The sequence below is a fragment of the Fibrivirga algicola genome (assembly GCF_011742925.1).
Classification (GTDB): Bacteria; Bacteroidota; Bacteroidia; order Cytophagales; family Spirosomataceae; genus Fibrella; species Fibrella algicola.
Genome location: NZ_WAEL01000009.1, coordinates 1 through 115,343, shown reverse-complemented (window position 1 = coordinate 115,343; position 115,343 = coordinate 1). Strand labels below are relative to the sequence as shown.

At 52.3% G+C, this 115,343-nt stretch carries 76 protein-coding genes and 1 pseudogene (1 of these 77 running past the window's edge); 39 read left to right on the top strand and 38 right to left on the bottom strand.

What is annotated here, in order from left to right; all coding sequences use genetic code 11:
• Both F7231_RS22140 and F7231_RS22135 read left to right on the top strand, forming a co-directional pair.
• On the top strand, positions 1-465 hold the final stretch of the coding sequence (locus tag F7231_RS22140; RefSeq protein ID WP_166693580.1) for a hypothetical protein. The gene continues 894 nt to the left of window position 1, outside the view; only the last 465 of its 1,359 coding nucleotides appear in the window; the start codon falls outside the window, past its left edge; it ends in the stop codon at positions 463-465.
• Positions 466-509: 44 nt separating this feature from the next.
• Positions 510-1,256, top strand: a complete 747-nt coding sequence (locus tag F7231_RS22135; protein ID WP_166693579.1) for a CPBP family intramembrane glutamic endopeptidase — start codon at positions 510-512, stop codon at positions 1,254-1,256.
• 557 nt (positions 1,257-1,813) lie between these two features.
• Here F7231_RS22135 and F7231_RS22130 read toward each other — a convergent pair.
• From F7231_RS22130 to F7231_RS22075, 12 genes are all read right to left on the bottom strand, one after another.
• Positions 1,814-2,185, bottom strand: a complete 372-nt coding sequence (locus tag F7231_RS22130; protein WP_166693578.1) for a hypothetical protein — start codon at positions 2,183-2,185, stop codon at positions 1,814-1,816.
• A gap of 338 nt (positions 2,186-2,523) precedes the next feature.
• Positions 2,524-3,102, bottom strand: coding sequence for an LOG family protein (locus F7231_RS22125; protein WP_166693577.1), 579 nt, complete (start codon positions 3,100-3,102; stop codon positions 2,524-2,526).
• A gap of 401 nt (positions 3,103-3,503) precedes the next feature.
• Complete coding sequence (locus F7231_RS22120; RefSeq protein WP_166693576.1) at positions 3,504-4,679, bottom strand: FAD-dependent oxidoreductase; 1,176 nt, start codon at positions 4,677-4,679, stop codon at positions 3,504-3,506.
• A 77-nt stretch (positions 4,680-4,756) separates the two neighbouring features.
• Positions 4,757-5,614: an AraC family transcriptional regulator gene (locus tag F7231_RS22115; protein WP_166693575.1), complete on the bottom strand. Its 858-nt coding sequence runs from the start codon at positions 5,612-5,614 to the stop codon at positions 4,757-4,759.
• Between the two features lie 350 nt (positions 5,615-5,964).
• Positions 5,965-6,324: a hypothetical protein gene (locus F7231_RS22110; protein ID WP_085414293.1), complete on the bottom strand. Its 360-nt coding sequence runs from the start codon at positions 6,322-6,324 to the stop codon at positions 5,965-5,967.
• Positions 6,325-6,829: 505 nt separating this feature from the next.
• Entirely contained in the window at positions 6,830-8,161 is a 1,332-nt protein-coding gene (locus tag F7231_RS22105) for a tetratricopeptide repeat protein (RefSeq protein ID WP_085414294.1), read from the bottom strand.
• Between the two features lie 688 nt (positions 8,162-8,849).
• Positions 8,850-10,061 carry a M43 family zinc metalloprotease gene (locus tag F7231_RS22100; RefSeq protein WP_166693574.1) on the bottom strand — a complete coding sequence of 404 codons (1,212 nt, stop codon included), beginning with the start codon at positions 10,059-10,061 and terminating at the stop codon, positions 8,850-8,852.
• Between the two features lie 506 nt (positions 10,062-10,567).
• Entirely contained in the window at positions 10,568-12,553 is a 1,986-nt protein-coding gene (locus F7231_RS22095; RefSeq protein ID WP_166693573.1) for a heavy metal translocating P-type ATPase, read from the bottom strand.
• 7 nt (positions 12,554-12,560) lie between these two features.
• Complete coding sequence (locus tag F7231_RS22090; RefSeq protein WP_085414299.1) at positions 12,561-13,181, bottom strand: hypothetical protein; 621 nt, start codon at positions 13,179-13,181, stop codon at positions 12,561-12,563.
• A 27-nt stretch (positions 13,182-13,208) separates the two neighbouring features.
• Positions 13,209-14,432 (bottom strand): efflux RND transporter periplasmic adaptor subunit, encoded by a 1,224-nt coding sequence (locus F7231_RS22085; RefSeq protein WP_166693572.1) that lies wholly within the window; start codon positions 14,430-14,432, stop codon positions 13,209-13,211.
• Positions 14,432-18,883 (bottom strand): CusA/CzcA family heavy metal efflux RND transporter, encoded by a 4,452-nt coding sequence (locus F7231_RS22080; RefSeq protein WP_166693571.1) that lies wholly within the window; start codon positions 18,881-18,883, stop codon positions 14,432-14,434. The genes F7231_RS22085 and F7231_RS22080 overlap by 1 nt, the downstream gene beginning before the upstream one ends.
• Positions 18,884-18,996: 113 nt before the next feature.
• Positions 18,997-19,386 carry a DUF6660 family protein gene (locus tag F7231_RS22075; RefSeq protein ID WP_208295665.1) on the bottom strand — a complete coding sequence of 130 codons (390 nt, stop codon included), beginning with the start codon at positions 19,384-19,386 and terminating at the stop codon, positions 18,997-18,999.
• Positions 19,387-20,114: 728 nt separating this feature from the next.
• Between F7231_RS22075 and F7231_RS22070 the strand changes: the two genes are divergently transcribed.
• Together F7231_RS22070 and F7231_RS22065 are read left to right on the top strand one after the other, a co-directional pair.
• A complete protein-coding gene (locus F7231_RS22070; protein WP_085414302.1) occupies positions 20,115-20,312 on the top strand; it encodes a hypothetical protein in 198 nt (65 codons plus the stop codon).
• Positions 20,313-20,848: 536 nt separating this feature from the next.
• Complete coding sequence (locus F7231_RS22065; RefSeq protein ID WP_166693570.1) at positions 20,849-21,439, top strand: DJ-1/PfpI family protein; 591 nt, start codon at positions 20,849-20,851, stop codon at positions 21,437-21,439.
• Between the two features lie 196 nt (positions 21,440-21,635).
• Here F7231_RS22065 and F7231_RS22060 read toward each other — a convergent pair whose 3' ends face one another.
• A complete protein-coding gene (locus tag F7231_RS22060) occupies positions 21,636-22,154 on the bottom strand; it encodes a DinB family protein (protein ID WP_166693569.1) in 519 nt (172 codons plus the stop codon).
• A gap of 508 nt (positions 22,155-22,662) precedes the next feature.
• On the opposite strand from F7231_RS22060, the gene F7231_RS22055 reads away from it, so the two are divergent.
• Both F7231_RS22055 and F7231_RS22050 read left to right on the top strand, forming a co-directional pair.
• Entirely contained in the window at positions 22,663-23,634 is a 972-nt protein-coding gene (locus F7231_RS22055) for an aldo/keto reductase (protein WP_166693568.1), read from the top strand.
• A gap of 102 nt (positions 23,635-23,736) precedes the next feature.
• Positions 23,737-24,462: a helix-turn-helix domain-containing protein gene (locus F7231_RS22050; RefSeq protein ID WP_229370227.1), complete on the top strand. Its 726-nt coding sequence runs from the start codon at positions 23,737-23,739 to the stop codon at positions 24,460-24,462.
• Positions 24,463-24,633: 171 nt separating this feature from the next.
• Here F7231_RS22050 and F7231_RS22045 read toward each other — a convergent pair whose 3' ends face one another.
• From F7231_RS22045 to F7231_RS22035, 3 genes are read right to left on the bottom strand one after another with little or no spacing between them, the layout of a single operon-like run.
• Complete coding sequence (locus F7231_RS22045) at positions 24,634-25,356, bottom strand: MBL fold metallo-hydrolase (protein WP_166693566.1); 723 nt, start codon at positions 25,354-25,356, stop codon at positions 24,634-24,636.
• Positions 25,353-26,585 (bottom strand): MFS transporter, encoded by a 1,233-nt coding sequence (locus F7231_RS22040; RefSeq protein ID WP_208295664.1) that lies wholly within the window; start codon positions 26,583-26,585, stop codon positions 25,353-25,355. Before F7231_RS22040 ends, F7231_RS22045 begins: the two co-directional genes overlap by 4 nt.
• 8 nt (positions 26,586-26,593) lie before the next feature.
• The gene (locus F7231_RS22035; protein WP_166693565.1) at positions 26,594-27,055 is read right to left on the bottom strand and encodes a gamma-glutamylcyclotransferase family protein; all 462 of its coding nucleotides are present in this window, start codon (positions 27,053-27,055) and stop codon (positions 26,594-26,596) included.
• Here F7231_RS22035 and F7231_RS22030 point away from each other — a divergent pair.
• Positions 27,047-28,003 carry a LysR family transcriptional regulator gene (locus tag F7231_RS22030; RefSeq protein WP_198172122.1) on the top strand — a complete coding sequence of 319 codons (957 nt, stop codon included), beginning with the start codon at positions 27,047-27,049 and terminating at the stop codon, positions 28,001-28,003. The genes F7231_RS22035 and F7231_RS22030 overlap by 9 nt on opposite strands.
• Positions 28,004-28,171: 168 nt before the next feature.
• Here F7231_RS22030 and F7231_RS22025 read toward each other — a convergent pair whose 3' ends face one another.
• The gene (locus tag F7231_RS22025; protein ID WP_166693564.1) at positions 28,172-28,567 is read right to left on the bottom strand and encodes a peptidylprolyl isomerase; all 396 of its coding nucleotides are present in this window, start codon (positions 28,565-28,567) and stop codon (positions 28,172-28,174) included.
• 371 nt (positions 28,568-28,938) lie between these two features.
• Between F7231_RS22025 and F7231_RS22020 the strand changes: the two genes are divergently transcribed.
• From F7231_RS22020 to F7231_RS21930, 19 genes are all read left to right on the top strand, one after another.
• Positions 28,939-29,298, top strand: coding sequence for a hypothetical protein (locus F7231_RS22020; protein WP_085414310.1), 360 nt, complete (start codon positions 28,939-28,941; stop codon positions 29,296-29,298).
• 6 nt (positions 29,299-29,304) lie between these two features.
• Positions 29,305-29,925 (top strand): TetR/AcrR family transcriptional regulator, encoded by a 621-nt coding sequence (locus F7231_RS22015; RefSeq protein WP_085414311.1) that lies wholly within the window; start codon positions 29,305-29,307, stop codon positions 29,923-29,925.
• Between the two features lie 211 nt (positions 29,926-30,136).
• A complete protein-coding gene (locus tag F7231_RS22010; protein WP_085414312.1) occupies positions 30,137-31,117 on the top strand; it encodes an NADH-quinone oxidoreductase subunit B family protein in 981 nt (326 codons plus the stop codon).
• Between the two features lie 141 nt (positions 31,118-31,258).
• Positions 31,259-32,854 carry a nickel-dependent hydrogenase large subunit gene (locus tag F7231_RS22005; RefSeq protein ID WP_166693563.1) on the top strand — a complete coding sequence of 532 codons (1,596 nt, stop codon included), beginning with the start codon at positions 31,259-31,261 and terminating at the stop codon, positions 32,852-32,854.
• A 35-nt stretch (positions 32,855-32,889) separates the two neighbouring features.
• Positions 32,890-33,366 carry a hydrogenase maturation protease gene (locus F7231_RS22000; protein ID WP_166693562.1) on the top strand — a complete coding sequence of 159 codons (477 nt, stop codon included), beginning with the start codon at positions 32,890-32,892 and terminating at the stop codon, positions 33,364-33,366.
• Positions 33,363-33,674: a hypothetical protein gene (locus tag F7231_RS21995; protein ID WP_085414314.1), complete on the top strand. Its 312-nt coding sequence runs from the start codon at positions 33,363-33,365 to the stop codon at positions 33,672-33,674. Before F7231_RS22000 ends, F7231_RS21995 begins: the two co-directional genes overlap by 4 nt.
• Before the next feature lie 9 nt (positions 33,675-33,683).
• Positions 33,684-35,180 (top strand): hypothetical protein, encoded by a 1,497-nt coding sequence (locus F7231_RS21990; protein WP_166693561.1) that lies wholly within the window; start codon positions 33,684-33,686, stop codon positions 35,178-35,180.
• A 119-nt stretch (positions 35,181-35,299) separates the two neighbouring features.
• Complete coding sequence (locus tag F7231_RS21985) at positions 35,300-35,641, top strand: hydrogenase maturation nickel metallochaperone HypA/HybF (protein WP_166693560.1); 342 nt, start codon at positions 35,300-35,302, stop codon at positions 35,639-35,641.
• A gap of 79 nt (positions 35,642-35,720) precedes the next feature.
• The gene (gene hypB / locus F7231_RS21980; protein ID WP_166693559.1) at positions 35,721-36,428 is read left to right on the top strand and encodes a hydrogenase nickel incorporation protein HypB; all 708 of its coding nucleotides are present in this window, start codon (positions 35,721-35,723) and stop codon (positions 36,426-36,428) included.
• 13 nt (positions 36,429-36,441) lie between these two features.
• Positions 36,442-38,784, top strand: a complete 2,343-nt coding sequence (gene hypF / locus F7231_RS21975) for a carbamoyltransferase HypF (protein ID WP_166693558.1) — start codon at positions 36,442-36,444, stop codon at positions 38,782-38,784.
• A complete protein-coding gene (locus F7231_RS21970; protein ID WP_085415243.1) occupies positions 38,762-39,037 on the top strand; it encodes a HypC/HybG/HupF family hydrogenase formation chaperone in 276 nt (91 codons plus the stop codon). Before hypF ends, F7231_RS21970 begins: the two co-directional genes overlap by 23 nt.
• Positions 39,034-40,131, top strand: a complete 1,098-nt coding sequence (hypD, locus tag F7231_RS21965) for a hydrogenase formation protein HypD (protein ID WP_166693557.1) — start codon at positions 39,034-39,036, stop codon at positions 40,129-40,131. The genes F7231_RS21970 and hypD overlap by 4 nt, the downstream gene beginning before the upstream one ends.
• Before the next feature lie 121 nt (positions 40,132-40,252).
• Complete coding sequence (locus F7231_RS21960) at positions 40,253-40,627, top strand: four helix bundle protein (protein ID WP_166693556.1); 375 nt, start codon at positions 40,253-40,255, stop codon at positions 40,625-40,627.
• Between the two features lie 144 nt (positions 40,628-40,771).
• The gene (hypE, locus tag F7231_RS21955) at positions 40,772-41,806 is read left to right on the top strand and encodes a hydrogenase expression/formation protein HypE (protein WP_166693555.1); all 1,035 of its coding nucleotides are present in this window, start codon (positions 40,772-40,774) and stop codon (positions 41,804-41,806) included.
• A gap of 4 nt (positions 41,807-41,810) precedes the next feature.
• Positions 41,811-42,935, top strand: coding sequence for an NHL repeat-containing protein (locus tag F7231_RS21950; RefSeq protein ID WP_166693554.1), 1,125 nt, complete (start codon positions 41,811-41,813; stop codon positions 42,933-42,935).
• A 5-nt stretch (positions 42,936-42,940) separates the two neighbouring features.
• The gene (locus F7231_RS21945) at positions 42,941-43,588 is read left to right on the top strand and encodes an urease accessory protein (protein ID WP_166693553.1); all 648 of its coding nucleotides are present in this window, start codon (positions 42,941-42,943) and stop codon (positions 43,586-43,588) included.
• Between the two features lie 47 nt (positions 43,589-43,635).
• Positions 43,636-43,818 carry a hypothetical protein gene (locus F7231_RS21940; RefSeq protein ID WP_229364960.1) on the top strand — a complete coding sequence of 61 codons (183 nt, stop codon included), beginning with the start codon at positions 43,636-43,638 and terminating at the stop codon, positions 43,816-43,818.
• Positions 43,811-44,359, top strand: a complete 549-nt coding sequence (locus F7231_RS21935; protein ID WP_085414325.1) for a bifunctional nuclease family protein — start codon at positions 43,811-43,813, stop codon at positions 44,357-44,359. Before F7231_RS21940 ends, F7231_RS21935 begins: the two co-directional genes overlap by 8 nt.
• A 534-nt stretch (positions 44,360-44,893) precedes the next feature.
• The gene (locus tag F7231_RS21930; protein WP_166693552.1) at positions 44,894-45,250 is read left to right on the top strand and encodes an ELWxxDGT repeat protein; all 357 of its coding nucleotides are present in this window, start codon (positions 44,894-44,896) and stop codon (positions 45,248-45,250) included.
• A 212-nt stretch (positions 45,251-45,462) separates the two neighbouring features.
• On the opposite strand, the gene F7231_RS21925 is transcribed toward F7231_RS21930, so the two are convergent.
• Both F7231_RS21925 and F7231_RS21920 read right to left on the bottom strand, forming a co-directional pair.
• Entirely contained in the window at positions 45,463-46,755 is a 1,293-nt protein-coding gene (locus F7231_RS21925) for a nucleoside hydrolase-like domain-containing protein (protein WP_166693551.1), read from the bottom strand.
• A 1,468-nt stretch (positions 46,756-48,223) separates the two neighbouring features.
• Positions 48,224-48,640 carry a LytR/AlgR family response regulator transcription factor gene (locus F7231_RS21920; RefSeq protein WP_166693550.1) on the bottom strand — a complete coding sequence of 139 codons (417 nt, stop codon included), beginning with the start codon at positions 48,638-48,640 and terminating at the stop codon, positions 48,224-48,226.
• Between the two features lie 659 nt (positions 48,641-49,299).
• On the opposite strand from F7231_RS21920, the gene F7231_RS21915 reads away from it, so the two are divergent.
• Entirely contained in the window at positions 49,300-53,415 is a 4,116-nt protein-coding gene (locus F7231_RS21915) for a two-component regulator propeller domain-containing protein (RefSeq protein WP_229370224.1), read from the top strand.
• Positions 53,416-53,833: 418 nt separating this feature from the next.
• Here F7231_RS21915 and F7231_RS21910 read toward each other — a convergent pair whose 3' ends face one another.
• A complete protein-coding gene (locus tag F7231_RS21910) occupies positions 53,834-54,802 on the bottom strand; it encodes an NAD(P)-dependent oxidoreductase (RefSeq protein ID WP_166693549.1) in 969 nt (322 codons plus the stop codon).
• A gap of 643 nt (positions 54,803-55,445) precedes the next feature.
• On the opposite strand from F7231_RS21910, the gene F7231_RS21905 reads away from it, so the two are divergent.
• Positions 55,446-56,354, top strand: coding sequence for a poly(ethylene terephthalate) hydrolase family protein (locus F7231_RS21905; RefSeq protein WP_166693548.1), 909 nt, complete (start codon positions 55,446-55,448; stop codon positions 56,352-56,354).
• 542 nt (positions 56,355-56,896) lie between these two features.
• Here the strand turns inward: F7231_RS21905 and F7231_RS21900 are convergent.
• Positions 56,897-57,289, bottom strand: coding sequence for a hypothetical protein (locus tag F7231_RS21900; RefSeq protein ID WP_085414330.1), 393 nt, complete (start codon positions 57,287-57,289; stop codon positions 56,897-56,899).
• A 904-nt stretch (positions 57,290-58,193) separates the two neighbouring features.
• Here F7231_RS21900 and F7231_RS21895 point away from each other — a divergent pair.
• From F7231_RS21895 to F7231_RS21885, 3 genes are all read left to right on the top strand, one after another.
• Positions 58,194-60,614 (top strand): TonB-dependent receptor, encoded by a 2,421-nt coding sequence (locus F7231_RS21895; RefSeq protein WP_166693547.1) that lies wholly within the window; start codon positions 58,194-58,196, stop codon positions 60,612-60,614.
• Between the two features lie 26 nt (positions 60,615-60,640).
• Positions 60,641-61,966 (top strand): DUF4374 domain-containing protein, encoded by a 1,326-nt coding sequence (locus F7231_RS21890; protein ID WP_166693546.1) that lies wholly within the window; start codon positions 60,641-60,643, stop codon positions 61,964-61,966.
• Positions 61,967-63,133: 1,167 nt separating this feature from the next.
• Positions 63,134-64,591, top strand: a complete 1,458-nt coding sequence (locus tag F7231_RS21885; RefSeq protein WP_166693545.1) for a vanadium-dependent haloperoxidase — start codon at positions 63,134-63,136, stop codon at positions 64,589-64,591.
• A gap of 1,027 nt (positions 64,592-65,618) precedes the next feature.
• On the opposite strand, the gene F7231_RS21880 is transcribed toward F7231_RS21885, so the two are convergent.
• Complete coding sequence (locus F7231_RS21880) at positions 65,619-70,880, bottom strand: cellulose binding domain-containing protein (RefSeq protein ID WP_166693544.1); 5,262 nt, start codon at positions 70,878-70,880, stop codon at positions 65,619-65,621.
• 366 nt (positions 70,881-71,246) lie between these two features.
• Between F7231_RS21880 and F7231_RS21875 the strand changes: the two genes are divergently transcribed.
• Complete coding sequence (locus F7231_RS21875) at positions 71,247-74,372, top strand: ATP-binding protein (protein WP_166693543.1); 3,126 nt, start codon at positions 71,247-71,249, stop codon at positions 74,370-74,372.
• 227 nt (positions 74,373-74,599) lie between these two features.
• Here F7231_RS21875 and F7231_RS27665 read toward each other — a convergent pair whose 3' ends face one another.
• Positions 74,600-74,734, bottom strand: coding sequence for a hypothetical protein (locus F7231_RS27665; protein ID WP_262889690.1), 135 nt, complete (start codon positions 74,732-74,734; stop codon positions 74,600-74,602).
• Between the two features lie 469 nt (positions 74,735-75,203).
• On the opposite strand from F7231_RS27665, the gene F7231_RS21870 reads away from it, so the two are divergent.
• Complete coding sequence (locus F7231_RS21870; protein WP_166693542.1) at positions 75,204-76,274, top strand: acyltransferase family protein; 1,071 nt, start codon at positions 75,204-75,206, stop codon at positions 76,272-76,274.
• Positions 76,275-76,591: 317 nt separating this feature from the next.
• Positions 76,592-76,837 (top strand): hypothetical protein, encoded by a 246-nt coding sequence (locus F7231_RS21865; RefSeq protein ID WP_085414337.1) that lies wholly within the window; start codon positions 76,592-76,594, stop codon positions 76,835-76,837.
• 117 nt (positions 76,838-76,954) lie between these two features.
• Here the strand turns inward: F7231_RS21865 and F7231_RS21860 are convergent, their stop codons facing one another.
• Complete coding sequence (locus F7231_RS21860) at positions 76,955-79,027, bottom strand: GAF domain-containing sensor histidine kinase (RefSeq protein ID WP_157510686.1); 2,073 nt, start codon at positions 79,025-79,027, stop codon at positions 76,955-76,957.
• A 1,099-nt stretch (positions 79,028-80,126) separates the two neighbouring features.
• Here F7231_RS21860 and F7231_RS21855 point away from each other — a divergent pair.
• Positions 80,127-80,498: a DoxX family protein gene (locus F7231_RS21855; protein ID WP_085414339.1), complete on the top strand. Its 372-nt coding sequence runs from the start codon at positions 80,127-80,129 to the stop codon at positions 80,496-80,498.
• Between the two features lie 172 nt (positions 80,499-80,670).
• Here F7231_RS21855 and F7231_RS21850 read toward each other — a convergent pair whose 3' ends face one another.
• A complete protein-coding gene (locus F7231_RS21850) occupies positions 80,671-81,099 on the bottom strand; it encodes a response regulator (protein WP_085414340.1) in 429 nt (142 codons plus the stop codon).
• Positions 81,100-81,657: 558 nt separating this feature from the next.
• On the opposite strand from F7231_RS21850, the gene F7231_RS21845 reads away from it, so the two are divergent.
• A complete protein-coding gene (locus F7231_RS21845) occupies positions 81,658-82,632 on the top strand; it encodes a hypothetical protein (RefSeq protein WP_085414341.1) in 975 nt (324 codons plus the stop codon).
• 134 nt (positions 82,633-82,766) lie between these two features.
• Here the strand turns inward: F7231_RS21845 and F7231_RS21840 are convergent, their stop codons facing one another.
• A complete protein-coding gene (locus F7231_RS21840) occupies positions 82,767-83,129 on the bottom strand; it encodes a hypothetical protein (RefSeq protein ID WP_166693541.1) in 363 nt (120 codons plus the stop codon).
• 865 nt (positions 83,130-83,994) lie between these two features.
• Here F7231_RS21840 and F7231_RS21835 point away from each other — a divergent pair.
• A complete protein-coding gene (locus F7231_RS21835) occupies positions 83,995-85,743 on the top strand; it encodes an arylsulfatase (RefSeq protein ID WP_166693540.1) in 1,749 nt (582 codons plus the stop codon).
• Between the two features lie 730 nt (positions 85,744-86,473).
• On the opposite strand, the gene F7231_RS21830 is transcribed toward F7231_RS21835, so the two are convergent.
• The 12 genes and pseudogenes from F7231_RS21830 to F7231_RS21770 form a co-directional block, all read right to left on the bottom strand.
• Positions 86,474-88,744 carry a GH92 family glycosyl hydrolase gene (locus tag F7231_RS21830; RefSeq protein ID WP_166693539.1) on the bottom strand — a complete coding sequence of 757 codons (2,271 nt, stop codon included), beginning with the start codon at positions 88,742-88,744 and terminating at the stop codon, positions 86,474-86,476.
• Positions 88,745-88,770: 26 nt separating this feature from the next.
• Positions 88,771-91,053 (bottom strand): family 20 glycosylhydrolase, encoded by a 2,283-nt coding sequence (locus F7231_RS21825; RefSeq protein ID WP_166693538.1) that lies wholly within the window; start codon positions 91,051-91,053, stop codon positions 88,771-88,773.
• A gap of 50 nt (positions 91,054-91,103) precedes the next feature.
• Positions 91,104-92,348 (bottom strand): alpha/beta hydrolase family protein, encoded by a 1,245-nt coding sequence (locus F7231_RS21820; protein WP_208295662.1) that lies wholly within the window; start codon positions 92,346-92,348, stop codon positions 91,104-91,106.
• A gap of 5 nt (positions 92,349-92,353) precedes the next feature.
• The gene (locus F7231_RS21815) at positions 92,354-94,909 is read right to left on the bottom strand and encodes a carboxylesterase family protein (RefSeq protein ID WP_166693536.1); all 2,556 of its coding nucleotides are present in this window, start codon (positions 94,907-94,909) and stop codon (positions 92,354-92,356) included.
• A 50-nt stretch (positions 94,910-94,959) separates the two neighbouring features.
• Positions 94,960-97,026 (bottom strand): alpha-L-fucosidase, encoded by a 2,067-nt coding sequence (locus tag F7231_RS21810; RefSeq protein WP_166693535.1) that lies wholly within the window; start codon positions 97,024-97,026, stop codon positions 94,960-94,962.
• Positions 97,027-97,092: 66 nt separating this feature from the next.
• Positions 97,093-98,961, bottom strand: a complete 1,869-nt coding sequence (locus tag F7231_RS21805) for a glycoside hydrolase family 35 protein (protein WP_166693534.1) — start codon at positions 98,959-98,961, stop codon at positions 97,093-97,095.
• Between the two features lie 38 nt (positions 98,962-98,999).
• Entirely contained in the window at positions 99,000-102,392 is a 3,393-nt protein-coding gene (locus F7231_RS21800) for a VCBS repeat-containing protein (RefSeq protein ID WP_166693533.1), read from the bottom strand.
• Positions 102,393-102,485: 93 nt separating this feature from the next.
• Positions 102,486-104,183 (bottom strand): RagB/SusD family nutrient uptake outer membrane protein, encoded by a 1,698-nt coding sequence (locus tag F7231_RS21795; protein WP_166693532.1) that lies wholly within the window; start codon positions 104,181-104,183, stop codon positions 102,486-102,488.
• Between the two features lie 12 nt (positions 104,184-104,195).
• Complete coding sequence (locus tag F7231_RS21790) at positions 104,196-107,492, bottom strand: TonB-dependent receptor (RefSeq protein WP_166693531.1); 3,297 nt, start codon at positions 107,490-107,492, stop codon at positions 104,196-104,198.
• A gap of 188 nt (positions 107,493-107,680) precedes the next feature.
• Positions 107,681-108,772 carry a FecR family protein gene (locus F7231_RS21785; protein WP_166693530.1) on the bottom strand — a complete coding sequence of 364 codons (1,092 nt, stop codon included), beginning with the start codon at positions 108,770-108,772 and terminating at the stop codon, positions 107,681-107,683.
• Positions 108,773-108,858: 86 nt separating this feature from the next.
• Positions 108,859-109,422 carry an RNA polymerase sigma factor gene (locus tag F7231_RS21780; RefSeq protein ID WP_166693529.1) on the bottom strand — a complete coding sequence of 188 codons (564 nt, stop codon included), beginning with the start codon at positions 109,420-109,422 and terminating at the stop codon, positions 108,859-108,861.
• Between the two features lie 658 nt (positions 109,423-110,080).
• A pseudogene (locus F7231_RS21770) lies at positions 110,081-112,036 on the bottom strand (hybrid sensor histidine kinase/response regulator).
• A gap of 1,659 nt (positions 112,037-113,695) precedes the next feature.
• On the opposite strand from F7231_RS21770, the gene F7231_RS21765 reads away from it, so the two are divergent.
• Together F7231_RS21765 and F7231_RS21760 are read left to right on the top strand one after the other, a co-directional pair.
• On the top strand, positions 113,696-113,899 hold the full coding sequence (locus F7231_RS21765; protein WP_310589376.1) for a Gfo/Idh/MocA family oxidoreductase: 204 nt from the start codon (positions 113,696-113,698) through the stop codon (positions 113,897-113,899).
• 169 nt (positions 113,900-114,068) lie between these two features.
• The coding region (locus F7231_RS21760; protein WP_166693526.1) for a hypothetical protein at positions 114,069-115,343 on the top strand (1,275 nt) is incomplete at its 3' end.

Here is a 115,343-nt window from a genome sequence, read left to right as displayed (position 1 = left end):
GAAGGCATTACTTACCGCATCAACCGTGGCCCCTGGGTCAAAACATCCGTGTTGCAGGGTGGCCAAATTCAAATGACCGATGGCGGGCGAGTTTTTTTGATGGTTGGCGCATCGCCCACGTCCGGTATCACGATCTCCGACGTGAACATACCGATTCCGGATGGCGGTATGACAGAAGGCGTCGGCGGAACCTATGAACAGAATTGGTCGAAAAACGTATCAGGACCAAAATTTTTGCTCTCTGACAACAGTGCACCCTATATCTATGTGAACTATTATAACATAGTTGAACAAACCTACGACAGCCCCGGCTCACTTGTATTTAGTCAGTTCGGTAAAGTTGGTGAGCCAATTATAGGTACGTTTCTATTGGAAAAAGCAGGTAGAAATCGACCAGGTCAGAAAGATGATTTCTCGACCACCGCAGTTATAGATGGTTTTTTCCGAGTCACACGCACGAAATAGTGCCTACGTGCCGACAGGCTAATAAACAGATAGGACTCATTATCATGATCACCTCCCTAACGCCGCCTAAACTCTCGTGGCCTGGTACGTTCCTGCTGTTTAGCGGGCCAACCCTGTTACTTTATCTCGTGCTGACGTACCTCGTCCCTACGCTCCGCGTTTCGCTTGGCGTACACCCGGCTCTTGGTTGGTTTGTGGGTGGCACGTTTGTTTTCAAACCGCTACTCCTGCTGGCGGTAGGGCTCACCTGGTGGCAGCTAAAACCGGCAAACTGGGCAGAACTACGAGCAGCCTTGTGCCTGAACCCCCTCTCGCGCCACGACTGGCGATATAGTCTTGTTGGCTTGCTGCTAATTTTCATGGGCATGGGGCTGATCGTTGGCGGGGCCAATCTGGCGCATCGCTACCTGGGTACGCCGCTACCCGACATGGCACCACCGGCTTTGTCTTTCCCGCCATTTCGGAGCGGCGAACGGTGGCTCCTGCTGGTCTGGGCGGTAATGTTCTTTTTCAATATCGTGGGCGAAGAGTGTCTATGGCGCGGCTACATTTTGCAACGACAGATTGGGCAATTGGGTCGGTGGGCATGGGTGGTTAATGGCACGTTGTGGGCCACTTTTCACTTGCCCTTTGGACTGAGTATGCTCCTGCTGGCCATGCCGGCGTTTGTGGTTGTGCCCTATGTGTTTCAGCAAACGCGTAACACCACCACTGGCCTGGTCATACACGGGCTGATGAACGGCCCCATCTTTGTGGTCATGTCGCTGGGCTTGCTCGGCCCTTTGCCATGACAGCTTCTCAGGTATCGCCTGGAGTGTCAGGTACGTAGCCTTCCAGCCCCCAGGGAATGATGAACGAGTTAAGCCAAACACAGGAACGTTGCCACTTAAATATCCTTACTTAAGTCGCTTAATGCGGTCAGTGTAGATAAATCGTTCTGGCTTCCGGTGACGGTTATGTTTGCTCCGGTGTAGAAACGTCCCCAAACCCGGTAGTGTGGTTTAGACGTAGTATCTCTGGCAATAACGACTGGCGATAAGGGTATTCCTTTTACCTTGTCATGACACAGGTCACAGATCACGGCAATTCTATTACGGAACGGTTTGTCGCTCCTGCTGCCCCCCTGCCAAAGCACCCGCATAGAGCCAAATGATACTCAGTGCTACAGTGCGTGGCTAGTACTGGACTATTTTCGTCATCGAAATTTGTTAAGTCTATATAGGAAACAGCCTTTCATGCGCTCACGAGATTTTCCACTCTTGTGTTGTCAATTGCCATTCCTCGCACATCGGGAGGCGCTTTATTGCCGGAACCACAATCACGCAAATCTGACTCGTACAGATGCAGGCTATTGCTGTTTTCGACGAATGGCGGTTAGCTCAATGGTGGGTAGTTCGTAATCTGTTTCAGTGCCATCGTATGCTGAGGGTTTAACAACGGGCTTGAGCACCAAAGAGGTAACTCCACTAAAAACAACCGCGGCACCATACGTCCAGCCTAGCACATACTGCCGCAAGCTGTCGGGAAAATTAGTGACCAGGTAGCGACGAAGCGTTGCCGACGACTCGTTGCCATCTTCCAGGATGTACTGCAACGGACCTCCGCGCGTGGTAGTCTTGGCGTGGACCATACCCACCTGATTGGTGTAAGTTGGGGCGGGTTGTGGTTCCTGTGTTCGGCAACTGCCTAGCAAACAGATGAGGACAATGAGTCGTAGCATAGACATGAATACTTTCTTTTGGGCTTGACCCATCTTCGCCTGCAAGGGTTGCTATGCGCCAGCTACTTCTTCCCTTACTCAGGAACCTACTTACTGTACCACAAACCGCGCACGTACATGCCGGGCAACTCAACGCCTGAAAAGACGAATGGTGCACCACAGACTAAAACTTAGCTGAAGCGCTCCAACAAGTTGATGCTTGTCGTTTTCGACGATACTAAGTTCTTGATTGGGATCTTGACCAATATTTTCAAAAGCCTGATACTATTTTTCAGGTAAAGGATTGGCAAAATCCCCTCTAGTCTGCCCTAACTCGCCCACGCGGAGCGATAACTGCCTTATTTATTCGTGGCAAAGTTTATCGAGTTTTCGTACCAGATTTCCGCATTGATAATACGTTCTAGAACGTCTTCAGGCTGGTCAACAAACGACCACATCTGCAAGTGTTTCTCGTGCATAAACTGTTCACTAACGCATTTTTCAAGCATTTCTCGTAATGGGTTGTAAAATCCATTTGTATTGAGAATGATGATTGGTTTTGTAAATTGTCCAAGGCGCTTGAGGGTTATTGCTTCTAATAATTCTTCCAGTGTCCCACTGCCACCCGGCAAGGTCACTAACCCGTCAATACCCTCTAAAAATTTTGCTTTTCGCTCATGCATCGTATCTGTAAACTCAAAGTCTACCACTCGCTTATGCGCCCATTCGACTTCGTTCATAAACTTGGGCATGATACCCTTAATTTTACCGCCATGTTCAATGACAGTGTCCGCGAGTTTACCCATAAGGCCAACTGCGCCACCACCATAGATGACTTCTACATTAGCATTTACCAATTGAATGGCTAACTTTTCCGTCGCTTCAAAATAAACGTTATCAACCTTTGCACTTGAAGCGCAGTAAACACAAATTTTCACGTTTCGTTCTATTAATTATTAAACCTTGACTGCTAGGGTGGCTGGCCTGTCGCCCAGATTCAGACCAACTATCAAACCTGCCCTACAGGGCCGTTTTTCGCGTCAGCAAAAACCCGCCAAACAAGCAAAATCTGATACACACGCCTGCGATATATATCCGGGACGTGCCTTTCGAGCATTTTATGGATCGGCACCCAACGCCTCATATGGGCTGGTGAAGGAGCAAGATAGCTCATTTCAGAAAAGATCTCCTGACGTTTTCACCCTTGTTTGGTTGGGCTGCCAGCTTTCGTCTGCGACGTGCTTCCTGTCGACGACGGAATACTAGTAATACGAAGCGCACTACAGATTCTCATCAAACGAGTCATGTATGAGATAACCCTGATTCACACTTTCCCAAATTAGTCGTTAAACAACGCTACCAGCTTGTCATTGGCCGCTTCGGTATGCATCCACTCCACTCCCTCCATAGATACTTGGGCTTCTTCAGCTCCTCTGGCTAGCATCGGTTTCTCATAAGCGGCTATGGCCAGTTGGGTAGTAGCAAACTGCTCATCCGTCAGACACTCGCTTAGCTCCAATGCATCCAGCATTGCCAAATTGACGCCTTCACCCGAAGGCGGCATTAGATGAGCCGCATCGCCCAGCAGGGTAACGTCTGGCTGCGAGGACCAGCTTTGGTCGAAGGGCACGCAATACTGCGGCCGGATCAGCAAGGGTAGGCTCACTGACTCGAAGAGCTCAAACCAAACCGGGGCCCATCCACTAAATTCTTGCATAAACCAGGCTTGCAATTGCTGCCGATCTTTGAAATCAATCCCATTGGTTTGCAGCCAGTCTTCGTTTACTCGACAACTCACATAAAAATCAATACTACCATCCCCTTTAGCGGATACATGTAAAAATTTCCCATGCGTATGGGTGTAAAGTTTGCCGCCTTGGAGTAATTGATAAATGGTTGGAGCTGTTGTGGCCGCATCGGCTACGTTCCCCTGCACAATGGTAGTGCCCGCATAAAAAGGCTGGATCGGTGTCAGCAAAGGACGGACCCTGGAATGAGCACCATCGGCGCCAACAACGAGGTCGGCGGTAACGGTGGTCCCATTTTTAAATGCTAGTTGCCAGCCATCCTGCCCTGGTGAGATCTGGACAAGCTGACTATTCCAAACGACGGTGTCAGCCTGAAGCGAATCCAGTAATAGATTCCGCAAATCGCTGCGGTCGATTTCGGGTCGAAACGATTCGCTGCCAAAATCGTTGTCCTCGTCTTTGCTGTGATCGTCATAGAGGATGTTCGCCTGCTTATCGACCACCCGCCCTTTGTCGGCCCCTGGCCGGTAGGTTTGTTTAAAGGCATCCAGTAATCCCGCTTTGTCAAGAGCTTTTAGGCCCGATTCATAATGCAGGTCCAGGGTGGCCCCTTGCACCCGTGTAAAGGGGCTATAGTCCCGCTCATATACGGTCACATGCGCCCCTTTGCGTTGTAAAAGACGAGCCAGCGTTAGGCCGCCAGGGCCACCCCCAACGATGGCTATGTGTTTGTTTTCCAGTGAATTCAACCCTGTCTGAGTCTTCATTTGTCTAGCAGTTTAGTGGCTACAAAGGAACAGACTGGTAAAAGTACCGGCAATATCGATACGTGGTAAGTATAGGACTAATCGAGGTTTTTGCCGCGAAACGTCAAGGGGGTCATGCCCGCAACTTTACGAAACAGCCGGACAAAATACGAGTAATCCTCGTAGCCCAGGTCGGCGGCTATCTCCTTGACCGATTGATCGGAATGATGAAGCAGGCGTTTTACTTCTAATACGATACGTTGCTGGATGTGATATGATACGGAATGGCCAGTCGTTGTTTTGACACATTCATTCAAATACGGCGTCGACAGGTTTAGGCGTTCGGCGTAACCGGCTGGACTTTTGATGGTTGTAAATTCTCGTTCCAGTTCGGATTTGAAGGCTTTAGTAATCACGTCAAACCGATTGTAGCTGTGGGTTGGTTTAGCCTGTGCCAGATACTGCGAAGCCACTAAAGCGACGAACAGATTACAGCTTTCTTTCAGTAGCTGGTAATGTAGTTTCTCCTGCTTTCTCTCGGAAAGTTGGATGCATAGCGAAGCGGTTTTTGCAAGAATAGCGAACGGCTCTGTTGATAAAGGCAAGGGGTCAACCGGGGCAAGCTCTTCCAATATGCGTAGAGACTCGGGCCGGAGATTTTCAGGTGTGATGATCCAACTGCTGATCATGGCCTGTTTGAAGGCAATTAAGCGGTGGACTTGATTAGGATGCATGTACAGCACCGCTGGGGCTTCGACGGTGTAGGTTTGGAAGTCAATCTCAATCTGAGAACTTCCTTTTTGCTGCAACAGAAATGAATAGCCGCCATCCCGGTGAGCACGCTGAATCTCCAGATGGGGGTGTGGACCATCGAACGTTCCTCTGCCAATAACAATTCCTTCGTTAATGCCAGTAGGCAGCTTGATAACCGGGATATCGTTGTTTTTGAGAGCCATCGTATTGCGATCACAAAGCTAAGCTCAGTCAGCTTATAGGGTAGGCAAATAGAGGTTACTCCTGCTTAGCTCGTACTTTATTTGATGAATAGAATTGCCATCGCAAAGGCTGATGGTAGACGCAAGATAGACCACAATCAGGTACGTGACGCCTTTACACCTTTGCCTGCGTTAAGTCCAATCAGGCTAGCCCAACAATTCCTGTACGAGCCAAGTGAACCATGCAGCGCTAGCCAACTAAGCACACTACCAAACAAGCCGCGAGAGGGGCATCCATACTAGGCTGTCGAACTGTAGCGCTCAAATATGCTCTCTGTCGGACGAAGCTGCGAAGATGAGGACCTGAAACCTTATTCAGTCGAACAGGGAGAATATGAAAATTTGGTCAGCACAACTTTACGCGATGCACCCGCGTAGATTGCTAAACAGGGCCGAATGTTGTCGCTCGGCTGTAGATTGCGGAAGTCAAAGTAAAACACTTCACCTGTTTTTAAGGTGTCAGGTAAATTTAGCACCTCGATTACATTCTCCTCATATACGTTTTGGTTGACAAATATTCTTGATTCAATCTGCTTGTTCAAAACCTTCACGGCCATTGCTCCACAACCAACGCCAAATAGTTGGGCTTTGTAGGGAATGCAATTGTCAACTTCCTCCGAGCCGCAAGCTGTCAAAAACAGTATGAGAACACACATTGCTAAAGTTTTCATAACGATTCGATTTAGCTCATGGATTCACTTGAATCGTTGTAAGTTGGAACAGGTTGATCCAGAAAACCACATAAATTTATCGTCATTCGATTAGACTCATTATCCCTGGCTAGTAGGCCTATCAAACACATGTACGCTCCTCGAACTAAGGCTTAGGCAAGAATAAGCCCGCAACGTACTGGATAACAAATGATTCACTTCTACCGGAGGTGGCAGTATTAAGGTTTACGCATGTGCAGCGTTGTGTAAAAACGATACCAACTGGTTCAATACTTTTCATAGAATCAAGCGTTTACTATCTCTTGGCAGGGCGTTCGCATTGGCTACTAACACGGACAAAACATTCATTAGCCTGTCTCTCCTAATAGCACACGCCATTTACACGAATAGTACCATTCGACGGCCACAGGGGTTGATGGGACTGTAGCGGGCCTTTACGCTCCTGACCGGTGGGCCGAATACATTTATTTAGGACATAAAAACCTATTAATTAACAATTTACATGTTAAAGGCGAACTACTTGCTGAAAATCCGGTCGCTTGAACAATCGCTTCCAGCGAGTATCTGTCTGATACGCCTTCGCTGACACCGCTCCTGATTTTTGCGGGGATCTCAACGCCTTTACCAGACTGACAACGGCCAATGAATCTTTGCCCTGAATGCTGTACACTTCAGCCAGTGAGTCCCAGTAGTCGCCAACATGGCCCGCCTGAGCTATGGCTTTGTGCAGGGCTTCTTCTGCTTTCTTATATTTCTTCTGACTCATATAAGCATAAGCCAGAACGTTGTTCAGAGGTGCATTCAGCGTCTGTTCCATATGGGTTCGCTCTACGAGGTTGGAAAATGATTTTAAATCATTTTCCCTGGCATAGAATCCAAGTAAATACTGATTGGCTGTCTGAGCCAGATTGTCACTCTGGTCGGACAGTCCTGGTTCACTGACTTTACGCATATTCTCCACGAATAACCGTTTGTAGGATTGCGTCGTCGTGGAATCGGCGTTGGCGTTGTAAAGCCGAGTCATATGGATTTCAGCCTGGATGTAATACGTTAATTTATCATTCGGAAACTTCTTTGCCGCACTATCTGACCAAGCTAGTGCTTCCTCATAATCCAGGCTATTTAAGGCAACGGCAGCCGAGGTCATATAGAAATAATAATCGTCCATCAACCCTCTGCGTTTTTTTAGGTAACTGTACACCTTATTGACCATGTCGGCATCTTTCTTTACCATATAGTAGTAAATCAAGGCTTTCGGCGAGCGCACCTTCATTATTTCCATAGCGGCTTTATGAATTAGGTGTTGGGCTGGCTCGTTTCGTTTGATAGACAATGGCTGTGTAATCTCGTTTGTAACCTGGATCGCTACAGTTTGGGTAGAGTCGCTGAGCGTGACGTAGCCACCAATGCTTTTATCTTTCTTGCCTAAAAGGGCCAGAATAGATTTGGTGACGGCTTTGAGGTTAAACCCCTCAACGGTAAGCTCATTTAACAATTCGATATTGTCCTCATTGCTGCCACTCATCGATTTACCACTGGCATACACGCCATTCATGATGTTGTCAATCTCATCCAGAATAGCTTGTTTAACTACCTCTCCGCTGTACCCCTGCTCTATCCAGGCGGGAGGCACTTTAAAATCCTGTACATAGAAAATATTTCTCCTGTACTCTTTTTGGAGGTAAACGCAAAACGCGATAAAAAGCGTAATCCACAATAATTTTACGCCAACACCAAACCACTTTTCGAACAATTCGAACCAGGCTAACTGCTGAAGTCGCTTTAAAAAAGCCCCAACTCGCCTAGAGGTTAATTTACTAGTCGTATTTCTCTCCATTGTTTAAATCAGGGACTAATCTTATGATGAGAAGAATGCTTACAGGCTTAAGTTAACATGCGCGAGCAAGTTGCCCAAAAGGGCTAAAAAAACATTGTTATCTCAATGATCTATCCACAACTTATATCCAAGGCGGCTTTGTTGAAGAACAGCCAGTAGACGGATATTCGTGGAATGTCAAATGAGTGCTTGTTGACATGTCCGTTTTGCAAGTACTGAACACAGACAACGTGCAACTGCCCTTTTTAACCTTCGTTGGATGCTGCGTCGCATCTCAGCGTGATGCCTGTCCACCGCGAGTGGACTCCGCAGCGCTAACCAACAATGCACGCAACCGAACAAGCCGAGAGAGGCCAAGAACTGTCGCTCGGACTCTAAAGGATACGTTTCCATGACGGCCATAACTTGGAAAGTTAGTGTACACCTGGTTCATAACGTGCCAGCTTGGTTAGGGTCATAACGCCATAGATCAGTATCATGAAAGCACTGCCTGTCTCAATAAACACTTCCAGCAGGCTTCCATCAGTTATCGTGAGCGCACCTACTGTCACTGGCTGCTGTTCGTAGCTTTCGAAATCATTCCAGTTCCATCCAGTAACGTGTTGAGGCAGCGTCAAATGATAGGCCGCTGCGCTTCTGCTCTCGAAACCTAGTGGTTGTCCCCACCTAGCGGCAAGGCAGTAGCTTCCTATTGAACAATGCGCCGGCACACTACTTCCGGCATCGATAAAACAGCCTGCAACCGCCCACCTGCCAGCTTGGATGGCAAGGGTAGAAAAACAGGGTTATTGATCGTATTTCGCATCAAGCCAACCTGATCCATTGTAAAATTGGTCTTTTGAACATAATAATCCATTATGTTGCTGGCGATAAAGGGGGTTCCACGACAATCACGCTTTTTTCCGTTGACTGGTCGCTCTTCCACATGCCTTGGTGTATCCTGAATGGTCAGGTTACTACTATTAGTTGTTGACGAACAGCCCAGTGCAAACGTATGAGGCAGACCCAGGTAGTGACCCAGTTCATGGGCCAAGATGCCGGGGTCGTTTTCCCAGTCGATCATAATGGCGGGCCCTGAATACTGACTTTGGTAAGTCTCGCAGGTAAACGCACCGTTGGCAGGCCGGTTGGTGTATACACCCGGCGTACTAACGTAGGAGTACCCAACTGGATAAGTGTTACGAAGCCAGTTGAGCTTGACGAATACGTTGATGTATTTTTTGATGCACCATTTTCTGAGGATACTGTCGGCTTTGATAGCCGAGGCAGAATCAGTGGGCTGATCGCTGAAAGGAAGCCGGTTCATACCCGGCTGAGCCAATAGGTTACCGTCAGGATCACGGTCCGCCGGGTAGAACTCAATGTAAGCGTTGGCCTGATTAGGATCACTCGTCGACACCTGGTTGGCGTACAAGCGATTGACATTCCGTAACAGCGTCGTAATCGGCATTAATGCAGTGTTAGCGCTGGATGTGTAGTGAAGGATGACCGGTAGCCGAACTAGTTCATACGACTGAGCTGCGCGGGCGGTCACCGAGATGGGTGGGCTCACTAACTCACCCGCTTTAGCTTGCAGGGTATACACGCCTGGATGGTCAGGCTGAAAGAACGTTTTGTTTGCTTGTTGCACCCCATCAATATACAGGGTCACACTAAGGGGTGAACCATTCAGGAAGTCCAGGAAGTCGAACCATATCTGCGCTTTATAATCATAGGCGCGATAGTTGATCAGAAGCCGGGCGGCCGTATCTACGTTAACCAGTGGTGTGGCTACTTGAACTTCCAACTGATTAATGTTTTGGTCCTGCCCAGTGGGAACCAGCGAGAAGCCTGGTTCATTGGGCCGACAAGCCAGCGTAGCAACGAACAGAAAAATCCAGGATATTACTATGCGATTCATCGTCAATTGGTCCGTTAAGTTATAAGCACTTATCTACTAAGTGTTACCCAACCACGCACTACAGCTAATATTTTGGCTCTTCCGCCCTACGGTAAATTGCTAGCCATCAATTGAGCTTCTGCCTTACTATGGGGTAGCTGATACAACGGGGGTATATCTGCCACCTAAGGTAAATAACCTGTTGTTCTCAGCAATTTAACAAAATCTTCATCCTTATAACGACCCTTATTAGCTAGACTGGTTACTGTTTTTCAGCGCTTGGCACAGTACTGCGATAGTTACCGGATCAATTATGTAAACCCACTTTTCATTTCTTAGACTAGTTCCTTTACATAAGATGACGTCTGCCCCCCATGGAATAGTACAAGTTAGTCGCATTTGCCGTTTCGAGTAAAATCCACGCTCCCTCGTTACGATCAAGGAACTAACGCCTCACCTGTCAAGCTAAACAGCAAACTTTCCAAGTGAGGCATTTTGTCGAAACTAGTGATCCAGTTCTACCTAATTTACTTGAACGTTAAATGCTGTACTCGCACGGCATTGAGGATGGCTAACATGGCTACGCCAACGTCGGCGAAAACGGCTTCCCACATCGTAGCCAGCCCCCCGGCTCCAAGAACGAGGACAATGCCCTTGACTACCAGCGACAAGGTGATGTTCTGCCAGACGATTCGGCGCGTGGCCCGGCCAATTTCGACGGCTATGGCAATCTTGGCGGGTTCGTCATTCTGAATAATTACGTCAGCGGTTTCGATGGTGGCGTCAGAGCCTAAACCGCCCATAGCCATGCCTACGTCGGCCAGTGCCACCACTGGTGCATCGTTGACGCCGTCGCCAACGAAGGCCAGCTTTGCCTTTTGATTATGGGCCAGATCAGCCTTCAGTCGTTCAACCTGGGCTACTTTATCTTCGGGCAGCAGATCGCCGTGCCATTCGTCGACGCCAACCTGCTGAGCCACTGCTTCAACAACGGCCGATTTATCACCCGACAGCATGACCGTGCGAATACCGTCCGCTTTGAGCCGTTTTACCGCCTCGGCAGCGTCTGCTTTTATCTCATCGGCAATGGTGAAGTAGCCGGCAAATTGCCCGTCTAGGGCAGTCATGACAATGGTGTAGGGGATCGTTGTCAGCGCCTCGTCAAACGTAACGCCGAACTTACGGAGCAGTTTGGCGTTACCCGCCAGCATCTCTTTCCCGTCGACGAGTCCTTTCAGTCCGTGACCGGCAATCTCCTCGACATGTTCTACCGAAACCGTTTCATAGCCCTTCCCCGCATACTCGATAATCGCGGTAGCGACGGGATGAGTCGATTTGCTTTCCAGCGCCGCCGTTAACCGGGCCAGGTCTTTGGGGTCGAGGTTTACGGGTTTGACCTCCTGCACCTTGAAAACGCCTTTGGTCAACGTACCTGTCTTGTCCATGACAACCGTTTTCAGCTGGGTCATCAGATCCAGAAAGACAGAGCCCTTAAAGAGAATGCCCTGCTTTGACCCGGCCCCAATACCGCCGAAGTAGCCCAACGGAATAGAGATCACCAGCGCGCAGGGGCAGCCGATAACCAAAAATACCAGGCCCCGGTAGAGCCAGTCGGCAAAGTGATAATCGGTTACAAAGAAGTAGGGCAACACGGTTACCAGCAGGGCCAGGCCACAGATCGCCGGAGTGTAGATTTTGGCAAACCGGGCAATAAACTCCTGGGTCTGTGCTTTGCGACCGGTAGCCTGCTGCACGAGTTTAAGAATACGTGACAGTTTGGAATCCTGATAGGGCGTGGTCACGTCCATCTCGACCAATGACTGCCGGTTGATCATACCCGCCAGCACCGCCTCTCCTTTGGCAATGGAGCGGGGAACGCTTTCGCCCGTCAGTGCCGCCGTATCGAATGTCCCTGATTCGGAGCGCATGGTACCATCCAGCCCTACTTTCTCACCAGCTTTGATCTGGATGACATCGCCAACGCTAACCGTGGCTGCTTTGACAGTTTGAGCCTGTCCGTTCCGGAGTACCGTCACCTCGTCGGGCCGCACATCCAGCAAGGCCTTGATCGAGCGACGCGCCCGCAGCACGGCGGCATCCTGAAACAACTCCCCGATGGTATAAAACAGCATCACGGTCACACCTTCGGGGTATTCCCGAATGCCAAATGCGCCCAGCGTTGCTACACCCATCAGGAAGAATTCGGTGAACACGTCACGGTTCAGGATGCTGCTCCACGCCCGCTTCAGCACTGGCCAGCCAACGGGTAGATAAGCCACCAGGTACCACATCAGGCGCCACGGGTCGCGGAACCAGCTTTGGGCGTAGCTATCCAGCATAATTCCTCCTAACAGGAATACCAGGCTACTGAAGGCGGGCGCATAGGTACGCCAGGTTTGCTCCGGTCCTTTTTTGGCGGGCGCAACGTCGGCGGCCGGCGTTGTTCCGTCTTCAATTAGGTCAACATCGTCGCCGTGCTCGTGCCCGTCGTCGTGATTATGTTCGTGTGCCATACGTAGTTTAGAGTGCTATAAAAAAAGTGAAAATGCCGAGGCCAATCAGAATGCCCCCGGTAATGCGTTTTTCATTATGATCCAGCCAGTGCCAGTCAACGTGCGCCAGGCCCCGGTATGACAGGGCCGTTAGCCCCACCATGCAGGCAATGGTCACGACCGTATACGCTATCGCCAACGTGGTGATGGCGGGCCAGCCCAGCGTTCCGGCAGTGAAGAAGAACGTTTCAATCTCCAGGCAGGGGGAGAACAGCATCGCCACTGACAGAGAGGTGATGATGGCTGCCTTGGAGCGCCCGGCTAATCCCCTGGGTACGTGCTCGTGGGGCGTGTTGGCCTGGTGCATGGCAAAATAAATAAGCCCCATGAAGACCAGTAGCGACGAGGCTACAAGCCGGGCCTGCGCTTCGAGTTGCTCGGATACCTTCATACCGATCGCGCCGATTGCTACTCCCAGCGCCACTGTACTAAGGGTATGGAAAAAGCCGCTTATGGCTACCACCCCCAGCGTTTCCCGTTCCGACCAGTTTTCGGTGCGGCCAATAAGCACGACCGGCAACCAGTGGTTAGGTATTGCGGCGTGAACTGATCCCAATAAAATGCTGCCTATCAGTAAGTTCCAGAGCATCTATTCTGTGTTTATCGACTTTAGTTGTTAATGGGCATGCCCCCCCCCTTCATTACCTCCTTCACTCGCCGACAGGATGTCGTATGCACCGGTCAGCACCACCTGCGTATCACCCGCTATACCAGTGGGCAACGCCACAGAGCGGTATCCGTTCTGGACTGTCCCGGCCCGTACAGGCACTGGCCGGAATCGGTAATGGGTCTGATCCTGGTGGGCTTCCTTCCCGGCAAACACAAAGATTTGACTGCTTGTACCCGCCTGCACAACTGCGGCCTCAGGCAGGGCCGGTTCCGTAGCGGCGCCTGTCTCGATGGCTGCTTTCAGGAAGGTACCTGGTCGTAAACCACCGAACACCGGATTATCCAGACTCGCGTAGACCTTTACCGTGCGGTCGGGGCCAACTTCCCGATTGATGAGCTTGATTCGTCCCATCCGTTCGCCCGCTACCCCGATTACCGACAGCCGCACCCGCTGACCAACCTGCATCCGGGTCAGGTCAGCCTCAAACACCGTCAGTTCAGCCAGTAAACCAACCGTGTTCATGATCTCAAACAGTACGTCGTTGGCCGCTACATAACTACCCTGGTTCACGTTGACCTGGGTAAGCGTGCCGCCAATGGGCGCCCGAACGTTCAGGCTGCGGGTGATGGTCTCGGGCGTCAGTTTGGCCGGGTTCAAACCCAAAATGGCTAGTTGCTGACGCAGCCCTCCTACCCGCGCCCGCAACGTACCCAGTTGGGCCGTTGCCTGTTGCAGCGTTTTCAGGGCGCCTACGTTCTCACGGCTCAGCTCGCTTTGCCGCTCAAACTCCTGCTGCTGATACGTGAGTTGACTGGTTGTTTCCAGATATTCCTGCTGGATGCGAATAAACTCAGGGTTTTCCAACACCGCCAGCGTCTGCCCCTGCCGCACCGCTGTACCAGCCAGCAGATTCGCCGACTTGAGAATTCCTCCGTACGGCGTGGCGATCGACACCTGTTGACCAGGCGGTACAGTCAGCGAGCCATTAACGCGGATCAGCTGACTCATTTGTCGCCTTTCCAGTCGGCCTAATTGTACACCAATAGCCCGGTACTGGGCTTCGCTCAGTTCGATCAGTCCGGCTTCGTCGTCGGTTTCAACCTTAGCCGTATCTGTTTGGGCGGTGGTGGAACTCTTACCGGCCGTATTTTCGCCTGATTCGTGCTTACAGGCTGCTCCCGTACATAGCGTAAGCAGCACAGCGATAATAATGAGGTGGCTTCGTTTCATTAGTCGGTTCGCCCCAACAAAAAATCGAGGCTGATTAAGGTTTGATTGAGGTCATTGAGTGCTGCTAAATAGCCGGTCTGGATCTCGCTAACGGTTCGTAGGTTTTGTAGTAATTCGACGTAGCCGATCTCGCCCGCTCCGTAGGCTTTGGTTACCTGCTCTCGAATCAGGGTGGCTTGGGGTAACGCCGATTCGCGGTAGTAGATCAGTGCCTGCTGATTTTTCTGGTAGGTCTGAACGGCCGTGGCTACTTCACCTTCCAGGGTACGTTGGAGAGCAGTACGCTGGGCTTCAGCCCTTTGCTGCCCGATTCGGGCCGCTTCCAGGCGAGCCTTGAGGGGCTTGGCAAATAAAGGGATCGACACACCTACTTGCCCATAGGTGAAGCGATTGCCAAACCCATAGAACCGCTCGCCTGCGCCGTCAGGGAGCGTCTGGAACCCCTGTAGCGACTGATTCGCTATTCCCAGCGTAAAGTCGGGCCTGAGCCGGGCAGCTTCTACGTCGGTTTCGCGCCTGGCAATATCGATTTGGCTGTTCAGCTGAGCTAGCTCCGGGTTTTGAATCAGCATTGTGGAGTCAATCAGGGGCAGCACTCGCTCAGTAAGCGGAGTGTCGGGAAGAACAGGCGGGGTAGACGAGGCCAGCAGCGTCTGTAGCTGCCGGGCCAGAATCTGCGCGTCCAGCTTATTTTGGAACAGGGCAGTTTGCGCCTGTCTGAGCTGCACCTGGGCGGCGGTCAGTTCCAGCAGGGTACCTTCGCCGGTCCGTCGACGTACCTCCGCCCCCCGGGCTATAGCCGCATACAAACTGTCCTGACTGCGGAGAAAACCGGCCAGCGATTGTACATACCACAACTGGTAGTAGGTGGCTTTCACCTGCCGGGCCAACTCGGTGTAAGAAAGGCGCCCTTCGGCTTCGGCTCCCTGAGCGCGGGCATCGGCCAGTGATCGCAGCCCCCGTACCAGCGTTGGATTAGGCAAGCGCTGAACCACGGTAAACGACTGGTCGATGTACCGACTGTTGTACTGCCCGAAGGTCGTGCCCACATCAGTTTTGCCGACCTCACCCGCCGTACCGCGTAGCGCCTGCTGATAGCCAACGTTGAGTTGCGACACCCGTACCAACGGGTTGTTGGCGCCTGCCTGTTGGAGGGCCTGAGCCAGCAGTAGCCCTTTGTCACTGCCTGGCGAAGGGAGGGTTGCTACTGGTTGAGCCGTGACCTGAGCCTGGACCAGGGGTGACCACAAACTACTTATAGCGATAAGCCCCAGTATGAACCACCCTGTTACAGAAGCGGAGACAGTTACGGACGCAACTGTGAGCTTGGGTCGACCAAATGCCTGGCCAAATCGCCGCTCGATGAGTACATACAATACCGGCAAGACGAACAAGGTCAGCAGAGTTGCTGAAACCAGGCCACCAATGACCACCGTTGCCAGTGGTTTCTGCACCTCGGCCCCGGCCGAACTCGACAGGGCCATGGGCAGAAAGCCAAGTGACGCTACCGTAGCGGTCATCAGCACGGGTCGTAGCCGCACGGCAGTTCCTTCGAAGATAACGTTAACGAGATCTGTTTTACCGGCCAGCCGGAGTCGGTTGAATTCACCGATCAGCACAATGCCATTCAATACCGCTACCCCAAATAGGGCGATGAAGCCTACCCCCGCCGAAATGCTGAACGGCATGTCGCGCAGCCACAGGGCCAGCACCCCACCAATGGCCGCCAGGGGAATAGCCGAGAAAATCAGCAACGACTGCCGTACGGAGCCAACGGTGAGAAACAGCAGCAGAAAAATTAAGGCCAGCGCTACCGGCACGGCGATCGACAGGCGGTTGCGGGCCTCGATCAGGTTCTCGAACTGGCCGCCGTAGGTGACGTAGTAACCAGGCGGAAACTTGATCTGACTGGTTAGTCTCTCCTGTAGTTCCAACACCACGCTTTCCACATCCCGTCCCCGCACGTTGAAGCCCACCGTTAGCCGTCGTTTGGCATCTTCGCGTTGGATCTGGTTCGGGCCGGGTCGTAACTCTACGTTGGCCAGTTGCGACAGCGGCACAGGGGGACCATCGGGAACGGGAATGGTCAAGGCCCGTACATCGTCGATACTGCCACGTTCCTGTTCAGCCAGCCGCACCATGAGGTCGTAGCGCCGTTCACCTTCATAGACCAGGCCCGCACTCTGCCCGGCGAAAGCCGCCGCCACGGTCTGATTCACCTCATCTACGCTCAGGCCATGGCGGGCCAGTGACTCCCGATCCACCTGAACCACAATCTGCGGGAGCCCCGACACCTGTTCTACATAGCGATCAGTTGCTCCCGACACGCTTCCAACCAGGTTATTGATCTGTTTGGCCAATCGGGTTAACTCGGTCAGGTCTTCCCCAAAAACCTTAATAGCTACATCCTGCTTAGCACCCGAAATGAGCTCGTTAAAGCGCATCTGGATGGGTTGTTGAAAGCCAAACTCCACGCCCGGAATAGCTTCGAGGGCTTCAGCCATGTTAGCGGCTAGTTCCTCCATGCTACTGGCCGATTGCCACTCGCTTTGGGGCTTGAGCAGCACCATCAGATCGCAGGCTTCTACAGGCATAGGGTCAGTTGGGATTTCACCCGCCCCAATTTTGCCGATCACCTCGCGCACTTCCGGAAACTGCTTGCGCAGCAACCGGCCCGCCTGGAGGGATTTGTCGATGGTTTGGGTCAGCGAGCTACCCGTACGTACCCGCAGCTCAACGGCAAAATCACCTTCGTTGAGCTGCGGAATAAATTCGCCGCCCAGCGTGATAAACAACCATACCGCACCGGCCAGTAGGGCTACTGACACACCCAAAACAAGGGCTTTCGTCTGCATAGCACCACGCAACAACGGCTGATAGCCACGCTGAAAAAACGCCATCATCCGGTCGGAGAATGTCTGTTTGTGGGCGATCGTCTTGCTTAAAAACAAGGCTGACATCATAGGTACGTAGGTCAGCGACAGGATGAACGCCCCCGCAATGGCAAAAACAACCACTTGCGCCATCGGCCCGAACATTTTACCCTCAATGCCTACTAACGCCAGAATGGGCAGGTAGACAATCAGGATGATAATCTCGCCGAATGCCGCCGAACTACGGATGCGGCTCGCCGATTCATACACCTCCTCGTCCATTTGCTGCTGCGAAAGCCGGGATAACTTAACCAGGCCTAAATGGTGCAGCGAGGCTTCGACAATAATAACGGCCCCGTCTATGAGCAGGCCAAAGTCGATGGCACCCAGACTCATCAGGTTACCCGACACGCCAAAGAAATTCATCATACTGACCGCGAATAGCATAGCCAACGGAATCACGGAGGCCACAATCAACCCCGCCCGCAGGTTGCCTAGAAACAGGATCAGGACAAAAATGACAATCAAGGCACCTTCGATCAGGTTCTGGGTCACCGTATTGATGGCTCGATCAACGAGTTCGGAGCGGTCCAGAAACGCGTGGATATCCACGCCTTCGGGTAGGGTTCGGCGAATCTGCTCAATACGGGTTTTCACCTGCCCGATCACCACATTGGCGTTTTGCCCTTTAAGCATAAGCACCAAGCCCCCTACCGCTTCGTCTTCGCCGTTTCGGGTTAGGGCACCGTAACGTACGGCTGAGCCAAACTGCACAGTCGCCACATCGCGAATCAGGATGGGGGTACGTCCGCTGGTGCGCCGAACCACAATCCGCCCGATGTCGTCCAGATTCGTTACCAACCCTTCGGTGCGGATAAAGTAGGCACTGGGCTTTTTGTCGATGTAGGCCCCGCCCGTATTCTGGTTATTGCGCGAAAGGGCGGTGAACAGATCGCCGATGCTCAGGCCGTAAGACCGTAGCCGGTTGGGATCGATCGCGATTTCGTATTGTTTCAAGAGTCCGCCAAAACTGCTCACATCCGCTACGCCGGACGTACCCAGCAGTTGCCGCCGAACCACCCAATCCTGAATAGTCCGTAGTTCAGTAGGCGAGTAGCGGTTCTCAAAACCCGGTTTGGCGTAGATGACGTACTGGTAAATCTCACCTAGTCCCGTTGAGACTGGCCCGATGGTCGGCTCGCCCGTTCCAGCCGGAATTTGACTACGGGCATCCACCAGCCGCTCGCTGATTTGCTGCCTGGCCCAGTACAGATCGGTGTCATCGTTGAAAACGATGGTGACGACCGACAACCCAAAACGCGATATAGACCGTACCTCAACAATCTCAGGCACGGTAGCCATTGTCTGTTCGATGGGGAAGGTAACGAGCCGTTCAATCTCCTGGGCGGCCAGCGAAGGGCTTCGTGTAATAATCTGGACTTGGTTGTTGGTAATGTCGGGCAGCGCGTCGATGGGAAGGCGGCTGAGTGAATAGCCACCCCAACCCATCAGAGCCAGCGTCAGCAGCCCCACAATGAGTTTGTTCTGAATTGAAAATAAAATGATGCGATCCAGCATAGTCGAATCTGAACAGGTTTACAACAAGAAGATGCCGTATATGCGCAATCGCACAACTTCACCCCCTGGCAAGAGGGCATAGCGGAGTCAATAGCCATAAACGGAAAGGGTGTTCAGACCCGAAGTTGGGGGGGCTGCCAGATGGCAGTAATCGGATCGAGTGGGTAAGCCGAGGCGTAGGCAAACGACGCTACGGCAATCGGCACAAGGTCGATCGAAGAGAGAAGCGAATAATGAAAATGGGGAACAACGGAAATGGTGACGGCACAGCAGGTACACGTACAAAAGGGTGTGCACGTGTCGTGTTCATGCTGTGAGCGTTCCGCCCCTGTAGCCGACATGACCATAGCCTGTTCCATTTGCTCATTGGGGAGCAAAGGTTCATCTGAGCAAGGCCATAAGGATAGCCCCAGCAGGTACATGGACAATAAGAGGGTCAACCACTTCACAGCCCCAAAGGTACGCTGCCAGGTTATGCAACAGGTAGTCAAAAAGAAAGACATCCGTATTTCTTTGTGGCCATACGGTGTAGCCTTCCGGTTCCGACTTATTGAACTTAGTCGTTGTTCCCAGCTGGGGTCGGAAATTTGTTGCAGTGGCCAGCCACGTCTCTTTTGACGATGCCTAACAGTCTAAAAAACTCTTCTTTATCGATATTAAGCCCAGTTCACAATCGGCTATGGACAATCAGATTGTCGTTACACAGCTGCTGTAGCGAACTCATGACGATTTTACAGTGCGTCACGACGGGCACCTTCGGCCGAGAGTGGCTCAGCGATGTAGGTGCCTTTATAGAGTCATCAGCTGATCAAACCGTTGAGTAGCCTCTTTTTAACCCACTCAATGATGACGAAGCCTGTAGCCCATCGGGGCACGTAGCGAGGCAGCGTATCAAGTCGTTGTGTTTTGGTTGCCTTAATGCCCCTCAGTCGACAGTAGACCAATTGCCAAACGGCAGCAATTAGCCTGAATAAACTGACTTGGTGCAGCTGATTAGATTAGATACTAATACTGAATAGTCATAAATAGGACTACATCGCGCCCGATTGTGCGTTTGTTTTATTATACTATAATACAACTACAACAAAAAGTGTGTAGTTTTATGCTCTGGCCAGCGATTTAATGAATGTATGTAAATCCGGTAAGCGCGCCTATCCTATTGCGGATTCGTGATTTCCTTACTTAACTCTACAGGTGGTAGTTTACCACTAATCGAAACGTATGAATAACCATGAATAAACAAAGAAAACAACTGATCCGCGTCGTTTTTGATGTGGTCGATGAGCACAAACAGCAGATCCGATTGAATGAAGATCTTTCAGTGGCGGCAACGGATCCTGACGAGGCCATTGATTGGGTGTTTGCTGAAATGCAGCGGCAGTTTAATCGCTCGGACATTCTACTTGCCCGGGTACGTATCTGCGCCTGACTGGCTTAAGTTGATCATACAAAAGCTATAGCCACAAAAATACTCCCATGTGTGGTGGCCTTAGCTTGTGCTAAACGGGTAAACTGCCAGCTGGCTACCAGCCCCTGAACAGTGAGCATAAAGCCACTAGTAAGGCCATAAGTGACTTATTCTGTTTACTATAGTATTGATTCATACTAGGTCGGCAGCACCACATGATTGTATACACACTAGTGAGGCAAGCCGCTCCAGCAAACCAACAGTCGTGAAAGAACGGCTAGCGCAGGGCATTGCTAGTACGAAATGACACCCAGTCCTTTTTCAAACCTCTGTCCAACCTATACTATACCTGGGTTGGTTGTGGATGGCGTCTTTAATCAAGCTAAGAGCGTGTTGGAAATTGAGGAAGCAATTGTTGCATAATGCCCCACAGCAAATCAATTAGTCGCAGACGATTCATGTACAGCCATTATCGTAGGTGCAGGATGTTCAGGCTCGCTGAAAAGTATTCATGATAATGCCTATCTTTCCAGCCTTTCTCTCAAAACATGCCTGCTATGAATCGCACTATTTTGATCGTTACCGGTGATGGTGGCGAGAGTTATGAAACCCTTTATGCCGTGCATCGTTTTCAGGAAGAGGGCGATTTAACCCGTATTGCCGCGCCCAGTAAACGGCGTCTCAACCTGGTGATGCACGATTTTGAACTGGGCTGGGATACCTACATCGAGCGACCCGGTTATTGTTTAGCTTCAGACCTGACCATACAAGAGGTGGTTGTCGAGGAATATGACGCGATTTTGTTGCTGGGTGGCCGCGCCCCCGAATACCTGCGTAATCATGCCACTCTGCTGGAGGTTGTCCGCGAATTCGACCGGCATGGCAAATGGGTCTTTGCCATCTGCCACGGGATTCAGATTCTGGTTACGGCTGGTTTAGCCACCAACCGAACGCTAACGGCTTACGAACACGTCCGCACTGAAATAGAGATGGGCGGTGGCACCTATTCGACCCAACAAGCCGTACGTGACCGTAACATGGTTACGGGACAGACCTGGCAGTCACACCCCGAATTTTATAGGGAGGTATTTGCCTGCCTCAATGAGGCGCAACAAGTTGAGAAGCAAGAAGAGTTGAGGATTTCGTGAGACACGTTTGTCGTTGGTTTTTTAAGGTTGATGCACCCTTCATAGTCAGCCTAGCCTTCTACACGCGTTAAGTACTAAAAATAGCTGATTCCAGACGAACAGGTATCCCAGGATGGATAGTGGCCAGCATGATACAGAAAAGCCTTTGCCAATCATTAGTGCGGCAAAGGCTTTTCTAAAACGACTTACCCGCAGTCTATACCTGGGGGCGATCCCAAAAAGCAGGCGGTTCTACCCCCAGCGTGCGTAAGTAGACATAAGCCTGACCTCGATGATGAATTTCATTATCAATCAGGTAGAAAATAAACCAGTAGATAGGTCCTTCATATCGGCCAAAAGCCTTGTCGACTTCCTGGAAACGAGCGGGTGGAATCTGCGACCAATAACTGTTAATCGTCTCGGTCACCCGATCCCACTTGGCCAGTACCTGCTCTTTCGTCGTTGCTTTGGTGGATCCCTCTGACTCCTCGTCAAAGGAAGGCCACTGGCCCGAAACTACGCCCTGCATGCTCTGATCAGCCAGTTGCAGGACTTCATCCATCAGCGCCGAGCAAGGGCGCATGCCGCCCAGGGTGTACGAACCGAAATGTTCCTCGGGGTAGGCTTCGATCAACCGGCGGGTGAGTCCCCGGTGTCCCTGCCAGTGGGCAAGAAGTTGCTGGGGTGAGAGGACGATCTGGTCCATTGTCTGGCTGCGCTGCATTGTGTTTTCCATAGTTGCTGTTGGTTGACGTTATCGATTGATTGACCACCCAAAGAAAAGCCAGGGCAGTGACAGCAGTATGTCAGTAGGGAACTGTCGATGGTAACTAATCAGGCCCAGCAACAAAAATGTGTGAGCTACCCCTGATTATAATTGACGCAAATTGAAACGTCGCATAAGGCGCCAGCTAGATTGAGGCCCTTAGCTGACCCGTGGCTAGGAAATTAGTGGCTGTTGGCATAGGTCTGCCGATTTTGCCGTAGACTTCGTATCATAGGCCGTTCAACTAAACAGCCCATCAACAGGCACACCCACGAAAGCCCCTTCGTCTCGCAGAGGCTCGTTTATTGGACGACAACTATCAGGACCTAGGCAAATTTTACTCCTCACGCATCTTGTCCCTATAGGTCAATTCCACAGGATTCTTTCTTTCGTGGATCATCTTGAATGAGCCGTACAGGTAAATTAGTTGAGCCGTGGAAGAAACCTGTTTCGTACGGTAAGCGGTGATCTTTGTGGCATGAAGAATAGCACAAAAATTCAACTGGGTCAACATGGGCCTTTCGTGTCTAAACTGGGGTTGGGCTGTATGCGGATGTCTTCGATTTGGGGCGGCTCTACCCCTGACGAAATAGAAAGTATCGCTACAATCCAGGAAGCCCTGGATAAGGGTATTAATTTTTTGAATACCGGCGACTTTTATGGCGCCGGTCATAACGAGATACTGATAGGCAAAGCCATAAAAGGAAGACGAGACGATGCCTTCATCAGCGTTAAGTTCGGTGCCATCTTTCACAACGGACAGTGGCTGGGAATGGATCTGCGCCCCATCGCCATTAAGAATTTCATTAACTACTCGCTGACCCGTTTGGGTATTGACACCATCGACCTGTACCAGCCAAGCCGAATGGATGGCAGCGTGCCCCTGGAAGACATTATTGGCACAGTCGCCGACCTGATTAAAGAGGGTAAAGTGCGTTACATCGGTGTATCGGAAATAACGGCTGGCCAACTGCGTCAGGCCAATAGCATTCATCCTATCAGCGCACTGGAGATCGGCTATTCGCTGGCCGACCGCCAAATAGAAAGCGAACTGCTGCCAACAGCAAAGGAATTAAGCATTGGCGTCGTGGCCTTCGCTACTACAACTGAGGGCCTTTTGACCGGCGACTTGAAAGCACCGCTTGCCGAAACGGATTACCGGAACCATTTTTCTCGTTTTCAAGGTGAAAACTTACGTAAGAACCTGGAAAAAGTAGACGTTTTAATGCAATTGGCTCGCCTTAAAGGGTGCACACCAACGCAGGTTGCCATCGCCTGGGTGAAGGAGCAAGGTGACTACATTATGCCTCTGGTAAGCATGAGTCGTCGGTTGCGCTTGCCGGAAAATATCGCAGCGATGGATATTGTGTTCACACCACAAGAGATGAGTAGCTTGAACACGACTTTTGCACCAGGGGCCATACTTGGTGGCACCTACTTACAACGGTAAATGACCAGTCCAGCCGAAATACTTCCGGGCGTAATTTTCTACTCGTACCTCTCCGCTGAGCGTAAAGAGAAGGTGTGTTTCTGGAATCACCATACCTTAATCTTGCAGGTTTCGGGACAGTTTATCCTGGAAACCTCCAGCCAAACGATTTCGATGATGGGAGGAGATATGTTGCTGATCGGCAAAAATCAACTGGGTACGCTCACCAAAACACCGGTGCCCGGCGGCAACTATGAAACAATTGTGATATCCCTGCAGGAGGACCTGCTGCGCAAGATCGTATTAGAAGAGAAGCTCGAATCTGACCGGAAATATATGGGCCCGCCCAACATTCTGATTCCTGCCAACGAATTCCTGCAGGGGTACTTCCAATCCATCGTTCCTTATGCCCGTAGCTCGGGGGCAGCCATGACCGACGAAATGGGGATTTTGAAAGTAAAAGAAGGTGTTAAGCTGCTCTTGCTTGCCCTGCCCGGGCTTCGTAACTTCCTGTTCGACTTTTCAGCACCATACAAGATTGATCTGAAGAAGTTTATGCTCAGTAACTTTCATTTCAATGTTCCCATCGAAAAATTTGCGCAGCTGACCGGCCGTAGCCTGGCCGCCTTCAAACGTGATTTTCTAAAAACATTCGGTGCTCCGCCCCGCCAATGGCTACAGGACAAACGGCTGACCGAAGCTAAACATTTGATTGAAACGAAACATCAAAAACCGTCGGCCATTTACCTTGATCTGGGGTTTGAAAGCCTGGCACACTTCTCCTATTCTTACAAGAAAAAGTTCGGTATGGCGCCAACGGCAATGCATTCTGGTCTTACTCCAACGTGATCACGCGTTTTTTTTAAAATGTCCTGGACGGCATTGTCCGCCGTTATGGGTCTGGCTATTCAAGCTGTAACGACGTAAATATGAATAGGCCTTATCTCACATGGGAGGGTTTAGTAAGACATTTGTGAATCGAGCGCTGGCTTGTGCTTCCAGCGTCAACATAGTCCCTTTTTAGAGTCGGATGATCGGATGCTGCCGGTCGTGGTACAGCAACAGGTGCCAGTTATTCGCTTTGGCTTGTCGCTGCCATTGCTTACGCCACCCCATCGCCTTTTTGCCGTCATCATCTGCCTTATAAGCCATAGGCACAGCCAGATAAGCCGCCTGAGGCAGGTTATCCCCCCCATAAAAGGCCGTTTCTCCTTCTGAGGTGACCCAAAATACTTGGTGAAATGGCGTATGTCCACCTACCACTTGAAAAGTAATCTTGGGAGTAATAAACCCTTCGTCTGCGTCGAGCCAGGTAATAGGCGCATGCTTTATCAGAAATTCCAGTTTGTCAAAGTCATACGACGGGCTCCCTTTTTTTGTCAACGCATGCGCATATTCCCGGCGCTGCAGGTAAACCCTGGCTTGCGGAAAGGCCAGGTGAAACCCAGCGGGGCCGGTTAGGATCAAGCCATCCACGTGATCTTTGTGTAGATGCGTGAGCAGCACCCGGGTAATGGCACCCGATTGGACATCAACGGCAGCCAGGTTCATTAGTAAGGTTGACTTATCATTCGTTTGCCACCCTACCCCGGCATCCAATAAAATAGCCTCATCATCGATAAGGACTAAAAACGGTTGAACGGCCATCCTAATCCCGATTGCCGGTTCGGTGGCAGTCAGCAAGGCGAACTCTTTGTGTTTATTCACCAGAAAATCACCGTCCTTTAAGGGAATGATCCTCATCGTATGAGGGCTTTAAAAAGGGACAACAGAAACGCAAAAAGAATCAGAATCAGTAACGATAGAATGAAAATCGCCCAGCTGGTTCCATGAAGCAGATAGCCTGACAAACTCCCCAATACCCCAGACCCCGTATAATAAAACAGCCAATACAGGGAAGTAGCCGCACTTTTCGCGGCCGAGCCATGAAGAGCCACCATCCGGCTGGCCATCGTATGGGCCGCAAAAAAGGCCAGGGTCAACAGGCCTAAACCGATTAGCGTCAGTACTAGATGATCGAAAAACAGTAAGCCAACACCGACTAAGAAGACCAGGATGAAACCGCTTAAGACATGGGGAAGCTCATAGCGCTCCGACAGCTTGCGAGCGAGGATGGCACCGACCACACCAAACGCATACATGAGAAAAATACAGGCGATCCAGGAATGGCTCAATGAAAAAGGCGCTTGTGCCAACCGGACTGAGAGGTAATTATAAACGCTCACGAACGTACCCACCAGCAGGGCGCCAATCCCATAGAGACTTAACAGCCAGGGATCACGCATAAAACTCTTCATCTGCCTGAATTTAACGGAAACCGATGTGGGACCAGGCTGAAAAAAATGGCTTTCGGGGAAGAATTTCCAGAATAGCAGGCCCAGCAGCAGGCTTTCCACGCCAATCAGCAACACGGCCCCTTGCCAGCCCAGGAAGCCGGCGGAAAGGGTGGTTAGTATTCGGCCGCTCATTCCGCCAATGGTATTTCCGTTGAGATACATACTAATGGCCAGGCCGACAGCTGACAACTCGACCTCTTCGGTCAGATAAGCAAGGGCTACTGAGGAAACACCGGCCAATACAAATCCTTTAATTACTCCAACACCAATCAGGAGCGGTAGGCTCTGAAGGTAAACCGAAACCAGGGTAAGAATCGCCGAGGTGATCAAGGCAAAAGACATAAGTTTCCGGCGTGAAAATCCGTCGGCTTTAAGGCCAAAAAAGAACAGCCCCATGGCCATGCCTATGGTCGCCGACGAAACCAGCAGCGAACTAGTACCAACACTGGTCTTAAAATCGCGTGCTACGGTGGCTAATAACGGCTGAAAAAGATAAAGCTGGGCAAAAACAGAGAGTCCCGACAGGAAGAGGCAACTGTTGATCTTTTGAAAGCGCGGGCTGTATCTGGTTGCCAGTTCGGGCAAATACATAATGGCTGGCTCGATTGTGTTGGCCTCGTTCGTTAACGTGTCCATAGATAACACTACTCGTTTATCGCATAGATGTACCCTATGCCTATCCCGCCATCGGCTAGGGTATAGGCAGACAGGATCCTTTTGTAGCCAGGCCCTTCAAATTCATCCAGAACGGTCCAGTTCTGGGGAAGCATGGGTGAGCGCAACACCTGGGCTGGAATGGTGATGGATGGTTCACCAGGTGAAGCAGGGTTGAATCCGTTAAACCCTAATGTTGCGCCCCAGCCCTTTTTTTCCAGCCTGCCCATCACCGTGGCGCTTTCCCAGGTGCCTATAATGTGGGCTATCTTACTATGATTCGGTTTTCCAGGGGCCAATGTCCCGTAAATGATCAGCGTCTGTTCAGGCAAATAGGCGCGGAATACCTCCTTTTCTGCATTGGATAGCGATAGCGTGTCCAAATCAGACACGTTAATGTGCGCGATATCTGGTCGTAAGTTCAACGTCGCGATGGTCTCAGTGTGATTCATAGCGTAAAAGTCGGGGAAACCTTTACAGTTGAAAAACGGTATTTTTCGATAGAAACCATCGATAAAACCGATTTATACGTGGAACTGCGGCAACTCCGATATTTTCTGAAAGCCAAAGAGCTATTGAACTTCACAGAAGCAGCTAGTTCTTTACATATCAGTCAAAGCACGCTTTCTCAACAGATCAAACAGTTGGAGGATGAGCTTGATGTTCCCCTGTTTAACAGGATCGGCAAGCGAATATCGGTTACCGAAGCCGGTCATCTATTTGCAGACTATGCCCAGCAGAGTGTCAATCGGGCAGCCGATGGCTTTCTACTGCTCAAAGACCTGAATGAACTAAAAACAGGAACGATCCGCATCGGCGTCACCTTTGCACTACGCAATGCGCTGACCAAGACACTCGTTCAATTTTGCCGACAGTATCCGAGCATAAAGGTTCGTGTTGTGTTTGGCACCTCGGATGAGCTAATCGAAAAACTAAGCACAGCCGAACTGGATCTGGTGCTGACTTTTAAAGAGAAGCGAGACGACGCAAGCCACAAATACGAACGACTGTTCAGCTCTCCCATGACGTTGGTCGTTCCCAAAACATCCGAACTGGCCAATCGGAAGCGTATCCCACTGGAAGAAATTATAGGGTTGCCGTTGGCAATGCCGGCAAGTGGTTACAGCACCATTCAGCATATAACGGCGGCCTTTAAACGGAAAGGTTTAACGCCTGAGGTAGCCATCGAAATTAATGATATACCCACCTTGCTCTCATTAGTAAAAACGGGCCACTGGTATACGATATTAACCCAGGTAAGTGTAGATGACAGCGATCTGGTCACTATACCCCTTGAGGGCAACGATATGATGAGAAACGCCATGGCCATCTCCTTAATTGACGCCTACCCCAAAAAGGCCATGCTTTCCTTTTTTCACTTACTAAAACAGGAAGGCTAATTGACATCATACCCCGTGTAGACTTGAGACTGCATCCATTACAGGTACCCTCTATAAGCAACGGATTTAGTTGTCCAGTCACATGGGCTAATCTTCACCCGCCGTGGCCAGACAACCCTGGCTGAAAGTGAATCCTGGCCTGCACTTGGTGGGGGCCGGCAATGCGGGCTAATCCGTGCGCAACAGAATGTGTCGGCTCACAAACACATTGTCTTTCCTGGATACCAACTGCACCAGGTGATAGCCGAACGTACTTTTAAAGGGCCGGGATAGCTCACCAGGGACAAGGCGCAGGACCGCTTCTTTGTATTCATCTACGTAGTCCTCCATTGTACTGGGTGGTAGCTGGCCACCCACTTGGTAGGAGCCCGGGTCCTGGGAGTACTTAAGCGCCAGCGCTGCGAACGGTTTGCCCTGCTGCAGCGAATCATAGAGGGCATAAATCGTCGCTTTGGCCGTCGAATCATTGTAGCCAAGGTTGTTGTTGGTCTGTCGGCTCTGGCGCTGGGCGCTGGCCTCAGCGGTCAGACCCAGCAGGCAGGTAATGAGTAGGGCGTACTTCATGCTATAGTGTTTTGGCGTAAGGACCTCTGCCGGCGGGCAGGCGTTGGAAGGCAGAGCTGCATCAACACCTCAAACGAGGCCAATCCTCGCTTAGTAGTTGGGCTGGGGCAAAGGCAAGCTAACCGGGCTTCTGGGCGGCTTGTCATCCCTAAGTTTAGCGGCAAGGAGCTGAACCTTACGATGATCTACAAACTACAAGGCGATGTAGGTCATTTCTATACAGATCCTGGTTGCGGTCTTACTGAGTACCAATTGTGTGTTTGAGCAATGAAGCCTGTTGCCAACACAACGATAGTTTTTTTTGTTATGAAGACTTTTAAGGCCTAACCATAATACATTCGTTCAATGTAGTGAACGAGAAACCATACGATATGAATTCGCTCTTTACCATGGATAAAGGGGCTTATGCCAATATGCTGGCTGGCCTGAATAGCCTGCACTTCACGGAGCGGAAAGGTAATCTAACTGACTTTCGACTGTATTATGACGATTTATGGCTGTCAGATACGGCTGTGATTGAAAATCTGCGGCTATATCGGGGTGAGTGGGAAGTAGAACTTATTTTTGCCTATACAGTAAATCCTCTCAAGTTTATAAAACGCCGGATTACGTCCCATTCCTGTCCGAATCGAGCCGCACAGCAAGCCCATTATATGCGCCGCCTGGCGGCAAAAGACCAACGGGGTACGCTTACGGTTTCGGCCAATCAACTGAACGTCTGCTTTAATTAATTGTACATGCCTGTCTCGACTAAGGAACGCATTTTAAACGCTTCTATCCGACTCTTTAATGAGTACGGCGTTGATGCAGTGCGCCTTCAGCAGATAGCCGAGGAGATTGGTATAAGCGTAGGAAATTTAGCCTATCATTTCAAGACGAAAGATGCTATCGTCGATCTGGTCGATGAGCAGGTGCTTGATGAATTTGCTCATATTTTCCGCCAATACCTTCAGGCACCTGAGCTGTCAGCTTTCGACCAGCAGATTGGCTTATATTATCAATTCTTCAAGAACTACCAGTTTTATCTGGCTAAATTCTTCAAAGTTAACCCTGAGCGAACCGAGCAACAGGTAAAGTGGCAGCGTGCAGTGAACAAGATGATGATCCAACTTCGTAGTTGGCTCGATTTTCACGTTCAGCGGACCATGTTCTATCCCGAAAGAAGCCCTGGGGAATATGATCAGCTAGCGCAATCACTATGGATGACGCTCGTCTTCATGCCCGCCTTCGCGAGCATGCGTGGACAGACAGTTACCGAACGAAGCTACAAGCAGGCTGTTTGGGAACAATTGCGTCCACATTTTACAGAAGAAGGTATCTCCGAGTTCGACCTTATGGTGCTGCCCATGCTGGCTTAGCACTTCAGGAGACTCTTCTGTTTTCAACACTCTGTTTTTTCCTGTTTAAAATCAGTCGTTCGACTGTGCTGGATCATTGATTCCGCCGTTAACGAACTCAACCTTGTGAGACCTATTGAAAATAATTAGAAAAAATTTTCTAATTCCAAATTATAATTACATTTGTGCTCTATATAATTCAATATTCCGAACCTTCACACCCCCGTATCGCATGGCTAACGTATTATGGCTTCAGGGAGGAGCATGCAGTGGCAACACGATGTCGTTTCTCAATGCAGAGGAGCCTACAGTCGTCGAGTTAGTGACTGATTTCGGTGTCAATATCCTCTGGCACCCTTCTATTGGTCTTGAAATTGGCGAGCAGGTAACCGACCTGCTCAACGACATTGTCAACGGCCATACCCAATGCGACATACTTGTGTACGAGGGCAGTATTATTCAGGGGCCACACGGTAGTGGTACCATGAATTACTTTGCCGATCGCCCCATGCAGGATTGGGTTCGGGACTTGTCGAAAGTAGTGGGCTACGTAGTGGCCATTGGCGATTGTGCAACCTGGGGTGGTATTCCCGCCGTAGCACCCAACCCAAGTGAATCAACGGGTATGCAGTTCTTGAAAAAGGCAAAAGGTGGTTTCCTTGGCTCCGATTACGTATCGAAAGGCGGCTTGCCAGTTATCAACATCCCCGGTTGCCCGGCTCACCCCGACTGGATCACGCAAATTCTGGTTGCCATTGCCACAGGTCGTATTGGCGATGTGTTGCTGGATGAATACCACCGCCCCAAAACGTTCTTCACCGACTTCGTGCAAACGGGTTGTACCAACGTAATCAGCTTCGCGCAGAAAGTCGACGGTGGCTTTGGTAAACGGGGTGGTTGTTTGTTTTACGAGGTTGGTTGCCGCGGACCTATGACCCGCGCCAGTTGCAACCGAATTCTTTGGAACCGGCATTCGAGTAAGACTCGCGCCAACCACCCCTGTCTGGGCTGTACGGAACCGGGTTTTCCGCACCATGACTTGGAGAAGGGCAGCGTATTCAAAACGATGCACTATTTAGGTTTCCTGCCTAAAGAAGCCCCAGCAGGTACGTCGAAACTAGGCTACTACCTCCGCGCGGGATTCGAGAAAGTCGTTTCTGGCAGTGAACGTCTCGTTGGTGTCGATCAACCACAGTTTTCTTCCTCTAAGTAGTTATTAGTTAATGAGTTACTATTTATTCATCATTGGTTATTAGTCGTTGAGTACTTGCGCAAAGCGTAATACAAGAACAACTGACCCACTAACGAATAACCAGTAACCTAATAACCAATAACCAATAACTAATAACCAGACATGGCAACGCAGAAAGAATTAAATATATCGCCGGTTGGGCGGGTTGAGGGCGACCTCGACGTGAAGGTTTATATGGAGGACGGTGTCGTGACGCGGGCGCATACGCAGGCGGCCATGTTCCGGGGCTTCGAAAAAATTATGCAGGGCAAAGATCCGCAGGCGGGTCTGATCGTGACGCCCCGTATTTGTGGTATTTGCGGGGGATCTCACCTCTACTGTGCCTCATCGGCACTGGATACGGCCTGGAAAACAACCCTGCCACCTAATGCCTTGCTGCTACGGGCCATCGGGCAGGCTACCGAAACCATTCAGAGTATCCCGCGCTGGTTTTATGCTATTTTCGCTACCGATATGGCGAACAAAAAATTCGCCAATAAGCCTCTGTACGATGAAGTTGTGAAACGGTTTGCAGCCTACGTAGGTACGTCGTTTCAACAGGGTGTTTCGGCTAGTGGTCGGCCGGTTGAGGTGTATGCGCTCTTTGGTGGTCAGTGGCCGCATTCGAGCTACATGGTGCCGGGGGGCGTTATGTGCGCGCCAACGCTGAAAGACATCACCCGCGCGCATGCCATCATGAACCAGTTCCGCAAAGACTGGCTCGAATCACTCTGGTTGGGCTGCTCGATTGAGCGGTATATGCAGATCAAAACCTGGGACGATCTGATGGCCTGGGTGGAGGAAAACGATTCGCAGCGAAACTCTGATTTGGGCCTGTTCATACGTGCCAGCCTGGAATTCGGTCTGCACAAATTCGGGCAGGGCGTTGGCAAGTTTGTTACGTATGGAACGTACCTGCACAAAGATCATTATCAGAAACCGACCGTAGAGGGCCGTAATGCAGCCTTGATTAGCCGGAGTGGCTTCTACGATGGTAAAAAATACCATGTTTTCGACCACCTGAGCATCAAAGAGCACGTAGGCCATGCCTGGTATGAAGACGTTCCGGCGGCTCACCCCTGGGATGAACCGATGCCGACACCCTTACAGTCGAACACGCTGGCCGATTCCGACTTCAATAAAAAATACAGCTGGGCAAAAGCGCCCCGCTACATGGACATGGCCGCCGAGGCCGGTCCGCTGGCGCGCGTACTTATGAATGCTAACCCGGACAACCTATTACCACACCAGGTCTTCGATCCGCTGTTTGGCGATGTGATCGAAAAGCTGGGGACAAATGTATTTACCCGGACGTTGGCCCGTGTGCACGAAGCCGCTCGACTCTATACCCAAATTGATGAGTGGCTCCGTCAGGTAGACCTTAACAGCGAATTCTACATTAAACCCGAAGAGCGCGACGGTAAAGGATTTGGGGCCACCGAAGCCGCCCGTGGCGCATTGGCGCACTGGATCGAAATTGAAAATGGCGTCATCAAAAATTACCAGGTGATGGCCCCCACGACCTGGAACGTTGGCCCGAACGACGACCGGGGCAACCCCGGCCCGATCGAAGCCGCCCTCGAAGGTACCGAAATCGAAGATCCGCACGATCCCGTCGAAGTAGGTATGGTAGCCCGTTCGTTCGACTCCTGCCTGGTCTGCACCGTCCATGCTCACGATGGAAAGTCGGGCAAGGAAATGGCAAAGTTTAAACTGTGAAAGAGCGGGTGACGCAGCAAATTTCGCTCTTTCACATGAAAAAGACCGCCATTATGGGTTTTGGCAATCCCGTCCGCAGCGACGACGGCGTGGGTTGTTATGTAATCGATCAACTCCGGGAGTCGCTTGGTGAGCAGCCCGAAGTTAATTTGTTTGATATGGGTACGTCGGCGTTCGAGGTGCTGTTTCAACTACGCGGTCACGAGCGAATTCTGATTGTCGATGCGGTGATCAATACAGGGGAAGCTCCAGGTACGCTTTACAAACTGCCAGCTAACGACGTTGAAGCGGCTATTCAGGATGACCCGATGGTGTTTCTGCACAGTTTGAAATGGGATCAGGCGTTGTCGTATGCCCGCAAAATTTTGCTCAGGGATTACCCCGACGATGTACAGGTGTACCTGATTGCGGTCGATAATACGAAACTGGACGTGAACCTGTCAGACGTGGTGAAAGCCGCCGGTGATCGCGTCGTGGCCATACTGCGCGAAGAGCTCTTGCAAACCGTATGAGTGCCGCTCACCTGAAGAATGGCTATCTGCTCATCGAGGCATCTATCGCCAAAGTTGCTTTTGGCGACGATGTGCAGGTAAGTGTAGTGTATTACTCCGACCGGCAAACGCTGCTGGTGGCGGGTAAATCAAAAGCGTTTTTCGAGAAACTACACAAAACCAGTTGGCTATTGCTGAAAGATCGAAATCTATTGGGCGATAAGTCGGTGAATATCCGCGAACTGCTGATTGACAACGACCTCGACGATACAGACCGTGACTTAGCCTACGAGTTGAAAACCACCGGAATCCTGAGCATTACGCTCTAACCCCACGTTATGTACTACCTGACCATACAAACCGACGATGTACCTGCTGTTACCAAGGCTATCCAAAACGAATTCCGGCTTGACGAATTGATACAGATTAGCCCGCTAACCGATACCACGCCCGACATGGACGCGATACTCGTTACTACGGGAGTCATCAAATCCCCTCTTGATTGGCGTGAAACATTACCCCCTGTTTTGTTTCCTCATCCACTGGCCTTTTCAACTGAGAATCTGCTGTCGTCTGTCTTCATGCGGTTAGGAAACTGGGAGAAAGCGTATGCCTATGCGCGACATGACCGCCAGCTTGCCGACACCATCGACCTCACGAATCGATTGCAGTCGGGTGTCTCGCTGGTAGCACCCGTGCGGCCTGTCAACGGGGCAGGTACGTTTGAAACCTATCGACGCTGGCACAACCGGGCGGTAGCGTTACACTATGGTAACCTCGAAAGTGATGCAACTGACGATGTGGCGGAAGCCTACCGATCCGCAGTTGACAACGCACCCGATGCCGAGTACCAGGCTTACTCGGCCAAACAGTTCGCTACCCTACTGCTCGACACCGGGCAACTGACCGAGGCTAATTATGTAGTAGAACGGGCTAACGTTCCCGAACTAAGCGATACAGCCAAACACGAGTTGCTGGCTGTTCAATATCCCGTCTGGCTGCAGCAGTTGGTTGTGCCCTACGATGCCGATTTACTGAAAAAAACGAAAACCGCGCTTTGGCAGGTACTGCAATATTATGAAACCCAACAGCGCACCATTCAGGTAGGTTTGTTACTGGTCGATGCCGCGCAGGTAGCCAACTTCGCCAACAGCTTTTCGGAAGCACTGGGCTACATCAGCCGTGCGGTAACCATCTTTGACAGCGAAGACGTACCTGAACTACGGGCCAACGCGCAGTACCGGAAAGGTGTATTGCTGTATACCTGGGCGCAGAACGGCAACCCGCAGTTTTACCGGCCTGCAATGGAGGCCTACCAGCAAGCCCTCAAGGTGTTCACGCAGCAAAGTACCCCGGCTATTTTTGCCGAAATCCAGCATCACCTCGGAGTTATTTTCGCCGAAATTCCAGACGAAGTCAAAAAGAAAAGCATTTGGGCGGCTGTATCGTCAAGTTCATTTCTACAGGCGTTGGCGTATTTCACCCGTGAGGACTTTCCGTACGAATACGCCACGGTTTGCAACCACTATGCCAACGCACTGACAAAGTATCCGCTGGCCAGAAAGTCAGATAATTATGCCAGAGCAATTGGCTACTACCGCGATGCCCTGCGGGTTCGTACCGCTGAGGCCTATCCCTACGAACGCGCATTAACCATTTTGAACTACCTCGAAGCAGGCTGGTATGTAGGCGAAGATGACCCTGAAAACCAGCGGGCACTCTTCAACGACATGGTAAAAAAGGCGAATGAGATCCGGGTATTAGTAGCCGATGAGGCCCTGATTCGGGATGCCGATCTACACCTGGAGCGACTGGGTGAACTGGTGATTGGTTAGTGGTTATTGGGTTACTGGTTATTCGATCATAGAAACGGTGGCTGTAATTATGAATGGCTTATGAAGAAATTTAGAATCAAATAACCCAATAACTAATAACTCAATAACCAATCACCAACATGCACGAGATCTCCCTGGTCCGCAATATGTTCCGAACGCTGGAAGATGAGTTTCCCACCGATGTAAATCGGATTCGGGGTATTTATCTGAAAGCGGGACTACTCTCGAACGTGCAACCAATCCTGATGCAGAATGCGTTTGCGGCCGTCCTGGAAGATGAACCAAAGTATCAGCAAACGAGCCTGCATGTAGAGGTACTACCGATCTTGATTTACTGTGATGTCTGCGACAAAACGACCGAAGTGCAGCAATATAAGTTTGTGTGTTCCTGTGGAAAACCCAGTCGAAACGTCGTTCAGGGCGAAGAGTTGCTAATCAGCAAAGTGGAGTTTGAAGATTAGTTATTCGTTACTGGTTATTGACTTACTAGTTACAAGGTAAGTCAATAACCAGTAACCAGTAACTACTAACCAATAACCAATGAATACTGCCAGACCCAAATCAAATCAGGCTTCTGCGGGAGCCGTACAGTGCGAAAATACGACCCTAAACCTGTTGAAAGTCAACGATTTCGTGGCCAAAGCTATTCGCGATCGGCTGCCCGATGTGTTGGTGATTAACGTCTGCTCATCGCCGGGTAGCGGTAAAACCACGCTCATGCAGGAAACCGGCAAGCAGTTGGCAGGTCGGCTGAACATGGCCGTGCTGGTAGGCGACCCCGAAACCGAACGCGACGCCATCCGGATGCGGGATGTGGGCATTAACGCCCTACAAATCGTGACGGGGGGTATGTGCCACATAGAAGCGCAGATGATTTACCAGGCCCTCGACCACATCGACCTGACGGGCGTAGACGTCTTGTTTATCGAAAACGTAGGTAATCTGGTTTGCCCGGCCGCCTTCGATCTGGGCGAAGATCTGCGCGTAACGCTTCTGGCTACAACCGAAGGCGACGACAAGCCCAAAAAGTATCCGCGCATGTTCCTGACCAGCGAACTGATGGTCGTGTCGAAAGCCGATTTACTGCCCTATGTACCCTTCAAAGTTGATAACGTAATACAGGACGCTCGCGACGTAAACCCTGAAATTGAGGTGCTAACCATTTCCAGTACTACCGGCGAAGGCCTCGATGCCTGGTGCAACTGGCTACTGGCTAGGGTTGAGCAGAAGAAAGGAGTTGTTGTGTAAATTTTCGATCCCAATGACGTTTCATCTTCACCTTACCGGACAAGTGCAAGGCGTAGGCTTTCGGCCTTTCGTCTGGCAATTGGCGCGGTCGATGAAACTGCAAGGTTCCGTAAGCAATGGAACCGATGGGGTACATATTTATATCAATACGGATTCGGCCACGGCGCAGGTATTTTCGAGTCGCGTTCAGGCAGAAGCGCCAGAAATTGCCCGAATTCAGTCGTTGGAATTGAGCGAAGTGGAGCCGATTCACTTCGCTGATTTTTCGATTGTTGACAGTCAGGATGCGGGTCTGGCTTCCCTGCAGCTGACGCCCGACCTCGCTCTGTGTGATGCCTGCCGGGAAGAGATAAATGCCCCAACCAACCGTCGTTTTGGCTATGCCTTTACGACTTGCACGCACTGTGGGCCGCGCTATTCGATTTTACAAAAAGTACCCTACGACCGACCAACAACGACCATGGCTCCGTTTGCTATGTGCATCGATTGCGAACGGGAGTATAATGATCCGGCCAATCGGCGGTTCTATGCACAAACCAATTCCTGCCCTAACTGCCCGGTTGAACTAAGCCTATTTTCGGCTTCAGGTCAGTGTGTGACTGGTTCACAGCTTGACCTGATTGGGTACGTAGTTGATGCGCTCAAGACTGGCCAAACGGTGGCGGTAAAAGGCATTGGCGGCTATTTGCTGCTTTGCGATGCAACAAACGCGAACGCCATCAGGCAACTACGCGAACGTAAACACCGCCCAACCAAACCACTGGCTGTCCTCTATCCGGGCGTAAGTCAACTACAACAGGACTGTTACGTGGCCGATGACGAATTGGCTCTGCTTACGAGTCCGGCATCTCCTATTGTATTACTCACCAGACGCCCCAAAACGGTTTCCGGACTGGCCGTTGACCAATTGGCACCGGGCCTTAGCCAATTGGGGGTGATGGTACCTTACGCACCCCTACTAACGCTCATTGCCCAAACGTTCGGTCGGCCTCTGGTAGCAACGAGTGGCAATGTAAGCGGGTCACCAATCGGCTACACGAACGAGCAGGCGCTTGAGCAACTACCCGCTGTAGCAGACCTCATGCTAATGCATAATCGGGATATTGTAATTCCGCAGGATGATTCGGTCATGTGCCTGTCGCCAACCTACAGACAGCCTATCGTGCTGCGTCGTTCGCGGGGGCTGGCACCAACGTTGATGCTGCCTGATTTAACCGACCCGAATACCAACATCCTCGCCCTCGGCGCGTCGCTTAAGAGTACGTTTGCCTGGCAGTTACGCGGTAACAGGTACGTTAGTCAGTACCTCGGCGATCTGGAAAGCTACGATACGCAGACAAGCTTTCGGGCTACACTTAATCACTTTCTGACTCTGTTTGGCGCAACACCTGAGGGTATCCTCACAGACCAACATGAAGGCTACTTTTCAACGCAACTGGCCCACGAATTAGCAACCATCTGGGGCGTTCCGCTTGTTGCGGTTCAACACCACGAAGCGCATCTGGCCGCTGTGCTGGCCGAAAACGACTTGGTGAACGAAACGGAGCCTGTTCTGGGCGTCATATGGGATGGGACGGGCTACGGAACCGACGGGCAAATCTGGGGTGGGGAGTTTATCACCTATCAGAATGGCAGCTTCAATCGAGTAGGCCACTTCGATTATTTCGACACGCTGTTAGGCGATAAAATGCCGCGCGAACCCCGACTTTCGGCGCTGTCGCTGGCTTTTAACGTACCTGAGGCTAATGGCCTGTTACGGTCAAAATTCACCGAAAAAGAGTGGAATCTGTATTCAAAATTCCCTGAATTGAGTAAAAGCAGGCTGAGAACCAGTAGTGTCGGGCGGCTTTTCGATGCTGTTGCGGCTCTATTGGGACTGGCAGACATCGTCAGTTACGAAGGCGAGGCCGCGCTACTACTGGAGAATGCAGCCGCCAGGTACGTTCGGGCGAATGGTTATGAAACATCTCAAAGCTATTTGCCTGATGCTTTACCGACGACTCATGTTCCAACTAAAGCCATCGTAGCAGGTGTAGTCCACGACATTCAGGCTGGCAAGCCAACAGACCAGGTTGCTGCCAACTTTCATTACACGCTGGTAAAGGCCGTAGCCACGATGGTTCGCCAGACGCACATTCGGAGACTGGCCTTTAGTGGTGGCGTTTTTCAGAACGCGCTGCTCGTTGACTGGCTCCGGCACGAATTGGAGCCAACCTGTCAACTCTACTTTCATCGCCGGCTTTCACCCAACGATGAGTGCATCTCGTTTGGGCAACTGGCTCATTACGCCCTGACAACAGCCAATACGTCACGCTTAAAAACAGAGACCAGCCATGTGCTTAGCCATTCCCGGTAAAATAAAATCCATTGACTACCAATACGATGGATTGGTTCGTATGGCCCGCGTGAACTTCGGGGGTATCCTTAAAGAAGCTAGTCTGGACATGGTTCCGAACGCGCGAGTAGGCGATTACGTGCTGGTGCATGTGGGCGTCGCTATCAGCATTGTGGACGAAGAAGAAGCCGAGAAAACATTTGCTTACCTCCGCGAAATCGGTGACCTGGATGAGCTGACAGAAAGTAGCCAAATTGACCGCCACACTGCATGAAACACCTCACCGAATACCGCGACCCTGAACTGGTAGAGCAGTATATTCAGGAACTGCACAAAACCGCCACCCGCCCCTGGACGATCATGGAAGTGTGTGGCGGGCAAACACACGGCCTGGTTAAAAATGGCATCCTAAACCTGTTGCCCGACCTCGTCACGATGGTCCACGGGCCGGGCTGTCCGGTTTGTGTGACGCCCGTTAACCTGATCGACAAGGCCGTATACCTGGCCGAAGAGAAAAATGTAATATTCTGCTCGTTCGGCGATATGATCCGGGTGCCGGGCTCGACCAAAAGCCTGCTCGACGCGAAAGCGGGCGGGGCCGATGTACGAATTCTGTATTCACCGTTAGAAGCCGTTCGGCTGGCGCGCGAAAACCCCGACCGTGAAGTGGTGTTTTTTGCCGTTGGCTTCGAAACGACAGCTCCGGCCAACGCGCTCTCAGTAGTACAAGCTCAGAAATTGGGTCTTAAAAACTATTCGATTCTGGCCTCGCATGTGCTGGTGCCGCCCGCTATGGAGGCTGTCATTCAGGACGACGATACCCATATTCAGGGTTTTCTGGCGGCCGGACACGTTTGTGCCATTATGGGTATCGACGAGTACGGCCCGCTGGTGGAGCGGTATAAAATGCCCATGGTCGTAACGGGTTTCGAGCCTGTTGACCTGTTGCAGGGGATTTTGATGGTGGTTCGGCAGTTAGAGCGGGGTGAATGCAAGCTCGAAAATCAGTACGCCCGCGTCGTACGGCCGGAGGGGAATCCTGAGGCCAGGCGCATTATCGAGCGGGTTTTCGCCGTCGTAGACCGCGAGTGGCGGGGCATTGGTACAATCCCCGGTAGTGGCTGGGCGGTTCGTCCCGAACTGGCCGCTTTTGATGCCGACCGCAAGTTCTCGGTCTCGATTACCAAAGTTCCTGAATGTCCTGATTGCATTGCAGGTCTAGTGCTGAAAGGCATTAAAAAACCACACGAATGCAGTCAATTTGGGCGCGTCTGTTCACCCGAACGACCACTTGGTGCACCGATGGTTTCGTCGGAGGGAGCTTGTGCGGCCTATTATCATTTTGCCAATACGGAGGTTAGTTATTGAGTTATTGGTTATTAGTTATTGGGTTATTGAGTCATTGTTACCATTCTATCAGGCTGTAGTCTAAGGATAGCTAATAAATAAACCAATAACCTAATAACTAATAACCCAAAGCCAAATCACCGTGACAGTCAATTCATTTGAGGAGCTTGATGTATACAAAGCTTGTCGTGCATTTCGACGAAATATGTCTGTTTTAACGAAGCGCTTTCCAACGGAGGAACGATACAGATTGACAGATCAGCTTATTCGCTCATCGCGTTCGACAACGGCGAATGTTGCCGAAGGCTTTGGCCGGTTTCACTTTCAGGAAAATATCCAGTTCTGCAGACAGGTCCGTGGTTCATTAACCGAGTCGCTCGAACATGTACTGGTGGCGCACGACGAAGGATATATTGACGATCGACTGCTAGAGCAGATTCGCATAAAATATATCCAATGCTTGAAATTACTGAATGGGTATATCAGTCATCTGCAAAAGCAAAAATTGTCTAGTTAGCTATCCGTAATTAGTTAATTATCTGTCTACTAATTAATTAAATGGTTAGCTACTATACTGACAATTTGCAATTACTGCCTCCGTTTCTGTTGCCGAGTAACCAATCACGAATAACCATTAACCAATATGCAACTTCACTGCCCTATGCCGAAACTCGATTTCGACATTATTACGCTCGGTCACGGCAGCGGGGGTATTCTGACCATTAAACTGCTCGAAGCGGGTGTGTTTGATCTGCTCAGTAACCCGTTGCTCGATACCCACCACGACGGAGCCATACTGAACCTGACGGGCCATGTGGCCTTCACCACAGACAGTTACGTCATCTCGCCCGTGTTCTTTCCGGGCGGCAACATCGGTGAGCTGGCTGTTAACGGCACCGTCAATGATCTAGCGATGTGTGGTGCCATTCCCAGGTACCTGTCGCTGGGGTTCATTCTGGAAGAAGGCCTGACGATGGCCGAGTTCTGGGCTATTCTGGTTAGCATCAAAGGCGCTGCTGAACGGGCCGGTGTACACATTGTCACGGGCGATACGAAAGTGGTTGAACGCGGGAAAGGGGATAAGATTTTTATCAACACCTCCGGTATCGGCGAACTGCACCCACAGGCCGATATCAGCATAAAAAACGTTCGGGCGGGCGATAAGGTGATCGTTAGCGGGCACATTGCCACCCACGGTATGGCGATCATGTCGGTGCGGGAAGGGCTGGAATTTGAAACGACTTTGGAGAGCGATACGGCTCCGCTGAACCATACCGTTCTGGCGTTGCTGGACGAGTTCGGTCCGGCCATTCACCTTCTGCGCGATCCAACTCGAGGTGGCGTAGCGACTGTGTTGAATGAAATTGCCCGTGACCGGAATGTTGGTTCTACCCGCGTAGGCATCGACCTGCAACAAGCGGCTATTCCGGTACTCGACGAGGTAGCGGGAGCCTGCGAATTACTTGGCCTTGACCCGCTTTATGTAGCCAACGAAGGGGTTTTTCTGGCCATCGTTGCGCCCGCGGTAGCCGATGCTTTCCTCGGGAAACTACATAGACTCGACTATGGTCATTCGGCAGCCATCATTGGTGAAGTAGTGGCCGAACATCCCGGTCAGGTTGTGCTCACAAGCCGCATTGGCGGTCGTCGGGTGGTGAATATGCTGGTTGGCGAGCAACTGCCACGTATCTGTTAAGTCTATGCTACTCACCACGCCCAACTTAACGCAATCATTACCCGGCCTTCCGCCATTGGTGGCGTTAAACACCGTTTTTCGGGGAAGCGCGGGCCACCCGTTTCTGGCCCCGCGTGGCGTATGGACAGTAGGCGGGCGGTTGATGGTATCTGACACGGGTCAGAACCGTGTTTTCATCTGGAATCAGTTACCCACGACGGAATATGCCGAACCCGACGGTATTCTTGGCCAACTGGATACCGAAGAGACAGGCCGAAACTCGGGTGGACACATTGGCGCCGATACCCTGCAATATCCATCGGGACTTTGGTCGGATGGGGAGCGGCTTATTGTGGCCGACGCCTGGAATCATCGTGTGCTGATCTGGAACCACTTTCCAACGCAGCATGGCCAACCCGCCGATGTTGTGCTGGGTCAGGCAGATTTTACCAGCAATCAGCCCAACGGGAAGGGTATAGGAGCCGCCCCCACTGAACAAACGCTAAACTGGCCGTACGGCGTAACTTCTGATGGGCAACGGCTCTGGATTGCCGACACGGGCAACCGGCGGGTGTTGTATTACGACCAAATCCCAACCAAATCCTTTGCCCCGGCCACGGCGGTTATTGGGCAGCCGGATTTTACGGAACGGGATTATGAGTCGGCTAACCCCATCTGGCCATATTCAGTCAAGATTGGACCGAATGGCCAGATGGTCGTAGCCGACACGCAATACTACCGCACCCTGATCTGGCACGACTGGCGTATGGCACCAGACCAATCCGCCGACGTATTGATCGGGCAAACTGATTTTGATAGTAACGGACAAAATCAATATGGCCTATTCCCCGCGAAACAAACGCTGAGCTGGACGTACGATGCCCATTTTTACGGCGATGGCCTACTAGTAGCCGACACGGGTAACAGCCGGATTCTATGGTTCAACAACGTACCTACGCAACACAACCAACCCGCTGATAACCTGATTGGGCATGCCAGTTTCGCGACGGGCAGCGAAAATGCCAACACCCGTTTCGGTACAGATAAACAACTATACTGGCCGTTCTCGATCAGCACCGATGGTGATCAACTGGTCATCGCTGACACGGGTAACCATCGGATTATCATCGGCAACCTGCTAACTAATTAACCAGCATGCAAACGCTATTTCCCCTTTTATTGGCTTTGGGTGTTGGTTTTACCCATGCGTTTGAGGCCGATCATTTAATGGCGGTGAGCAACATCGTGACCCGTCGAAATGACATTCGGCTGGCGCTAAAAGACGGCGTATTCTGGGGGCTTGGCCATACCTCCACAATCCTTCTCGTGGGTAGTATTTTTATGCTGGGGAAACTTGCCCTGCATGAATCTGACTTCCGGTTTCTCGAAGCGGGAGTTGGGGTTATGCTCATGACGCTCGGCGGTTTACGACTGTACAAGCTGATGCTTACGCCAGGTGTGGCACTGGCACATGCACACACACATGGATCACTTCACGCACAGGAAAGACATGCTCATGGGCTAGCCTATGGCGTGGGCCTCATTCACGGTCTGGCAGGTAGCGGCGCTTTGATACTCTCGGTGCTGACTCAGATTAAGGGAACAGGTGCGGGTATGCTGTATTTAATATTATTTGGTGTTGGCTCTATTGTGGGTATGATGGTGGCGGCCGGGGTATTCAGCGTGCCGTTTTCCGTTCGGCTCTTAACGAGTCCGATGGTCCGCACTACGCTGGTCGTGCTGTCGTCAATAGTTTGCATTATCCTTGGGGCGATGGTTGTCTACGAAAATGCATTGACCTGATGGAGACGTACAACGAAATAGACTTTGTCTTATACGCCCTGGCCGAAATGAAAATTTTAGTACAGGACCATGCGGGTAACTATATTACCCTGTCCAACGGCTATCGGATCGAAGTCGAAAAACGGGATCTCTACCGGCTTTGTGTCGATGGCTTTGTGATTTCTCCTTTCGATGATATGGGGGCATTATGCCAGTTTATCCAGCGAAACACCGTAGCCACCGATGATTGATCTGTCGATTATTGCCCTTTCGGAAAGCCTGTCGAAACCCGGCAACTACGCCCTTATTCTGGAAGACACCGTTGGTAAACGACGCATACCGCTCATCATTGGCGCCAGCGAAGCGCAGGCCATTGCCGTTGCGATGGAGAAGATGCAACCACTTCGCCCTTTCACCCATGACCTGTTTTACCAGACACTGAAGCAGGCGGGCATTCTCCTGAAAGAGGTCGTCATTACACGTGTCCAGGACGAAATTTTCTACGCCACTATTATTCTCTTAACGCCAGCCAGAGAAACCCTCCGGCTAGACGCCCGACCCTCTGACGCCATTGCGCTAGCCGTTCGTTTCGATTGCCCGCTTCGTGCCAGTGAAGACGTTGTGGATACATCCGGCTACTTCGTCGACGATAAAACCCGCGATAAAAAGGGTTCCTACGCCGAATACACGATGGCCGAACTGGAAGAACTACTGGCCAAAATTATCAAGAAAGAAGACTACGAAAGTGCTGCCCGCGTACGGGATGCGATTGAACGTAGAAGAATTAACTGAACCTGGTAATTACATCATAGATTTTTAGCCCAGTCGCCCCTATTACTACGGGATGAATTAGTAATTATGAATTCGCAAAATGGCTATTGACCTGTAGAAGAGGCTATTCGTATAGCACTGTAAAAAAGTTGGGTAGATAGCCTTCCTGTGTTCAAACTTTACTGGCAAGGAAGAATACAGGACTTTTTGTACATGGAAACAGGTCGGTTAGTCTGTTCGAACATCAATAGTAAGTTACCCCAGAAGTAGCTACCGGTTAGCTGGAAGTAATACCAACTTCTTGATACCTTCCTCAGCCAGACGTAGTCAACGCGCCTGACTGGAAATGGGAAAAGCGTCCATTGGCTGGCTTGGTATACTGCCTGTCAGCTGCTATCCGTAGCATGGGCTTAGATGACACCTCAATTTTCGTACAGCCGTGTTAGCTAGCGCTGGCAACCGGAGAATAAGAGCATTATGACCGTCAAATGAAGGTTCTAGTATATTTAGTCGACGCCTTCACTCGCCGTCTCCCATATCTATGTTGCCTCGACTATGTTTCATCATCCTGGTAGTGGCCTGGCCGCTAACTCAATTTGGGCGCAATCAGTCAAAATGATTAAAGACGTCAATCCTGGAGCTGGGTGGGAAGCCCATTGGGATGCGCGAATAGTACGTTTTGGTGACAATATTTTCTTCATGGGTGATGACGGAATACATGGGTTGGAACTGTGGAAATCTAACGGAACCGCTAAGGGGACCGGTATGGTGAAAGACATTAACCCCGGTAAGATGAATAGTCACCCTACGTTGTTTATCGTAGCGGGGAATCAACTTTTTTCATGGCTGACGATGGGCTGCACGGCCAGGAATTATGGCGTACGGATGGCACACTTGCCGGTACCCGACTAGTCAGGGAACTGACGCCGGGCAATAGGTCCTGGAGACCATTGCGATGTTGAAGCCATTGGCTGTAGCACTAGCTATTGACTGGCGTAAATGCGATTAGTGATGCACTGGCAAAGGTTGCTACACAGGTGTCCGGATACACCTATTCTAGTTTATTATCGAGCCGCATAAGGTAAGGCCACTACACCCGAACCGAGTGTTTGGTGCCGGAACACTTACTTTAGCCATTCCCATCGTTTAGCCCAATCCGATAGAACTTCCTCTCGATGGTCCCGGACTGTTTTTGCTCCCTGCCAGCCGTTGTCGAAAGCCTCAGGAGAGGCCACATCGGTATACCAGTTTTGACCTAATTTGTAGCTACTCGGCATAAGTGGGCCAGGCCATTTATTGTCCACGACCAGCACGCCTTGGATATCATTGAGAGCGGGGATGGACGAGGATAGTTTGTAAGTGAACGTCCCCGCCTGTTTATGGGCGTACCTTATGGCATATTCTCCGCTGCCCAGGTAGTATCCCTGCCAGGTGTTATGTCCAAATGAGGCCGATATGGTCATGTCAAAACACGGTGAGCCTATTGGGATGTTTATGGCCGGTCCTTTAAAATGAAACTCAAGTAGGGCATAGACATGAGCTGTGTCTTTGAGCGTGGTAGGTTGTGTATAAACAAATCTCGGACTGCTGGTGAAACGTTCGAAGCGTCCTCCCCAACTGTCTTTTAGCGGGTTCTCAGGATCACCGTCCATCATATAGAGCAATGACGGGGTATCTCCCATCTTTACGTTTCCCTTGTAGTGGTTATTGTCAAAATCATCCCCCAGGTTTCCCCAGGATTTTATGTAATTGGCGAAATAATTATTACTGTTGAAACGGGAACGGCTGCCTGTATTAGAGAAAAAACCCCGGTACGAAGCGTTGTTTTCGATAAAAAATAAGTCCGGAAACGTACTCGCAATGTATGAATAGCTGTTTGCCCCCCATTTCTTATTGGGCCCGCCAATCCAGTACACCCTGATTTTGTTCATTATATCGGGCGCATCGTGTAGCGCCTGGGCCAGATCTTCCAGGCCTCCCCATACCAGTACCCATAGCATTTTATCGCTCTTCTTGCGGGCGCATTGTACGATCCACTCCGATCCTTCAGTCGATGAGGCATATCCCCGAAAGGGTGCAATTCCCCTATAGCCTTGCTTGCTCACAGATCGTAGATAGGCAGGTGTGTTCAGGTTGGGGTTATGAGCGGCTAGTTTGGGGTAATCCTTCTCATAAAGATCGATCATTCGAAGTAATTCTTGTTTTGACCCCCCGCCATAGGAAGGTGAAGAGACTACTCCCTCGATCTCAAACCGATCGCTATACATCATCAGGTGGGCCATCGACTGGTTATCGTCGGGGTCGCTGCCCCCAATGTCGGTACTTACTAAAATCCGGGGCTTTACAGGCTCGGGTTGCTGAGCGAGAAGCTTCAGGGGGAAGAGGGCAGCTATGCCCAGTAAGAGCCAATGTCTCATCTGTGATTATCGCGGTAGTGTATTAACGGAAGCGTACGTTATAAGTCGTATCAACCGGTTTGAAACAGGCAGTGAAGCCTGTTCACCTCTATTTTGTTCAGCTGCATTCTCAGAGTGCTCAAGATCTTTTACCGGTTGATTTGCTGCCGTACGGGTGGAAATTAGGTAAAACGGCTTACTGTCTGACCTTGCCACTGGCCATTAGTTGATGAATCTTCGCTTTCGCAGCCTCCAGGCTAACGGCGTTCAAGGGTGAATTTTTGTCCTGGTCCTTCCTTTTCTTTCCCCTGGCAGGATCAAGGCCTAAACCCCGTCCTGTTCCTACCCAAGACTGTGTTTACGCGCCAAAGAAACCATCCTAGTTTCAATTTCGGTGAGCACGTCCTCCCTGTAGTTGTACACTGAGCTACTGCTTAGCAGAGACACAATAGTAACAAACCCGTTCCCGATCTGAGAACCGCAGTTTACTTCTTTATTCATGGTTGACGATAGATACATGACTCTGTATCAGAACGACTATAAGCAACTCGTCAGGATATCTTGCCTAGAAGGACTCCTCCCAGTAATCCGCTTATGGTCCACTTGGTTTAGGGGAATTTTTTTCTCCCAGTCAGGCACCCTTTTTCAGACGCAGTGACCAGCTGGTTTTAACTAGGATCAGATCAACTTATGGCAACTACGCTACGCTAATGGCCCTTTTTTACCCCAAACGCCCTGTTAGCCATCGTTGGGTTGCCCAGCGCTACCAATTAGCCACTGATTACCAGCCCTGTTACTACCTTCTGATGGTATTAGCGGTTCCAAGTGCTATAATTATCGTGGTTTTGCCGTTGCCTGCCCCGAGCTACCGCTGGAACTGACCAGACATAAGGAAGTAAACTTGGGCATCAGTTCCCTTGCCAGGCCGCGTTGAAAATCTACTGAGCCCGCCTGTTTTCCAGCCAAACCAGGTCAATAGTATAGCTTCCACTTTTCCTATCGCAAAAAATTCAGTGTCTAGACCAGGCGAATGGCTGCAAATTTTCAGCTCATTCAGGGTCAAATCATAGCCAGGGTCCCGCCACGCACTACTGGTCAGCTACATTTGTACTATCTTTTCCCGGCGATACATGATCTGCTGATTACATCACGGAGGCGTGTAACCTGCCCGTTCCCTGACTGCTTGAGTAATAACCGGTTAGCAAGTGCCCCCTTCAATTGATGTCCATCCGTGGATGCGTTTGCCCCACTCCTTTAGGGTATTGAACACCGGGACTAGACTGGTGTAGCAGTTGGGTTTCCACTTAACTTTTGTCACTGAGCGGCATAAATAAAAACCATCCGACGCGCGCTTATCCACTGATGCAGGCTACGCTGCTATTAGGTCAAGTTGCTACCTAAGGACCAGGGTCACTTAAGCTTGTGCTTTTTTAGGCCGCACTACAGCGGCCATCGGTCCCAAACTGCCCAGCGCCAGCTTGGCCTCAACTTACCAGCTAAAGGTCCTCACTGAGTCACCTTCCCGAATCAACTGTAACTCCCGGCGAATAGCGCTCCAGCGGCGGCGGGCGATAATCAACGTTTCGCCCGTGGTCAAGTGAGCTACAGGCCCCATTTTTGAATTCTCCAGCCGCTGGACGAAGTGCCGGTTGACAATACAGTTGCGGTGAAAGCGAACAAAGTGGGCGGGGGGCAGTTGGCCCATGTACCATTTAAGCGTGCGCGGCATAAGCATGCGCTGGCCATCGGCCCAGCACAGCCAGCTGTAGTTGCCCTCGGACTGCAGGGACACTAAACCAGCCACGGAAAAGTACTGTTTCCCAATATGGCGAACGTACAGTCGTAGAGGCGGCCAGGTCAATGGAGCCAGCAATGCTGGGCTGTTAGCGGGCAGGGTAAAAACCATAGGTAATCCTTCAGTCGTTAGATATAGCTCTTCGCTCAATACTACGGGTGGTGACTGGTGAGACTCTGCCAACGTTGGTATAGCTCCTACCGCCTGGGAAACGTGGCCTCCCTTAAGGTGGCTTTTGTTACTATATATCTGCCGCTGGACCCAGGCAAATGAGCTACGCGGGTTAGCTGGGGTATTTGTTAAGGCGTATCACTTTTTTATGCTAAAGGCTTGCAAAGGACCATCGGTTGTGCTCAGGCTGGTGGGGTCGCCCTCATCAGGTTGGAACTGCCCATCGCAACAGCCTTCCAGGCCTGCCGACCTATTCTCAGGTAGCGAAAATAAGTCCGGCCTCGGTATCCTTAATGCCAGTGCAAGTTTAGCCTAGCTCCCTCCGAGGCAGGGTCATATTTCACCCAAATAGGTGCACATTTGGTGCATAACAGCCTAAAAAGTCAATTAAATAATTTATTTATTCTATTTATTGGAAAATTGAGGAAAGAATTGGTGGAGAGTTGATCGACAAAATGGCCCTAACCAGTACCTGGAACGCCCAGCCAGCGTAAGCCCTAAACATCGCCAACTAATGCCTATATAGTATACATATTATAATATGATACTACTTACATTTGGCATATCATGCCCCGAATCAGGCCTTACATTTGTACACTTTGAAAGCAGTCAACTTAGTCCTGACAGTCCTGGTCCTCCTAATCGGTTGCTGTACGTTGGCCGGGGCGCAGCAATTCGCCGCCGCCGTTCAGCGGTATGGACCCGAGCAGGGGTTGGCCCACCGCGAGGTAAACGCTATTTTACAGGACCGCCGGGACTTTATGTGGTTCGGCACCAAATTCGGGCTCAACCGCTTCGACGGAGCTACGTTCACGACGTATACCCGGGAAAAAAACGGGCTTGACTTTGATGATATTCAGTCCATCGCTCAGGATGCCAACGGGGTGCTGTGGCTCATGGGGCCCGAGGGTAAGTCAGCCATCACCCTTTTTAACCCGGTAACCGGCATAGCCACCTCCTTCGAAAAACGCTTCAGCCGCCCCCTCCGCCCCCGCCCCCCGGGATTACCTCAGATGCTGCTACTGAATGGTCCTGATGGAACGATCTTTTTCATTGATTATAAGCCGGCCAAATTAAACGTCTACCATTCCCGGTCGGGTCTGAAGACGGTGTCCTTACCCCAGTATACGACCCTGACGCTGGCGGCCGTTACCAAGCGCAACACCGTTTGGGCCATTGCCAACCGGAAACAGCTGGTAGAATTAACGACGGATGGGCGCGTGCTACGTACCTACGATCACCCCGCAACGATCTACACCTGTTTAGGCCAGCGCCATGCCGGTACAGAATTCTTTTACACGACGTCAACAGACCCGATGCAGCCGTATGCGGGCCACCTGTTTAAAATCGACGAGTCGGGTCGTCGCCAGGAGCAACCCATTGGTCTGATCAAATCGGATAAAATGCAACGACGACTTGCCTATGCCTTCGACCAACGTGGCCGGGTTTGGAATGGCTTCCAGTTGCTTGATTCGGTCGGGCGGTCCGTCCTCGATATCAGCAACCAGCTGGGCATCAGCCTGATTGATAACCGGCACTTTTTTCAGGACAAAAACGGGAACTTCTGGTTGGGAACCAGCTTTGGCCTTTACCAGACTCGAATTAGCCAGAACTATTTTCAGCGGCTATACTACCAATCCGGCAACGGGAAACAACCCGCCGCCCGGGGCATTACCGCCGTGGGCGATACGCTCTACACGAATCTGGAGAATGGTATAGGTTTATTCGCCTGCCAACGTTCGGGGGCATCGCCCCGCCGACTGCTGGGGAAGCAGCGGTCACTCAGAAGTCTGAGCGGTAACCTGGGGGGGAAGCTGTACCTGTGTGAGGACTATACGTTGATCGCCTACGATTACCATACGGCTAAAAGCGCTGTGATGCCCGTACCCGGGCCAGGAGCTGTGTGGATCATTCATCCTTTTTCGGTCACCCCACATCGGCTTCTGGCCGGTGGGGACCCCGGTTTGTGGCTGGTCGATCCGGACAAAAACCGGGTAATGCCCTTCCGGGGCTATAACCAGTTTCCTGAATTAGTCCAGGCCCAAGTACTGCATATTAGCACCGACAGGCAAGGCACGATCTGGCTCTGCGCGACCACCGGGCTCTACACGGTCGACCCCAAAAAGGGAGTTACGGCCCGCTACTGGCGGGGTGGCCGGGGTGCATTTAGACTACCCGCCGACAGCTACCAGCATTTTTACCAGGCCCCCGACGGTATTTTCTGGCTGGCCACGGCCAATGCCGGCCTGGTGCGCTGGGATCGTGCCCTGGGCCGACACCGCCAGTTCAAGCGGGCCGATGGACTGAACAATGATAACATTTATGCGGTGTATGCTGACCGGCGGGGGCACCTCTGGCTCAGTAGCGACAACGGCATCATGCAGTTTGATCCGGTCCGGCTCACCACCCGGACTTACACGGTGCAGAATGGTATCACCCACAACGAGTTCAACCGCATTGCGCACTATCAGGATGCGCAGGGGCGGCTCTATTTCGGTGGTCTGAACGGCGTAACGGCTTTCGACCCGCGCGATCTAGAAGCCGAACCCCCGCTACCCTCCCTGCCACTGCGGGTAGTTTCCTTCCGGCAGTTCGATGCCGACCGCAACACGCTGGTTGATAAGACTGCGGAACTACTCAAGACTGGTCAGATCACCCTACAGCCTAACGACCGGAGCAGTATTCTCGACTTCGCGTTGCTCAATTACACGGATGCCCAAAAAAATACGTATGCCTACCAGTTTAAGGGAGTAGACAATACCTGGCGCTACCAGACCGAGTCGTCCCTTCGATTGGGTAACCTACCCTACGGTGACCATCAGTTGCTGGTTCGGGGGCAGGCCGCTGGCGGCCGCTTATCGTCGGCTTCCCTCACCCTGGGTATACGAGTTCTAAGGCCGTTTTACCTGCGTCCATGGTTTGCCATTACCCTATTGTTTTTGTTTTTGGGCGGTATCTGGGCCTGGGGTCGGTGGCGGGAATGGCAATACCGAAAGGCGCAAACCCAACTGCAGAACCGGATCAATGAAGCCACCCAGACCATTGCCCGGCAGGCCCAGGATCTGTTGCAGCTCGACGAAACCAAATCCCGTTTTTTTGCCAACATCTCCCATGAGTTTCGCACGCCCCTCACAGTGATTCTGGGGATGGCCGACAACCTCCGCCGGCAGGCCGATCCCCAGTTGCAACAATCGGCTATCCTAATCGAGCGCAACGGCCGCAACCTGCTGCGGCTGATCAATCAAATTCTGGATCTTTCCCGGCTGGAAGCAGGCAAGATGCCGCTTAAACTCGTGCGAACCGACCTGGTCCGCTTTATCCGCTTCGTCGGGGAGTCGTTTCACTTGCTAGCCGAGAAGAAGCGTGTGGACCTGATCGTACATACGGAGGAGGAAAGCATAGAGGCTGACTTTCACCCGGATAAACTGCAGGATATCGTGGCCAACCTGCTGAGAAACGCGCTCCATTTTACTCCGCCAGGGGGCCAGGTACGTTGCGAAGTGGCTATTCAGCCCTATTGGCAACCACTTACCCCCGAGGGCTATTATGAGGCGCTTACGCCAATCCATCATCTGACCGAACCGTGGATTCAAATTACCGTCAGCGACACTGGCCCTGGTATTGATGCGGCTAGCCTGTCGAGGATCTTTGATCGCTTTTACCAGCGGTCCGACGATTCGGCTGGGCCGCACCAGGCTGGGCCAGACACTGGTGGTACCGGCATTGGCCTGTCGCTGGTACGGGAGTTGGTTAGCCTGATGCAGGGTGGACTGGCCGTTCGCAATCGACTGAGGCCCTTCGGATCAGGCGCTGAATTTGTGATCCGTCTACCTTTGACCCGGCAGGCGCTCCTGGTCGACCCAGTAGGGCCTGCGCCCGTGCTGACCGCGTCTGACCCGGGTGCGTTGGGCGACTGGGTTGAAGCCGGTCCGGATGAGCTGCCCGATCGCCCCATGCTGTTGCTGGTGGAAGACAATGACGATGCAGCCACCTATATCCAGAGCTGCCTGCGGGAGGAGTATCAGGTCGTACGGGCTGAAAACGGGCAGATGGGTATTGCCCAAGCGCTGGCCATCATACCAGATCTAATTGTGAGTGACGTGATGATGCCCATCAAAGACGGATTTGAATTGTGCAGCATCCTGAAGAATGACGAACGTACCAGCCATATACCAATCGTTCTGCTCACGGCCCGGGCCGCTACAGACGATCGGCTTACGGGTTTACGGCGGGGGGGGGATGCGTACCTGGTTAAGCCTTTCGGGCGGGAAGAGTTGCTCCTTGTTCTGAGCAACCTACTCCAGACCAGACAACTTTTGCAGCATTATTACAGCCAGCGGGCGCTGGGCACCCCGCAGGCTGCCCCAGCGCCCGACGCCGGGACGCATACGCGGGAAGACCAGTTTGTAGCCAAACTGCGCAGCATCCTAGAACTTCATCTGGATAACGTGGCCCTCGATACGACCATGATCTGTCAGTTGATGGGCATGAGCCGGAACTCCCTGTATCGCAAGACAATGGCGCTGACAGGTATGTCCGTAATTCCTTACTTAAGGGCACTTCGTTTGCAAAAAGCCGAAGCGCTGCTGATCCATTCAACGTTGAGCGTTGCCGAGATTGCCTATGCGGTGGGTTTTGATAATCCCAAGTATTTCAGCCGGGTTTTCGCAGAAGAAAAAGGAGTCCCTCCTAGTGGTTTTCGGAACACGGCGTAACCAATTACCTTTTTTACCCGCTAGAACGATGTGGCCTTTTTCAGGGATAAACTTCCATTCTTACGGCAATTTTGGCTGATACCTTGTCCAGTGCATGCTACCTACGCAGTGGCAAACTCGTTCAGGGAGATGAAGTCAGCTCTTCGCTTAAAATTGATCAGTTCTTCGGTCTGATGCGTTTCTTCGGTTTAAAGGAACACTTCTGAGTGAGATGAGAGCAACGAACCGTCATGTATCTAATTCGCAAAACGCCTTCCAAGATGGCGCGTTGACCCTATAATACACTTGCTATTTACGTTTGCCTAGACTACTGCCTACCAGGCGTATTTGGTTGTGGGTTGATACCATTAACTCTCCACCCCAGCCAAAGCGCATACCTATCGGTCCCTCAGGGGGCAAACTCAAAAATAATTCCGGATCAGGGAGCCTTTGACTCCCATTCGCTCAGAATAGCCATCGATTCACGGGCGATAGCCTGCAAGGCTTCCCGGGTCAGGAAGGCCTGATGACCCGTTACCAGTGCATTCGGCAAGCGCAGTAGTTCCTCAACCAGGGGGTCACGCTGGGACGAGCCGGAGCGGTCTTCGAAGAACAAGCCATGCTCATGTTCATAGACATCAATACCAAGGTAACCAAGCTGTCCGCTTTTTAGGGCCTCAATGGCATCTGCCGTTTTAAGGATCGCTCCCCGACCCGTGTTAATCAGCATAGCGCCTGGTTTCATCTGACTTAAAGTGTCGTGATTAAAAAGGCCCTGAGTTTCATCCGTTAACGGTAAGTGTAGACTAATAATATCAGAACGGGTTAATAACCCCTCCAAAGACACCGCCTCAATGGGTACCTGTGATTCAGGACGGGCCGACTCAGGTGTCGAATCGTAGGCCAGCAGGTGACAGCCGAAACCGGCCAAAATTGAGGCCAGCGCCTGACCTATGTTTCCGTACCCAGCAATGCCTACCGTTTTACCCCGCAACTCAAAGCCAACCAGATTGGGCGTGAGCTTGAAATTAAACTGACGTGCGTTGTCGGTTGCTTGCTGTACATGCCGACCAAGCGTTAGCATGAGCGCAACGGCATATTCGGCAATGGCACCCGGTGAATAAGCGGGAATACTTTTGACATCGATACCCAGTTGGTCGGCCGCCGACTGATCAATGTGGTCGGTACCCGCCGAGCGGGTCAGTAAATAGCGAATGCCAAGTTGGCTAAGTCGAGCGAGAACATCTTTAGTGGCCTCATCGGTGCCAAAAATCAGAACTGCCTCGTAGCCTTTAGCTTGCTCAACGGTTTCCTGACTCAATTGGTCTGTGACCAGGGTTATAGCGTGATTGGTATCCCGGAGAAAAGGTTCTTCAAAAGATCCGACACTGTAGGCAATAGCTTTCATAGGAAGGCATAAAAGGGAGAGTTAGCAGGTTAAGTACTTCGTGTGGCAGACAAATGTTCAACCACTACGAAGCGTCAAGCTACAAGGCTATTTGTGGTGGCCCTGTAGCATCAGGTTTGATGAAGGGAAAGAGCCACTCTTTTTGGCCACCTGTTGCTTGACTTCTTGTTCGGTAAATGGGGGCCAATCCAGCCAAACAAAAATAAACTTGGCGGACGACGAAGCGTCGCCCCCCACTACGGGATGAGCTGGTCGTCCTTACACACGTACCTGTTTGGTGCCTGTATAAACGTGCCACGCCAGAGACAGGTGCTATAAGGTGGTTCGGGTCAATTTGCGTTTTACCCCAGTTGCAAAGCTCAGAGCAAGCAGGCCCCTGGGACTTACCTGGCAGCCTATGGCAGAAGCCAGTAATGATAACAACCCGTGAAGACCAGGATTGACATGATGATATTAAAGATGCCGTTTCGACCATGTGCCCCGAGCCACGCGTCCCGTACGGCTTCCCAATCAGCGGGCAGGTGAGCGGGATTCCAGGCGTTCATGTTTGCATTCATAGCCAATTACAATCAACCGGAAAGAGCCGAATCACGCAAAATAAGCTAGCTTAGGGTCCCCAACTAAACTCAGGGTTGTTATGAGCATGCACGCACTTTTATGGTTTCTGCTATTGACCGCAGGCACTGGTCAGACTATGGCCCAGCAGGCTTCTGCTGCCCCTACCGCTGCCCGGCCGGGTTCAAGGGTGGTGGAGGACGGAGGAAGCGGTCCTTACAAGGCCCTGATGCTGGCCGAGCCCAGCTTACCTACCCATACCGTCTTCCGGCCTAGTGACCTGACGGCTTTCACGCAAACAAACAAGTTGCCTATCATTGCCTGGGGTAACGGCGCGTGCGCTAATTCGCCCTGGGAGCATGTCAACTTTCTCTCAGAGGTAGCCTCCCACGGCTTTCTGGTAGTGGCCATCGGACCCATGCCCCAGGAGGGTGAGAAAGGAAGCGGCAAATCAACCTCCGCCCAGCTTTTAGATGCCATCAGCTGGGCAACAGCCCAGAACACCGACAAGGAAAGTCCCTACTACCATAAACTGGACGTAACCAAAATTGCCGTCAGCGGTATGTCGTGCGGTGGGCTGCAAACGCTTGAAGTGGCCTCTGACCCGCGCGTCAGCACCGTAGTCGTGTGCAACAGCGGCATATTCAACACCCCGGGCAATGGCATCAGTAACATGCCCAATCTGACTAAAGAAAACCTGAGTAAGTTGCATTCGCCCACCCTGTATCTGTTGGGCGGGGAAAAAGACATTGCCTATAACAACGGCATGGATGACTACAAACGCATTAATCAGGTGCCGGTTTTTATGGCCAACATGGACGTTGGCCACGGGGGGACCTACCGCCAACCCCACGGGGGTGAATTTGCCCGGGTGGCCACTGCCTGGTACCAATGGCAGCTTAAGGGTGATGCTACGGCCAGTAGACTCTTCAGGGGCGAGCCTGCCGGTCTGGCTCAGAGTCCCCTGTGGCGCGTAGAGAAAAAGAATATGCCTTAGCCAGGACTACTAAAACAGAAGCCATCCGCAAGGCGTTTAACGCACCGGCTGATCCGTCTCGCTTTCGCTCGTAACAGCGGGGACCCAATGTGAACACAGCCGGATCTGTATTGTAAAGCCACAGGCCTGGCCCCACTGTCAGCCTGTTTGGCACAGATGCTGGTACGCGTGGGGTCAAAACCTCGTATCTGGTTACTGCTGAGCAGGCCACCTCTGCCCCGTCCATCCCTATGAAGAGAGCCAGGAGTTACGTCATAGAACCGGGCGCTTGCTGCGAAAAAACCAGTTGGACTTCACAACCAGCAAAGAATCCTTCACTCTGGCTTGGTTCAACTTTCAGGGTGCCACGCCCGCTTACGCTGTAACAAAGACGCGTCAGACAGCCCCTAGACCATGATAAGCCAAAGTGCTTTTCATGGATACGCTAAGGGGCCACAATAAGAAAGCGATAGCCGAAATCGCTCTAGAACCCTCACCCCTCACGCACCCCCGGTTGGTTGCTCCGCTCAGGGTAGGCTTATGTACTTAGGCTTGAGCAGTCACTATAGATCCTGGTAACTGACGGGGCTACACTGAGCGAAGGGGGCAGTGGACGGCAAACCGAATTGGGCCGTTTTGATGTAAGTACCAAGCAGCCGGGCAAACGCCTTTTCCTGCGCGGGTGCTAGCTCGCCAGGCTTAAAATTGTAGAGGAAATACTGCACGCGACCTGCTGGGGAAAAGTAGATCTTGTTGAAGCAGCGAACGGGCTTCCCCCACTTAAATTGATGCTCTTTTAAAAACAGAGCCAGACCGGTGATAAACCCCTGATAGGCTGTGATGTAGGCTTGGGGATCTTTGAACAGGTCTCTGGTTGTGTCGCTGTTGAGTCCGCCCTTATAGGTCTGATCGAGCGATTCGAAAATACCGGCTTTTTGGGCTTGAGAAAAGGTCATGCATTTCTGAGCGACGGCGGAGTTGGTCGATAAAACAAGCAGGAGAAGCAATCCGCAGTTTATGAGCCTAGTGTTATGGAGAATTCTGGTCATAGTACCAGTTGGGATGCAGAGCCAGGGATTATTCCATACAGAGAGTAACGATAGCTATTTCCCGGGCCACTGCGACCGCAGTCTTTGCGCAGCTAGCCCCAGCGTTTGAATAGCCGCATAACTTGGGTGGCTTAAAAACATCCCCGTGCGGTGCAAAGCCCGTCCTTACGGAGCTGTCCGGCAATCTGAGCTAGGTTATCACCCGCTGAGCGGTGGGCCACAGCCAACAGCAAGCCCCTCCGGTTGCCTCGTTAGCCCAAGTCCTGGGTAGTGCCCGGCACCTTTTGGCTTGACGCGTCGCCCGGGTGCGGCAGCTGAGAAGTTTGTATTCGTTCGTACTAGGCAAAGTGGCAAAAATGTCCATGGCCCAGTTGTTAGCGTAAGACAGGTCGTCGCACTAAAAGTGAACGCCCGCCACTCGTAGCGTCAGGCTGACGGAAGCCTTCCAACTTAGCCTGTCTGGATTAGCAATCATAAAAACCGCGCCTTCTTTCTTGATCCGCTTGATGGCAGCTGCTAGTGAACTCGTCCGGATGAAGTAAGGCTGCGCTTGCCATTCGGGCTCGTAGGAAGTAGGAACGCCGGTAACCTTCTCAGCTAATCTATACTGGCATCAGGCACTGTGGCAATAGCCTTACCATCCGCTGACAGTAAGCCCCTCTTACCGATTCCGCACCAATAGGCGCGCATTTATTAACATACCACTGACGTATTACATATTTCAAAGAATTTTAACCTGGTTTTAATTAAGCTATCTACTTTTGATCATCTATTTAGAAAGAGACTAAATTAATTTAATCAAGAGATAGGGATGAATGGCCTTTATTGTGTTGTCTGTATGCTGATTGGTAGCTGTATCTGGGCTCAGACAGCGATAGCCCAAACAGCTATAGTGCGGGGAAGGATTCGTTTTGCGAACGGCGCGGCAGCAGCCAACGTGATTCTGCGCGTGAAAGACACCCCCCTTGTGACTCAGTCAACTGAATCAGGCCGCTTTGAATTAACCAACGTACCCTACGGGCCTCAGCATATCCTGATTACCTCCGTTGAAATCCAGCCCCAAAGCACACTACTTCAGGTCAACAGACCTGTACACGATCTATCCCTGCAAGTGGAAGAGGCGAACCTGGGTCTGAACGAGGTGCAAGTCGTGCAAAAAACCGAAAAAAGAGAGCTCGAAACCCAGGGCTTTGCCGTAAACGTAATTGAGACAAGGGAGGTGGCAACCCGAAACATGCAGACCAACGAGCTTTTGGATCGAACTGTCGGAGTGCGGGTTCGGCAAAATGGCGGGCTTGGCTCAGCGGTGACGTATAACTTGAACGGAATGTCGGGGGGCGCAGTCCGCATTTTTATTGACGGAATTCCTATGGCCACTTATGGGTCCTCCTTCAGTTTGAACAGCATCCCACCGGCTAATATCGAGCGCATCGAGGTATACAAGGGGGTAACGCCGGCTCATTTGGCTGATGACGCGCTGGGCGGTGCCATCAATATTATTCTGAAGAAAGCACTGAGCAATAGCTTGACTGCCTCCTTCTCCTATGGCTCTTTCAACACGTTTCAGTCCAGCCTGGCGGGTACGTACCGAAGTGCTCAGAGTGGCTTTACCCTCAAGGGAGCTGGCTTTCACAACTACTCCGACAATGATTACGAGGTGTGGGGCAAGTTTGTCCGAAACATACTGCCCAATGGGCGCTATGATTACGTGCGGGCTAAGCGCTTTAACGATGCTTACCGGTCACTGGGGGGACAAATCGAGTTGGGCTTCACCGACGTTAAATGGGCCGATCAATTGCTACTAGGCTACAACGCCTCCAGCGACTTTAATGAGATTCAACATGGCACGTACATGTCCATTCCCTACAAGGGACGATTTACTGAATCACAGGCCAACGTGGCTAGCCTTATTTACCGGAAGAAAAACTTTTTGGTGAAAGGGCTGGAGTTCACCCTCAACGCGTCCTCAAGCCGCCGCCAGCAGGTGATAGTAGACACGGTAAAGTGGAACTATAACTGGTTCGGGGATAAAAGCGTTGGGCTCAACGGCGAGCCGATACTACGACCGGCGGGCGCGCAACAGGGTGCTCCTACGCTAAACTACATAAACAGAAAAATCCACTCGCTGCGGGCTGGTGTCAACTACGACTTTAATTCCAGTCACCGCCTAGTCCTCAACCATATTGCGTACCAAATCAACCGAACCCAGCAGGATCTATTCAGGACTGAGCTCGAACGGGAGTTTGTAGGCACCCGAGACCTAACAAAAAATGTGACCTCCATAGCCTATGAGCTTAAAGGCTTTCAATCAAGGCTTCGGGCTAACGTGTTTGGCAAATTCTACCAGCAGAAAATTCACAAGATGGATCCTGTGCTGATTACAGTGGCAGGAGAAACCTTGCGTCGGCAGGAAACAACAACAAATAACCGAACAACTTCAGGCTACGGGGCGGCATTTTCCTACGCTATCAAACCCACTGTCTACTTGCTGAGCTCGGCCGAACAAGCCGTCAGGTTACCCGCTGAAGAGGAGGTTTTTGGCAGCCCCGGCGAGAATATTGTTGAAAATGTAGGCATCAGGCCCGAACTAAGTAACAATGTTAACGCAGGTTTCAAAGCTGGTCCCTTCCTGACGGGCAGGCATCGATTCTCGTTTGCCCTGTCGGGCTTTCTGCGGGATACAAAAGACAAAATTGTCCGGCGGGTTAATCCCAGGCTCAATGATGCAGTTCAGACGGATCCCTTTGAGAATCTGGGCCGAACCAAATCAATTGGTTTTGAGGCCGAAGGCCATTACACCTTCGACAAGAACCTTATCCTAAACGTCAATCTCTCCAGGTTCAATTCAGTATTTAACCAGCGGTATGATGCCAACGGCAGGGAATACGATTACTTCAACAAGCAACTGCCCAATGAGCCCTTTTTTACGGCCAACAGTACCCTTCAATATGCCGTCAAGGGCCTACTCAGCGAAAACTCCGTTCTGAATCTCTATTACGGACTGCGCTTCGTGGAGCGCTTTTACACGACCTGGCTCGATATCGAAGACTTCAGGACGCCCCGGCAGTATCCCCAGGACATTGGCTTTAGCTATGTATTGCCCAGTAAGCGACTGGTCATCAGCGGCGACTGCAAAAACATTTTTGACAGACAAGTCTACGACAATTTCGCGGTTCAGAAACCAGGCCGGGCTTTTTACCTCAAGCTGAATTATTCAATCAATACCTTCTAATTTTTCTTTTTTCAATTAACGTACTCATGGAAAGACGTTTCTTACCCCTATGGTTATGCAGCAGCGCATTAACGCTGGCCCTGTCAAGCTGCGGTGATGACAAAACCCAAATACCTGCCCCGGATCCCACCGCTGATCGCTGGATCACCGTGGCGGGCGCGCTGATGGGTACTACACCCGGCGACGGAAACGGAGGAACCCAGGTGTTCTCCGTTAGCAAAGAAGACGCCCGAAATCCAACTATGTCGATTAATGCATTTGATAATGGATATGCAGTTAAATCGAACCGGACGGCCCGTTTGCAGGCTTCCGAAGATGGTAAAACGCTATTCAACATCGCCTATACCGGCGACAACGGTGGTGAGTTTTCGCGGTACAAGGTAAACGGAGCAGGCTCCTTTACCCAGGAGAACGTAACGGTGAACGTGTCTCAGTACGCCAGTACATCACCCCGCTGGGTCAAGCTTTTTGACGGAGACAAAACAGGAATAGCCGTCAACGTAGCCAACATCGCTGCCAACAATGCGCCCACCGGCCCCACGCCAACCATCCCTTTCGCTTACTACCGTGGAACGGCTACCGTGCTGGCCCTGGATCTTAAGAACGTACTGATCTCAGGTTACAAACAGTACCAAATACCGCTTTCGGCCTCCGAGGAATTGCTGGGTCATGCTATCTTCCGACTGGATGCACCGGTTTTGAACAAGGCACAAGACAAACTCATCATTGGGACCTGGATGCAGAAAAGAAATCCGTCGACCGGTCTGACCGAAACTAACTTTACCCGGCTGGGTAGTAAGTCAGTGGTGGTGGATTATCCCTCGCTGAACAATCCAAGAGTGATCACCTCAAGCGTCGGTTTCGGCGACAATAGTGGCTATCGTAGCCACAATTCGTTTCTGGCCACGGATGGTGCTATTTATCAGGCTACGCAGCGCGATTCTAAAGGGTCTCATATTCTGCGAATTAACCAAAACAACGAGTACGATAACGCATACGTGTTTAGTCTTGATGCCGCCTTGGGCGCCAAGAATGTCTACGTTGATTGCTGGAAATATGCTGGCGATGGCATTGCCTATGCGCTCTACAATCAGGAGGGATCAACCCAGGGCTACGTAGCTCGCTTGGACTTGACCGCCAGGACCGCCACAAAAGTAGATTTGCCCTACGCAGCTGGGATTGACTTCGGGCAATACCAGGGCATCTTGGTGAGCGGCGATGAAGTATACATTGCACTGGCTCCGGTTGGTCAAGACGGGAACATTTACATCTTAAACAAAAAGACTGGCGCGGTCACCAAAGGGGCTAAACTTATTAACAAAGCTGGTAATCATTACATTGGCATCTTCTAAGGCCAGCTTGCCCTCAAATTGGCAATGAAGAGCGGTCGACCGTTTACTGCGACGACTGCTCTTCATTGCGTAAAGTAGTAGGGTTTATTCTGATTCACGTCAACTTGGTAAGCACCTCAAAGGCTTTAAGACAAGAATAAATTAATTGGCTATACCGTAGCTGCTGAAATGTTTTTTGAAGACCCAGCCATGCTGCCGAATTAATTCTTTGGCACTGGTGATTAAGCTAAGCTCAGTTGTCTTATCCCAAAAAGCATTCCTTTGTCGGCCTGCTACGATAGCTCTGTCAACCCCGGTCATAATGAAGGGCTATTCCAGTGGGTTACGCTCTTGGAAGTAATTTTTCCAACCAGCCGTTTACTTGACTCCCAGCTTCCGGCACGAACGCACTGGAATAAACCTTTTGGCCCGCTTTGCCCCAGTTTGTTAGGTAACCAATCCTTCGCTTGCGGTTTACCCGTTGTCTAGCTTTGGGTACGTAGCACTAGCTTTCCACTAGGCAGATTCGCCAGCTTGCCTTCCAGTCGCATAGGTTCATTCGGAGTTGTGCAGCTCACAAGGAGCGTTAAGGCAACTGCCAACAGAAATTACGTCTGAATAGCTGGATCATAGGCTCTTGAAAGGCATTAGAGTAGAAACGTACCTGATTTGGCAAATGAATCATGAACAGGAGCAGATGCCCAAACTGGTCGCACGCCTACCGCTCCTAGTCGGCTAATCGCTGCGACTGCCCTGAGCCTTTCCAGGTAACCTAAATGCTGTGTTTGTTTTGATAGCGTTTTACAAACGCTCGTTTCTAAAACGCCGTAGGGACAGATTGTCCGATTACTTCACTTGCCATTCAAAGTCGCGGGATTGATACAACACCATTCTGCCCTTCCAGGCTTTACGCTCACTTAGTGAAAGCGAACTGCACATAGGATTGAATTGACAAACTATTTCAATCATATGTAAATAGGTTGATTGGCATGAATCTTGTTTTTCCCCATCCGTTCTGCCACGTGTTTTTTCCCCATGCTCACCGGTGTATAACTCTAGTGAAAGTGTCGTTGAGTTTCAAATAAAATAGATGCCTTAAACAGACAGTTGCCCTCGTTGGAGCGCATTTTTCTGTCGTCAACTACTCGGCTTTTAGCAGTCCTTCTTTCTTCATACCTGTAACCGACTATGGCTACGCATCTGATTATACCTACTGTACTTACATTCTGTTTACTCTGGAGTTGCCGTTTTTCGGCTCATGCGCAAGTGACAACAGCTAGATCAGCAGCTGACCCAATTGCAGTTACCTGGGCCGATATGACTGTGCGTGTGATGACCAAAGCCCCTAAAAATACGCCAACCTATGGCTCCCGGGCGATTGGCTATCTAGGACTAACCATGTATGAAACCGTTCTCTATGCATCGGCTCATCACCAGTCTGTATTTAAAAAGATATCGGGTACATATGCCTTGCCTAAACCTGACCGACACAAAGCGTATTGCTGGGAGTTGGCCCTAAACGCCGGACAGGCGTATATGCTTAAGGCGCTGTATTCGTACACCCAAAAAGAACAGCTAATTGATTCGTTAGAGACGGTTTTACGGCAACGTTATACGAGTCGGCTGAGCCCAGACGTCGTGGAACGTTCGGAACAGTTTGGCCGGGCAGTCGCCAGTATAATTTATGACTGGTCCAAGACCGATGGCGGTCATCAAGGATATGATCGAAACTTTCCGCCTGACTTTGTTTGGCCTAATGGGGAGGGCTTATGGACGCCTCCCCTTGTTGGGCAATCAAAAAGCAAACTTCCGCTGCATCCAACCTGGGGCCAAAACCGGACCTTTTCTGTTCGCAACGGCAAACTCCCGCTCCCTAAACCCCTGGCGTATTCTACCAATCCAACCAGTCAATATTATAATCAATGTAAAGAAGTGCTTGAACGAAAGAAGACGCTGACATCAGCAGACCAGGCTACCGTGATGTGGTGGGGCGATGACCCAACTGAGACATGTTCGCCTCCCGGCCATTCCTACAATCTGGCGACCATCGCCATTCGGACCAGTCAGGCCACATTGGTAAAAGCAGCTGAGACGTATGCCCGTGTGGGCATGGCGGTTGCCGATGCATTCGTTTGCTGTTGGAAAGTTAAATTCACGTTCATGGTTCAACGACCATCTACCTTTATACAGGATAACTTCAACCCAACCAGATCTTGGGGCCCCTGGCTCCCTTTTTTCTTAGAACCTCCTTTCCCCTCTTTTTATTCGGGTCATGCTGTACAATCAGCGGCGACCGCCACTGTCCTGACTGAACTGTATGGGGATGCGTTCTTCTTTACCGATAACACCCATCTAAACCGGCTAGAAGATGTCTATACCTATCCGAGCACGGCCCTGGCAAAACCCGGGCACCCTGATCCTCAGATGGTTGCATATGTATTAACGAATAAGGGTAAAGGCCGACATTATCAGTCCTTTTGGGAAGCAGCACAGGAGTGTGCTGAGTCCCGATTAATGGGTGGTATTCATACTCGGTATGAGAATGAAGTAGGCTTAGCCGAAGGAGCCAAGATAGGTCGCAACATAAACTCCCTAAGATGGCATTTGATAAACGTTGTCAGGCCATTTCGAAAACGTCCAGTTTGATGAGTCCTTAACTGACTTACCAGCCTAGCAGCGGGCAGTGGCAGTTATTTGTAGACCTATCCGCTGTGTCTTTCATACCTACTGCCCGCCTTTTGCCCTTAGCAAGCCCTGCTAACCAGGGTGTACAGTCCAGGACCTTGGGGCAGTCTTTGATCGTTGTTCAGTCAACAAAAATGCCCAAATTCCCCGTAAGTATACATTGCGGGCGATTACAAAAAACCCTGCCAGTAAGACTAGCAGGATTTTTGATTTACTCAACAAGCGTAAAAATTGTAAGCCTATTTACAGCAGGGTAATACGCTACCCGTTAAGTGACTCCTGAAGCTGACATAAGAGATAAAGCCAGGAGGATCAACCTCACTGCTGTCAATAAGTATAAACAGCATCCATCGTACTCAAGCGACCGCTGTGCACTGAATCCAACCTGGTTAGGGGCGTTTTTGATCTGATCAGCTTGTCTACCGGTTAGCCCTTCTACTTATGTAATTTTATGGCAAATCCAGACACCTATTAGGTACTGTTTTCGACCGTGGTGAATTAGGCTTCGCCCTGATATGCCTGGACTGTCCACTAACTGAAAAGCGGTACGGGTAACGGGATCGTCGCCCGCTAACCGGGGAGCTACCCGAGATCAATACAGGGTTTTCGCTGGGGGTTTTGCAGACTGGAAGTTTATGTCCAAAAAGCCCTCCTGCCAACTAGTCTTTCGTTCACCGTATCTTAAGCTTTAAGTAGATGGACTGTACAACTTTTGGTATCGGTTGCCGCTTCAATACTGTCCTGAATACGGGCGGTCATTGAAACGGCAGGCTATAGTCCGTACGCCGCTCAATCCCGTTAACACAGCGATTACATAAATCTAGGCATTAGTTTCGTCTCTTACATGAGCGCTTGGATCCATTTCTGGCCGCTCCTAAAGGCCATACTGTGATGGCACCTGAATCGAGGACAATTGCGGCATCATTAGTAAAAAGCCGCACCTGGTTAGATTGGTGCGGCTTTCGTTGATACATATGAGTCAGTGTGCCTAATCGGCCTTGAGCACCCTTACTGTCCGGCTCTGGGTAGGGGTGCTTACCTGTAGAAGAAAGAGGCCCGGACCCTGACCCTGTAGAGAAAGGTCGTGTTGCTCTACCACTTGCGGAGTGGCAAGTTGCTGCTGGGTAACCACCACTCCCTGCGCGTTGACCAGTTGCATGCGTAAAGGCTCTCCACCAGACCCCGTAATCTGCACCCTTAAATTGTTCCCCCGTACCGGGTTGCCCTGCACCGTCACGGTGAATGGGGTATGTACTTCTTCGGCGGCCATACGCCCTCCTGCTCCGGGCTCAGTACCGTACACTCGCTGACCACCCACATACACCACCACCCGGCCGTTCTCGGCCAGCGGACTTGTCGCGTTCTGGTACGAGTAGTCATTGCTCTGGCTGAAGCTGCTCCAATCCTGCTTGGCGATGCGGTACTGGATATTACCCGTACTGCTGCCCGGATTAAACGTACCCAGTGATGCATCGAAGCTCAGTTCCAGGTACGTATCGGCACTGGCCAGCGGTGGGTTCAATCGGCCAAATTGCCCTCTTACTTTTTGATTGCCCAGCACTGCATAATCCAGATAGAAGTTTAGCGGCTGGCTACCTTCGCTGGTGAAGTAGTAGCGCACCTTCAGCTCGCTGTAGCTGAGGGCCATGTTGCCTTCGTTACGTACCTGCAGAAATGTACCGATCGTATTGGTCGAGGCTCCGTTCTTGTTTTCGGTGTACGCCTTCACGATTCGCTGGCTGGCTACTTCGGCGGGTTCGGTGCCCCACACCAGCTGCCCATTGAGGTAAGCCGTAACGCGGCTGTTGGCCGTCAGCGCCTGGTTGGAGGCAAACGAGTAGTCGTCGGCTTCGTTGAACGCTGTGTAATCCTGCTTGGCAATGCCGCTCTGGATGGGCCCCGAACTGGCTCCGGCAGCCAGACTTCCCGCTGACCCATCAAACCGGTATTCCACGTACCCAAAGGCTCCCTGCCGGGGTTTGTCCAGCGCCACGTAGCTCATCTTCACCTTGTCTGTGCCCAGCTGGGCGTAGTAAACCTGTAGGTTGGCCAGGGGAGAAAACTGTTCCACCGTCAGCCAGTAGCGCAGGGTGAGTTGGCCGTAGCTGATGGGGGCAGTGCCCGTGTTACTGATCTGCAGGTTGGGCTTGATGGCATTGTTGGTCAAATTGTTGTCGGCATCCTGGTGCAACACCCGCAGGGCAGTCGTTGCGGCCGGAGCACTGACAGTCACGCTCACCATTTTGGTGATGGACTGGCCGGTGGGCTGGGCGGCATCGCTGACCACCACCGTAAAGGTTTGCACCCCGGCGGGCAGGCTGGCTACCCGGGCGGTGTTGCTGCTTTGGGTGATGGTGCCGGGCCCGGTAAAGCTGTACCGGTAAGGAGCCGTACCCCCCGAAACCGTCGCGGACAGGGTCGTGGAGCCGCTCACAGGCAGGGTTGCCGGGCTGGCTGCCAGCGTCAGCACCAAGGGTGTAACCACTACCGGGGCTGGCCGTACCGTCAGGACAAAGCTTGTGCTGGCCGACAGCGAGCCCGGATCAGTGGCGGTCACTGTCACCGTTGATGTGCCGCTCGCCGAGGGCGTGCCGCTAATGGTGGCTGGAGCCGTGAAGCGCAGCCCCTGGGGTAGCCCGCTCGCTGACAGGCTCAGGCTGTTTGGCGTCTGTGCATCGGTGAAGGTGCTGGCCGGAATCACGTAGCTAAACGCCTGATCCACCGTGGCCGACTGGGATGGAATAGTACTGACCACCGTGGGGGCGGTGTTGGCCTGGGTGACCGTCACACTGATCGTAGCCGAGATGGTCTGGCTGGTGGGTGTACCGGCATCTGTTACCACAACGGTGAAGGTTTGCACCCCGGCGGGCAGGTTGGTCACCGTCACCTCGTTAGCCTGGGAGGTCGCAAAGTCTCCTGGCCCAATGAATCGGTAGATGTAGCCGCCGGATGGTGCGCTGGGAGTGCCCCCTGAGGCAGATGCTCGCAGCAGGGTAGAGCCGCTGGTGAGCAGCGTTTGAGGACTGGCCGTTAGCGTCACCCGCAGGGGAGTGCTGCTCACAAGGCGAGGTCCCACACCGATAGTGAAGCTCGTACTGGCCGACAGTCCGCCCCCATCCGTGGCCGTGATAGTTACGCTGATTGGACCTGGCTCGCTGGGTGTACCCGAGATCACGCGGGTAGTGGCCTCGAAGCGCAGGCCCGAACTGGCTGGGCTGAACAGCGCCGTATACGTTAGACCGTCGGGCGTTTCGGTGTCGGTGAAGGCGCTGACCGTGTAGGAGAAGGCGCTGCCAACGTTGGCCGTCTGGCTGATGTTAGCCGTAGCAACCGGCGCGGTATTACAGCGGCCCGCATCAAAGGCGCAGAAACTATCAAAATCCCCCCCGCCAGGCAATCCTGCATTGCCAGTCACGTTCACTTTCTCGTTAATGCCACCCCCCATCGCCAGTTGACGGGCACCGCTCGGGCCGCCAGGCATAGCAATACGCTCGATAACGGGACCGTAGGCGCAAAGGGCGGTCAGGCTCGTGGGGAAGCAGCCGCTCAACTGGTTGTTGTTGATATTTAGGATAATCGTATTCTGTAGCGCACCATACCCGGCCGGAATGGACCCCGTCAATTGATTGCGGGATAGATCGAAAGCCTGCACACCTGTCAGGGCCGATAAACTGGCGGGTAACGTACCCAGCAGGCGGTTGTTGCTCAGGTTCAGTACACGGAGTTGGGTCAGTGCTCCTAGTTGATCCGGGATGGCTCCTTCGAGTTGATTAGCGGACAGGTTGAGCACCTGTAAACCGGTGCGGCTACCCAGACTGGCGGGGATGCTGCCCGTCAGGCTGTTCTGGAACAGGATCAGCGTTTGCAGGGCGGGCAACGTACCCAAACTGGCGGGAATGCTGCCCGTTAGTTGGTTGGTGCCCAGCAGCAGTGATTGCAGACTGGTCAGCCCGCTCAGGCTGACGGGCAGTGTACCAACAAGGTTATTGCCCGTCAGGTCGATACCCGTAACCCGGCCGCTGGTGCAGGTAACGCCCTGCCAAGAGCAGACGTCACAGGTGGTGAGCCAGTTGGCTTTGTTGGTCCAGCCCGGGCCGTTGGTGCTGGTATACAAATCCGCCAAAGGCTGGTAGTCCGGGCTGGAAGACCCCACCGTCAGGGTAACAAAATCGGACTGAATGGCCCCGCAGGCGTAATTAATGTACACCTGATAGGTGCCCGCGTTTGACGCATTGACACCGGAAAAGCGCAGTACCGGTCCCGATTCGGCCAGCCGCTGCCCCTCTTTGTACCACTGGTAGCTGGTGGCACCCCGGGCCGTTACCGAGAAACTGAAGGCACTGCCCACGCAGGCCGTTCCCGACTGGGGAAACTGACTGACAACCAACGACCCTCCAGTACCATTGCTGCAGAAAGCCCCAAAGTCACCCCCGCCGGGCAGGCTAGGGTTATTGGCAAAGCTAATAGAGGACCTCCCGCAAAGGGCAGTGTAACTGGCTGGAAAGCAGCCGCCTAGCTGGTTGGCGTAAAGTTGCAGGTTTTGCAACTGGGTGAGCATACCCAGGCTGGCGGGCAGCGAGCCATTGAGCGCACTCTCATTCAGCAGCAGGTTCTGCAACCGGGTAAGTCCGCCCAGACTAACGGGAATGGGGCCACCGAGTTGGGTACGGCTGAGGTTGAGGGTTTGCAGAGCCGTCAGGTTGCCGATGCCGGTGGGAATGCCGCCGGTGAGGGTATTGGCCCCCAGTTCAAGGCTTTGCAGGCTGGTTATGACCAATAAACTGGTGGGCAGGGTGCCAACAAGGTTGTTGCCCGTCAGGTTCAACTTCGTCACCCGGCCGTTGTCGTCGCAGGTGACGCCGTACCAGCCGCAGGGTGTGCAACCGGAGAGCCAGTTGTCTTTATGGGTCCAGTTAGGGCCGCCGGTAGCGTTGTAGAGGTCAGTCAGGCTCTGGGTAACGCCGGCGGTTGGAGCGGGCGCAGTGCCAACATCAGTCTGGACAGTAGTCGTACAGCCGTTACTGCCCGTTACAACCAGCGCGTACTTGCCCGGTGTGGTTGCGCTGGCAGTAACGTCGGTTCCGCTCCGACTAAAGCCATTCGGTCCGCTGAAGGCATAGTTGACCCCGTTCGCGCTGCCGGCGGTTAAGGTAACCGACGTTTTTTTGCAACTCAGCGGTCCATCGTTGCTCAGGGTGACGTTGGTGGGTATCGCTTTGTCTTCGGTAACGGTGACCGTACCAGTACGCCGGCATCCAGCATCTGGGTCTGCCGTAACCGTATAGGTGCCCGGTTCGGAAACGGTAACACGATTATTGACTCGGATAAATTCGTTGTCAGTAACAGGGCCATTCGGCCCGGCAAAACTTATACCAGTAAAAAGGAAATCCACATCGGGTGCTGTGAGTTTCAGCGTAGGGTTGGTGCAGGTGAGCACGCCATTGTCAGATGCAAGCAGACTAGTCGTAAACTGGTTATTCTCACATTGGTAAATCCCAAACTGACCGATGTACAGAGTAGCCCCCGGAAAGTCTAGGGTCACGGTAATTGTCTTCAGGTAATCCGAGATATTCGAGTAGGATGTAATGACCTTCTGGTCGTAGCAAGGTTCGACGGTGGGGTTGTCACATACCCTAACGGTTTTCTCTTCGATCACATAGTTGTCGATGTTGAATGCTATATACTTGGCTTCCGTATCAGCAAAGTAACACCGCTGCGTACCCGAAGTGGTGTACCCTTTCTCGGTAGTTGCACTCGCAGTGATGTTGCCGCCCCCCATGCCGCTAAGGTTAGGTTGATAGTTAGCTCTGGCTAACAGGTAGAAAGCTTTGGTGTTAGCAGGTAGTGTCAGCGTAATCGACGTGACCTGATTGTTGGAATAGACCTTCCCTGAATAGCCATAGCCCCAGGAAAGCCCACTCGGCGAAGCGCCGTTACCTAGTTCGTTGCTGAAGCCAATGGTTCCGCCCATAGGACTGGGTACTGAATTTACCCTCCCGTTGCCCCGGTTATCCACAATGGGTTGCGTGGGTAAACCAGCCACTTTACCGTCAGTGTACGTACTTAGATAACTGACCTGGGCCTGAGCGAGCAAGTTGATCGTGAGCATCGCCACGGTAAGCAGAGCGCTTCGGGTAGCGGTCAGCCGCTTCTGCCAGAGCAGGGCCGGGAACGTCTGGGAGTAACCGATAAAAGGGAACAGGAGCTGTAAACTCCGTACGATGCGATAAAGTAGTAGAGATGATCTCATACACGGTTGACACGTTGGGTTAGTAAGCCATCGACAGCCGTTCGGCGATCGTTGGATGCACACAAAATTGGGATCTCGGGTAGGTCAAAGTCTATCGATATCGAACCATTATGCCCGGTATCGAACCATTTTTGGCGCATTCAGCCTTGTTCTATCTTTTTAATAGGGTAAAGTCTCACAGTAGATCTGTTTCCGTAAAGTGACCAGAGTTGGTCTGAACGGTGCAACTAGTTGGCATCGTAGAGTCCAGCCAAAGTAGCTTCTCGTATAGATGTCAGTCGGATGGGTACGTCGCCTGAAGAATAGAGGCCGGTTGGGCATTCATAATAGATACGGTCGCCTTGGCTTTCCGTAATCTGGTTTATTATGCGTAGGTGTATTATCTGGCGGCTTGCCGCCTTCTCTCTGTTGATGAGCCTGACCGTCAGGTCTACCTACGCGCAGTTGCTCGTGCCCCGGCTACTGAGGCAGTTCAACGAAAAGCCGGGGTTAAATTTGGCCGTACTCAGTATGACCCAGGATGCCCGGGGACAATTGTGGATGGCCACGACAAACGGCATCGTTCGTTTCGATGGGCAGCGGTTCCAGGTTTTTCATGATCCGGTGCTGAAGGAAGGGGATTATTATTACCAACTGGTGCACGCCCCAGACGGGCGGATATGGCTCAAGATGGGTTCGGGCTATTCGATCTCTTACGTCGATCCCCAGCGGCAGGCTGTCGTGCGGCTACCCGATACGACCCAGTTGGTGCGTGGCTACTTAGCCAAGTATGGATCGCATTTTTTGTATACCGATAAGCAAGCCAACCTCTGGATCGGCCTGCAGGATCACGGACTATTGAAAGTCGACACCCGCACCCTCGCCGTAACCCACATCGTTGATCAGGGACTAGACGTCCGAAGTATCACTCAAGACTCCCGGGGAACGGTTTATTTCGCTACCTCAAACAAAGGCCTGTTTGCCTACAATCCCCAGACAGCGCAACTGATCAACTACCGTCATAACGAACAGAACGCTACGTCGCTGAGCAGCAACAATACCTTTGGGGTACAAGCGCGTCCTGATGGCAGTATTCTGGTGGGTCTAATCAACGAAGTCAATATCTTTTGGCCCGCTACCGGGCAGTTTCAGCGCCTGGGGCTGAACACGCAGCGAACCACTGTCCCACGGCCCCCACCCTACATTTACGAGTTTAAGCTGGATACGCGGGGAAATGCCTGTTTCACTACGGAAGAGCTCATGTTCCATTACACGGCGCAGGGAGCCATTCAGCAGATTGGGCTTCCTGCGCCCACCCATTATATCAGAGGTCTGTACATTAGTCCAGCCAATCGATTGTGGATCAGTTCGAACAATAAACTGTACGAATATGACATGGACCAAGCGCGGGTTTTCCCCTCGCTTTTTCTCCTGAAGCTGATTGTCAATGGCACGGAGGTACGTGATAACACGAGTGCAACCCAAAATCTGGTTTACGACACCCAGGGACACCCCACGCTGACAGTACGCGAAAACGATCCCTTCACGATGCAGTTTACCCTGTCGGCCAGCCAAAGGCAGGAAACACTACGCTGGCGGCTCAACGGATACGACCAGGAGTGGATAGCCACGCGGGACATAACGGGGGAGGCCACCTACCAATTGCCAGCCGGTGCCTATACCTTTGCCGTTAACCGAGGCGCTAAAGCCGGCAGTTGGGAACCAGCGGTATCAACGCTAACGATTGTGGTGGTGGCGCCTTTCTGGAAAACACCCGCCTTTCTGGTCCTAGTGGCGTTGCTTATGGGTGGGCTGGGCTACTATTTCATCCGAACCTATAATCGGCGGCGGCAATTAGCCCAGCAATTGGCCCGCGAACAGCAGGAAGCAGCCAGCCTTCGCCAGCTCGACGAACTGAAAACCCGGTTCTTCAGCAACGTCACCCATGAGTTTCGCACGCCTCTAGCCATTATTCTGAACGCCACCGAGCAATTAACCGCTAGAAACTCCACCCCGGACGCCCTGCCCGAAGTGGCCACCATTCAGCGCCACGCTCATCAGTTGCTGCGGCTTATCACCGAAACCCTCGACATAGCCCGCCTGGACGCAGGTAAATTGGAGGCACACTTTCAACTGGGGAATCCGATCTGGTTCATAGGGCAGGTAGTGGCTCAGTTTGCCGGATTAGCCACCGAGCGGGGCCTCGCCCTCACCTATAATACCTACCCAGCTACGCATCCGTTTCCAGCCCCTGACGCTTTCCTGCAGGAAACGGCTGACGACATGCTGTATAGTTTCGACGGTGAGAAGTGGGAAAAGATTGCCTATAACTTGCTGGCCAACGCCCTGAAATTTACGCCCAGTGGCGGTAGTGTGCGGGTTACTAGCCACATCCGAGCCGATAACCGCTTCGTGATCACCGTTAGCGATACGGGTATTGGTATACATAAAGACCAGCAGGAACGCATTTTCGAGCGCTTTCATCAGGTAGACGCCAGGTCGACACGGGCATATTCGGGTACCGGTATTGGCCTGGCCCTGGTGCGGGAACTAGCCAACTGGCTGGGCGGACTGGTTAGTGTGACAAGCCAGCCTGGTCAGGGCAGCACGTTCACCGTTGAATTACCGCTAACCACGCCAGATGAGTACCGCGCAACGTACCCAGCAGCCGCGCCCCCGCTAATTCAACCCGCTGCGCTGGCAAGTGACTTACCTGCGCGTGCGAATCTAGCTACGCCCTCTTTGGATACGGCCATGTCCAAACCGATAGTGATGGTGGTGGAAGATAACGACGACCTGCGGGCACAGGTGGTTAGCTACCTGTCGAAGACGTATCAGGTTTTATCGGCGGAGAATGGCCAGATAGGGTGGGAACAGGCCCTGGCCAACGTACCTGATCTGATTATAAGTGACGTGATGATGCCTGAACTGGATGGGTATGAGCTGGTCAAACGGTTAAAAAATGACGAGCGCACCAGCCACATTCCAGTGATTCTGCTTACGGCCCGCTCCGCCCCTGAAAGTCGGCTGCAGGGCTTGCACAACGGAGCTGACGATTACCTGGTCAAACCCTTCAATTTAGCAGAACTGCTATTGCGAATCGGCAACGGACTGCGCACCCGCCAGCTGGGGCAAAAACGATTATTGGACCAAGTTACGACTACCTCTGTTGCAGTGACCACGTTACTCGTAGACCGGGAGGAAGCCTTTCTGAGTCGTCTGCGCCAACTTATTCTGTCTCAACTAAGCAGCGATACGGTAGATGTGGACTGGCTGGCGACGCAGGCTAATATGAGCCGAACGCAGTTAAACCGGAAGTTATCCGCCCTGACGAACCTTAGTCCGAATCGCTTCATCCAGCGGGTCCGACTGGAGCGGGCGGCCGAATTACTGCAAACAGAAGAACTAAACGTAACGCAGGTGGCCTACCAAATTGGCTACAACTCACCGTCTCACTTTACCAAAGTATTTCAGGAGCACTTCGGGTATCCGCCAACGAAATTAAAAAAATGACTTCTAACAAACCAGTTCACTGCGGCCTCCTGTTGGCACCTCGCTCATAGTTTCCCATGGGTACGACGTGTACGAGTCAAGCCCTGCATGTAAGCCTGGTTGGCTTTGATTACGCTGTATCTCACTAGTCTGTAGTGACTAGCCCTTATAAGTGTATTGACCAATGGTAACTATGAAGAGAATGACCTTGGCCGGAACCCACTCGGCGCGCGCCAGTAAACTAGTGGTCAACTCCGCATGCGGGTGTGCCGGGTGGCCGTTTTTGGGTTCTCAAAGCCGACCAAAGCGGGCGCTACAGCCACTAATGGCACGTACCTACAATCGGTAAAGCTATGTTGCTGACGGCTAATCTGTTTTTTCATGATTATTGCGTGGGTGTAGGCGGCAATTATTAGCCAGCTAACTAAAACAGGGCATAAAGGCCTGGTTTAAATTTTCCCAAAGAGTAAGGTGCTGCCTGCCCAGATAAGGATCTTATGAGCGCCTACAGCACAATAAGCACGGATTTTGAAGCTCCGGATTGCATCACTAGCATACTACTATGAACTGGCAGATATTTACGGAACGATTTGTCGATTCTTTCTCCTTTAGCTGCCAGTCTGATGCCTTCACCAAGCCCTATATCTTTACCCAATTCAACCCAACCCGATCCAGCCGACGAGTTCGATGCCCTCTGCATCCGTACTGTTTCGACGGAAGAATCTGTCGAAACGGCCCAAGCCCCTATTTAGTAGAAAGACTAAACGCTGACTAAATACAGCATGCGCCAAGTCCCAGCAGGCCATTTCATGGTAAGAATACCCCTGGACTTGATGTAAATGCTCTTAGATCATGGAAGAATTACACCCGACTGATAAACATTCAAAGCCCCACTTTATCGTTCTGGATGGATTGCGAGGGGTAGCAGCCCTGGCCATCGTCCTGTTTCATTTCATGGAGTGGGTCTATGTAGACCCTAGCCAGAACTTTATCGCCCATGGCTTCTTAGCTGTCGACTTTTTCTTCTGTTTATCAGGTTTTGTCATTGGGTACGCCTATGACAACCGGATACGTCCATTGGGACGAGCTGCTTTTTTTCGCCTCCGCTTGGTCCGCCTGCATCCCCTGGTCATCTTAGGATCGATACTGGGGTTACTGGGTTATCTATTCGATCCCTTTGCCGCCCAGCCCAATTTACCGGGCCGCGTAAATTTGTGGCTGACCTTTCTATGTTCGCTCTTCCTCTTACCACTGCCTATCCTCAAAGAGCGGGCCTTTAACCTCTTTAGTTTAAATGCACCAGCGTGGTCCTTGTTCTGGGAGTATGTGGCCAACATGCTCTACGCCTTGGTTCTATATCGGATTAGCCGCCGGTATTTGTCCCTGTTACTAATCGGAGCGGCCATCATCCTGTATCTGGTCAGTTATCGGGCAGGCAACTTGTTGGGTGGTTGGGCAGGCTCTAACTTCTGGGACGGTGGTGCCCGCGTGGCCTACTCGTTTCTCATGGGGTTATTCCTCTACCGAGTCAACTGGGTGTTACCTAATAACCTGGGTTTCCTGGGAGTGGGCCTCTTGTTGCTGGCCTCATTTCTAATGCCCTTTACCTCCTGGAATTGGTTGACTGAGTGGGTAGTGGTGGTGTTTTATTTCCCGCTTCTAATTGCTACAGGGGCGGGGGCCAAGCTCCGGCCTGATCTAACCAAACTATGTGTGTTCCTGGGCCGACTGTCCTATCCGCTCTATATGACCCATTACGGAGTGATGTGGATCTTCGGGGGCTATCTAGCCAGTCATCGACCAAGTCCCCAGCATCTATTTTTGATTGTAGGCAGTGGTATGGTTCTTCTGAGCGGGTTTGCTTACCTGGTTTTGCGCCTGTACGATGAGCCTATTCGGCGCTACTTATCCACCCGAAAATAAGTCACTGTATTACAGAAATTTATTCTGAAAGTAATTAGCTGGACAAGCTATCTGGCCCAGTTAGCTACTTGGGTACAAAACTGATTGCTAGCCTAGCACCACTAATTTTTGTTAATACGTCCTGGTAACAAATCTGAATTAATCGCGGGACAGCGTACGATTTAAAACGGAACAGCGCAGAAGGCATCTTGCTAACAGGGACTTTATAGTGGTCTTTGTGCCCATCAATCGGTTTACAAGACCCTATTACGCGGCTGTTTAACAAAGGGTACTGATCGCGCGTTTGTTAACCTATTAACGTTCCAAAAGTGATAGCTATGCAAAATCAAACAGCGTCTTATTTACCCAGCCCCAGCCCGGTTGTTCTGATTACCTACCTTAAAGAGCCGTACCGTTACATTGCCGTTTTTGCCAATCAAACCCGGCAACAAGCAGAGGCGACATTCAAGCAAACCTACAATCTTGAGTCTGGAGAAGACTTTGAGGTAAAGGAATACGAAGATGTATCGAGCTACTCTGTTACTGAGGACGGTAATTTGGTAGTCAACGGGAGCTACAAATAATGAACCTGAATGAGTAACGCCGGTTCTGCTTAATGCAAGACAGATGCCGTTAGTAAACCCGGCGCTCATGGTCAGTACCCACGAGCGCCGGGTCTATTGGTCTTCCCCGCTACCTTCTCAATGGGCCGGCAGGTATACGCTGAAGGTAGCGCCTTGTCCGGGCTCACTGCTGGCTGACATGGCTCCACCGTGATTAGTGGCTACTTTCTCACAGATGGCCAGACCAATACCCGTTCCTACGTATTGCCCCTTTCCGTGCAGCCGCTGAAAGACCTGAAAAATACGGTCTACATACTTTTGTTCAAAGCCAATGCCGTTATCCCGCACATCGATACGGTAATATGAACGTACTGAGCGGGCAGGGTGGATACTGGCAGGTAGGCCACTCGCCAGCACGTGCTGGGAGTGGATCCTGATTAGCGGGCGTTCACCTGACTTTTGGAACTTCAGGGCGTTGCTTAACAGGTTTTGGAAGAGTTGGCCCAATTGGGTAGCATCTCCGGCCACAACGGGCAGCGGCGCACAGCTAATCTGAGCCTCACTCTCCTGGATGCGCATCTCCAGGTCAATCAATACCTGATCAATAACATCCGTCAGCGGGACTTGGCCGGCTATGCTTGGCTGAGTAGCAATGCGTGAAAAGGTTAGTAAGTCCCGGATCAGCGTCGACATGCGAGCGGCTGCGCCCTGCATGCGTTCGAGTAAATCCACGCCATCGCCAAGTTCGCTCTGGTATTGATTCTTCAGTAAATCACCAAACGACTGAATCTTTCGAAGCGGCTCTTGTAGATCATGACTGGCTACATAAGCAAATCGTTGCAGGTTATCATTAGAACGCTGCAGATCCTGGTTGGCCCGCAATAGCTCCAGGGTACGCTGATGTACCTGCTCTTCCAGCTCCAGTTGGGTAGCCCGAACCTGGGTGATATCCCGGCTAACTCCGTAGATGGCTACCGGGTTTCCCTGTTCATCAAAGCTGGTTTGCCCCATGGAGTGCAGCAAAAAAACCTGAGCGGTTCGGGCGTTGACAAGGCGGTATTCTACCTCAAGTTGACCACCTGATTCAGGATGTTGCGCTCGCAGGAATGCCGCCTCGAATCGAGGCAGGTCTAGCGGATCAATAGCGGCAATGCAGCGTTGCAGGGTCAGGGACTCTTCACCCACCCAATCCGCTATACGGGGGGAAAAGCTGGCCGTCTGAGTCGACAAATCGATATTCCAGACGCCCAGCTGAGACAGGTCGACAGCCTGCTGTAGTGACTGGCGGGCCTGGTCGTACTGTTGGCGCAATAACACCTCGCGGGTTACATCAATAGCAATATCCATCACCGCATAGACAGCACCATTGATATCACGCACTGGCTGGTAGTTGAAATCATAATAACGCGTTTTAAGCTCATTATCAATGAGCAGTGTAGCGGGCACACTCCGGCCCTCGTAGGGAGTGCCACTAGAATAGACCTGCTCAAGCAGAGTCGGAAAAGGTTGTCCTTTCAGCTCAGGCAAGGCGTCTATCAGCCGCTTTCCCAACACAGCCTTTCCCTTACCCCAAAGCTGAATCATGCGCTCATTGGCCACCTCGATCGTCAGCTCACGGCCTACAAACAAGCTAATGGCTACTGGAGCCTTTTCAATCAGCGATCGAAACCGAGCCTCACTGGCTTGCAGCTGCCCTCGAAGCTGCGTCTCCTGGGCAGCCTTACGCCGCATTGTCAGTAAGGTAATCACCTGTTTGGCCAGAATCCTTAAGGCATTTATTTGCCCCTCATCGAGTTGACGCCGCTGCGAATCAAGAACGCATAGAGAGCCCAGCACCAAGCCATGGTCATCGACGAGTGGCTGGCCTGCATAAAAGACGATCCTAGGGTCTCCGACTACAAGCGGATTGGTTTGAAAGCGTTCATCGATCCGGGCATCTTCGATAATCAGAGGCCCGGCGGGTCTGACCAGGTTATGAGCGCAGAACGAATCTTCACGCGCAGTTTCACTTAGTGAAAAGCCTTTATTGGCTTTAAACCACTGCCGCCGGTCATCAACCAGTGTAATTAGCGCAATAGGCGTTTGGCAGATCTGCGCGGCCAATTGAGTAATGTCTTCGTAATCCTGTTCGGGCAGCGTATCCAGAATATTGTAACTGTGCAAGGCAGCCAGCCGCGCTGCTTCGTTATACGAAGCGAGAGGAAGATTCATTGATTTAGTACCGGTTCAGTGTCAAGGGTGAGTCAACTGCTCACTCGTCTTGCAGGGAGACTCCAAATCTAGCTTGGACTGCTTCCAGAGCCTTTTAACTCGTTACTTGTCTACTTTGTTGGCTTGCCTGGTCCCGGCCCAGTGTGTCTAAGTTAATGAGCTGTATAAACTGCTTTGGGTTTGCGTGTCTTTGGTTGGTTTGATGTTGGTTTTCTCTGGTACGTCCGTCAAACAGATTGCCCTTCCCCAGTTATAAACGCAGCGTCGCTGTTGAAAAATTGTCCCATAAATCCACGCATCTGGCTTGAGTCTCTGGATACCTCTCCGTATAAAGAACTCATTCGGCAACTGGCCCATCCATGGCTGCCCGGCGACTTGCGGCAAGCCTGCGCCATGCTGATGAACTGGATACCCTGCGTAACTTGCTGCTAATTAGCCGGGAACACGATCGAACCAGGACCATTCATCAGGCCGTACTCCGGCAAGCTCCCAATTTGGGTAAGAATTCCCGGAGGATTGACCAGGACTTACCGTTCGAAGGCCTGCTTAGCTGAGTCAGCAGGGCCGACTTTTTATAGCTCGAACTTCAGCAAACAGCAGGAATTAGTGATCTGTTGCTTACTAGCTACAACCAGCGACTGTACCTCTTTACAACGGATAAACGCTGGAACGGCCAATCCTGCGTCACCCATAGCCATGACGTAGCCTATAACCGGGTTTTGTGCTAAGCTCAAGGTCATTCAAGCCTGAACCTGTCAGCATAGCGGTCGATAGTAAATCATTTCTTTAGAAATCGAAAATGAGTTGCCAACCGAGGTAGCCGAGTACAGCCGGCTTTGCTGGCTGGGTCTACCCTACCAATCTAGTGCTGAGATACTTAACCAGAAAGACATCCGCTATTATGGTCGTGCCGCATCAGACTAGACAACGACCAACCACACCGGCGGTCTATGCTATCCTTGTGCGTTAGCCAGAAACCCCACAGGGCCTAACCGGGGTGAGACAGCGAACAAACCTTTAACAAATGAACATATGCAAATATATTTAGTTTTTATAATTGGCTTAGGCGTGTATCCCCTGCAACGTAAACCCATTTCCCATGTCCGCTTCCCTTCGCAACACAATTGCCTGGATCTTACAAGTATTACTAGGCTTGTTTTTCTTATTTGCGGGTTTCAACAAATTGCGTGACCTGTCGGGTACCATACATATGTTTGGCACTTTAGGGCTACCTAGTGCATTGGCTTATGTAGTAGCCGGGGGAGAATTACTAGGCGGTATTGGCTTGCTAGTACCGCGGTTAACCCGTCTGGCAACGACTGGACTGCTTCTGATTATGATTGGAGCGGTAGTCATGCATGTGACTAAGATACCGGGCGGCCTTGCCGGTGGAATACCAGCGCTTGTTTGCTTAATGCTGCTGGCGCTTTTGCTTTGGCTGCGTTCACCTTTTTCGGCCAAGGCTGTCTAGTTGTGCCCCGCTTCCTGATTCTACCTTCAGTTGAGTGTCGGGCAGCAGACCCAGAGCGAGGTTCGCGTTCACCAGCGCCAGCAGCCAAGATTTTGGCGCTGAGTAGTGCTTCCATCCACCTGGCTGATACGCTGACGGACAACTTTATAGCCGAGGGTAGCCCAAACGCTGATCAAAAGAAGCTTTCGGTTTCTTGATCGCCATTTGCCCACTTTTGTAGCAACCGTTGCATCACCTTATCGGCTTCGGCCAGCGAAGTTGGTTTGACTATGAATTGATTGGCACCCAGAAAGAGCGCTTTGTGTCGTTCCAGCTCCCGGCCCGCTGTCGTCATAACGACAACGTATATGTGCCGATAGGCTTGATTAGCCCGAATTTGACTTAACGCTTCAAAGCCGTCCATCAGGGGCATGTTGACATCAAGTAGGATCAGTTCAGGCAGCGGCTCGTACTGCTCTAAAGCAGCCAACAGTTCTACTCCGTTCGACCAGGCAGCTACCTGATACGTAGGCGCATGCTTGTCGAGCTGACGACGAAAGAATAGCTGGTCATCTTCATCATCATCAACTAATAAGATAAGATTGCTTTTCGGTTGTTTCATAACTAGTACATACAACCACTTTTTGGCGAAGCCCGTTGCAGGGTCAGGACAGGTTTTTAAACAATCTTGCTCTGCCTGCCGACAAACAAGCTCACAAAACGCGCCTGTTAGCCTCAAGAACGATCATCGTCTGACAGCTGCCTTCCACATGATAACTTACGCTAAGGCAACTGCCGGGCCGGGGTTTCCTTACGTGCTTAGGCTAACAACGCTGCAAGGCGCTATGCGCTTCAGTGTGCTGGTCAAAACAAGTTATCATCGAATCAACACCGCCGCGCCTTTCAACGACACAAGATGATTGCCTTCGGGAGCCCACTGGTGTTCTGATTCAAGCCTTCTCCCCTAGCGGGTGTCCCTCCACTTCAGCGAAGTGAATAACTATGGTTTCAGTTGGAAAAATAGCTGTCACCTCAACCGATTGGCTAGCCTTGACTGAGACTTTGACCTAGAGCCACGGAGTTAACTCACCAATTAATAAATAACTGATAGCGAATGGGTTGGAAAAGAGCGGGCTTAGCGGTTATTGGTGTACTTTGAGTTACTAGAACAGCCTTATCAATGAATCTGAAGTTACAAACCGATATGATCGAGTTTTACGGTCGAATCATTCCTAAACTCGACCGGGAAACGCCCCAGGCCTGGCTGCTCCGCATCACTACGGATCGGTCGCTGCTCGACAAAGTAAAGCAGGCCATTAGCGCCGCACCCTTCAGCGAGCAAATCAAGTTGGCGGCCATGCGCCGCGCACTGGCCGTAGCCGGTGGGCAGCGTTCAGTGACAGGGGTCGCGGGGCCTAACAATGCAGCCAGCATGGCCAGCGCTTATAAAAATGACTTTATGAGCAGTGAACAGGCCCGCAGTCAGTTTGCGCGGGAAATGATTAACTTTCTAGACGTGGGCTTTCGCTACAACTCGCCTCAAAACGGCAGCATATTCTGGACGGGCGTAGACCCGGCTAAGCTAGTCAAGCGGGTCCATCATTGGAACAGCCAGTTCGGCGATCAGCTTTTCGGGCAGTTAGAGGCCAATACCGATGCCCGTTTTATTGACGGGGCATTCGATTGGAAAGTAGAGGGGGCTACCCAGCAGGCAACGCAACTGTATTTTGGTAAGGTCTCTGAGCGATTTGGCTCGGAGGCGACAGGCCATGTCACCTCAGTGCAGATGTGGGGCCTTCGCAATGACTCGATCTTTACGACCAAGGAATTACCCACCTTGCTCAGGCATATGAGTGAGGCCATCGCCAAGGGCAAAACGCCCGCTGTGCAGGACATCACCATTGTGGTGCTTGATCCGGTGGGACTGGTGGATGACTGTCGGTGCTTTACCAATCTGGACATTGGCCGCATCAATCTGGTAAGCAATGTATCAGGTAATCCGTGGATCGGGGGCCGAAAAGATTGCGGAATAGCGGGGCAGCTTAACTCCATCATTCCCGTCCGCGTTAAAGGCTATTGGCTGGAGCGCGGTGCCCAACCCATTAGTAAAGCAGCCGAAAAAATAAAGAGTGACTACCCGCTGATCAAGCGGTAAACAGGCTGTTTACAAGGTCAATGTCAGCTCCAGCGTAGGACGCCTGTGCCTGTATTTAAAGCTATGCTGGTTAGGTTTAAACTCAATCCGTCCCGGGCGGATTGAGTTTAAACCTAATACGATACGCACTGCCTTTAGCTGGCCAGGAAGTTAATAGCTTGTTTAAGCGTTCGTTCATTACCCGTCTCTGGATCATTATAACCGCGCTGGCCTACCTCAATGGTGAGTTCCTTGCCGATGAGTTGCTTGGTATCCAGTTCTTTGTTTGGCTGAGCGTCAATACCAGCCTGACCAAACAGGCTAATGATGGCAGGCATACCAGCGGGGGACTGGTAAAACCGGTGCGAGAGGTAGCCCGTTTCATTCTCAAAGCGGACGGCAAAGAAAGGAATTCCTTTATACTCGCTTGTTCCCTCGTCAATGGCGGCGATGGTAACCGTTTGCTGGCCATCCGCCAGAAGAGCCTTATCTTGTCCCTTTTCGACTGCGATTTTCATACGGCTTTTTATATTTTGTTTGTAATATAAACAGGGGATTAAGCAATTTGTTTGCTCATATATGCCGAGCAATAGTAGATTTTAACTTAAATAAGCCCTATCAAGGTTATTTATATATTTTACTTGTATACCCACTGTGAGGCATTAGTCTGGGCATGGCTCTTGGTTTGGTGGCAGGTACCACGGCGCGCTGATGCCTGCCAGATCAGTCTCTCTCGCCCCTAGTTATGGCAGGAGCAAGCGGAGTGCCTGAGGAATTACCAGTTACTTTGTTACTTCAAGGTAGGTTAATTCTGTTTTTGGCAAAACGAATACCAGCATACGTATAAAGCAAAACGGCTCCTGTCTCCAGAGCCGCTTCGGCCAACTCTCGCTCATACAGGCCGCTTTAAAAGTCCTGTATACAGTCGATCAGCGCGGCACAGTAGCCGATAAAACACATAAAACCAGCACTGAGTAGCAGCAATCTTGTCTGCGGAGTTATAAGCCACTTGGGAGAAGCGACCTACCTCTACGTTGAGCTATTGAGACGAGAATTGGGCCATTCAGTTTAGTGGCACCCTTGAGTTGACCCAGTCAACGGGCAAGACCAGCACGCTTTCACCTCAGACTGTCCGGCTACACGCCTAAGCGCGCGGCTGCCGCCTTAATTCCTAATGGGACCGCCCAAGCGGCTAACCAGTTAAAAACCAGAACAGCCATCATTGGCATTAACAGGATAAGTTGCCAACCGCAGGGCAAATGCGGGCCTTTAACAGGATACTTACTTGGCCAATACCGATAGGGAAAAGCCCTGATTTGCTTTGTAGCTGACAAGCCCTGGCGGTAGCGTTACCAGCTTGGGCCGAACATTTACTAGCTAGCAATGAAAACTCTTTTTTGGTTAACTATGGTTGCGCTGGTCATCAGCGCCTGGATCGCACGGACGCCAGCTCCCAGACCCAATGTGGTGTTTATCCTAACTGACGATCAGGGCTGGGGCGACCTGAGCCTACACGGGAATCGCTTGGTGGAGACACCCCATCTAGACCAGCTAGCCCGTAGCGGAGCGCAGTTCGAGCGATTCTTCGTCAGCCCGCTTTGCGCTCCTACCCGCGCCAGCCTACTTACAGGCCGTTACCACCTGCGTACGGGTACAGTTTCAGTCACTCAGGGGTGGGAACGCATGCGAAGTACTGAACTCACCCTAGCCGAAGTGTTCCGTCAGAACGGCTATGCCACGGGCTGTTTTGGCAAATGGCACAACGGGGAACATGCCTCAGAAGATCCCAACGGACAGGGATTTGATGAGTTTCTGGGCTTTTGTGCAGGTCACTGGAATAACTACTTCGATACCGACATGCAGCATAATGACCGGATGGTCGCCACCAAAGGGTTTATCACCGACGTACTGACCGATGCGGCGTTGAACTTCATCAATAAGCATAAAGCCCAGCCTTTTTTCTGTTATATACCGTTCAATGCCCCCCATAGTCCCCACCAGGTGGCTGATCGATATTTTGATAAGTACAAAGCCAAAGGCCTGGACGATGAGCTATCTAGTATCTATGGCATGATTGAAAACGTAGATGATAATGTGGGGCGTCTGTTAGCCGGGCTGGATCAATTGGGTTTGTCCCAAAACACGATTGTGGTGTTTGCCACCGACAATGGCCCCAACGGCCACCGCTACAATGGGGAGATGAAGGGCATCAAAGGATCTGTCGACGAAGGGGGCGTTCGCGTACCGCTATTTGTGCGCTGGCCGGGCAAGATACGCCCCCAAGCCCGGATTCGACCCAATACGGCCCACATCGATTTACTGCCAACGCTGGTCGGCTTATGTGGACTACGCTTTAAACCTGCCAACCCCATCGATGGCCGCAGCCTGGCAGCCCTGTTGCTGGGTAAAACTGATACACTGGCTGATCGCATGCTCTTTTCGCACGTTGCTGGCATGAGCGAGAGCGGTCTTCCTGCCGCTCCAGGGGCTGTACGTACTTCGAAGTACCGCTTGGTCCGCCAAAAGGATCAGATCCAATTATACGATATGCTCGGAGATCCGTCGCAGTTGACTGATCTGGCCACTGATCAGCCCCAGCAATTGCGCACCTTACAAATCGCCTACGATCGCTGGTTCCGGGATGTCTCCCGGGGTATAAGCCCTTACCGGCCAGTACCAGTGACGGGTCGACGGGTGTTGTTACAGGCGCCGGAAGCCCATTTTTCGGGTAAGGTTCGTTATAAGCAGGGCAACGGCTGGGCCAATGACTGGCTCATTAACTGGCAGTCATCCACCGATTCAATCTGGTGGGATGTGGCTGTAGAACAGCCGGGGGTCTATCAATTGAGTCTGCAATACACCGCCCAGAATGCCGCTCTCGGAACGTTACTGATCGTTACGGCCGGCAATAAGACACTGCACCAAGTTTTACGAACCAGTTTCGACCCACCCCTCAAACCCAGCCCCGACCGGATTCCTCGTAAAGAAGTCTATGAAAAGCCCTGGGCCTGGCTAAGGTTGGGCAAGCTTGAGCTACCCAGGGGCAATCACCGGATCCTGCTGCAGGCAGGATCAGTCCCGAGCGGGCAGGTAGCGGACGTGAAAGCTCTATTGCTCATCGACCCAAAGTAGTTAGCTGGATAAAGCTAGCGGCAACAAGGACCGCTTGATACGCCAGCAAAAACGCGCTGTTGAATGGTAACTAAACTGTCGCCAGGCACGTGGCAAATCAACAAAGAACGCTCATTGCCAACTCGTTATTTTGTCGCAGAAACATGAAAGCCCCATTGACATAAACGGGTCACACAAGGGCTGATAACCGCAAGGTAAGCCAAACTCAGGTACGTTACTCCTGACCTTTTTACCCTTGTTCGTGTTAGGTGCCGCTCAGGCTAGCCGGGCAGTTTCCTATCCGAGGTAGCCTACCCCGTACGGAGCGAACACAACGCACTTCCAAGCCTTTTTATATCGAACGTTTTCGGGCTTTGCATGCGGGCGGAATTCCGAGCACATAACTGTCACCAGCACTGAACTAGAAGCACAAAGCTCCAAGTTTGCACGTCACCCCCACCCCAATCCACTCTTCTTAGTCTATACTCGAGACTAAATGCTCCGATAAGAAAGCTCCTCGCTGTCGATAGCTTTTATAAAGGAAATTATCAAACTTCAATAGCGACCGGATTTGACTATTGTTCAAATGGTCGAACAGAAGACTGCTTATTATTCGCAGGTTTACATTTGAAAGCTCAGGGACTAGGGCATGAAGGCTAAGAATACACTCATCATCTGCCTTTTCTGACAGGACTGTTTGTGCTCAATCTTTTTATACTCTTAACGAACGCCACTATAATGGCTGTCGATTTCAACGAGTAGTGGACAGGGGACGGTCTTCCCGGGAAGTCCCCCAACTGGGGCTTGGCTTCGTGTCCATCTCTATCGTTAGTGTACCTCCGTCAAGAATTGTTTCGTGTCGCAGGTACGCTTTTTTGTAGGGCTTTCCGTTCAGCAGTATGCGTTTGATGTAGCGATTTGCCGAGCCATTGTTGATCGTTTTCAGCCGAAATGTCTTTCCGTTATCCAATTGAAGTGTGACAGCATCGAAAACGGGGCTGCCAAATACGTAAGCCCCGTTTGCCGGATTCACCGGGTAAAACCCCATCGCCGACAACACGTACCAGGCAGACATCTGGCCAACATCTTCGTTGCCAATCAAGCCATCGGGCCGCGTGCTGTACAGGCTGTCAAGAATATAGCGAACCTTGTCAGCCGTTTTCCAGGGTTGCCCCACGTAGCTGTACAGGTAAGAAATGTGGTGGCTCGGTTCATTGCCGTGTGCGTACTGCCCAATCAGCCCTGTGATATCGTTTGATGCTTCTGCGCCCATGTCGCCTTTAACCACGAACAGTGAATCCAGTTTCTGGGTAAACGCCTGCTCGCCATTAAACAACGTCACCAGTCCTTCTACATCGTGGGGAACCAGCCAGGTGTACTGCCAGGCATTTCCTTCGGCAAAATCGTCTTTCATATGCCTCGATACCAGCGGACTAAACGGTGTTCGCCATTCGGTTTGGGAAACACGCCCCCGCATAAACCGGGTTTGCGGATTGAAGTAATACTGGTACGCTTTTGCCCGCTTGCTGAAATAGGCATAGTCTTCTTGTTGCCCCAGCTTTTTGGCCACCTGCGCCACGGCCCAATCGTCAATGGCGTATTCGAGGCCCCGGGCCACACTTTCTACCAAACTATCGGCTGGAATGAAGCCCTGTTTTTTTATAAAGACAAGACCCCGTTCGTCGAGCATGGCGCTATTCTTCATCGCCGCGTAGGCCCGGTTTACGTCGAATCCCTTGATTCCTTTTAAACAGGCGTCGGCAAGCACCGGCAGGGCGCTGTTGCCGGGCATGGTGTTGGTTTCGTTGCCAACCAGATGCCAAACGGGTAGCTTACCCTGCTGATCGTAAATGGCCAGCATCGAGTTTGCCATGTCGGCCACACGCCGGGGTTGGGTCAGCGTGAATAGCGGGTGCGCACTCCGGTACGTATCCCATAGCGAAAACGTGGTCATATTGGCGAACCCGGCTTTTCGATACACCTGCTTATCGGTACCGCGATAATCGCCGTTATGATCATTGAACAGGGAAGGAGCTACCAGGGTGTGGTACAGGGCAGTATAAAACGTTTTCAGTCGATTCTGATCGGCTGTTTCTACCCTAAGTTTACCCAGCTCTTTGTTCCAGGCGGCCTGAGCAGCCGAGGCCACCCGATTGAAATTCCAGTGAGGTAGTTCGGCCCGAATGTTAGCCAGCGCATTGTCGGCACTGACGGGCGAAATCCCCACTTTCACCAGCACGTTTTCGCCGGACTTCGTAGAAAAACTGATTACCCCTTTGGCGCGGTTGCTTTTCACCAACGTACCTGTAACCGGCGTTTGATTGTCGTAAAGAGCCAGCTGGCGAATGGGTTTGGCAAAAACAACGGCAAAATAGAGGCGCTGATCAGTCGCCCAGCCCTTCGAAAATCGGTAGCCCGTCAGTGTCGAATCGTTGAGTTGTTGCAGGTACGTCTCTACAGGCCGGTCACCTACACCTTCGCCCAGATCGATCAGAATGTGGGCATTCTCGCTCCGGGGGAATGTGTACCGGTGCAGGCCGACCCGTTCCGTAGCGGTCAGCGCTACGTCTATATTGTAGCGCTGTAATTTTACGCGGTAATACCCTGGCCGGGCCGTTTCGTCGGCGTGCGAAAACCGGGACGAATAGCCGCTTCCACTATTGGCGGATGTACCCCGTGCCAGCCGGATTGGTCCGGTAGTGGGCATGAGCAGTATATCGCCCAGATCACCAATACCGGTACCGCTCAGGTGCGTGTGGGCAAACCCAACAATCAGGGAATCTGAATAATGGTAGCCTGAACTCCAGTCCCACCCCTGCGACATCTGCGTTGGGCCGAGCTGAACGGCCCCAAACGGCATGTTTGCACCCATGAAAACGTGGCCGTGAAAACCGGTGCCAATAAACGGGTCTACATAGCGTGTCAGATCCGTAGCCGCGTGGCGGGGCTGACAAACACCGATAAGCGAACACGTAACAAGCAGGGCCAGAAACAGAAATATACGGCTGGGGAGGAAGGTCATAGGGGTGGTTGGACTATCGGGTGAACTTAGTGGCTGAACCAGCTGTCGGGAATATCTATTGGCTCACCGCCGTTCAGGCTGTATTTGAGCTTAAGCGTGTAACCGCCACCGCCCTCGATAAAATCAACTTCGATGGAATGCGCTCCCTTCGCCAGGGCTACCTGCCCGCTTTTTTCGATGGGTGCATGATTGCCATCGTTATCAACAACAAGCCGGTTGGCCATCCTTAGTACGCCACCATCGTCGCAGGTATAGAAGAAGCTGTAGACGCCCGTTGCAGGCACGGTCACATACCCCCGGAACTGAATGCCAAAACTAGGCGCGGTGACCGATTTTGGCACAACCACATTGTCAATGGTATACGTGCTGTCGGCCGTTCGGCCATTCATGCCCTTTGTGTTGCGGAAAAATTTCTTGTAGTAATTACACAGCAAGCCCGGTTTGCCGTTGGAATCGGTAACTGGTGTTGCATAAGCCTGCTGCTGGTACCGAAGCGCGTACACATCCCCCCGTATTCCCGATGGCGTAAAGGCCGCCACATTGACCGTCTGTGGTTTATTGATGATCAAATCTGTGGGCAGACCGGGCGAGGTACGTTGCGGTTGAGTGCCATCGGTCGTGTAGCGGAGTATATAGCTGTCGAGCGGTTTTTTGATGCGCAGGGTGGCCTTATCTACAAAGACGTTTTCCTCCGTAAAACCAGTCAGGTCGGGCAGGCGGTAGTGGATACCCATCTGTTCCATGCGTAGAAAATGGGTAAGCAGCCGCTGCTGATACGAGGGAAAATCGGGCCGGGCTGTCCAGACTACTTCAGCGAGGGCTGTCATTCGGGGCATCGTCAGGTAGTCGGCCCGGTTTTCGGTCGGCACATATTCGGTCCAGAGATTAGCCTGTGCGCCTAAAAACTGCTTCGCTTGCTGGGGCGTCACCCCTGTAGGCACAACAGCTACGTTATACACACCCTCCACCGACCGAATGCCCGGCGGAGTATCAAAATAGAGGTTACTCACGGGCGTCATGACCACGTCGTTACCATTCCGGGCAGCTTGCTGAGGCGCGTCTTTCACCCAACTCCGCCAATACATCACAGCGGTCGACGGCTTGAGCCCCCCTTCGAGGGCATCGTCCCAAACCATCAGCTTTTTTCCTTTCGACTGCACAAATTTCTCGATCCGATGCACGAAATAACTCTGCAATTCCTCTACACTTTTGATGCCTTCCCGTTTCATCAATTCCTGGCAGGCGGCCGTTTGCGCCCAGGTCGATTTCTCCACTTCGTCGGCCCCAATGTGTACATATTGACTTGGAAACAGGGCAATTACTTCACTCAAAACGGTCTCCATAAACGTGTAAGTAGGTTCGTTGCAGGGGCAGACTGGCACCGAGAAGGTTTTGCCCATGCCTGGCTGCCCCGTACAACTCAAAAACGGGTAGGCTTTGATGGCAGCGCTCAGGTGGCCGGGCATGTCAATTTCGGGAATGACCTCGATGTGCCGGGCGGCGGCGTAGGCAATCAGGGCGCGCAACTCGTTCTGGGTATAAAACCCGCCGTACTGGGTTTGGCCATTCTGCTGACGAAGGAAGGCTTTAGGCAGCTCGAAATCGGGATTGGTCACGGCTCGTTTCAATACCACCGAATCCTGGTTATTGAATGTGCGCCAGGCGCCTTCGCTTGTGAGTTTCGGGTAAGCTTTAATTTCCATCCGCCAGCCCTGGTCGTCGGTCAGGTGCAAGTGAAACTTGTTGAACTTGTACAGGGCCATCCGGTCGATGTACTTACGTAGGTACTCCATCGAAAAGAAGTGGCGAGAGACATCCAAGTGCATTCCTCGCCAGGCGTAGGCGGGCTGATCCTGAATCTGGACAGCCGGGAGCGTCAGGGTTTGCGCAGGCTTACTTCCTTTCTGTTCAATGCCAACGGGTAAAAGTTGACGAACGGTCTGCACAGCCCGAAACATACCGGTGGGCGTACTGGCCCGCAGCGTAATCTGTTTGGGGGTGATGGTGAGCCCATATCCTTCAGCCGACGCAATGGTTGGATCATACTGCAACACGATATATGAACCAGTGCCGCGCGCTGTGAGCGACTTACCCAGCGTTGGTTGCAGCAGTTGGTTCAACTGGTCGGCTTCGGAACGGAAACGGCTGTCTTTGACGACGAGTGCCGTCTGCGTCGTGAGTCTGAATTCACCCTGAGCGGCGGTAAGCGAGGTAGGGTATGGTATGAGCGGATACCGCTGGGATCTTTCCTGCGCCTGTACAGAAGCTACGGCGAACACACTCAGGAACAGGCAATAAAATCGAATCATTGAGAACGTAAGTAGTATTGAGCAAATGAAGTAAAGGAACGGTTGCGAGCTTATTTCGCCACTACAGCGATTGCTTTACCCGTGGTTTTGTGAAGTTCAATCTCGACCGGAAAAACCAGCCCCGGATCATGTCGACGATTGATCGTCTGTTGCAACGTACCCAGCGTTCGGCTGACTTTGCCTTTGAAAAGGCGCTTTCCGTCGTACCGTATCTCCACGGCTTTATTCAGATTCATCATCGCATCGTTCAGGCGGATCAGCAGTGTATCGTAGTCGTTTTTTTCGATGGTAACCACATTGCCTTTGTACGACGCAATCGCTTCCCGACCGGTTTTGGCCTGGTCTTCCGGTACAGCCAGCCAGTAAAAATCCGGATGCGTCCGGTCGTCCTGTTTCCAGACCACCTTATCAGGAATCGGATTACGGCGGAAAGGCATCATCCAGGCCACGGCTACGGTGTCTTCGCGCTGCATCCAGTGACTGCGGCCCTCATGCAATTGCACCAGGTGCTTGTAACCGCCTGAATCGGCAGCTTGCAGACTGTCAAGCCAGTGGCCCCAGCGTTCGGCGATCTTGTTGCGGTCATACGCTTTGTCTAATGCACCCATGTGCAGCGTGAAACCAATATTGCGCAGATTCACCGGTGTTACCTCATTGGGATGGCCCGCCATCATGGCCGCTGCCGCCCATCGATCAGCCATACGGGGAGCCAACTGATACACGCCGTCGCCGCCCGCCGAGTAGCCCATCACATACACTTTATCGGGGTTTACGCCCTCAGTTAGCACGGCGGCCTGAATGAGCCGATCAAGCAGAGGATCGATGTGCGCTTCATGCCAGAGATTCCAGGTATTGGTAGGAGCACGAGGGGCTACGTAGACCCCCTCTGCGGGTTTATAGAGCCCGATCTGGTTTTTCCACTGCTGATCGTTGACTTCCGGTTTGGCGTTACCACCCCCATGCAGGGAAATAAACAGGCTGCGCCCATCGGCCGGTTTTTCACCAAACAGCCGGTACTCAAACTTCATCGTGTGCTCCCCTTCAGTGAGCGTTTTGTCGGCCCAGCTTTTCTTCAGCGCCGCCGCTTGGCGGGTACGTTCGTCATCCAGCAACAGGGCCGCAGCTTCGTCGGCTTCTTTCCGCGTCAGGCCAGCGTTGGCGGTGGCTTCGGCACGTAATGCCGGGCGCTGATTCGGATCGGTAGCCAGCCATTTTTTCAGGTACGTTACTGGTTGTGCATAGCCCGTTGTGGCGAGCGAGACGATGGCGATCAAGCCATAAAAAACGTGTTTCATAGCCATTAGTTAGTGCCGGTTTTCTGACCATTCACAACGGTCAGGTTCGGTGTCAGTTTCCAGGTATTGTTGAAGAATCCCGCCATCCGAACGCCCCGGCTCCCATCGCGCACCATATCCAGGCCGAAAATCATGAAATCGGGGAAACCACTGGCCCCGGCGAAGTACTGGTTTGCCGATGCCGCCCGCATTCCTTTCAGTCCCGTACCCCCAATCACCGCCACCGACGCCGTAGCTGAGCCTTTGATGGGCCAGACGAAGTAGGCTGCCAGCTCATCGCCCTGCCATTGCTGAGTACCCACCTGCACACGGTTACGCGCCAGTTGAATGGGGCAGTCGGCCAGCAGCGAGGTCCAGGCCGCGTTGTTGGTTGCGTTTCCGAAGAGAACAACGCCCCGATCGGCATAGTTGGCGAGCGAAAAATCAGTATCGGCAACGATGTCGATGGCTCCATTGCCCCGGTAATACCAGGTTTCAGCATCGTAGCGGGCTTTTTGTAGGTTCCAGTCGTTTTCGTCTTTCGTCCCCTTCGTGCCATACACAAACACCATCCGGTTGTTGAACGCATCTTTAAACGTGCCATACCGGTGCGGTCCTTTCTGACCTGCATCGGGGCGTTGAGCCTGCGTCCACTGCCCGTTTTCACGACGTAGAAAGAGCGTGTCTTTGGCATTGGCAGTCGTGTAGCTCATGGCCGGATTCCCATCGAGCGAGATGGTCACCGCTGTGTTGGGGGTAAATGCCGTCAACGCCAGTTTCAGAAGCGATACATTGGTTGTTGTTCCCGAAATGGTCTTGCCCCGACGGTTGAGTTGTATCCGGCTATACAGCAGGGGCTGAATCTGTTGCTCAATAGATGCCCATCGGTAAGTCGACGAAATACCCGGATTCGCGGTGGTGAAATCAATGACGTTCACGGTCGAATCAACAGCAATCTGATGCCATTTGAAGAAGTCGAACAGCGGCTTCCAGTCAACGCTCTGATCGCCAAACCAATGGCTACCGCCGGGGTATTCGTAGTAGCTCATGTCGGGTTGCGAATCGCCCAGCAGCCTACGCATCTGACGGGCGTAGGTAACGGGTACGGTGCGGTCATCATCGCCATGCAACACGTAGATCCCCAGCGGCTTGTAGTTGGGTATCAGTTTCAATACATCGCTCTGGTTGCCAGACCGCAGGAGCATCTGCTCTAATGGATTGCTGCTCGAGTCGGGAATGACGCCATCGGCAGAACCGTATTCTTTCAGGGTCGGGTACCCCGCGCAGGGCGCAATGGCAGCCCACTTATCGGGGTACGTGGCACCCAGGAACCAGGTGCCGTGCCCACCCATCGAATGGCCGGTCAGGTAAATATGTTGCGGATCGGGCTTGAACTGGCTTTTGGCAATCTCCAGCACCTCCAGCGCATCGAGTCGACCCCAGTCTTCCCAGTTGAATCCGCGTGGTCGCCGGTTGGTTGCCGCAACCAGGTTGCCCCAGTCTTTTGGCTTGTATGCCCGCGCCTGCCCGCTCGCTTCAACGCCCGCTCCGTGCACCGACAAAAACAGCGCCGATGGTGCCGTTGTAGCAGCCGACTGAGGGGTGACGGCGTAGTATTGTACACTGCCGTCGATGCGACTTACAAATGTCTGGCTATAAGATGCCCCGACCGGAACGGCATCCACCGACAACGTACCTACATCGAGTTGTTTTCCTTTCTGAACGAGCGTGAGCGCACAGGTTTGCGGTCCTTTTTCACTGACACCACTACCATCAAACACGAAAGCCACTTTCCGGCTCGATAATGCGGGAATGGTGGGTAGCGGTGAAGTGAGCGTTTTGCCCGCCAGTTTGCTGGTCAACTGCAGGCCAGTCAACGGGGCAGACGACGTATTGATCACAACGACAGCACCCTGAAGCGATGTGTTCGCCTCCCCTAACCGAATGCTGGGCAAGGTAGGATCGTCGGTACGAAGCAGCGCTGGTTTGTCGGGAAACGTGAGGCTGGCCGTGACAGAAACGCCCCGTACGTAAAACTCATTCAGCCCTTTTCGCAGTTTCACCGGAATGTGTAGATACCCCATGCTGTAGGCATCGCCCATGTGCAGTTCACCATTGACATAGACGTTACTATTTCCTTTGATGTTCAGCAGCGCCACCTGCTCGCGGGTGGCCGGGTATGTCAGGTACGTATACCCGCCGCCGCCACCGATACCCCCTCTCAGGCTGCCGGCCACTACGCCCGGCCCGGCCGGAGCGCCGCCGTTGCCACGGGCATTCCCCCGAAACCGAAGGCGGTTCAGGCTATCGGCCGTTACCGGCAACCAGGTGATGGGCCGCCCCCGCTCGTCGTTACCGAAAACGGCTCCTTCGGCAGGTTGGCTGAGTGTACCCGCATACAGTTGATAGGCCAGCGGGTCGGTGTAAATGGCTTCCCGCCCATAACGGCTACCCGTCAGCGCGATGAGTCCCTTCGTAAACACATAAGAAGTTGCTGAGCGGTTAGGCTCCGGTGTTGGCTGCGCCCGTAATAAGCCAACAGACAGTAGGGAGAGGGTTAGGCAGGAAACGTGTTTTACCATAACGGCGACGGTGAGTGGGTACGTTGGTTAGTTGTAGTTGTCTGCGTTGACTATCGCGTCAGCACGCCCAGTTCGGCGATGGAGACCATAGTATCGCCCGTGCCGGTGGTCTCGATCGCGTCGAATTTCAGGTACCGTCCCGATTGCGGTTTGTCGAACCGGATTGATTGACTAACCGGGTTGTTGTTGATGTTACTGAAAGCACCCTGACTCACCGGTGCCGACCATGTTTGCCCGTCCTGGCTCACCGACACCGCGTAGCGATACACGATGCCGTCTTTTTTGCCATCCTGCCGGGGTAGGTACGTGAACCCACGCAGAGCTAACGTCTCTCCCAGATCGAGCACTACTGACGTGGGCGTTTCACCGTTCCTGCGTTGTTGCCAGAACGTACCTGGATTGCCGTCGATCAGCCGATCAGCACCCCGTCCGTTCGCCGCCGTTCCCGACGACACAACGGTCCATTTGGCCGAACTGACGTCAAATTCCTGGCTGACGGGACTGCTGGCCCGCTTCATATTGTCGACGAAGGCGCGGGCTTTCACGGTGCCTCCTGCTGCCAGCGCAAACGGCTGCGTAAAGCGGGGACTCTGGGCCGTGGGCTCGGTACCGTTGGTGGTGAACGTAATGACGGGGTCGGTGGTGCGGGGGCAAACAATGGTGACCAGCCCGTCTTTACTCCGACTGATTACCGGCGTTACAATTAACTCCGGCGCGTTGTACACTTCCAGATGACTGATAATCGGACTGGCATTGGCATCGTCGATACGTACCTGGAGTTTATTGGTTGTAACGGTCGGGAACCGCAGAATACGCCGGTTGCCGATGGTCGTCCCCTGCACAATAGGCTGATAACTACCGTCTTTCCAGGCCAGTACCGAGAACTTTTTCACCCGCTGACCAAGCGTGATATATTCTTCGATGAGCAGCCGGTTTAGGGTCGTCTGTTTGCCAAGGTCAATATCCAGCGTAGCCTGTTTGGCTCCGTCAGCCGCAGCCCAGTAAGTCGCCCGGCTTTTATCGAGTACGTTACTGGCGGCAAACGTTGCGGCTTTACCATACACGCTATTGGCAGTAGCCCTGGCAGCCCCGGCCAGATTGACCGACGCTTTATCGGTGTAGGCTTTCAGCTCCATCAGACGTTTGGCGTCGTTTTCGTGCACCAGTCCGCGCCGGTCAACGGGCAGGTTCAGCAGCCAGTTACCATTGCGGCCAATCGAGCTGTAATAAATATCGACCAGGTGTTCCAGCGATTTAACCTTATCATCTTCATTAGCGTGGTAATACCAGCCCGGCCGGATGGAGCAGTTGACTTCGGTGGGCACCCAGTCTTTCGCACCTTCTTCGCCACTGGTCAATTCCCAGTACTTCGGGTAACCGGGGTACACTTTGGCCCGGTCGATAGTGCACCAGTTGGTTTCGCCGCCATATCCATCTTCGTTACCTACCCAGCGAATATCAGGCCCGGCATCGCTGAAAATAACGGCGTTCGGTTGATATTGGCGTACTGTCGCGATGAAGCCCGGCCAGTCGTATACCTGCTTCTTGCCATTGGGTCCTTCGCCGTTTGCCCCGTCGAACCAGACTTCATATACGTCGCCGTATTGAGTCAGCACTTCTTTGAGGGTATTTTTGAAAATGTCGTTGTATTCCGGCGTGCCGTAGGCAGGGTGATTCCGATCCCAGGGCGAGAGGTATACGCCAAATTTCAGCCCATATTCCTTGCACGCGGCTGACAGGTCTTTCAGCACATCGCCTTTTCCACCGCGCCATTTGCTGTTTTTCACCGAGTGCTCCGTGAACTTCGACGGCCATAGGCAGAAACCATCGTGGTGTTTGGCCGTGATGACAATGCCTTCCATCCCCGCCGCCTTGGCTGTTCTCGCCCACTGCCGACAGTCAAGCTGCGTGGGGTTGAACTGATTGGCCGTTTCGGTGCCATGCCCCCACTCTTCGTTGGTGAAGGTGTTCATGTTGAAGTGTACGAAAGCGTAGTACCTCAGTTTATGCCAGGCCAACTGCCGGGCCGATGGTACAGCCCCATAGGGTGCCGGCGACTGGGCAATGGCCAATTGGCAAACACTTATAAAAACGGCAAGGAATCCAGTAAAGCGCATAACAAGGCTGATAAGTGACTGATGAGATTTATGTGTTCCCGAAGCGAACCGGGAATGGGTAGTGCGTTAGTCCGTTTGCTGATCAAGCACCGGCGTAGCAACGGTCTTAAGGCTTTTCTGTACGGATTTATTCTGCTGATCGAACACTAAAATAGTGTTGGCTCCCGATTTGAGCCAGCAACCGGGCACATAAAGCGTTTGCTGTGGCCCCACGTTCCAGAAACGACCCAGGTGGTGACCATTCACATACACGATGCCTTTGCCCCAACCCTGCATATCCAGAAACGTATCGCCCGCCTGCTTTACATTGAACGTTGCGGCATAAAACGTTGGGCGGTTGACTTTGGCGGGCTGACCGGCGTATTTGCTCAAGTCAGGTACGTTGGTAAGGGGCAAGCGGTACATGAGCCAGTCGCCGGTTATTTCCTGATCATCAATCAGGATGGGCGAAATAATGCCTTTGGTATTCTGGTTTATTTTGGCTCCGTAGTTGATCCGCCCCATGTTCTCGACCAGCAGTTCGAGAGTGCCATTAAACGGAATATCGACGGTAAGTTCATACTGTTTCTCGATCCGATTGAGCTCACCTACTTTTTTGCCGTTTACATACACTGTTGCAAAATCACGCAGGCCCGTCACCTTCATGGTTCCCTGCGTGGGCTGTGTAAACCGCTTGCTGTATAGCACGTAGCCGCTTCCCTGTTGTAGGTCTTCAAACGATAGCGGCGTATCGTTGCTCACAGGCTTCAGCGTTTTCTTCAGCTCAGCCAGATCGACCGTTTTGGTGAGGGTGATGGGCGGTAACGTAATGACGGGCAATCTGGCAGGTACGTCGGGAATGGGATACGTGGCGTATTTTTTCAGCAGGTCCCGAATGGCCGTGTACTTGGGGGTTACCCAGCCTGCTTCGCTCAGGGGGGCGTCGTAGTCGTAACTGGTAATGTCGGGCTGAATGTCGTGTTCGTCGTTGTAGTTGGCTCCAGCCGTGAAGCCGAAGTTGGTGCCGCCGTGGGCCATATACAGGTTGAAGTGAACGCCATTTTTCAGGTACGTCTCCGTCTGTTTGGCAATCGACTCAGCGCTTATCTTCGTAAACGGCTCAGCCCAGTGATCGAGCCAGCCGGGGTAGAATTCAGCCACCATATACGGCCCCTTCCCATCGTGATAGGCGTTGACGGCCTTTGTCAGATTGGCCATGTTCCCTTCGCCATTGGCCGTTGGCAACACGCCCGGCAGCGACCCGCCCTTAAACAGACCGGTACCGTCAGACGTGAAAAATGGCCCCGTTAGACCCGCATCGGTTAGCATCTGCTGGATAGCCAGGTTGTAGCGGCGGTGCTCATCGAGGGGAATGTCTTTACGCTGTGATACGTACGAGCCAAATTCATTTTCGGCCTGCACCAGAATAACCGGTCCGCCCCGACCTACCTGAAGCGGTTTTACCTGCTCGGCCAGCTTGTTGATATACACGCGGCACGAATCGAGAAACGGCTGGTTATTGGTGCGGATAACCAGGTCTTTATTCTGCTGCAACCACCACGGATAGCCGCCAAATTCCCACTCGGCGCAGGCGTAAGGACCCGGCCGCAAAATGACGAATAAGCCTTCCTGCTGCGCCGTTTTGACAAACTCGGCCAGGTTGTGGTTGTCGGTTTTGAAGTTCCAGACGCCGGGTGCCGGGTTGTGGTAATTCCAGAACACGTAGGTAGCCACCGTGTTGAGTCCCATCGCCTTAAGCATTTTGAGCCGATGCCGCCAGTAAGGTTGCGGAACACGGGCATAGTGCATTTCGCCGGAATGAATCTGGACGGGTTGCCCATCATAGAGGAACTGCCCGTCGGCGATGGTGAAAGAGTGCGGTTTCTGGGCAACAGCCTCGCTCGTAACCAGCAGAAACAAGCTGATGCAGAAGGCTACTAAAAAACGGATAGGCATGAAAAGAGACGTGAGTCGTTGATAATCAGATACACTTACTATTGAGTAGACGTGGCGTTAAGTGAAAAAACGCCCGGCTTGTCATTGTTGCGCGACACAATCAGACGGTTAGGTGCCTGCCTGAAGTGCAGGAGCGCTATATCCCGAATGTCGCCAGTCAGCCACAGCGGCGTGGTTCGTTTATACGGTTTGACGGCCCCCTGCCCAAATTTGAGCAGTACACCCTTCGCGGCATCGCTTCGGCCCAACAGCACTTTGTAGGGATAAAAGTTGCCCGCTGCCAGCACTTCCCGCTGCCCGTCGCCGTCAAAATCATCGTACAGGAAGCCGTTGACCATCGACACCTGCGCCGCGTCGGGCAGGGGTTTGAGCTGAAAGGAGGACGTACCTGTGTTTTCGAGCCAGGCCGATTCGAGTGTGTTGGCCCGCAACTCCTGCGCTCGGGCAAACTGCGCACCCATGATATCTTTCACGGTCGCGTCGGCATAATCGGCATACTTGATGAATTGCCGACGAAGACTATTCACCTGTCCCAGCATCTCGTCGCGGGTTGGCAGGGGATACGCTTTGCCCTGCACATAATAACTCATGACAGCATCTACTTTCCCGTCCTGATCAATATCGGCCGCGTGGCACATAACGGGTTCGTCGACCGACGCCTGGAATTGCATGTTTTTGCCCGCGTTCCCCAGCAGAAAATCCATATCACCGTCGCCATCTACGTCGGCCGGTGTAATGCGGCACCACCAGCCCTGGCTATCGGCCAGCCCCAATTGATCGGTCTGCTCCTGCAGCTTCCCCCGGTCGTTATGAAACACCCGAACGGGCATCCACTCGCCAACGACCAGCAGTTCAGGCCAGCCGTCGCGGTCAAGGTCGGTCCAGGAAGCGTCGGTAACCATGCCAACACCGCTGATCGCCTCGCTGACAGTGGCGGTTACGTCGGTAAATCGGACCGTTTTGGCATCGGAATCATTGCGCAGGATAAAGCTTTTGGGTACACGTGGGTACGCCTGCGCGGCCAGTCGACCACCCACAAACAGGTCCAGATCGCCGTCGTGGTCAAAATCAGCGGCTTTCACGCAGCTACCGCTCGTTGTCTCGTAGGGGATCGTCCCTTCCGATGCTTTGCTGAATTTTCCCCGGCCGTCGTTCAGGTACAACCGATCCTGATAATACGGGTCGCCAGCCACAAACTCGTTGCCTCCGCTGACGACGTACAGATCAGCGTCGCCATCACGGTCGGCGTCAAAAAAAAGAGCCCCTGCGTCTTCGGCCTGGCCGTCAGCTTCCCACCCCTGCTCAACCGTTTTAACGAACGTGCCGTTATCCTGCCCTAGGTACAGTTGCCCCGATTGACCAGCGGCCCCGCCAAAAAAGACGTCGTCGTTGCCATCCCGGTTTACGTCAGCCACGGCCAGTTTGCCCCCCAACCTCGACAGTTGATATGGGAGTAGTTGCTGGGTTTTGAAGTCGACGAAATTGTTCTCTACGTGCCGGAAATCAATGCCCGCTTCCCCGCTTACGTCCTGCATCAGCGGTTGCGGTACGGTGCGGGCGGCTGGCTGGGCGGAACCCGCTTTGGCCTGCTCTACTACCAGTAGCTGATTGGGCTTCACGTTACGCAGCACTGATACCTGGTCGTTTGCCCAACGTACCCGCACCTCCCGAACAACCGGCGCTTTACCAAGGCCGATGGTCAGGATCGGTTCGACCGAGGATTGGTACCCCCGGCTAAAATTAGCTTCCTGGTAGATCGTCGTGGAGTCGAGCACCAGTTGAATGTTGGCACCAATCCCCAGCGTGTTTTTGCCAGCGCCAACGAGTTTAAGTTTCAGGTATTTATTCTGCTGAATCTCATTCTGGTGATTTTGCAGCAGGGTTACTTCCTCATTGAGGTTATTGACGATCAGATCCAGGTCGCCGTCATTATCAAAATCGGCGTAGGCAGAGGCGTTCGACACGGCTTTACGGCTCAGCCCCCAGGCCTCCGTGACATTGGTGAAGTGGGTGCCGTCTGTGTTCCTGAAAGCGTATTTGCTGAGTTTAGTGCTCGACATCTGGGCAATCAGCGGAAGCGGATCGGCGGTTTGACCTATGGCGCGGGCGGCATTCATGGCGTCGCCAACCGTGTACTTGATGAAGTCCTGATTGGTGTAATCTTTCAGGTAGCCGTTGGTAATCAACAAGTCTTTCAGGCCGTCGTTGTCGAAATCAGCGAACAGGGGCGACCAACTCCAATCGGTGTTGGAAATGCCCGCTAACTGGCCAATTTCACTGAAACGAGGCAGGCTGTCGGGCGCAAATCCCTGGTTGATCTGCAACGTATTCCGCATATACTGGTGGTGATACCCGCTATCCACGGCCAGCGCGTATTTATCGTATTCATCGGGGCCTTTCAGCAATTTCTGCCGGTGGTTATCCTCCGGAAGCATATCTACCACCATCAGATCGGGCAGCCCATCATTGTTTATATCGGCTACATCAGACCCCATCCCGTATTTCGAGAGGTGGCCAAAAACCGTGTGCGACACTTCCCGAAACGTACCGTCCTGGTTGTTAACGTAGCAGAAATCCTGCTCATCGTAATCGTTGGTGACGTAAATGTCGGGCCAGCCATCGGCGTTCAGGTCGCTGATAGCCGCGCTCAGGCCAAAATTGATCCCGCTCCCGTGAATACCCGACCCCTCACTGACTTCCACGAACCGGTTATTATCGTTGCGAAACAGCTTGTTGCCGAAGTAAGGATGGCGCAGGTTGCGCAGTTTTTTTACGTTGAACAGCGACGAATAGAACATGTTGGCGTGGTTGAGCAAAAACATGTCCAGATCACCGTCGCGGTCGTAATCCAGAAAATACGATTGTGTCGAAAACGTGCCGATGGCGTCCAGTCCGTATTCCCTGGCTCGTTCGGTAAAGGTGGGCGTTCCTCCGGGAGAGCCGCCGTTGTTGATGAAAAGTTGGTTGGCGCGTTGGGGATGATCCCGGATCACCGGTTTATCGAGCCGTTCGCCGTCGGCATTACCCGAGTAGCATACGTATATATCGAGCCAGCCATCTCCGTTGACATCGGCCATGGTCACGCCGGTTTTCCAGCCCGATCGTCCGGACGTACCTGATGCAGCGGTGACATCGGTAAACGACCATGTACCTGGCTCAGACTGGTTCAGAAACAGTTTGTTAGGCACGGTATTGCCCGACAGGTACACGTCGGGTTTACCGTCGTTGTTCACATCACCCGTCGCTACGCCTCCCCCGTTGTAGAGGTATTCGTAGGTCATGATGTTGTTCTGCTCGGTTTCGGTGATCTGGTTAGTGAAGTGCAAACCCGTTTTGTCAGCGTCCATTTCGCTGAACTGTGTTGGCGCTGAACACCGCTGGAACAACAGCAAACTTCCTGCGACCAGCAAACGGGTACTCCATTGATGCATAATGGGCTACTGTTGAGGTATTTGTAATTAGTTGCACATAAAAACGCCCCAGCCTGACCGGTAAGCTGAGCTGGGGCGTTGAACAATCTTAGTCTAATAACCTGGATTCTGGGTCAGCTTACCGTTGCTGCGCTGAATCTCGGTATACGGAATGGGCAAGAAATACATCTTGTCATCCCATTTGCGTGAATTGTCGGCCGTGTAGTTGTATATATATTCCGTGGTGGTGCCATTGCGGTATACATCAACGCCTGTCGCCGGTTTGTTGAATGCTTCCGGCCCGATTTTCCACCGGCGAATATCGAAGAACCGGTGATCTTCCAGCACCAGTTCTACCCGACGTTCATTGCGGTAACGCTGCACCAGGGCCGCGCCCGTTTCGGTGATAGCAGGCATGCCCACCCGCGCCCGTACTGCGTTGATGGCCGTTCGTGCTTCGGCTTCGTTACCCAGGGCGAGCTGTGCTTCGGCGTAGTTCAGGTAAAACTCAGTCCGGCGGAAGTAAATCCAGGGGCTGGTGTTTTCCTGATCGCCGCTGGCATCGGCGCGCTTGCCTTCGTCCAGAAACTTGCGCCAGTTGTACCCCGTCCGTGAGGCGTTGGCCGCCGAAGGGCCATTGCGTGAATCAAGACCCGCCTTGGCCGTGTTGTTGGGCTCTGCTTTATCGCGGAAGTACTGCATGGCGCGGGTGGTGCCCCGCGTGGGGTCAACGATGGTCGCTCCTTCATACAGCACTGAACTGGCTAGGCGTGGATCGCGATTCACGTAGGGCGTCTGGTTATTGTAGCCCGACGTTGGGTCAGTAATGGGTTTACCATTGGTCATCTCGTAGCTATCTACCAGGTTCTGTGTGGGCGTGGTATTGCTCCAGCCACCTAACCCGTTTGAATAAAGCCAGAGGTTAACGCCCCACGAACCATTTCCATGCGCATTGTTGGGTGTGAAATTGCGGGCGAAGATGATTTCCGCCGTGCTGCGTCCGTTAAAAATCTGGCTGTACTGCGCCGCCGACGTGATCAGCGGGAACGTGGTCAGGTCCATCACCGCCTTGTTGGCATCGCGGGCGGTGGTCCAACGGCTCTGGTCGTTACCCGTGTTGAACAGGGGGCTGGCAGCGTATAGCAGGGTGCGGGCTTTCAGGGCCATTGCCGCTTCTTTGGTGGCGCGGCCCCGGGCTACGGCTGGCGCTGAGCCCAGTTTCGCCATCGCCTCGTCGCACTCCTTTACCACAAAGGCGGCAATCTCATCGGCCGTGTTGCGGGCTACATCGGTGTTGCCCTCGCCCAAGACAAACGTATTAGTAATCAGGGGAACACCCCCGTACCAGCGCATCAGGTCGGCATAGAGGTAAGCCCGCAAAAACTGCATTTCGCCCGTTAGCTGCGTCAGTGCCGTAGCCGGAATGGCGGTTGAACCAGTTGTTTTTTCCAGGAATAGGTTCACCCGCCGGATGTTGCTATAAGCGTTGGCCCACAGGTTACGCGTGACGCCTTCACCATTGTCGCGAAGAATTTCACCCCGGTTATAGGCATTGACGCTCGCCGCGCTGCCGTGCTGGTTGTAGGCATTATCGGTCAGGCCATCGAGCAATGAATTCTCATCGTCGAAGGGCTGGCGCATGCCCCGGTAGGTTCCGTTGACAAAATCAGTCAATAGAGCCTGGTCTGAAAAAACGTCGACTTCGCTGTATGAATCCAGCGGTTTCAGGTCAAGAATGGCTTGTGAACAGGCGGAGATGCCTACCGAAGCAGCGGCAATCAAGCCTATGTATATCAAATAGTTACGTTTCATGTGAAAGACGAATTAAAACGTTAGGTTTACGCCGAAGTTGATACTCTTGGTGTGTGGGTACTGCCAGCCCTGAATATTGACGTTTTCAGGATCAGGCAGGCCATCTTTCTTCAGGCTGTCGAAGGTTAGTAGGTTGTAGCCGTTCACGTAGAACCGGAGCGTCTGTACGCCCAGCCTGCTCAGCAGAGGCCGGGGCAGTGTATATCCCAGTTCTACGTTTTTCAGCCGCACAAACGATACGTCACGTACCCAGAGATTATTGGTCTGTTTGCTACGGCCAATACGGGGAAGCGATGCTCCGGTGTTGGTGGGCGTCCAGGCGTTGGCCAGGAAATAATCGGGACCATTGCTGCCCAGCGAAAAGTTGTACGTGATCTCCTGAACCGCCTGCGCCTGGCCCTGGAACAAGGCCGTCAGGTCGAACCCTTTGAACTCGGCACCCAGATTCAAGCCGTACTGTAACTGCGGCGTGGCGTTGCGGTCGAGCCGGATACGGTCGTCGCTGTTCACCACCCCGTCGCCATTGACGTCACGGTAGATCAGGTCGCCAACGCGGCTACCGGCCAGACCCGGAATCGTGGTCAGTTGGTCTGACGTCTGGTAAATGCCCAGCACGTCGTAGACCAGCAGTGACCCCACCGGTTGCCCTTCCAGTTTCTGGTACGACTCCCGGAACACATTGCCTTCGTCGATGAACACCACTTTGTTGCGGGCGTAGGTTACGTTACCGCTGATGTTGAACCGGGCTCCTTTCCATGAGGTCCGGTAGGTGAGTTGTGCATCGAAGCCTCGGTTATCTACCTTGCCGATATTTTCAGACGGCAGCGTCAGACCCGTATACTGGGGCACCGTCACGTTGCGGGCGGCCAGAATGTCGGTCCGTTTGTTGTAGAAAACGTCACCCTCGAATGTCAGGCGGTTTTTAAAAAAACCGGCTTCAATACCAATGTCTAGGTTGGTCTGCTTTTCCCAGGTAATGTTTGGGTTGGCCGCCACACCGGGATTCAGAGCAAGCACATCCTGCCCGTTGACAACGTACCCATTCCCAAAGGTGAAGATGTTCAGGAACTGGTACTGCGCCACCCGGTCGTTGCCCAACTGACCCCACGAGGCCCGCAGTTTCAGGTTGCTCACCACCGGGTTGTTTTTCAGGAAGCTTTCTTCCGAAATGCGCCAGCCTAACGAAGCGCCGGGAAAAAAGCCGAACCGCTTTCCTTCGGGGAAAATCTGCGAGCCATCATAGCGGAAATACAGTTGCGCAAGGTACTTGTCCTGATAACCGTAGCTGACACGGCCAAAATAGTTCTGCCGGGCCCCCTGGCTAGCACTACCGTTGGTGACCTGATTGGTCTGGCTACCCGCAAACAGCTGGTCAATCTGCGGCGACTCGAACCCGTTGCGACGCGCCAAAAAGTTATCAGCGCGGGTCTGGTTCTGTTCGTAAGCCACAAACGCAGACACGTTGTGCTGGCCGAAGGTACGTTCGTAATTGATTTTCGAATTCAGGGTAAGCGACTGGGTACGAATAAACGTCTGCTGTAACGAAGGAGTAATGCTGGCTCTGATCGGCACTACCGTACCAGAAGCATTGGCTTCATAGAACGTGTGCGGCTGCGCCCAGATTTTCTGGAAATCTTGGAAGAAGTCGAGCGCCGCGAAGCCATCGATGAACAAGCCCGGCACCGGCAGTTTGTATGTATACTTGAGCGTGCCATTCACCACGTTTCGCTCCAGTTTGTCGTAGCCGGTCCCCTGCGCAATGGCCAGCGGGTTGTTGTTGAACCGACCCCGTGCAGGCAGTCCGTTCACCGTTGCCGGTTGCGTGGGATCGCCCAGTACTGCCGCCTGAAAGACGGTATTTTGGTCCAGTTGCAGAAAGTTGCGATTCTCGCGGCGGGCCGCCAGGTCGAAGCCGATGTTCAACTTCTCCGAGATTTTAGCGTCTACGTTTGTGCGAATGTTATACTGCCGGTAGCCGGTCGTGTTGTCGCCCCGCAGCAGCCCATTCTGGTAAGCCGTTCCGCCCGACAGAAAGTACCGTACGGCGTCGGTTCCGCCGCTCAGGGTCAGGCTGTGCCGGTTCTGGATCGAATAGTCTTTGAAGGATTCGTTCACCCAGTTGGTACTGGGCAGCTGGCCACTCGCGTATTGACTAATCTGCGTATCATTGAACGTGACAGGCTGCCCCGCCTGGAGGTTCAGGTCGTTGATACTGCGGGCGTACGTTGCCGCATCGGCCATTTTAATTACACGGGTTGGGCTGACAAAGCCCTGGTTGAACGAATAATTCAACACGGGTTTGCCCGCCTTACCCCGGCGGGTTGTGATCAGCACTACGCCGTTGGCTGCCTGCGCTCCATAAATCGCCGCCGATGCATCTTTCAGTACCGTAACCGTTTCAATATCGTTGGGGTCTATCCGGGAAATGCCGTCGCGGTTGGCTACGCCGTCCACCACGATTAGCGCGGCCGAGTTGCCCGTGGTACCAATGCCCCGAATAAAAATGGCAGCATCGTCGCGGCCGGGTTCGGCATTGCGCTGGTTAACGATCAGGCCCGGCACGCGCCCTGCCAGCGAGTTGGAAATAGACACCGCCGCACTTTTGCGGATCTCCTGCCCATCTACCTGCGCAATAGCACTGGTCACATCTTTTTTCTGCTGGGTACCGTAACCAACTACCACCACTTCGCTAAGGGTTTTGTTGTCGGTCTGCAACACCACGTCAAGGGACGTGCGGCTGCCTACCACAATTTCCTGCGTGATGAACCCGATGTAGGAGAACACCAGGGTGCTTCCCGCGCTGGGTACGTTCAGCGAATAGCGGCCGTTCACGTCTGTGGTCGTGCCCGTGCTCGTTCCCTTCAGCACCACGCTGACCCCCGGCAGTGTTTCGCCAACATCAGATGTAATCCGGCCTGTCAACAGCGCCGCTGTAGGTGCTTCAGTAATATCTGTCAGTGCTACTTTCAGCGGCTGCACAGGTATGGCCGGACTTTTTTTCAGAATAATATACTTCTTACGCAGGCTGTAATCGATCTGAATAGGCCGTAGCAGCCGGTCCAGCACCGAATTCAGTTTTTCATTCTGTGCGTCGAAAGAAACGCGCTGTTGCCCTTCAACCAGAGCGGGTACGTAGGTAAACCGCAAACCGGTGGCGCGTTCAATGGTGGCTAAAACGGTTGGCAAAGGCTGATTTTGAGCCTTAATCGTAATAGGCTGGTCGAGCAGGGTTTGGCCGGCGCTGTTGTGCGCCAGCGCAGAGCCTGCCAGGATTGCCGTCAGCAGAACGGGTAGCATAGTTGCACGCATAAGCTGAATCAATCTAATTCGGCGAGGTATCGCTTTTTTCATACTTTTAAACTGGTTTTGGTTGAGGTAACAGACAGGCAAAACTGCGTCCTGCTCCGATAGGAGCATCCAGATGGTGAGACATCCCGGACGATTGTACTAGCCGGTCGTGGTGGCAGCCCCGACCGGCTTTTTACTGGGTAAAACGGCTAGGAGCAACCCTTGCCGGTAATGATGATTTGGGCTTCTACCACTTCGTAGCGCGCCCCGATAGTTTCGCAGATAATATCCAGCTTCTCAAACAGCGATTCATCCGTTAGCGGCGCGGTGATCTGGCAGTTCCGGAAGGTTTCTTTGTCGAAGTTGATTGGTATCCCGTAGGCTTTCTCCAGTGTAGTCAGCACCAGCGCTACCGGGGCCTTAACGAAGTTGAATTCAACGGGTTCGTCGCGTAGCGGCTTCGGCTGCTCAACCAGCGCTTTATGCATTAGCTTACTCGTGCGCTCAAAAACCACCTGCTGATTGGGCGTGACGATGATTGTCTGGGGCTGATAACCCGCCTGACGAGTAGCCCGCCGCCACTCGTCTTCGGCTAGCACAGATACTTTCCCCGACAATACCTTCACCAGCACCTGGCCCGATTGCGTCTGTGCCTGCACAATAAAGCGTGTGCCCAGCACCCGAGTCACCGACCCATTGGCGTAGACCAGAAAAGGCTGTTCGGGCCTGCGTTGTATATCAAATGTGGCGGTACCAGTCAGAAACACCTCCCGCCGATCGGCCGCAAATTGACCTGGGTACGTTAGTTCGCTGTTTTTGCCCAATTGTACGGTACTGCCATCAGGTAGGCGGAGCAGGCGTTCTGCCTGCTGTGCCCTGACCGTACCAGGCCGGGTAGCCACGGCAACGGGTTGGTTCGCTGGTGGTGTGGGCTGGTAGAACCACCATATGCTTAGCCCCACCAGGATTAACCCGGCAACAGACGCCGCCACCGGCCAGGTACGTTGATAGGTACGCAACGGAACCACCTGAACAGTGGGCCGGTCGAGGTGCTGACGGGTAATATCGATCACCTCCTGAATGTCTTCCTGGGTGATTGGCCGGTTTTTAACGCGCAACGCCACCACAATCTCGCGGGCCTGCTGTAGCGTCCCGGCCTGTTCGGGGTGTTGGCGTTGCCACGCTTGCCAGTGGCTGTCCAGAGCGGGGGTTGGGTGCAATACCCAGGCCCGGAAATCGTCTTGCCATACCAGTTCGTTAACCGGTATTGCGTTCGAGTTGGGGGCATCGTGTGGGGTCATACCTACGATACCCGAAAAAGTACGCAGATACTGCCTGCTCCTGCATTTTTTTTGGCGAATCAGCCGCAGGGCAATCAATTATTGGGTTAGAGGTCCGTTTTCCACTGTCCCCGCAACTTCCGAAGGGCCTCCTGCAACAGGTTAGACACCGATTGAAGCGTGATATGCATGACATCGGCGATCTGCTCCCGATTCAGCTCTTGAAAATACCTGAGGTAAATTACTTCCTTCTGACGGGCAGGCAGGCCGTCTAACAATTGCTGCATCTGCCGGGCAATAAATCGCGTTTGTTCCGACAGGATCAAGTGCTCTTCAACCGTGAAGTCGGCCGCAAAATCGGGTACCGTCGTAAGGTCTGTTTGCAACTGATTCATCTGCCAGACCCGGTGAATTCGGCGACGCAAGGCCACCAGTAGGTATGGTTTCACAAATACATCTGGCCGGAGGGTCTCGCGCCGCTCCCAGATGTCCAGAAACAGATCCTGAATGCAGTCTTTAATGAGATCGTCGTCTCTCGAGAATTTACCGCCGTAGTGAAATAATTCGCGGAAGTACCGCTGCATCAGCCCATCCAGTGCGTCTTCGTTTCCGTCAAGCAGTTGCTTCCATAGTGCCTCATCGGTTGGTAGGTTTTTATGGAATAAGCTCATAAACTGGAACTGCGACGTGACGAGAAAGGCATTTTTAAGCAACTAGTATAGCTATAAAACCAAGAATAACCCAATCCAGCAGGGCGAAAAGAGCGCGGTGCCAGCGTCTCATCCGTTTACAGATTGAGGGGAACATTAACTGTCAACTCGATAAACGGTTGAGTAGTTGGCCTATTAGTTAGGCCATAAAATTAGCATGAGCACTCATCAACGTTGAAACGCGCACGAACGAAGCAACTTTTCTACTTGAGCCAGTTGGTGTTTGAGCCGGGCCATTTCATCCGCCTCCGTCTTCATAGCCAGCAACGTTTAGGGCTTGGCCAATAGTATCGAAGGCGGTAGCGTTGGTAAACCCGATTTCAGACACGCAGGAAGCTCGTGAAGTTTTCAGCTCACGCAAAACGGGTGCCAGTGAAAGGCACCCGTTTTGTACTTTTTCTTGAGATTGATGAAACTGCTCACAGTCTTAGCTTTGCACGATTAGTGTCAAGCTAAGACTGTGAGACGCATTTTGAGCGATAAAGCCAGTTATGTTAACCTAGGCGGATGTAATGAACGGGATGGTTCTTCCGAGATAGATCCAATTTGCAGCCACTCGCCTATGCTGTCTCAGAAACGAGCGTTTAATACCTGCCAACTTCAGTTCGTAACCCACGAATCAAGCTTGAACAAGCAGCTTAGTCAATAGCTGCATTAAAACCCCCATGTCGAGGGGTTTGACCAGGTGAGCGTCAAAGCCAGCCTCCTTCGTACGTTGTCTATCCTCATCCTGACCGTACCCGGTCAGGGCAATCAATACCATCGATTTGCCCCAGTCATGGCCTCGAAGCCGACGGCACACCTCATAGCCATCCATGCCCGGCATACTAATGTCACACAGAATCACCCGGGGCTGAAGGACTTGAGCCACTTGTAACCCTTCCGCCCCACTCAAGGCGGTGGTGACCGCGAAGCCCCTTAACTTGAGCAATATCGACAGCGTGAGTGCTCCATCCGCGTTATCATCAATTACTAACAGGCGATGCCCTACAGGCTTAGAAGAAGCCGTGGCATCTAGCGACGTAATGGCTGGCGTAAGCGGGGCTAAAAGAGGTAAAAAGACTGTAAACTCGCTCCCCTGCCCCAAGCCAGCGCTGTGCACGTCGATCCGTCCACCATGCAGCTGAGCCAGCCGTTGGGCCAGTGTTAAGCCAATGCCCAGGCCGCCCTGGGAACGAACCAGCGACGTATCGGCTTACACAAACAACTCGAAAATGGTTAGGCATTGATCTGGAGTCAGACCAATCCCGTTATCGGCTACCCGCAGAACTGCCTGCCCCTGCTCGCCCGCCAGACTGACCCGAACTTGACCTTGCTCGCCCGTATACCGCACGCCATTGGTCAATAGATTGCTGACCAGCTGGCTCAGACGGGTAGCATCCCCATCCACCATCAACGGGTCAGCGGAGCCTATCAGCTGCAGGCTTTTATGCTGGGTAGCGAACATGGGACGAATGGAATCAACTACTTCCGCTACTAGGGTCCCCAACTCGAGCCGTTCCCGCTTCAACTCAATCTTACCTTGACTGATGCGACTGACATCCAACAAGTCATCCACCAAGCGGACTAAGTGCTCCAGTTGGCGAGTCATCATGCCAGTTGTCTGGTCGGGAATACTGCCCACTTCGTGGATTTCGTTGAGAATATTCAGTCCATTGCGTAAGGTGGCCATGGGGTTGCGTAATTCGTGGGCCAGCATGGCCAGAAACTCATTTTTTCGGCGATCGGCCAGTTTGAGCACTTGCTCGGCTTGCTTACGGGTGCTGATGTCCTGCATAAGGACCAATAGTCGGTGTTTCGAGCCGTCTTCCACGCGGCTGATGGACATCTCCAGCACCATGCCCTGAGGCTCGGATAAGCGCTCAAAGCGAATGGACTGTCCGGTATCCAAAACCCGGTCGTAGTCATCATACCAATCCTCGATCTCCTGGGGGAAATGCTCGCGAATGGACTGCCCGCTTAAGTCGGTAATGTTGAACAGAGCCAGCATGGCCGAATTCATGGCGATGTAGCGATAATCGCGCCGACCGTCGGTCCGCCGGGGCAGTCGCTCGATCAGGCAAATAGCCTCGCTAATGGTCTGGAATAAGGTGCGGTATTTAGCTTCTGATTGGCGGAGGGCCACTTCGGTGCGGGCGCGTTGGGCCAGATCCCAGGTGCGCTCGGCAGTTTCAGTGGCCAACTGAATGTCCAGACTCGTCCAGTCCCGGGGACGAGCCTGGGTGAGGCAAAATTTGGCCACTAACTGGCCATGCCTGATGAGGGGTACCTGGATGTAAGCCCCAATGTTCAACCGCTTGCACAACTGCTTCAGAGATTGATCAATCGCCTCGGTGGTTGTGGCGTCAGCAATCACCACGGACTTACCCTTCAGCAACTGGGCTTTCATGCTGGGCAATTGATCCAGGGAATAATAGGTGGGAATAGCGGGTAAATCAGGGCGGGCGGCCTGCTGGCGAACAGTGACCTGGTCCTGCTCAACTTCACAATAGTAGGCCCTGTCGGCCTTAAAATAAGTCAAGGCTAACTGAGTAGCTGTCAACTGTATGCCGATGGGGTCGGTTAGTGGGCGCATCGCATCACTGAGTTGCAATAGAAAGTTGGCCTGAGCTTCACTCTGGTAACGATCCGCCTGGGCTTGTTTGCTGGCGGTGATGTCCATAAACAGCACGGCAACCCGTAGGGGATGGTTCGCTTCAACCCGAAAGGCACGGACATCCATCCAGCGGCCCAGGGTCGAGACGTAAGCGTCAAAATTGACGGTTGTCCCCTGCAAGGCAACTTCCTCATAGTAGGCTGTGATATACCCCTCAATAGTGGGAACGACTTGGCGAAGGGTTTTGCCTACTACCTGAAGGAGTCCTGATTGCTGATCAAAGGCGTGATTGGTCAGCAGATAGCGAAAATCAGGTGGTGCTCCGGCGGGGGTCTCCACCTTTTCGATTAGGCAAAAGCCCTGGTTGATATTTTCAAAGGCTATTCGATAGATGGGGTTAAACTGATCGAATGCGGGGTTTGGGTCTGCCATGGTAGCGGGGTACAGTATCCCCTTTTGCTATACCTATGTTCAGGCCATTAGTTCATACTAAAGTATACAAGTGAGCAAGGGGGCCGGGAAGGTGGATTGCCAGAGCAAGAATGGCCACTAGTAGAGCAATGGATCAGGCTAAAGTTATCTGGTTGAATGCCCGTTTTACTAAGACAGCTTGTTAGGACAGATCCTGCTATACTTGACAGGGAGCTGTTGTCTTAACTTGTCGCCTCACTGACCAACGTCTCCCCTTGTCAATCACTGATTGAGTTGAGCCTACACTTGCTCAGAGTTCATCTATATGCTTATTGATGGCTAAGTGACCGCAATAGCAGTTTGTCGATTCTGCACGAGACGGTAAACCTACCCAAGTTGTACTATTACAAGTTGGGTCGTGGAAGTATGTTAATGAATTTTTCTAGGAGTAAGATTCACAGATCGGGTCTCGTAATGACGGCAAAACGTACCTGATAATCAGCACACTAAGCTCTGTTCCTTGGGAAATGCATTAAAAGTCTATCAACTTACACTGAGACTTTCGCTCAGGACATAAGCATGGCAACTTCCGGGTATGAGTGACGATGCGGTAAGCCTCTGGCAACCGATTGTGGAATGAGCGTACGTTAGGGTTTGATCAAAACAGCGAACTGTTGGAAATCAATGCTAAGTGTAGAAAACAGACTAATAATAGGGATCAGCTTTCATATTATATTTTCTACATTTAACTTCCATGCTTGTAATAGATAAAGCCTATCGATTAACTCTCTACAACTTAACTTATGGACTCATGCATTGTGCACGTTAGCCAGACCATTAAGCCACTCTCATTAGGCCCCCTGCTGGCCCAGAGTCGGCGCAATAATGTTCGGTGGGGCACTACTGGCGTAACGCTCTACGTGCGAGGCAGTATTATCCAAGCGCTAGAAAGAAGCACCAGGCGTTGCCAGATCTCTACCAGCATATCAAACATCAGGTCGAACACATCCTGACCCGAACTATTACCCAGGTCTGTTTGCAACGTGGAATGTGGGTTACATGACCATCAATCAGTCAAGCGGAAAAAAATCTATGCATTCGGTGCCTCAGCGGCACGTTGCTGGCCAAGAAGTATGGTATCGCCCACAGTAGCACTGCTTATCAGGCTATTCTGTCTGACGTGACCTGAGCGTAATTCTCCCCCACGATAACCATGCGAAGCTGGTGGTGGAAGCATTACAAGTGGGCGAACAGGTATTTGTAGAGAAACCACTGGCGATCTACGAGGCTGAACGTACCGCCGTAATAGCTGCCAAAGAGGCTGCCGACCAGTATGGCAAGCGAATGACTGTTGTCAGTTTCAATCGCCGTTTTTCGCCAACGGCTCAGAAAGCCAAAGCTTTACTAAGTGCAGAGACTCGTGGCAATTAGCCGCGACACGCCACTAAAAATAATAGCCATTGACCCTTAAAGTAACTAAATATAAAATTTGATTTACTTATTTATTCTCAATACTGACTCAACGCTACACTATTCAGCATCTTTAATCTAGCAATTCACCCGGCGATCTATATAGGACTGCCATTAACACACATAGCTTATGCTATCGTATTATGTACCTCGAAAATTCTGGTTTGTGGTTATCGTTGCCTATTTGACGACGCTTCCCCTGATGGGAACCGCGCAGGTCAGCCTACCTACATCCCGCCAGATTTACCAGCGGGGTACAGACAATTACACCTTTATCCCGATTCAGGGTCAGTGTCCGAGTGGAACGGTTCGCATTGAAGCCACAGCAACAGCCTTGAACGGAGGCACTAGCGTAGGGTGGACGGCCGTGGTTGAGCCGGTTTCCGGTACGTCGTTTTCTGGGCGTCTCCGCTTGCAGGGCGGCTGGTACGGCCTGAGTGTACGGGCCGTAGGCAATAGTGGCACACTGGCAACATGGAACGTTGACCGCGTAGGGGTAGGCGAAATCTTTATCGTTACGGGCCACTCAGTGGCATCAGGTGATCCGTCGATTGCCGTTCCCGCTGCTACTGACGATCGGGTTAATACCATTGAACGGCCTCTCTTATTTGCCGACCGCGATAGCTACGACAAAAATCCGATACCGGAACTGATGCCCAGAGGGTGGTCGCAGTTTGGCGCAGTACGGCCAGCACCCTTTGGTGATTACTGGTACTTCTGGTCAATATGTGCGGAGAAACTCGTCAAGCGGTTGAACGTACCCGTAGCTATGTATCAGGCCGCTTTTGGCGGAACCAACCTGGAACATATGTGGAAGTCCTCACAGGGAATTCAGTTTGAACATGGCTTTTGCAACTCTGCCCTACGGCTGCCGTACATCAACGTGAAAAACGCCCTGACCGTCTATTCGGCGCAAAGTGGGGTGCGGTCGATCTTATCCGACCACGGAGCCAACGACTGGACTAACCCCGATGCCAACCAGATTGCGGGGTACTACAAAGGCTGGCTCGATCAGGCTAGGGCTGATTTTGGGTTCCCCGTATGGGCGCTCATCAACCGGGCTACGGTGGTCTTTCAGAGTGGTGACAGGTTTCCGCAGGTACGGGTGGCTCAAGAAATGGCCGCCCAGTATACCAACTGTGCACCCGGCCCTGATTATGACAACCAGCTACTACCCTCAGACCGCTACGACAATGTTCACATGGGGGCTTCGGGCATGGATCGAGCCGCGCAAATCTGGGCTGATGCCGTTAGTGATTCGTTTTTGGCGAAGGCAACTCCGTTTCAACCATCATGGCCCAATGGCCTGTCATCAACGCCCGTAACGCCTGTTGCACCCGTCGTAGCACAGGCTCCGGCTACTCAGAACGGCACGATCGGTCAGAACTTCAACGCCTCACTGGCA

Coding starts and splice junctions, on each gene's coding strand:
- F7231_RS22135 (WP_166693579.1), top strand. CDS start 510: ATGATCACCTCCCTAACGCCGCCTAAACTCTCGTGGCCTGGTACGTTC.
- F7231_RS22130 (WP_166693578.1), bottom strand. CDS start 2,185: ATGCTACGACTCATTGTCCTCATCTGTTTGCTAGGCAGTTGCCGAACA.
- F7231_RS22120 (WP_166693576.1), bottom strand. CDS start 4,679: ATGAAGACTCAGACAGGGTTGAATTCACTGGAAAACAAACACATAGCC.
- F7231_RS22115 (WP_166693575.1), bottom strand. CDS start 5,614: ATGGCTCTCAAAAACAACGATATCCCGGTTATCAAGCTGCCTACTGGC.
- F7231_RS22110 (WP_085414293.1), bottom strand. CDS start 6,324: ATGAAAACTTTAGCAATGTGTGTTCTCATACTGTTTTTGACAGCTTGC.
- F7231_RS22105 (WP_085414294.1), bottom strand. CDS start 8,161: ATGGAGAGAAATACGACTAGTAAATTAACCTCTAGGCGAGTTGGGGCT.
- F7231_RS22100 (WP_166693574.1), bottom strand. CDS start 10,061: ATGAATCGCATAGTAATATCCTGGATTTTTCTGTTCGTTGCTACGCTG.
- F7231_RS22095 (WP_166693573.1), bottom strand. CDS start 12,553: ATGGCACACGAACATAATCACGACGACGGGCACGAGCACGGCGACGAT.
- F7231_RS22090 (WP_085414299.1), bottom strand. CDS start 13,181: ATGCTCTGGAACTTACTGATAGGCAGCATTTTATTGGGATCAGTTCAC.
- F7231_RS22085 (WP_166693572.1), bottom strand. CDS start 14,432: ATGAAACGAAGCCACCTCATTATTATCGCTGTGCTGCTTACGCTATGT.
- F7231_RS22080 (WP_166693571.1), bottom strand. CDS start 18,883: ATGCTGGATCGCATCATTTTATTTTCAATTCAGAACAAACTCATTGTG.
- F7231_RS22075 (WP_208295665.1), bottom strand. CDS start 19,386: ATGTCTTTCTTTTTGACTACCTGTTGCATAACCTGGCAGCGTACCTTT.
- F7231_RS22070 (WP_085414302.1), top strand. CDS start 20,115: ATGAATAAACAAAGAAAACAACTGATCCGCGTCGTTTTTGATGTGGTC.
- F7231_RS22065 (WP_166693570.1), top strand. CDS start 20,849: ATGAATCGCACTATTTTGATCGTTACCGGTGATGGTGGCGAGAGTTAT.
- F7231_RS22060 (WP_166693569.1), bottom strand. CDS start 22,154: ATGGAAAACACAATGCAGCGCAGCCAGACAATGGACCAGATCGTCCTC.
- F7231_RS22055 (WP_166693568.1), top strand. CDS start 22,663: ATGAAGAATAGCACAAAAATTCAACTGGGTCAACATGGGCCTTTCGTG.
- F7231_RS22045 (WP_166693566.1), bottom strand. CDS start 25,356: ATGAGGATCATTCCCTTAAAGGACGGTGATTTTCTGGTGAATAAACAC.
- F7231_RS22040 (WP_208295664.1), bottom strand. CDS start 26,585: ATGGACACGTTAACGAACGAGGCCAACACAATCGAGCCAGCCATTATG.
- F7231_RS22035 (WP_166693565.1), bottom strand. CDS start 27,055: ATGAATCACACTGAGACCATCGCGACGTTGAACTTACGACCAGATATC.
- F7231_RS22025 (WP_166693564.1), bottom strand. CDS start 28,567: ATGAAGTACGCCCTACTCATTACCTGCCTGCTGGGTCTGACCGCTGAG.
- F7231_RS22020 (WP_085414310.1), top strand. CDS start 28,939: ATGAATTCGCTCTTTACCATGGATAAAGGGGCTTATGCCAATATGCTG.
- F7231_RS22015 (WP_085414311.1), top strand. CDS start 29,305: ATGCCTGTCTCGACTAAGGAACGCATTTTAAACGCTTCTATCCGACTC.
- F7231_RS22010 (WP_085414312.1), top strand. CDS start 30,137: ATGGCTAACGTATTATGGCTTCAGGGAGGAGCATGCAGTGGCAACACG.
- F7231_RS22005 (WP_166693563.1), top strand. CDS start 31,259: ATGGCAACGCAGAAAGAATTAAATATATCGCCGGTTGGGCGGGTTGAG.
- F7231_RS22000 (WP_166693562.1), top strand. CDS start 32,890: ATGAAAAAGACCGCCATTATGGGTTTTGGCAATCCCGTCCGCAGCGAC.
- F7231_RS21995 (WP_085414314.1), top strand. CDS start 33,363: ATGAGTGCCGCTCACCTGAAGAATGGCTATCTGCTCATCGAGGCATCT.
- F7231_RS21990 (WP_166693561.1), top strand. CDS start 33,684: ATGTACTACCTGACCATACAAACCGACGATGTACCTGCTGTTACCAAG.
- F7231_RS21985 (WP_166693560.1), top strand. CDS start 35,300: ATGCACGAGATCTCCCTGGTCCGCAATATGTTCCGAACGCTGGAAGAT.
- hypB (WP_166693559.1), top strand. CDS start 35,721: ATGAATACTGCCAGACCCAAATCAAATCAGGCTTCTGCGGGAGCCGTA.
- hypF (WP_166693558.1), top strand. CDS start 36,442: ATGACGTTTCATCTTCACCTTACCGGACAAGTGCAAGGCGTAGGCTTT.
- F7231_RS21970 (WP_085415243.1), top strand. CDS start 38,762: ATGTGCTTAGCCATTCCCGGTAAAATAAAATCCATTGACTACCAATAC.
- hypD (WP_166693557.1), top strand. CDS start 39,034: ATGAAACACCTCACCGAATACCGCGACCCTGAACTGGTAGAGCAGTAT.
- hypE (WP_166693555.1), top strand. CDS start 40,772: ATGCCGAAACTCGATTTCGACATTATTACGCTCGGTCACGGCAGCGGG.
- F7231_RS21950 (WP_166693554.1), top strand. CDS start 41,811: ATGCTACTCACCACGCCCAACTTAACGCAATCATTACCCGGCCTTCCG.
- F7231_RS21945 (WP_166693553.1), top strand. CDS start 42,941: ATGCAAACGCTATTTCCCCTTTTATTGGCTTTGGGTGTTGGTTTTACC.
- F7231_RS21940 (WP_229364960.1), top strand. CDS start 43,636: ATGAAAATTTTAGTACAGGACCATGCGGGTAACTATATTACCCTGTCC.
- F7231_RS21935 (WP_085414325.1), top strand. CDS start 43,811: ATGATTGATCTGTCGATTATTGCCCTTTCGGAAAGCCTGTCGAAACCC.
- F7231_RS21930 (WP_166693552.1), top strand. CDS start 44,894: ATGTTTCATCATCCTGGTAGTGGCCTGGCCGCTAACTCAATTTGGGCG.
- F7231_RS21925 (WP_166693551.1), bottom strand. CDS start 46,755: ATGAGACATTGGCTCTTACTGGGCATAGCTGCCCTCTTCCCCCTGAAG.
- F7231_RS21920 (WP_166693550.1), bottom strand. CDS start 48,640: ATGGTTTTTACCCTGCCCGCTAACAGCCCAGCATTGCTGGCTCCATTG.
- F7231_RS21910 (WP_166693549.1), bottom strand. CDS start 54,802: ATGAAAGCTATTGCCTACAGTGTCGGATCTTTTGAAGAACCTTTTCTC.
- F7231_RS21905 (WP_166693548.1), top strand. CDS start 55,446: ATGCACGCACTTTTATGGTTTCTGCTATTGACCGCAGGCACTGGTCAG.
- F7231_RS21900 (WP_085414330.1), bottom strand. CDS start 57,289: ATGACCTTTTCTCAAGCCCAAAAAGCCGGTATTTTCGAATCGCTCGAT.
- F7231_RS21895 (WP_166693547.1), top strand. CDS start 58,194: ATGAATGGCCTTTATTGTGTTGTCTGTATGCTGATTGGTAGCTGTATC.
- F7231_RS21890 (WP_166693546.1), top strand. CDS start 60,641: ATGGAAAGACGTTTCTTACCCCTATGGTTATGCAGCAGCGCATTAACG.
- F7231_RS21885 (WP_166693545.1), top strand. CDS start 63,134: ATGGCTACGCATCTGATTATACCTACTGTACTTACATTCTGTTTACTC.
- F7231_RS21880 (WP_166693544.1), bottom strand. CDS start 70,880: ATGAGATCATCTCTACTACTTTATCGCATCGTACGGAGTTTACAGCTC.
- F7231_RS21875 (WP_166693543.1), top strand. CDS start 71,247: ATGCGTAGGTGTATTATCTGGCGGCTTGCCGCCTTCTCTCTGTTGATG.
- F7231_RS27665 (WP_262889690.1), bottom strand. CDS start 74,734: ATGAAAAAACAGATTAGCCGTCAGCAACATAGCTTTACCGATTGTAGG.
- F7231_RS21870 (WP_166693542.1), top strand. CDS start 75,204: ATGGAAGAATTACACCCGACTGATAAACATTCAAAGCCCCACTTTATC.
- F7231_RS21865 (WP_085414337.1), top strand. CDS start 76,592: ATGCAAAATCAAACAGCGTCTTATTTACCCAGCCCCAGCCCGGTTGTT.
- F7231_RS21860 (WP_157510686.1), bottom strand. CDS start 79,027: ATGAATCTTCCTCTCGCTTCGTATAACGAAGCAGCGCGGCTGGCTGCC.
- F7231_RS21855 (WP_085414339.1), top strand. CDS start 80,127: ATGTCCGCTTCCCTTCGCAACACAATTGCCTGGATCTTACAAGTATTA.
- F7231_RS21850 (WP_085414340.1), bottom strand. CDS start 81,099: ATGAAACAACCGAAAAGCAATCTTATCTTATTAGTTGATGATGATGAA.
- F7231_RS21845 (WP_085414341.1), top strand. CDS start 81,658: ATGAATCTGAAGTTACAAACCGATATGATCGAGTTTTACGGTCGAATC.
- F7231_RS21840 (WP_166693541.1), bottom strand. CDS start 83,129: ATGAAAATCGCAGTCGAAAAGGGACAAGATAAGGCTCTTCTGGCGGAT.
- F7231_RS21835 (WP_166693540.1), top strand. CDS start 83,995: ATGAAAACTCTTTTTTGGTTAACTATGGTTGCGCTGGTCATCAGCGCC.
- F7231_RS21830 (WP_166693539.1), bottom strand. CDS start 88,744: ATGACCTTCCTCCCCAGCCGTATATTTCTGTTTCTGGCCCTGCTTGTT.
- F7231_RS21825 (WP_166693538.1), bottom strand. CDS start 91,053: ATGATTCGATTTTATTGCCTGTTCCTGAGTGTGTTCGCCGTAGCTTCT.
- F7231_RS21820 (WP_208295662.1), bottom strand. CDS start 92,348: ATGAAACACGTTTTTTATGGCTTGATCGCCATCGTCTCGCTCGCCACA.
- F7231_RS21815 (WP_166693536.1), bottom strand. CDS start 94,909: ATGGTAAAACACGTTTCCTGCCTAACCCTCTCCCTACTGTCTGTTGGC.
- F7231_RS21810 (WP_166693535.1), bottom strand. CDS start 97,026: ATGCGCTTTACTGGATTCCTTGCCGTTTTTATAAGTGTTTGCCAATTG.
- F7231_RS21805 (WP_166693534.1), bottom strand. CDS start 98,961: ATGCCTATCCGTTTTTTAGTAGCCTTCTGCATCAGCTTGTTTCTGCTG.
- F7231_RS21800 (WP_166693533.1), bottom strand. CDS start 102,392: ATGCATCAATGGAGTACCCGTTTGCTGGTCGCAGGAAGTTTGCTGTTG.
- F7231_RS21795 (WP_166693532.1), bottom strand. CDS start 104,183: ATGAAACGTAACTATTTGATATACATAGGCTTGATTGCCGCTGCTTCG.
- F7231_RS21790 (WP_166693531.1), bottom strand. CDS start 107,492: ATGCGTGCAACTATGCTACCCGTTCTGCTGACGGCAATCCTGGCAGGC.
- F7231_RS21785 (WP_166693530.1), bottom strand. CDS start 108,772: ATGACCCCACACGATGCCCCCAACTCGAACGCAATACCGGTTAACGAA.
- F7231_RS21780 (WP_166693529.1), bottom strand. CDS start 109,422: ATGAGCTTATTCCATAAAAACCTACCAACCGATGAGGCACTATGGAAG.